The organism is Bradyrhizobium sp. USDA 4510 (assembly GCF_054059095.1).
Genome location: NZ_JBSSBT010000001.1, coordinates 6577851 through 6692594 on the forward strand (window position 1 = coordinate 6577851; position 114744 = coordinate 6692594).

Here is a 114744-nt window from a genome sequence, read left to right on the forward strand (position 1 = left end):
GAGGAATAAATACTAGGGGCAGCGGCGGGCTTCTATATCCCACGTTACTCGCGTAAATAATTGTTTTCATTCAAAAATACTCAAACGGTTCAAAATACTCATTCGTCTCCTAATGACACTTTCGCTATGCATTTGTCACGCTGCCTGATCTCGCCATCTCCGCAGAAGATAATCATGCCAAAGCATCGTCGCGCCGAACCGCCCGCTCCATCGTCGCGCCCGGCGCCTCGTACCACCCACCTGCCCGCTTGATCGGCATCATGTCGCATTGCACCGGCTTGGAGATGTTGGTCGCGATCGCGCGGTTCGGCACCCAGAGGGCAGCGCACCGCCAGCTTGGTCGGCAACGATGCCTGCAGCCGCGTGATCGTCGCGACCAAGTCGAGCGCATAGCTGTGCTGCGGGGTCACAGAATACCCCTGACGAGTCAGTGGGCTCGCTTCGCTGCTTCGTAACGATGATCTCGAGGCGGTCGGCTCTACAATCACAAGCCTTCCGGGCTGCGACCACAGCCAAGAACCCTTGAAATGGCTGACTCTGCTCCTATCGTCTGTTGTGGCCAAGCTTCAGCTTGCCGAAAGGTCCTCGGAGACAATTTGACCATGGACCCGAAACGGGGATCCAGCTTTGCAGGGGCTGCGGATCTTGTGGCGCACGCGGACACGGCGCGTCGACACCTTGCTGAATTGAGCGCAGCCTGTGCGAACGGCGACAAGAGTGCGGCCCGCCGGCATTGCGCCAGGCAATCAGTGAGCTCGAGCTCGCTCGCGCGATGTTGCGAATTGGAAATGACTGAATTGGAGACGTCGGGCACCTAACTGCGGGCTCCATCATGACGGCACAGCTTCACGATTTACTTACCGAGGCCCTTGAAAGCATCAAGTCGGGCGGTTTAATTCACAAATACAGCCTGGTCTGGGCCGGTCGTAGCGAGGCGCCACGCATTATCGTGTGTAAATCCGCCGACATTCCAGATGACGTTTTGCGTCGTACAATAGTGAGTTCACTGGCTGGCCTCGCAGCTGAGTCACAAATTACCATCGAAAAGGATTGAGGGCGGCGGCGTTCAGCTGTCCAAGGTGGGCTGCGACTATGCTTTGGAATCAGTTCGTCGGAATCACGATGCTGCTCTATGCGCTGACGAATCCGGTCGGAGCCATTCCAGTCTTTCTTGCGATCACGCGGCAGGCGCGAAGCGCAAATATCCATCGTATCATCGTCTTGGCATGCACGGCGGTTGCGGTTTTCTTTGTGGGGGCCGCGGTCCTCGGCAAGCAGATCCTCGGCTTCTTCAATGTCGGCCTCGATGACTTTCGTATCGCGGGCGGGTTGCTCGCACTGGTCATCGCGCTCGAGATGTTTCAGGCACAGTATGGGAAATTCTTGCAATCCAGCGGAGTTGACAGCAGCGAGGTAGATATCCATGGAATGGCGATAACACCGTTTGCATTCCCTTTGCTCGTCGGACCAGCCGAAGTCGGCATCATGATCACCCTTTCCAATGATAATCCTGGTTGGCTTTCGAAGGCGCTGCTTGCTGCGGCGTCAATCATCGCAACATTCCTGATCGGATTGACACTCTGGACGGCGGCGGCGATTGAGCGGTTCCTGGGAAAAACGGGGATCAACGTTATGACCCGCACCATGGCGCTCATTGTAGCGGCGATAGGCGTGAACTTCATTATGACTGGCCTGCGGAGCGAATTGCCCGGATTGGCCGGCTGAAATTCTGACAGGTCAGTTGCAAGCTAGGCTTCCGCGCCGGCTGCGCAACGGATCTCACATGACGCGTGCCTTCGTGGTGAGCCTTTGCACGGCAGCCGGCCCCAGAGCAAATGGAAATACCGCAATGGGACTGGCACGCCCGGGGACAAAGTGCAAACTTCTCCGTTCCCGCGCGAGATTCAGCATTGAGCGGTCTCCCGACCCGGCGCAGATGGCCGGCGTGCCCTCGCGAGCCAACTGCCCGAACTCGGTTCCGGTGCGCGGGCCGGAATAACCCGACTAAAACCAAGCCAAAAAATTTTTGCGAACGCTCTTGAAACTGATCGCCGCTTTTCTAATTGGATTTTTGCCGCTTACGGGCGGTGCCGGGCGCCAGGTTGGGCTCGGCAAAGCAACCAGGGCGCCGGACAGGTGTCTTGCACCGATCGTCTTGCGCTCCTTCGTATCCATCTTGCTCTCTGGAGGACTTGGCTATGAGGACATACGATTTCGCTCCCCTGTGGCGTTCGAGTATTGGATTCGACCGCCTCATCGATCTTCTCGACGAAACCCAGCAACGGTCCGAAGACAACTACCCGCCCTACAATATCGAGCGGCTCGGAGAGGACCGTTACCAGATCTCGGTCGCACTGGCCGGCTTCAACCAGGACGAGATTTCGGTGACGGCTGAGCAGAACGTGCTGACCGTGGAAGGCCGCAAGGGCGACAAGGACCAGCACGAATACCTCTATCAGGGTATCTCGGCGCGTCCGTTCAAGCGACAGTTCAGCCTCGCCGACCACGTGCAGGTCAAATCGGCAATGGTCGAGAACGGTCTGCTGCGGATCGAGCTCGTGCGCGAAATCCCCGAGGCCATGAAGCCTCGGCGTATTGCCATCGGAAGTGGCGCTCCTGGCGGACAAATCACGCAGAAGGCGGCCTGAGCCCGCTTCCTATTGGGCCAAAACACGCACGGACGGTACCCGTCCGTGCGCTGACCAGCTGCATGTCAAGTTAAGGAGGATATCATGGGTATTCGGGATCTCGTTCCCTGGGGCAAAGGGCAAGAACTCTCAACCGGACGAGAGGCATTCGATCCGTTTCTCACGCTTCACCGTGAGATGAACCGCCTGTTCGATGACGCCTTTCGCGGCTTCGGCTCATTCGGTCGCATCAACGCTCCGTTGATGGAGGGCCAGTTTAGTTGGCCACGCCTTGAACTGAATGAAACCGACAAGGAGGTTACGGTTTCCGCCGAGCTTCCAGGCCTCAGCGAAAAGGATGTCCAGGTTGAAATTGCCAATGGCATCCTGTCAATCCGGGGTGAAAGGAAAGCAGAACGCAGCGACGATTCCAAGTTCGTCAGCGAGCGATATTACGGCTCTTTCGAGCGCCAGATTCCGCTTGATGGCGTCGAGGAAGATAGGGCGAAGGCCGACTTCAAGAACGGCGTCCTCACCGTGACGCTACCGAGGTCCGAGCAGTCACGGTCGAACGTCAAGCGTATCGTGATCAACAGCAACTAAGGCCAGAGGTCGGCGGCGCACGACCGTCGCCGACCTCTATATCCAAGCCTTCAGCAACGCGTCTCTGGGCGAAAGGAGAAACAGGAGGCACGACATGAGCCATGTCAATCGCAATGCCAACATCAATGAGTCGCTATTTCATTCAGTATCCCACTACAATTCACCCGGCGATGTATTGAATGACGCGCGGCTCTCGACGGACGAGAAGCGCGTCATCCTATCGTCCTGGGCATCGGATATGTACGTCATCGAATCGCAACCGACCCTGCGGGAGATCCCTGGCATTCCACATCGGTTGCGCCTCGCCGATATCGTGGCGGCGCTGAAGCGGCTGGACGACGAGGAGGATCCGCCGCCGCGCGGTGGAATGGCGATGCAGCTGCCTCGGTTGAGCAAGCCGGTGCGCGCCGTTTGCGATTCCGAACGACATGCTGCGACGAAGCGGCATCGGCCGTTGAGAGTATCCCGCGCGGATGCTCGGTGGACTCGCGAAGCAAATGTACGGCGGTACCGGCGGCTGTTGGACACTCAACTGACTGACGCAGAACGCAACTTCATCAGGCGGCGTCTTGTCGAGGAATTAAAGGGCTTGATCGCCTCCAGGAGCGAGCGTCGTCACACAAACTGAGCCCCGGGGATCGGGCGGTGTACGATTGCGAAACTGTCGATGAAGGCAGGAAAAGATGGCAGCAGATCCGTTAGCTCAAGCGAAGATGGGTGTGGAGGCCCTTGCACTGTGTATCGCAGGTGTCTTGTGCGAACGTGACCCATCGCTTTTGCCCGTATTCCAAGAAAGTGCGAGGACGCTTCATCGCATTCTCGATGATCGTGGAGATCATGAGGCGGCAGCAATGATCGGCGCGTTTGGTCGAGCACTAATCAAACGTCCTCCAATTCCAAATTGACAATGGTGACCACAGCACTCCCATCGCTCGTGGGCTAAAGCCTACCACTCGAGCTACGCCGAAAACTGGCGCATCGCCTCCAATCTTTTCATGGGTGACCTCTGGTGAGCATGTTCGCGCCAGCGTTCTGACCAGCTGTTCATAGGCGCGTCGTTCCTCTGCGGAGAGACTGGACGGCGGTGGGTTGCCGCCCTTGAGGGCCTTGTCGACGTCGGCTGGAACGGTGGCGGGCATGTTGGTGTGGATGGCAAGCAATCCCGCAGGTGCCTGTAAGCCCATCTGGTCGACGACAAACGCTCCCCAATCGCCTCCCTGTTCGCCGCAATAGCCCGGGCCCCGATGGCGTGTCTTCCGCGCCCGCGGCCAATTCTACACACAAAACGCGAAAACGGCCCCAGCTTGGGGATCGCTGAGGCCGTCGTTTCGTCTGCTGGGGGCGCGGGCGCCGGTGAGCAAGAGCCACCTCGGTTCAGGCAGAATGCCGGTACATCCGCGGCAGCCTGAATTGCACTCGACGTCGCAGCGCACTTGCCGAGGGCCTCGGGGGGACGCTACAAGCGACCCCGGCGCTGGGGGCACCAGGGTCGCCACTGAACTCCCGGTCGGGGGGGCACCTGATCGCGGGAGCAACGAATTGACTCTTCGCATTCCCACTTGTTCCCGAGGCGTTAGCAAATCAGCAACGTGATCGGCGCAGGCTTCTCTGAGGGACGGGACCGTTGGGGACGCAGCACGGTCACGTTTCGGAGGAGCTGGCGCACCGGCCCTGAGCGTCGGCTCCTCTTTTGGACCTTGTGTGAGTTAGGCAACAGCCGTCACTCCGGGTACCTGCTAAGCAAGTGACGTTGGGAATTTCAGGGCCCTAGCGCTGGGAATGACAGGGCGCCGCCGGGACAAACCATTTCGGGCCCGGCGGCGTAGTTTTTGAGATTTGCCGCGCTGACGCATGAGAGGCGTCTCAAGATGTCTGGCGACAAGATTGCTACAAAGACCGTGCTGTTAGCGCTCGCCATAGGCATTGCCATATGGGCAACTATGGGGGCGCCCGAGCCAGGCACAAATTCGCCGATGCACGTCGCCAGCAGGCGATGAGGCCCTGCCTGCCCGTCTGGCGGTTTAGTCTCCTAGGGACATTCGGCGCTGTCGCTTTAGGTCGGCGTCATTCGAGCGGTAGAGAAAGCGCGGGCAGCGGCCTATTGCCCTGCTCGCAACCTGTTCGCCCCTTGAGCGGTAGAACCGGCGTTGAGGCATCCGCGGCAGTCCGGCCCATGAAATGGGTCAGATTAACGCCCGATGACCACTCCACATAACCAACGGCCGAAAAGGCGAGCGCTCCCACGACGAGAATACTGAGCACTGAAGCGGCGGCTGCTGACGCCAAGCTTTGGCTGCTGAAAAACGGCATCATGATTCTCCGACACCGAGTTGCCACCCATCGGTGCGTTAGGCCGACTCGCGATGATCGCGTGTGAACGGTCTCACATATCACGCGCACTTGATGCGTCATCGGCCCGTGGCACAGCCCCTGCAGTTTGCTTGGTGCTGGGAATTTCAGCGTCCCAGTTCAGGAAGGAAACGCCGCCGGGCGTGTATTTTTGAGACCGGCGGCGTCTTTTTCTTGAGCCAGCGCGAGCTAGCCCGTTTCAGACCGCCTCGTCGTCTTCATCTTGCTGCTCGACGTTCGGCCACTCGGGCATTGCATACCCCGTGGCCCGATCACTACCCGCAAGCCCACAGAACTCAGCGACTGGAACAGACTCTGAAAGGCGGCTTCGTCTTGAAAGTAGAACTCGCCATCACCCGCACAAAGCGGACTGGCGTGCCAGAATGCAACGAGTGCTTTTGCCTTCAGTCCGCCGATGCTCGCAAATCTCCGTAATACCCAGCCTGTCGCGGGCCTCCTCAAAGAACCTGCCTTTTTCGGTCAGAGATCTGTTATTTGCTTTATCCCACACATCGATCGGCGCACCCTCACCAAACCGCTCGTCCATTTCTTCATGCATCTTCGTGTGCAACCGCGCCCATTCTACATGCCGCGCGTAGTATTCGCGCACTAACGGCTCAAACTTCGCAGCGAGCCCGATGAGTTCAGCATCGACCCGCGGCCACCCACCCGGCAATGTCGGGCGGTGTCCATTGTCTGCGTGGTCCAACCCGCAATCGTGATCACCATTTCGCCAGTCAACCCCGACAAGATCCAACACGGTCGCAGCGCGCGATGACGGTTACCACGAAGGATCATATGCATATTCTCGTAGAGCTCGAAAAACTCTTTCATTGACCGGCGGCGCGCCTTGACCCACGGATTGCGTACCTGCGCGGAATGGCGAATTCCTAGCGGCTTGTTTTGCGTCGCGTGCGACCTTCAATCCCACGACGGCTAGCGCTTCAGTGCCAGCTTCGACCCGAGGCGTCGGTCAAGCCCAGAGCCTACTCCTTCTTAGGTAAGAAACATTTACGTACCGCCGCAGTCATCAACTCGTCAGAATTTTGCACTTTACATCCTGGGGCTAGAGCCAACGGTCCGTGTGTATTTTAAGCGGGCGGCGTCGCGCCCTCCACCTAAAGCCGGAAGCGGCCGCCATCGAGTTGTGAGAGCGCTGACACCAACGCAGAGCTTGCTGCGCCCGGAAGACCGACCTCGACATTTGGAACATTCCGGGCCTACCCGCTTGTTCCGAAATCCAGAACGAGATCACCAACGTGACGGACGAACTTGAATATCTAGCGCACCGATTGGTGATTATCGAGCAACCCGGCGGCGGGTTCTTGGTGGAAGCGACGCCGATCGCTGGCGGACAAACGATCAGAACAATGACCTATCAACGTACCCAGGAAGCGATCGCTGCAGCGAAACGGACAATCGACAAGCATCTCGAAGGTAGGGGGCCTGCCAATCTGGCTCGCTATTAGTGGCTTTGGCGGCGGAAGTTCCATGCAGCCCCTTGGGGCCGAGTCGGCGGCCCTCCGCCGATTTGAACCCGAGACATTAAAACAATAGGTCCTAGCGTCTGCGAGGAGCGCTTTGGACGTGCGGTTTTATAGCCTATTCGGGCTACGTGCATCCGGCATAAATTGCGCTTTCAGCGAGAGACGCCCGGGCTTAAGCTATGTGACAAATGCTGCACTGTCGGGGTATGCCATGGCCGAAACATTCGTCCGCGTAGGCATCGTCCTTTTGGGGCTTTGCCCTTTCGCAATCGTTGCAATTGCTCTGCTCGTGCAAAGCTGACACGGTTTCATTCGCGAGTCGGCCGGAGCGAACCGGCCGAGACAGCGGCCCCAGCGACTGCCTCTTGGCCCCCAAAGGTTGCTGCGGCCGTTTCTAACTCTCTAAATTCATAGCAATGAAACACGTTGGCGACCGCCCCTACTCCGAATCCGAAAAAGCCGCGCGCAGGATCATGGAGCACGCTCGGGCCTTCGAGCCGATCCAGGATCGGCCGGATCTGCATCGAAAAGATCAACTATCCGATGCTCTACCAGGACAAGGCGACGCCGGCTGAGTATTGGGCTGGCTTGGAGTACGCGAAGGATCGGGGCTGGCTCGAGTATCACGAAAGCGGGACCTTCGTGAGGATGCTGGACCTCGGGCCGCGGTCTCAGCTGTATCCGCGCCGCCGCAGCCCGATGCACTGACCGCGCCTCCGCCACGCCTGCTCGAACGCGCGATCCCGGCACAGCGACCAAGCAGACGCGAGGGGCGACGGCGCAATCGACAACGGCGGCAGCTGGAGCGGTCGGCTTAGGCCGCCGCGAACGGACAGTCGTCACGGCATCAAACCGTAAACGCCTCATCGTTGGTGACCAGCGGATTGCAGGTCGAGTGCACGATCTTGCCGGCGGCGTTCAAGCGGAGGCGCGTCCGGAACAGCCGTCCCCCTGCATCGCGGTACTCGAGGTAGATGCCGCCGTCTTCCGGCACGATCGCCTCGATCTGGAAGGGGCCGGGAGGCTGATCCGCCAACCTCAGTGTCCAATAGGAACGCAATGCCCGCCTGCCCTCGAACCTCCCGCCTTCGCAGCATTCCACGGTGGTGTCTTCGTCGTACAGGCCGAGCAGATCGGACATTCGCCGGTCCCGGCACGCGTCGAGCAAATCGACGACGATGGCCATGGCATCGAAAGTCTCGGGTGCACCCATCACGGCCCTCTTTCTGCAACGCCCCATGACAGACTAGGTGTTCCGGCCTGAACTGCAGGTGAACCGCGCCGGGTTCCGGAATCGAGTCCTTCTTGCGCCGACCGGGTCCCGCAGCGGCGCCCGGAAGAGATCGCAGAGGAGCGCGAAGATGGAGCTGACCGATCTGGAGCGCGATTTTCTGAGGAAGCTCCCCGGCGAATCCTTGGTCAGCCCGCCGACGTTCGACCACGAAATCTGGCGCGGCTCGTGGAGCCGGGTCACGTGGAAACCGAACCACTTCCATCCGGAGATATCGAGTATCGCATCACCGACGCCGGGCGGGCGGCGGCTACCGCGTGAACCACAGATCGGCGAGCCGAGGGGGCCGAGTCAGGGGGCTTCGGTTTTCGGGAGCCGCTCCAATTGCAGACGCAGGGCGGCCGACAATTCCGGCTTTTCCTTGATGCAGCCGCCCGCCGATTCCCGCACAATTGACCCGCTGTGTTGCGGACCGCGGTCGACGCCCCCCAGCATCGGAGCAATCTCGTTGCGACCCACCTCCTGAAAGCAACGTCGGCGGGACGTCGACGGTTTCAGCGGCGATCGGGCCAGGTCGAAGGAACGATAATCGTCCTGCCCCATTGAACTGCAGGGACCGTCGCCCGCCGTTGAACTACGGCGCCTGTCGCGGATAGCCAAAGGTCTCACGGCCCGCTATTCAGAACTAGCGCTCGCGAGGATAGCCAAAGGCGGCGGCCTCCTCCAGGCGTAAGAGTCGAACCGTCCTCCGCAGCGCCTGCGATGTTGCCTTCGAGGCCAGTCGCATGGAGTCCCTAAACGATCGTCCGATGTGCCCGGTGTGCAAGCACGGGCTCGCGCTGTCGCGTATCTCTTCCGGCGAGCGGGGATTCGAGGAGCGCACGTTCGAGTGCTCTACCTGCGGCAGGACGGAAAAGGTTACGATCGAGGTTGACCCCGTGAAGTCAGATGCGGTGGGCTGGCTCGCCCGCGAGCGTCGGCCGCCGCGCTGACTTGACCCGATCGGTGCCGCCACGGCCAATGCTCGATGCCGATGATCATCCTTGACGTGTCACGGCAGAAAAGCCAACTCGTTCTGCTGCGCGCCCCATCGCTCAGTTTTCGACTTGATCCATCACGTCGCGTACCTTGGCGGCCAGTTCATTGAAGCTGAAGGGCTTGACGATCAATTGCACGCCCTTATCGAGCCGGCCGTGATGAATGATCGAGTTGCGGGCATATCCGGTAGTGAACAGCACCTTCAAGGAGGGGCGGATGGCTCTGGCTTGAGCGGCGACCTGCGCGCCCGTCATACCGCCCGGAAGGACCACGTCTGTAAACAGGAGATCCACTCGGGGTTGCCGGTCTAGAATCCGCAGAGCAGCCGGCCCATCATGGGCCTCCAGCACGCGATAGCCGAGCTCGCGGAGGCTGTCGACAGAGTAGGCTCTGACGTCGGCGTCATCCTCGACGACGAGAATGGTCTCTTCCTGGGTCGCCTCCGGATTGAGCGTCTCATCAGGTGTGGTGTCATCCGACGAGTCACCTAATAGACGAGGCAGGTAAATTTTGACGGTGGTGCCCTGCCCAAGTTCCGAATAAATCTTCACATGACCGCCCGACTGCTTGACGAAGCCATACACTTGGCTCAGCCCAAGTCCCGTGCCTTTGCCGACGGGTTTCGTCGTGAAGAAGGGCTCGAACGCTTGCGCCACGGTCTGCCGGTCCATGCCAACGCCGGTGTCGGTGACCGATATGACGACGTACTGGCCCGCCACCACTTCCCTATGTGCCGCGACATAGGCTTCGTCGATGTGGGCGTTACCGGTCTCAAGTGTCAGCCTTCCCCCATTTGGCATGGCATCGCGAGCGTTGACGGCGAGATTGAGGATGGCAGCCTCGAGCTCATTGGGGTCGGCTTCCACGCGCCACAACCCGGCGCCGAGCACGGTCTCCACGGCGATCGTCTCGCCGAGCGTGCGATGGACCATCTCGGAAAGGCCGTTGACCAGAACGTTCACGTCGATCGGCTTGGGATCGAGGGGCTGGCGGCGCGAGAACGCGAGAAGGCGCTGGGTAAGCGAGGCCGCCCGTTGGGCGCCATTCATCGCGTGACGCACGGCGCGCTGCAGATGCGCGGAATCCGAAGGAACATTACGCTGCAACGTGTCGAGATTTCCCATGATCACCTGGAGAAGGTTGTTGAAGTCGTGGGCGACCCCACCCGTCAACTGCCCCACCGCTTCCATCTTTTGGGACTGCCGCAGCGCCTCCTCGTTGCGCTTAAGCTGTTCGGTGCGCTCGATCACCTGCTTTTCCAGCGTGGCATTCAACTCGACGAGCGCCTCCTGGGCGCGCTTGCGTTCTGCGATTTCGCGGTGCGACGCCTGCGAAAGACGGACATTGTCGATTGCCACGGCCGCTTCGGCGGCGAGCCCCGAGAGGCCCCGCTCGGAGCGCTCCGAAAAGACGCTAGGCTTGCCGTGGCCAAAGAACAGGCCTCCGATCACATCCCCCGTCCGCGAAATCACGGGAACGGCGAGATAGCTCCGGACGGGCAGATGGCCTTCGGGCATGCCTCGACGCGGCGCATTCTTGCCATAGCGGGGATCCTTGGTGATATCGTCGGAGCGCACGATGCCCTCGCCGTTGAAGGTCGGCGCGAACACTTCGGTATTTCGCGGCATCGGAAACTTCGAAAATGCCTCCAGCGGCGCTCCCGAAAGCGTGTAGAGCATGTAGCTTTCGCCGGCCTCGTTGGTGAGGTTGTAGAAAAACGCCCCAAACTCGGCACCGCTGAGTTCGACGCCCGCATCCGTTACGATTTGCACCAGGCGCTGGAGATCAGTCTCGAGGGCAAGGGCCGATCCGGCACGATTGAGCACTTCGAGCGAATGCCGCTCTTCACGGATCATCTCCTCGGCCTCCCGCTGGATCGTGCGGTCGCGCAGGATCTTGACGAAACCGACGATCTTTCCGCCCTCGCGGATCGGGCTCAGTTCGCCCACCGCCCAGAAACGGCTCCCGTCTTTGCGGAGGCGCCAGCCTTCCTCGCCGCCGCCCCTACCGTGCGCGGTCGCATCTTCCATTTCTTTGCGCAACTGCGCCTGGCCAGCGTCTGCGGCAAAGATCCGGTCCAAGGACTTGCCGAGCATTTCGGGTTCGCTCCAGCCAAGGATCCGGCTCGCGCCGGTATTCCAGCTGGTAACGAGTCCGCGTTCATCGGCGCTGATGATGGCCGTATCAGTCGCGCCATTGACGATCTGACGCCACTGGGCCGCGCTGATTTCATCGGGCGCGCTTGCGAGGTCGTCAGCTTCGATCATCGATGCTCCCTGACAAAAGTGCGGATGCCACATCCCGGAAGGAGGCAGGCCGGCGTCAGTAGCTCGACTTTCTTGACGGCCCCCGGCGGCTGTAGAAGTACACTTGGCCAACGCAGGGTCCCAGCGGTGAGTTCCCTTTCGAGCGGGTACGGTGGGGGCACAAAATTTCGTTCAGAACGTCAACACAATGCGGAACAAAGAACCGCATCACGGCCCTTCCCTAGCCATCTTTTCAGGTTCCATGACGGAAGGCCGCAGGAATTGTCCGACCTCGGTGATGGACGCCGTCCGCCTGAGCTGGCGTTCGGCTGATGCTCAATTCCACGTGCGGCCACTATGCTGGCGGTCTTTCTGTCGAGGAGATCGCGCAGCAGCACAGGGAAGCCGACCGGCTGAACAAGCGATTCGGCAAGGATTTCCGGATCCTCAAAGGAATCGAGTCCGACATTCTTGCCGACGGGTCGCTCGACAATGCCGACGACGTGCTGGAGCGATTCGACTTCGTGGTCGCGAGCATTCGCGGCCGGTTCAAATTGAACCGACAAGGCCCAGACGCAGCGCATGCTCCGGGCCATCTCGCATCCTCAAACCACTATCATCGGCCACATGACCGGACGGCAAATCCAGCGGCGGCCAGGCTACGAAATCGACGTTGAGAAAGTGTTGCAGGCATGTGTGAAGCATGACGTGGCCGTCGAGACCAACGCCCACCCATGGCGGCTTGACCTAGACTGGCGTTGGCATGAGGCGGCGCTCGAGTTCGGCTGCATGATGAGCATCAATCCGGACGCGCACTCGGCGCCTGAACTCAATCACATGCATTGGGGTGTAGAGATGGCGCGCAAAGGCGGTGTGCCGCCGGACAGGGTCCTGAACGCGATGACGCTTCCCGAGATCACGCGCTACCTCGGCCAGAGGCGGCGCTCGCTCTTCCGCGTCGCCTAATGCCATTGGCACAAGACCACTCGCTCGAAGGAACGGTGGTGGCGGTCGCGGCTGACCGCGGGCACCACTTCAGCAAACCGACGCAGGACTGCATAGTCCTGGTGGAAGGTCACGGCGTCGAAGGCGACGCCCACGCCGGCGTTCGTCCGGCACCGCTATCTCTCCCGCCGCCAGCCCCGCCTACCCAATCTCCGACAGGTCCATCTGATCCAATCCGAAATCTTCGCATCCCTTCTCGAAGCTGGCTTCGACGTCGGCGCGGGCGATCTCGCCGAGAACATATTGCCGGCCTGGACCTTGAGCGAATGCCGCTCGGGTCCCTCATCAAGCTCGGACCCACGGCGATCATAGAGCTGACTGGCCTCCAGACGCCGTGCGTCCTCATGGACCGCTTCCGAGCCGGCCTTAAGCGGCACATGCTCTCGTCGGCGGAAACTGACCCTCCGTTCAAATCCGGGGTGCTTGGCGTGGTGCGGGCCGGCGGGACGGTCGCGCCTGGCGATACCGCGCCGGTTCGGTCAGCGCTCAGCTGCCCTGAAAACTTGTTCGGCGTGCCTTTCTTGCGGCAGCCGATTTTGATCCCGTGCGCCATCTGTTTCTCTCTTCTTTGGAACGTCTTCTGGCGTGCTCATTTGAAAACGCGCGGTAAACCCTCCGCGGCTGTGCCGCGGGCGCATCTATTCACTCAAGCTGATTTGCGAGCAAATATCGGCTGCGTCGAAAGTCAGTTCGTGGTCTGGACCTGTGGAGAAGGATAAGGGTGTAACAAATGAGCGTCATCGGTCCAGCCATTGCGATCGTTATCGGCCTAGCCACTGTGATGGTCGTTTACCTGCTGGCGAGGAAAACCCGGCGTGAGCGCGATAGCCAAGGACAACATATCGCCGATGAACGTCACGAGAACGCTAGCCCGCAAAGCGCTCTCTCCGCAATCGGCGACCGCGAACGCGATGAGGAGGCTCGATCTCGTACAGCGGTCGGGAGCCGATACAGCCACCTTGAAGATGATCCGACCTATGCGACGAGCGTGGAATTGGGGAAGATTTTGATGGACCTGAGCGAGTTAGAGACGGATCTCGCCCTGGCTAAGCAAAGCAAGGACACGGATTTAGCTCTCAAAATCCGGCTCGAGATGAATGACTTGGAAAGTCGCGCTTCCGAGCTAGAGAGCCAACTCGTGAATGGTCCCGATACTCGCCCGGGCTAACCGACCGGCCGCTACCGGAAGTACGTCATGCCGCCGGCAACGATCGACAAGACAAAAGCCAAAGCAGCAGCCCCAATAATCCATGGCATGTCACGGCGTTCATTAGGCGTCATACAGCTTTCTCTCAAATCGCATCGCTTCGCGCAAAGGAAGGCCTCAGCACGAGACGGTTAAGTGCCGAGACCAAGTTTTCTACGTCATCCCTTGTTCAACGCCGATGACGGTCGGCACTGAACAGACGATCAACCGACCGGTTAAGGGATTGTTCCTATTCCCGGTGTTGCCGTTTTAGCTGGTCGTGCCATGCCATGGCTGCCAACGAGCGAATGCGCACCAAGGCCAGTTCGACCGCTGCTGTGGCCGTTTCAGACCCAACCACGAACCATCCCCCTTGCATGGAGGACCAGGTCGCATTGAACCGCCTTGGCAGTCGTCGCTATGCCTCCATCAGGCATCCAGAGAGCGCTCTCGACCGCGGCGGGCACCGAGCGCTGCAGCCTAGCAACGGCTGGCCTCAGACTTCAGCTGAATCCGGATCGGCTTCGTGTAATCGGCAAGGTGATCATCGGCGCTCCTCAACCCGCTTTGTCGCGCCGTCGCGCTGTTGATGCCCGAACAATGCCGGCCAATCCGCAACGGTCCCGGCCTGGGCGATCTCCCGAGCCGTCGGCACGATCCGGACCACGTTTATTGTAGCCGTATGCCGCGCCGCATCCTGGTCGCCCGGCTTCAGACCTGCGACACGTTGAGGGAATCGGATTCCCCTAGCTGCGACGGCGCCGTGCCCCGGCTGCCGCGTAGCGCGGGCGATCATCTTCGCCACGGCGACCGGGATGCGGTCTCCCCGCGCTGCGATGTAGCCGTCGATACTCGTTTCGATGCGATGGCCCAGCCGGGAGGTGCGGTTTTCGCGGTCACAGGCGCGGCACCTCAATCTGGATCGTGCGCGCATCTGCGCTGCGGTCGATCACGGTGAAGACGGCATCGCGCAGCACCCGATCGAGCTCGACGGGCGTCGCGCTCATCGGCTCCTCGATGGTGTCGAGATCGATCACATCAGCCGCCTGCGGATTGAAGTCCCCGCCGCGCACGCCACAGAGCTGTGCGCGGCGCGGATCGGTCACGTCGACCGCGATGCATTGGTCCAGGGCACGGAGTGCCGCTGCGATCGGCATGGTCGCATCTTCGTATTGGCCCGCGAACTTCCGTTGCCCATGCTCGTCACGAAACCACGCAGAGCGCAGCATGAAGACAGTTTGCATTTCCGGCGTCGGTTCTGCCGCCGCCGAGACCAGCGCGGTCGAAGCCTTCTGCGGCGGCATCACCTGCCGACCTTGCCGGATCGCATCGGGCATCGTCTTAAGCTCTGCGAAAGCGAAGGTGGGGATCTCCTTCCGCAGCTTTTCGAGGCTGGGATGACTGCCCGTCTTCTGAAGCTTGGTGATGATGTCGGCGATCGCATTGCCGACGCCCGGGATCTCCGTAAGACGATCCTCGGCGATGAGCACGTCCAGCGGGACGGCAAGAGCCGCCAGGCTGTCGGCGGCCCGAGAGTAGGCTTTCGCCCTGTGGGGATTGCCGCCTCGCAAGGCGGTGCGCTGCGCGTCCTCTCGCAGGAATCATTGCGCGCGCGACTTCGTCAGCGAGTGCTCGGTGATGCGCTGCCAGTTTGGCGAACAGCGCCTTCTTTGCCGCGTTGGTCGCGAGCTTGCTGATTAGTTCGCACTCTTCCGCCTCGACACTGGCAGATGATCCGGAAGTGACTTATCGAGTAGGCCGGCGACCAGCACGGCGAGCGCTGCGTCTTCGATGGCCCCCTCGGCGTATTCGACCCTATCCCACTCGAAATGGAATACCGCCGAAGCGATGGTCGATCGTCGTCGGGCGCATTGCGATCATGCGGGCGTAGTGCGCGCGCAACTGATCCATGGCGCCATCAAACGCCTCTTGCGCCGCTGCTAAGCCCGACTGCTCGTTAGCGTCGGCTATAGCTGCATTGTACGCGCTGCGCGCCTCCTCGCCGCGCAGACACGCGTCCCGATAGGTCCCGGGCGGGTATGACCAGCGGGCGATCTCAACCAGGCGGCCCGTTTCATCGTTCGCGGCATCCCGAAGCCGCGATATTTCGACGAACCGGCTCCCCAGGTCGATCAGCTCGGCATCTGGACTGGCCAAGGAAACAGTTGTTGCGGTAGTCGGCGCCGCTGCGGCATCAGCCGATCAATACACACCTAAGCTGTTGAAAACAATACAATTAATCTAAGCTACCGAAATTAGCCCACAGTCCAGCCCACAAACACGAACGGCCCCGACGCGGCGCGCCGAGGCCGCCATTCCAGACTCCCGGTCGAGCGCGCCACCTGCCTCCGGGAGCAATGAAGGGACTCATTGGCCCGACCACTTGTTCCTGAGGATGGCGATGCCGCACAACAACGATAGCGGCCCTGGCGCGGGGAACGCCAAGGCCGTTTAAACTCCCGGTCGGGGGCAACCTATCGCGGGAGCCTGTGTAAGATTCCCGACATTGCCACTTGTTCCTGCTCCTCTCGCAACATCACAGTGCGTAACAAGAAGTGCCCTTCGGCCGATCACCGAGGCCACAGGTTCTGCGGTTGACTCTGCGCTGGGGATTTCAGGGCCCCCGGTTCAGGAAGGAAACGCCGCCGGGTGTGTATTTTTGAGACCGGCGGCGTCTTTTCTTGGGACTATTTCGATGATCCACACGGCTTTCGTGAAGTTGGGCAGCAAAGACCGTAGTTGCCCGCCCTTCAAAAACTCGATTCCGAAATCTTTAATAAATTCGGACCAGCTTCCTTCCGCGACAGGGAGGTGTGTCATGCGTAATCATGACTTCGTGTCCGATGGGTTCCTCGCGCTAATCGCGACCTGCCTTGTGCTGTTGTGCTCGGGCCTGCTCGTTGTCGCATTTAGCTAGTCTGACCTTGGCGCCCTCATCGTTCCGGATACTCCTAGGGGACCGCTTGGGGACACCCCCGCGCAGAGCACAAGCATGCCGCATTTTCATCACGCAAAAACGGCTGGCCTGCTCATCCAGCATTCATGTTCAACTTCCTACAGTGTGGGGTGCCTTAGATTCCACGAGAGGAAACCATGAAGCTTAAATTTGCACTTGTTGGACTTGCTGCGCTCGGCAGCCTTGCTGCGGCAGGAAGCGCGTCAGCGATGCCGCTCGCGACACTTTCTCCCGCTTCAAACATCGAGAACGTCGCCGTAGTCTGCGGCCCGAACGGCTGTGTCCGCACGGCGCCCGTCTACAGGCCGTACGGCTACGGTTACGGCTATCGTGGCTACGGCGTCCGTCGCTACGGATACGTGCACAGGGGCTACGGTTATCATAGGGGTTACGGCGATCACGGCGGTTATCGCCGCTGGTGATTTCGCGCAAAAGCCCGTCGGTAGGATCATCCGGCGGGCAGATTGATCTGCATCACTCGCGTGTGTGACCGCCCTGCTACCGCAGTGTTGCTGGGATCGCAGGGCCAGCTGGAAGACCGCCGCCGGGATGCTGCATTCAAGCCCGGCGGCGTACTTTTTGATCAGATCCAGGCCGCCGCCCGCGCTCACCGTCTGGGCCGGCTTCTGATTAATGGAACAGCAACGTCGTTTGCATAAGATGCAGCCCACTCGCTGCGGGACGCTCGAAAATGACCGAGTACGTCATCAGGGAAGTTGGCCTTCGTCAGTGGCTCGTGTTTGCCGATCGGCGAAGCATCGCTTTTTGCGCCGACGAAGATGAGGCGGTGAAAGCCATGGCCGAACATAGCGCGCGCCACCGTCGAACACCGGAAACGATGGAAATTGAGCCAGGGGAAAACCCGCCGGCGTGAACCGGCGGGCGCCTCGCCTTCACGCTAGGCTAAGTTGACGGCTGCAGCGGCCATCATCTGCCGTAGCTGATAATGCCAGCCCTCCCGACCGATGCAGTCACTGTCGGGCCATTCCTCGCCCTTGTCTTCGTACTGCTTCACGTACTCGAGAACCGCAGCAACGCCGCCCAATGTCGTCGGAATTGTCCAGGCCAGATCCCAACCTGCATCGGCCTCCGCATGGCAGCATGCTCCTTGATGGTCGTCGGCCTGCCAATAGGCCTCAGAGCGATATTCGGTGGCGTCGGTCGCCGTGATGGCTGCATTGTGGTCCGCGTCCGCCTGCTGGTGTTTTGCGATGGCCTCCAAAGCCGGATCAGTGCCCTGCGGTGATCGCCCTCCTCGATTCGACGCTGAGGCGGCAACCGGGTTACCAGCAAGCAATATGAGATCGAACGCGACGGACCATGCGACGATCTGCTTCTCGTCGCGCAGGCGATACTGCGCCTTGGCGTCGCCCAAGGCCGCCCCCTCAAAAGCCATGGAGGCCATCGATTTTACAGCAAGTTCGGAGAGATCTCTGGCCCGCACTAAACCGATGCCATGCTGCGCATCTCGATAGCACTTTTGAGCCATCTCATAGTGCTCAAGCTTGGGTGTAAGCTCGAGATCATCCGCCAGCCGCTTAGCCCGACGCGACCATTTTCGATATGCCCGCGGAGCGCTTGGGCTGGGGTTCTTGGCATTGGTTAGTTCGTTTTGCCGGCGCCCGTCATGAACGCTTGTTTAGACTGCGTCAGCATTACGCTTACAAATTCTCCGTGGCCTCATCGGTCGATGGCTTCAAGAAGCAGGCACCAGAGCTAGAGCAAGGGATAGCGGCAACGGCGTTCTATGAACTGACGTTCAACCCAGCCACTCGAATGGATGTCAATTCGACGGACTCTCGCTATCCTAATCCAGCCATGGAATGGATCATGAAAAAGCTAGGCGGCCCCTCGACTGAAAAGGACGCCGCCACTTGACCAATCGCTAGCGATAACTGCGCATCGCGGTCGCGAACTCTAGCGGCTTCACTCGGCGCGAGATATTCGCGATCATTGGCGCATGCCCTAGCGCCGCAAGCCCGCTCGTCATCTCCGCTACTGTCCGGCCCCGTCGATCGCAACGGCGGAAGACGGTGCTCATGTTCTGCGTCGGGTGCCAGCACAACGGCCGGCTGAAGCTCGCCGATCTGCCTGGATTGGGACTCGCCTGAAAACTCGGCGCACATCAGGTGCAGCGCTTGCGGTCGTTCCCGCTATCGCTAGGCTCATTAGGAACTTGAAGCGTTGTTGAGCCGTTTGGAGATTGCAAGACAAACGAGCATGACGCACGGTTCAGCCATCGCAACGAGATGTACAAAGAGCCGATCATTGACGAGTTAAGGCAGATTGAATTCGCGACAGTCGAAGGAGAAAGGCGGCTGGCGGAGAAAGAAGCGCAGCTCATCGAATGTAGGCGGCTGAATGAGGACACGAGCAAGATTGAAGCCGAGCTTGCGGTAATGCGCGAAGTACAGCTTGATCGCGAGAGGCTTCGCCAGCGCCTGCTTTCTCTTCTGCACCCCTAGATCCAGATGCCTTCTATGATCTAACAGGACAAGGCGACGCCGGCTGAGTATTGGGCTGACGTGGAGTACGCCGCAGGCCGGCAAGACCTGTTCGCGTGACCGGGGTCAGAGAAACCCCAGCGGTCGCGTCGCTGGGGTTCGTGGCTCCATGGTGTCCGATGCCTCGGGGGAAAGCATGCGGACCTGCCGATAACCGCCCTCGCGCTTGCCTGTTCCTAATCATCCCGGAAGGATGGGTTGTTAGCCTCATCAGCGACAGCTCGCCGCAGAATACGTCCTAGCGCTCAACATGGAGCCCGGAGAAGTGCGCCGGCATTGGGTGTCCTGAAGTAAAGAGACGGCCCCAGCGCTTGGGAGCACGCTGGGGCCATCGGCTTTCCACGCACACTGTCCGAATGCGGTTTGGTCGGCGGGATGGTGAGAGCTGCATTCGGATGACAGACGAACAAGCTTCGGCTACGTTCGTTCCTAGCAGCCATAGAAAAGGCCCCAGCACCTTTGGGGGCCTTAAGGCCGGCGCTGAGGCCAGCGGGATGGTCGGGTGCGGACCCGACGAACCAACGTTAGCACGCCCTTATGCAATTGCCACTTTCTCCAAGATTCTGTCGGCAGGAACCGTGATAACATCTCGGCACGGGAGCCCAAAATGAAGGACATGCAGGCGCACTTACAGAAGCTTCGCGTCGAAGCGGAGGAGTGCGAGCTGATCAGCAAGCTGGCGACCAATCCGACAGAAAGAACTGTTTGCCAAGCTGGCGGCCCACCACCGGGAGCTAGAGCATTTTCCACATGATGTGGATCATCTGGTGTATCCAGCATGCCTAAAGTAGTTGGCACACATCTGCGGCGCAAACGACTTGACGAGTTTGCCGATGAGTTTGAGCAGGGCTTGGACCGTGCGGGTGGCGCCTTTGCGCAGCGCAGCTTTCAACCGGGAGAAGGCCTGTTCGATTGGATTGAGGTCGGGCGAGTAGGCCGGCAGATAACGCACGCGGGCGCCGACAGCCTCGATCGCCTCGCGGACACCGGCGATCTTGTGAGTGCGCAAGTTGTCCATGAAGACGATGTCGCCCTTGCGCAAGGTCGGCGCCAGGACTTGCTCGACATAAGCCAGGAACGAGGGCCCATCCATTGCACCGTCGATGACATAGGGCGCCGTGAGGCCATCGATGCGCAGCGCGGCGACAAGCGTCAGCGTCTTCCAGTGACCATGGGGCACGCCAGAGACGAGGCGCTCACCGCGAGGAGAGCGCCCATAGTGCCGGACCATCTTCGTCGTGACCGCAGTCTCGTCGATAAAGATGAGGCGCGGTGCACGCAGCTTGGGCTGCTCGGCTTTCAGCGCGGCACGCTCGGCAGCGACGTCAGGTCGATCCTGCTCGGCGGCGTGCAGTGTTTTTTTTGAAGGTGATGCTGTGACGGTCGAAGAAACGCCAGATCGAACCGATGCCGGCCTTTTGCTTTCTCTGAGAGCGCAGACGCGCGCGGATCTCCTCGAGCGTCAGGTCCGGCTCCGCGGCGATCAGCTCGATCAGCCACTGCTTGTGCTGCTCCAACGGCGAGCGGCTGTGCCCGGTGCCGGGCTTGGCCTCAACGTTTCCGGTCTTCCTCCAACGATCCATCCATCGGATCGTAGTCGAAGCGCCGAGATTGAGAATGCGCGCAGCCTCACGTGCGCTTTCGCCGGACTCAACAAGCTCAACCGCACGCACCCTGAGGTCCTTGGAGTATCCCTTCGCCATCGCATGCCCCGCATGTTGTCGCGGGCAACACCGAATCTGATTTGCGTGCCCGTGGGAATCCCCTTTGACTGTTCCGATTCACCTCAACTGGAAACCGCTCTAGCTGATGAGGTTGAGCGGACCATGAAGGCCTCGACCTAGGAAGTCCGCTAACCAGCGACGCGGGAGATTAAGGCCACCTCCGCAAGCGGCCTTGCATGGCTCCATTCCTACAGTGGGACAATTTCCCGTAGCATCCCGGTGCAAGGACCGCACATCGATTTGCTATCCCCTGCGTATGCCAAGCACCTTCACCCACAGGGGCGTCACGTTCGAGGTAAAACGCCTATATGATGATCAGTTCGAGATCATCATTGAGATCGGCGGAGAAACGACCCGCCATACCGTGCGCACACGATTGGCAGAACTAGCAAAGCGCCGGGCCGAGATGCTGATCGATCGTAAGCTGAAAACGAAAATTAGGCCTGTGTAGGCTGCCCCAATTGGCGGCCTCTAACAGAAAACGGCCCCAGCAAGTGTCCTGTCTGGACGGCGTAATAAGGAAGGGCCCAGCGGTGAAGCTGGGGCCAGTGTGTAGCTGGGCGTCTCGGTGCCTGTAGCGGTGCGGCACTGAACAGGGCGACCAATGCCAATGCTTGCGCTTCGTTCCTACTCATAAAAGAGACCCCAGCATCCGGATCATGCTGGGGCCAAGCTGGATCGCCGAGCCGCTCGCCAGGAAGCAACGGTCGTCGTTCTAGGGCTGAAAAAATACGAAATGAAAATTAGCTGCCCTGTTGCTCGGATCATCCCAAACGACGCTCCGGTCCGAAAATAAACCATGTGAATCCCGGCGAGACAATTTCCGCTTTTTCCCGAGACTTGACGCCGTCGTCGATGGGAGTTTGAATTAACTCCTCGGTCCTCTCCAGGCCGAGAACCCGAGGCCCCGGAGAAGCGCCACATCGGGGCCTCTGCTGCGGATTCGCAAAACCGGCAACACATACCCATGTGCCGGTCATGCCTAAATTCGAGTTCTACCTGCCGACCGTTGGAAAGTTGGTTCCGGCCGGCCCGGAGTGGTTCCACGAGATCAAGTACGATGGCTACGGCCTGCGCGTCGAGCGCGACGGAGACCGCGTCCGGCTGATCACGAAGGGCGGCCATGACTGGACGAAGCGCTTCCCTTGGATTGTGAAGGCCGCGCTGAAGAACCGCCAGAAGCAGTTCGTGATTGACGGTGAGGCCATCGTCCTAGGCGAATCCGCAGCTTATGAGGCTTGGAACCGCCTCCTTTATGGCGACTTCACCTTTTCCCGTGCAGCATCAGCAGCATCGATGCCAGCCTGCTTCAGCCGATCGACGGCCTCTGTGCCGACGTCGCCGAGCTCGGCCTTCAACGTATCGGAGGCTTCGCGTAGGCTTTGCGATACCGCGTCGGCGCGCGTGTTCAAATCAGCCTTGATATCGTCGCTGAGCTCGCCCACCCATTCGTTCTCGAGATCGAAAGTCCGGAACGCACCCGCGATGGCCGCACCGATTGCCAAGCCCACGGCGCCAAGGACGAGCGGTTGCCGGTCAAGCACGTCGGCCAACGATGATTGCGCTTTCGTGAGAGCTTCTTTTCCAGGCATGCCGAGGTTCTCGCGCGCATAGGCGATACCTTCGTCGAACCGGCCCTTGATCTCGTCGGCCGCTCCCGACATGGCGTCTGAAGCCGCGCTACTGGCCTCGCGTACGGTTTCACCGAAGCCCGTAGCGTCGTCGTGATCCGTTTCAGGCGCGGTCGGTGGCGCGGCGGTCCGTTGGAGCTCGGAGGCGGCCGCGCGAACATTGCGCACGCCGAGATCGACGATCGGCGAAGCCGCCGCGGTCGCCGATCGCGCCGCGCTCTTCAGCTTCTCGTCGCCAGCCAACAGCCAGAACGCACCGCCTCCGATAAGTGCTGCGGCGAGGGGATTTTCCCGCACCGCGGTCACCAGACTGTCGAAAAAGCCCGCCTGCGTGCTGCTCATCTCACCATCCCCTTCACGGTGTCCTTGTCCTTATCGAGTTGCCGAATGGTCTCCCGTGGCACCAGGTTGCGGGCATCTAGCCGGTTGATGCCGATCGCGAACAGTACGGCCGCGATCATCACGGCCATGATCGCCGACGTCAAATAGGAGAGCGGCTGTGACCACCCTGCCCCAATCATTGCCGCCGATAAGGCGAACAGCGCCATCACCAGGGCTGGGATCACAAGGACGGCGCCGCCAACGATGAAGACCAGCGCGCCGCCGACCTTCTGAACTTTTTCGCCGAATTCGGCCTTGGCGAGATCCACCTCGTTCTGGAACAGCTTGGCGAACTGCGACAGCGCATCGCCGAGCAATGTCGAGATGGTTCGAAGATCGTTCTGACTCGTTTTGATATCGTTCTGGATGCTCATGACACGTTGCTTTGCTGCGAGGATGACGATTGTTCGCGCCGTTTCGAGGATGAAGACCGCCCGCCCGACGCCCTCAGGAAACGGACTGCCGCGAAACCGGCAAGGACCGAGATCCCCAGAAACGCGGCCGGCTGCCGCTTCGCAAAATCGGTGGCGCCGTCGACGAGGTCGCGGAAGCTTCCGTCACGGATTTTATCGGCCGCGTCATCGACATATTCGGCGGCGAAAGTCATGCCACGGGCGGCGAACGGCGCATCGCTCTCGAAGGCGCGCGCCGCTTCGCGAATGTTACCGGCAAGGCGTGCCATGAAGTTCGCGCCCGACCGCTGCTTGTCGCGCGCCTGGCCCTCGATCTGGTCCACCGTTCCGGAAGCCACGTCTTTGGCGGCATCAGCCGCCTCCTTGAACTTGTCGTTGGCGACATCGGTCGACGCTCGGACGGCATCGCCGGCGCGCTGCTTCACCTCGGCGCCGGCATCGGCCATCTGCTCCTTGAGGGTCTGCGAGGGGTCGGTATTCCGGTTCTGCGTGGAATTCGTCTCTTTACTCAGGTCCACATCGCTCATGATCGTTCTTTCAGGTGTTCGGGTTTGGGGAAGGACTGAAGGCCGCCCTGACGACGTCGTCGGCAGCCTCTTTGAGCCTGTCGGCCACGTTTTCCGTCATCCGGCCGGCATGCCCCCCGAGATCGGCCTCGCCGACGCTTCGCGCCGCCGCGTCGGCCGCTGACATCGTCGCGTCCTTGGCCGCCTCGAAACCGGATTGTGCAGCCTCGCCCGCCGCTCGTTTCACGCTGTTGCTCGCCGGGCCCACCGCCTTGGCTTCGGCGCTGGTTTCGGGAAGAGCCGCGGCAAGGATGGCGCCGATCGCGATCCCAAGACCGCCGATCAAGGCGGCATTGTCGCCAATGACCTGACGGGCCTTCGCAGGCACCGTGGCCGCCGCGTTCTTGGCCGCGCCCGCTCTGTCCTTCACGGCATCCATGCCGCTCTTGAGCGTATCGCCGACGGTGCCGGCGGCCTGCGCCGCTCGCCTGCCAAGGTCGTCGGCCAGGGCGGCGGCGGCATCTTGCGCATCGCCAGCCATATCGCCGGCCTGGTTTTGAGCCGAAGTCAGCCGGTTTCTCACGTCGCTGCTCAGCGCGTCGGCCCGGTCGGCGGCCTGATCCAGCATCTCTCCCGCCTTCTCCATCACCGGTGCAGCCGCTTCCGTGGCCCGGTCGCGCACCGTCTTCGAGGTCAGGGCAAGGCCAGCCCCGATCATCAGAAGGGGCACTGGAAAACCGCGCGCCAGGCGCAGAAGCGGGATTGCGACCGCAGTCCCCGCAGCGACCGCCTGCATCGGATTATCCATCGCTTGTTGCTTCAGCGCCTCGACCCAACTCTGGGTCTTGTTGCTGATGTAATCGGAGACTTCCGATCTGATGTGTTGCGGCGAGACCTTGTGGCGGAGGTCGTCAGCGGTATCCGATATCCGCTCCCTCAACCTATCGACCGTCACCGCGAGTTCGGCACGGCTGCGCTCGGACTGCCGCCTCAGCTCCTCCACTGATCGCGTCATGGCTTTACCCTCTTGGATTTTACCCTCTTGGATTTTTTGGTCGGTTCTTTTGGGACGAACTCAAGCTTTGTTGAATCGTTCCTCAGCAGGCCCTGCGGCAAACAGCGTCCAGACTTTGGTCTAGGCTCAACAGTCCACGCGCCGGCCGAAGCGCTTGAAGCAAGCGACAGGAACGGGCCGACAAGCCGGTTCGTTGCTTTCAATGGACCGGCTCCTGCTTCGCTTCATGTCCGTCACGCCCAGATATCCCCTGTGGGCGCGGTACCTTTTGAGCCTCGGGCTCGTCGGGCTGGCATTTGTCGCCAAGCTCCTGCTGGACGATCAGTTGAGACCCTATCCGCTGGTGCTGTTCATCCCGGCCATTTTCCTGGCCTCTGTCATCTTCGATCGCGGTTCAGGCTTTCTGGCCACCGGCGCGAGCGCGGCGCTGGCGGCGCGATATTTTATCCCTCCGCCGCCGAGCGCCGCGATCCTGCCGCTCCTCATCTTCCTGGCGAGCGGGCTATGTCTTGCAGGGGTAACGGAAGCCTTGCGCGCAGCGCTCCAGAAGCACTCGGAGGCGAAGGCCTACGCGGACGTTCTCATGATGGAGTTGGCTCACCGGACCAGGAACGACCTCGCGACCATCATGTCGATCCTCCGTTTGCAGGCGCGGTCGGACCCTAATGCCGACGTGCAGGCGGCGATTACGTCCGCGCTGGCGCGGATCGAGGTCGTCGCGAAGATCCATGATCGCCTGCGCGACACGCCGGTTGTTTATCATGCGGGCTGGCCTGCAAATCCTCGCACGTTGTGGACGTGAACATGTTCGCCGCGCGCAATGTGCGCCGTCGCCGAACCGATCGGCACACCGTATTTGACGATCCTTTCGTCTAGCCCGATGCCGCAGCGGGCGATCTTGTGGCCAAGCGAGATCGTGATCGCGAGCGTTACCGCCACGCCATCGACAACTATGGTCTCCCCTGCAGCGACCTTGCCGCGTGCGACCAGCACATTGTCGGCGCTGGAAAGCAGCAGGAGCCGCGAGTCGCTCTGTTCAGGCTTGGCGTTCGCGCGCCACCCCCGTCATTAGGAACAAGCCTCAATCGACCCTCCCTTTCGATCGTGGATCTGCATGACCCTTGCACCCGCGTCAGTCGCTGCCTCGCTCGTAGGACCGCGACCGAATGGCGATAACCGAAACGACGGTGATCGCGCAGCAAGCCATCAGATAGGCAACGACCCACGTCGGCTTGCCATGCCGGCGGCCACGAGCGCCGATGCCACGAACGGTGTCGGACCGGCGATCAGGAGAGCATTCAGTTCACGCGCCGGCGCGATGCCAGAGAAACGGTAGCGGGTCGGGAACAGGTTGGCGAGGAACGCGCCCTGCGCGCTGGCAAGCCCGCTATAGCCGATGCCGAAGCCGATGCTCAGAGCCAGCGTCGCCAGCACCACATTCTTCGTGCCGAGTATCGCGAACATTGGGAACGCGTACAACGTTGTGAAAACGCCGCCGAAGAGATAGACTCGCGCATGGCCGACGCGGTCGGCGAGCGCACCAACAGGCGGCGTCAGCACGATGCCGGTCAGCGTCGCGATGATAACAGCCGTCAGCGCGTCCGTCCGGGCCATGCCCAGCGTGTTGGTCATGTAGCTCAGGCTGAACGCGCTGAGGATATACGCGTTCGCGTTGTGCCCAGTGATCGAAAGGAAGCCGCACACGACCTCTCGCGGGCTATTGCGGATAAGTTCGCCGACTGGCACCCGCGCTTCGCGGCGGTGGGCGGCGGCACGCTCCATCGCCTCGACATATTCAGGCGTCTCGTCGAGGTTCTGGCGAATGTAGAGCGCGACGCCAATGAGGAGTGCCGAGACGAGGAACGGCACGCGCCACGCCCAGCCGAACAGGGTTTCTTCAGGCAGATAGGCAACGAGAAGGAAGAGCAGCGTCGCAAACATGATGCCGACGACAGTCGCCGACGACAGATAGGCAGTGAAATACGCCTTGCGATGAGCGGGGACGTATTCGGAGACGAGCGTCACGGCTCCCGCATATTCCGCACCAGCGCCGAAACCCTGCAGCAGGCGACAAATGACCAAGAAGATGGGAGCTAACACCCCAATCTGCGCATAGGTTGGCAAGATACCCATCGCGACGGTGGACAGGCCCATCAGCGAGACCGTGAAGATGAGCGCGGGCTTACGCCCGGAGCGATCGCCGAAATGCGAAATCAGGATGCCGCCGAGCGGCCGGCTGAAGAAGCCGGCGGCGAACGTCGCAAACGCCGCCAGCGCTCCCGCCGAGGCGGAGAACTGCGGGAAGAACAGTTTGTTGATGAACAAGCCCGACGCGGCGCCGTAAAGCGCATAGTCGAACCACTCGATAATCGTGCCGATGGTCGCTGCAGTCACGGCGCGTCTGATGTTGGCGCGCTCGGCGGGCGCCTTGTCTACCGCGATGGACATCGTCATGGGTGTTTCCTCAAATATGTTTTTCTTTGGATCGATCGGGTCTTGCTCGGCACCGGTCTCAAGGAATCGGATCCGGCATCGGCACCTCGAAGCGCCTCGTGTGGATCGGCGCGGCTTTTGACCCCGACCGGCGCCCAACATTGACTCCGCCTGATATGCAGTAAGTGCCTGGATCCATTTCGAATTGGAGCAGTGAGCCGGGGTCAATGTTTGGAAGCCGAAAGGGGGCAATATGCGGAGCCGCGACACAGTCGGCACAAACTAGGTCGCTCGGCGCCGACAATGCACGTCGTTATTCGCGCTGCTAATAAGACCCGTGAGAAGCAAGTGATCGACCATACGAACCGCGTCCCCTATTCAATTGACGCCCAGCTATCTGACGGAATCGGTGCCAAGGCGGAACCCCTCCCGCATCGACCGTCGACACACGTTGGAATACGCTCCTCCGCCAACTCGTGACATCAGTCGAGGGATCGCCCTCGCGTCTCGGGTACGAAGCATACTGCGACAATAAACGCGAAACCGGACACGACCACCGGGTACCAGAGACCGAAGTATAGATTTCCCGAGTACACATTCATCGCTGAGACGACGAACGATAGCATGCCTCCCACCCAGCCGGCGCCCACATGAAAGGGAAACGAGAGCGACGTATATCTGATGCGCGCTGGGAACAGTTCGACCATGAAGGCGGCCATTGGGCCGTACACCATCGCCAGATAGAGCACGAGCACGAATAGCAGCGCAAATACTGCTGGTCGATTCATGGTTGAAAGATCCGCGGATGACGGCCATCCAGCAGAGACCAACGCCTGCTTAAGCGCATCGGGATTGTAACCCACCACGACGCGATCCCCGATGCGGATCGTCGTCTCTGCGCCCGGCTCCGCCTCCATGGATCGGTATTGAACGCCGAGGTCCGTCAAGAATCCCGTCACTTTGTCGCATTCGGTGGTGGCTTCCGCGAACAAACGAAAATTGCATTCACGGGCGGTGACCACGATATCCGCATCCGCGAGGAAGCGTTCCAGGGCTGGATTGGCATAGTGCGTCAGGCCCTTGAAGATAGGCTGGGTGGTTAGAGCTGCAAGCAAGCATGCGAGCGCCATGATGGGTTTGCGTCCGATGCGATCCGACAGCCAACCGAAGAAGATGTACAGCGGCGTGACGATCACCAAGGCAGGTCCCATTAGCAGTTGCACCTGCTCCATCGGCACTTTCAGCGTCTTGTTGAGAAAGAACATCGAATAGAAATGTCCGGTACCGAAGATCGCGCCGAGGCCAGCGGCGACAATAAAGAGCAAGACGACGTACTTGAGATTCGCCGCGCGCGTGAAACTCTCTAGCACCGGCGCCTTGGAAGTCGCTCCAGCAACTTTCATTTTCAGGAATGTGGGCGACTCGTGCAGTTTGGCCCGGAAATAGACGGACACCACCAGCAGCAAGAACGAGAGTAGGAAAGGCATACGCCAGCCCCAGTCACGAAACTGCGTATCGGAGAGCATCAGCTTCAATCCGAATACCATAATGATGGAGCTTAGGAGCCCCAACGTGGCGGTCGTCTGAAGCGAACTAGTGTACGCGCCACGCCGATGTGTAGGGGAATGTTCTGCAACATACGTCACAGCGCCACCGACCTCACCGCCAAGTGCGAGTCCTTGAAGCAGACGACAGGCTACGAGGCCGTAGGTCGCTGCAATTCCGATCTGATCATAAGTCGGAAGCAACCCCACCCCCACAGTGGCGATGCCCATCAGGAGGATGGTTACGAGAAACGTTTTCTTGCGTCCGACCATGTCGCCGAGACGGCCGAAAAGCAGAGCGCCTACCGGACGAATGAGAAAACCAGCGCCGAATGTGGCAAGGCTCGCGAGGAATGCAGCTGTGTCGTTGCCCTTAGGAAAGAATAGATGACTGAGCTGAACTGCGAGCGCAGCGTAAATATAGAAGTCGTACCATTCCAGAAGCGCCCCGAACGACGATGCCAGTACGACCTTCTTCTCCTCAGCCGTCATCACAGAACTCGAGCGAGTGGTGCTCATACCCTGAAGCATTTCCGTCATCTGTCCCCTCACCTCTATTTGTTAAAGCAGCAACAAGGTCGGAATGCCGTCTTACGGTCGTCAACCCTTTCTCAACTCACCGATCACAGCTTGAATCCTAGACTTCCAGGTTTCTTGGCATCGACCAACGACAAGGTCTCAGGCAGATCCAAAACGGCTGCGTACTTCTCCGCCATGTCGAACAAGTTTGCGTCGTGTGGCCCGATTGCGCGGTCACCGACACAGTCTCGAACAACGAGTGGAAGAAAGCCCAGCGACATAGCATCGACGACACTTGCCCGAACGCAGCCGCTGGTGACACAACCAGCGACGACCAGCGTGCGAACAGCACGCTGTGTCAGCCAAGGCGCCAGGCCAGTTGCGAAGAATGCAGATGGCACGGTCTTGCGGACCACCAACTCACCTGGCTGCGGAGCCAGCTGCGGCACGATCGCACTGCTGGGCGCGTTCTCCTTCAAGGCGAGCAGCCCCGGCACTTTCATTGCGAAGACGTTGCGGTCGCCGTCATCGTTGGCGAACACAATTCTGGAATGAGCGATTGGCCAGCGACGCCGGCGCGCTTCGCTCAACAAGCCGATCGTCTTCTCCATGGCGGCCGCAATGTTGCCGCCACCAAACTCGCCAGGATCGAGAAATCCGTTGACGAAGTCGACGATCAGCAATCCAAACGGAGCGCCTAGATCGAGACTTTTACCGAATCCCTGCCGACGATACGTAAGTGCTTCGTCGGTCATTCGGCGGCCTCACGGACGGGACCTCCGTCAAGAACCTTCCCTCCGCGGACAACTTCCTCCCCGTCCAGCGCAATCGTGCAATTGCGCATGGGAATGTCGATGTGGCAGGCGGTAGTCCGGCTGCCACCTGCCTCGTTGTTGGGTCCGAACGAGAACAGGAAGTTGCCTTCGAAAGCACGTGCGTCCATACCGATCGTGGCCTCCCGATCATAGAGACCCAGGGTCGACCACTTCGCTCTGGGCTGTAGGCCCCAACCAATATGTGACATTGCATACGCGTCCCGATCCTCGTACGACGCCATATACTCGCTCAGGATCTCGGCATCGACGCCGCCATCGATCGAGGTGACGAACCCCTTCTCGATCTTGAAGTGAATGCGATCTTGAACGTACGACTTCATCGGAAGAAGGATGTCGCCTCGCTCCATGACGATCGTTCCATCAGCCTCGCCTTCATTCGCCCACGTCAGAGCAAAGCCGCTCGGCCAATGATCCCATCGACCGGGCTCGTCGACGAAGCCGTACTCACTGATTGCCGGAAACTGGCCGAGCTTAAAGCGCACGTCGGTCCCTGCGGGTGACGTGACGTGCATCTCTTTCGCTTTGCTTAGTTTGGCACTCGCGGCCATGACGCGCGCGCGCTCGGCCAGCGTGGGCACCATTCGAACCAAGACTTCGGGAGGCTCGACGGCAAGAAGGATCTTCGTGCCCGACTTTAGGATCTCGTGCTGCTCCGGGGAGAACAGGAGGGTCATGAGATCAAGCACAAGGTCGCTCGCCTTCAGCGCCGCGATGGCCGCCCCGTTTCCCGTGAGCGGCGTCGTCCCGAGGTAGGCCAGCGAATCGCGACTCAGAGCCTTCTCGCCGTTGACTGGAAGCAAATCCAGCCGATTGACAATGGCACCCATCGATGCCGCAGCCAAAATCGCTGTCGACAAGGTCTGTGGGTGCGTCGAAGAGCTGGTGAGGACCGTGACGAGCTGACGCGGCTGCAGCTTGGAAAGTGTGAGGACCTGCTTCCAGGCCTGTATCATATCATGATCACTGACCGACATCTTCATTCTCCTTGCTGGTTGCGGCGTCGAGGCGGGCGCCAAGGAAATTCTCGAAAGCAGCGTAGAATCCCTCTTCATTGTCCCAAGGGATCATGTGCCCGGCATCGCGCACACGCGTCACCGAGGCATCCGGTACGAGCCGACGAATTTCGGAGATGTCTTCGTCGCGAATGACGTCGCCGCGTCCTGCAGCGATCAGTAAGACCGGAACAGTCGTTCGTTCGAGGTCTGCATGAATGTCGTCCTTGTGAAAGCTATCAAAGCTCTCCCTAACGGCGCGCTCGTCGCAGGAGTGCAACCACTCGGCACGCAGCTGCAGCTGATCATCCGTCCAGGTCGGACAGAAGGCTCGCATCGCCTCTGCGTCGCATCCCTGTTGTGCCAGGCGGATGGAGTCGACATACCAATCCAGCTTCGCCGGGTAGCCGCGTCGGCCGGGCCCTGAGACAGGCGGATCCACAAGGACAAGTCTGGCCAGTCCAGGCAATCCTGCTCGTGCAGCACGAATGGCGATCCGGGCCCCCATCGAGTGACCGACCACCGAATACCGTACCAGCTTCAAGGCCTCTGCCAGTCCGACCAGATCGGCGGCCTGCGCATCCAGGCTGTAGTCGAGTGAGGACCCGCACTCCGACAGCCCCCTGCCCCGAATATCGAGAATGTAAGTCTCGAACTCGCGGCCAAATCGCTCACCCACAAAGCCCCAAGTAACAGCTGGGCTGGTGATTCCGGGCAAAATGATTATAGGATCGCGCCCCGTTCGGGCATGTCCGAACAGCAGGTAGTGGTGCCTGATCCCGTTTGCCTGGACGTTGGCGCCCCGCCGGAATGTGCTCATTCGGCGACCTGCAGCTTTGCGGCGTTAGCGGACGATGCCTTCTTGCCAAAAGCGCCCGAAAGAAGTGCGCCGGCACCGGGGACCCGCGTGTCCAACCCAAGGGCCGTCAGCATCGCGTATGTCGTCGCGACGGCGGCAGTAATGACAGGCTTGCCGGTTCTTGCCTCAACCTCGGCGATCGAGGGCAAGGACGGCATTTGCACGCATGCCGACAACACGATCGCGTCGGCATCCTTTAGATCCATGCCAGCCACAATCTTCGGCAGGTTTGCCGGGTCATGCCGCCCGACCATGATGTTGTCGGGAATCTCAAGCGCTCGGGAATCGATCACCTTGACGCCTTCGTGCTCGATATAGTCGATGACGAGCTGGGTTAGTGGCTTCATATATGGCGCGACGACGGCAATCCGGTTAGCGCCGATGACGTGCAGCGCGTCGACCAGGGCCCCGGCACTGGTGACGACCGGCGCTGGAGCGCCATTCTCCACTGTGCGACCATGGAGCCGCTCCTGCGATACTCTATGATACGATTTTCCCATGCTCATGATTGCCACCAGACAGGCGTAGCCAAGTACGTCGACGCGCGCGTCCGACAGCTCGAGTGCACAGCGGTCGGACTCACCGTCCATGGCGGCGAGCTCTTCTTTCTTAACCGTCTTCATGCGCATTCGGCTGGAATGGAAAGTGAAGCGGGTGCCGTGCGCGAGTGCATGCGCGCTTAGCATCGCTGGGATCTCAGTCTCCATGGTCGTGTTTGAGCTCGGAACGATTTGACCGATGCGATACACTTTTTGCATTCTCTGCCTCCCTATCGATCATGCCAATTTCAAGATGCGCTCGGCGTTGCGTGAACAGACTTGCGTGCGCACTTCGTCCGGCATCGGTGCATTCTCGATAAATTCCGCAGCAATCGCAGTCGACTCGTAGGGGTAGTCGACCGAAAACATCACGGCGTCGTTGCCCATTTCGGCAAGCGCGCATGAGAGTGCCGCCGGCGAGCAGACGCCCGACGTCGTGATGAAGATGTTACGGCCGAAATACTCGGAAGGCCTACGCGCCAACCGAACGCCATGCGAGTAAACGGCGAATCGACTGTCGAACCTCCACAGCAACATCGGCAGTCCTTCGCCCATATGGCCAAGTATGATCTTCAGACGCGGGAACCGGTCGAAGACGCCGCCGAACAACAGTCTGAGCGCATGGGTGGCGGTCTCGACACCCCACCCCCAAACGGCGCCATTCAGCTCAGGATGACCGTCATAGGCCTTCGGAATTGGGCTCGGGTCCGTCGGATGCAGGTACAGCGGGACATCGAGATGCTGCATCCGCTCCCAGAACGTGTCGTAGGCGGGCTGGTCGTAGTACACTCCGTTGGTGTGACCGTTTACCAATGCCCCCTTGAAGCCGAGCGATTCGACCGCACGCGTCAGTTCATTAGCGGCCGCCGCTGGAGAGTGCATCGACAACGACGCGAATCCGGAATACCGCGTCGGATGCCGTTGGATTTGTTGCGCCAGATAGTCGTTATTCTCAGCTGCCCGCCTGATAGCGAGATTTTCGTCTTTCTCGACTTGTATGCTCGGGCCGGTCTGCGACAGAACAACCCGGTCGATCCCCGCGCGATCCATCTCCCCCAATCGCAACTCGTCAAAATCCTTGAGTTGAGACGAGAGATTGGCTTGCGCCGACGGGTCCATATGCTTGGTGAAGACTTTCGAGTAGTCCTCGAAGCCTGGCGCCATGAAATGCTCTTCGAGAGCGATTTTACGGATTCTCTTTGGCATGGCCTTATTCCTTCCGGATCTCGAGCTTCCGCTCCCGCGTCGCGACGGAGGTCACGACCTGGAAGGCAACAACTCGTGCTGCCTTAGGGGCGTTATTTCACCAAGGGACAATCGCTTTCAGCGAGGGGCTTAAAGGCTTCAGCCGCGGGGATTGTCGCGAGAACTTTGTAGTAGTCCCACGGCGCCTTCGACTCCGACGGCTTCTTCACCTCGACGAGATACATGTCGTGGATCATCCGCCCATCTGGACGCACCGAGCCGGTCTGCGTGAAGGCATCCCGAACAGGCAGCGCTCGCATCTTCTCGGCCACCCCAATGCCGTCGTCAGTGCCGGCTTCCTTCACTGCCTTGAGATAGTGAAGCACGCCGGAATAGACGCCAGCCTGGGCCATTGTGGGCATTGCTTTGCGCTTCTTGTAGAACTTCTCAGCGAATGCTCGTGTTTGCTCATTCAAGTCCGAGTAGTAGCCCGTCACGAACGTGAGACCCTGAGCAACCTGGAGACCGAGACTGTGCACGTCAGTGATGAACGTGACCGGCGTAACGACTCGCTGGCCACCTTGCACGATCTGAAATTCGTTCGCTTGCTTGACGGCGTTGACGGTGTCGCCGCCGGCATTCGCCAAAGCGATGACCTTCGCTTTCGAGGCTTGAGCCTGCAGCAGGAAAGAAGAGAAGTCCGGCGTATTGAGTGGATGACGCGCTGCTCCCACCACCTTGCCACCCGCAGCCTTAACGGCCTTTGACGCTTCGGCTTCGAGCGAAAGGCCGAAAGCATAGTCGACCGTCAGGAAGTACCAGGTGTCGAAGCCCTTCTTGACCAGTGCGGAAGCTACACCGGCGGCGTTCGAGTAGTTGTCATAGGTCCACTGAAATCCGGTCGGCGAGCAAGCCTTCCCGGTGAGATCCATGGTGGCGGCCGTTGAGTAAATCGCGATTTTCTTCTTGGCTCTTGCGATCTCCTGAACGGCCAATGCTACGCCTGAGTTCGGGAAATCGATCACCATGTCGACGTGATCGACATCGAACCATCGGCGCGCCAGTTGTGAACCTACGTCGGCCTTGTTCTGATGATCCCCCGAGATGACCTTGATTGGCTTCCCGATCACGGTCGGGCCGAACTCCTCGACCGCGATCTCTGCGGCAGCGACCGACCCCTGCCCCCCGAGATCCGCATAGACCCCGCTAAGATCGTTGAGCACCCCGATGGTGATCGCGTCAGGTCCTGCCTTGGCCGGACCAAGGCCCAACATTAGTATGAGCGCAAGAGTCGATGATGCGAGTTTGTTCATGAACCGTCCTCCATTTTCCTCATGCGCCGCCAGATTTTTGTTTTTATTCTCAGGTGGCCCCTGAAATTGGCGGTACCGCGCGCGATAAAGGGATGTATACTGAGTAATTGAGCCGGCAGTCAATAGGCCTTCGGCTCAATTGCTGCCCGTCGACCGCTCAAAGAATGGAAGGAATGCACGTTGAAGAAGCAGTCACCCGCCAATTCCACGAAGTCAGAGGTCAAGGTGGAAATGGCGCGGATGCCCCTGGCATCGCGCCCGGGCTACCTGATCCGCCGCTTACATCAGATTCACTCGGCGATTTTTCTTGAGGAATGCCAGGAGTTTGGAATCACGCCCGTGCAGTACGGCCTGATCACGACCCTGCTCAACAATCCTGGAATAGATCAGGTCACGTTAGGTGGCGAAGTCGGCATAGACCGCACGAATGTAGCAGATGTTTTGAACCGCCTATCAGAACGCGGCCTGGTGCGGCGCGAAAGAAGCAAGACGGATCGCCGCTCGATGGTGGCCTTCCTGACCAAGGAGGGCGAGAGCGTCGCCGACCGAATGTACGACAGCATGCGCCGCGCCCAGGATCGCTTCCTCGCGCCGTTAAGGCCGGAGTACAGGGCCGCATTTCTTGCGATGGTGGCCGAGCTTATCGAGGGCAATAGCAAATATAGCCTGCCGGAGGCCTCCGCAGCGTCCGGTCGACGAAAGGCAACGGCCCGCGGAGACGAATAAGTCAGCGAGCCTGACATTACTCAGTATGCCTCGTAACTGTAGGTGCTATGACCCCTCGCGAGCGAGGCGGGGGCCGCCTTCCGGCGACCTATCTCCGTGAGAACAGACGCGCCTTGATGACCGACCAAATCAGGCCGAAACCACCGAGGGCTGCCGTCCCTTCAGATCTGAGAGGCGTTCCAGTGATGGTGGCTTCCAGATTCTGGGCAAAGGTCGTCGCTAACCGACGTACGACATCCTGTACTAGCCCGGCTCGATTGAATTGGGCGAGTGGCCCACTCAACTTCCACGTCAGGGTGACCGCAATAACCGATGCGGCTGGCCCATCTTCATGGACGGACCAGCGCGCACTGCCTTCAGCTGCCGATCCTTGCCCAGTGTCACGCCCGCGGCCGGAGAGCCATCCCTCTCGCTTGAAAGCATCCATTCCAACCTTCGCCTGGCCATTGAACGTGGCCTTGATCGGGCCAAGTGCTATTCGAACTCTCCCGACCAGATCGTCTCCGTCGAGAGAGGTTATCTCCGCTCCTGGCACGCAGGGGACCACCCGGCGAAGGTCCGATAGGAGATCCCAAACCTGCTCGATGGGCGCTGAAATCTTGACGCGCTCCTCGATCGACGTGCTTCCAGCTACAGCAACTGGCGATGCGGATACCGATGCCGAACGCGCTGCTGAAACATTCGTCGTCGGAACCGCCGCAAACGTAGATTTGGCAACATCCAACTTCCGGACAGCAACCGGAGCCGACGCGGCCGGGACGTCCGGCTTCCTTCCCGATGCGACCTTTTTGACAGCAGCAACGATACCGACGTAACCGGTGCATCTGCAGAGATTGCCCGAGAGTTCCTCGCGCAGCGCCCGCTCGTCGAGATCGCCGAGCCGCAGGACGATGTCGCGCGCCGTCGTCAGCATGCCCGGCGTGCAGAAGCCGCACTGCAAGGCGTGACACTCCGAAAACGCTTCACGCAGTTCCTGCATGGTCTGGTCGTCATCGAAGCCCTCGATCGTCGTGACGTTCGCACCGTTGCAATCGGCCGCAAATGTGATGCAAGAGCGTTGAATCTTCCCATCGAGCACCACCGTGCAAGCGCCGCACACACCTTGCTCGCATCCGAGATGCGTTCCGGTGAGTTGAAGTTCGCCGCGCAGGAAATCGGCCAACAGCATGCGCGGCTCAACATCGGCCGAAACGACCCCGCCGTTTACGGTCATGGACACTTGCGTCATCGGTGCAGCCCCTCGTCCAAGCTCGCCAGAGCCCGGCGAACCGCGACCGCATGCAACTCCTGGGCATCACGATCCAAGTTCGGTAGAATTTCGCGAATTTCCTCCAGCACAACGCGGCACGCCACACTCGGCCCTACTTCAACGAGACGCGCTGCGGTATTTGGCAGCAGCGCCGGGGAGCCATCAGTCGCCCCCGCAAGCACTCGACACAGGCTTGACCTCGAATCTAGAACGATGACGCCGATCGCATCGGCGAATTCTCCGGTCTTACGGCAGATCTTGTGGTAGGCCCATCTTGCATCGGCCGAGAGCCGCGGGACCTCCACAGCCGAGATGATGTCGCTTTCGCCAAGCTTCGTTGTGAAGGCACCTTCGACAAAAGTCTCCGCGGCGTGGCGCTTTGACTGCCTGTCGCCCTGAACGATGATCGTTGCACCAAGCGCCGCGAGCGTTGACACCCAGTCTGCGGCCGGATCGGCGTGCGCTAGACTACCGCCCATGGTGCCCCGGTTACGGACAGCCCGATAGGCGATCCCGTGAGCGACCGATCTCAGCAGCCCGCGCGTTGGATCTTCCAGAACACCGTCCTCGATCTCGGCATGGGTCCATCCGGCACCGATCGAAAAGACCTTATCGTCGGCAGCAAGCTCGCGAAGGCCAGCTGCGCGCTTGATATCGATCAGGAGCTTGGGTCGGGCCAGCCTGAGGTTCAGCATCGGCACCAGCGACTGGCCTCCGGCCAGTATCTTGCCGTTTCCGTCCGATGTGGCGAGCAGCTCAACTGCTTCACCAAGGGTGCGCGCCTGCTTGAGTTCGAAAGCCGACGCCTTCATCGCCCGCTCTCCGCGCCGGCGGCCTGGGTTGACGGACTTGCGTGCCGTATGGCATCGCGTATCCGCCGTGGGCTCGCCGGAACCTGCCGTATCGCAGCGTTCAATGGCACCAAGGCGTCGTTGATCGCGTTGATGATTGCAGCTGGCGGCGCAATGGCTCCGCCCTCGCCCACGCCCTTGATGCCATGGGCCGAGTACGGCGAGAGCGTCTCGCGGTGATCAATCCGAAACGCGGGCAGCTCCGTGGGACCGGGCAGAATATAATCGAGGAGCGTCGAGGCGAGCGGCTGACCGTTGTCGTCGTAGGGGCTCTCTTCGAACAGCGCGGTACCGATACCTTGCGCGGCTCCGCCGTAGGTTTGCCCTTCGACGATCATCGGGTTGACCATGCGCCCGCAGTCCTCGACGATCGCGTAGTCGAGGATCTCGACAAGGCCGGTCTCGGCGTCGACCGCAAGCCGGACTGCGTGTGTGGCGTAGGAAAAAACGCCGGTATCGACCTTAGGCTTGTACCCCTCGGTCGCCTCCAGGCCAGCAGTGTTCACGGCGTCCGGAAGCTGGTCCGGCCGAAGATACCAAGCGCGCCCGACATCCTCGTAAGAAACACTGGCGTTCGCGGCAAAGATTCTTCCCTCGGCAAATCCGACGGCTGCCGGTTCGACCTGGAGCAAGTGGGCTGCAATTGCTTTGATACGCTGCGCAACGACTTCAGCGGCCCGCGAGACCGCGCCACCCGACATGACGATTCCGCGCGACGCATAAGCGCCGGTCGAAAAAGGCGTCGTTGCGGTGTCTCCGAGAGTCACTCTGATGTGCTTGAGCGGAACCCCCGTCTGTTCGTGAGCGATTTGCGCCAGCGTCGTTTCTAGACCTTGCCCGATCGTGTGAATGCCTGCGGCGACTTCCAGCGCGCCGTCGGGCGTCAGCTTCACGTGAGCCTGGTCGAAGCCTGGCACCAGCGGCAATCCCCAGGATGCAAACACCTTGGTGCCATGCGCAGACTGCTCGGTGAAGCTGGCGAACCCGACCCCAAGGTAGCGCCCTTTATCGTCGCGCTTGGGCCCGGCCCGGAACTGCTCAAGACCGATCATGTCCTTTGCCGCAACGAGCGCCTCCGGATAGTCGCCGGAATCGTAGTGCTTGTTAGTGATGTTGGTGTAGGGCATTGCCGCAGCCGGGACCAGATTGTCGCGGCGAACCTCCCATGCTTCCCGTCCGACCTTCTGCGCAATCGCATCGATGACCTGCTCCATTGCAAAGCAGACACCCGGCCGCGCCACGCCGCGGTAAGGAGCGAAAGGCGGCTTGTTGGTAGCAACCGAATAGGTCCGACATCGGTAGGCGGCCAGATGATACGGTCCAGGCAGATTTCCTCCGGCCTGAGCGGCTTCGAGGCATGCTGTGAACGGCCATACCGAATACGCGCCGGTGTCCACCGATACTTCGGCATCAAGAGCGAGGAGCCGTCCTTCTGAATCCGCATAGGCCTTGACGCGATATTCGTGCTGCCGCGCATTCGCGCCGGCCACAAGATGCTCCCTGCGATCCTCGGTCCAACGGAAGGGCTTCTTGAAATTCGCCGCCAGCCAGGCGACGGCAACCTCCTCCGGTTGAAGCAAGCACTTGTAGCCAAAGCCGCCGCCAACATCGGGCGGGGCAACCCTGATCTGTGCCTGCGGGAGCCCAAGGCATTCGGCGAGCCCGGCTCGTATCATATGCGGCACCTGGGTCGACGTGTGCACCACAAGTTGGTCGGCTCGATGGTCCCACCAGGCCAACACACCCTTGCCCTCCATGGGATGCATAGTCTGCCTCGCGCAGAACATCTCGAGCTCGACCGAGACCGGCGCCTTGGCGATCACGTCGTCGACGCCGCTGTCGAAGAATGTCTCCAGAAACAGGTTATCCCCCCACTCCGGATGCAGCAGCTCTGCGTTCTCGCGACGCCCAGCCGTGCACGATGCGATAACCGGCAGTCCGTCATAGCTGATCTCGACCTGCTCAATCAGATCTTCCGCGATCGCGCGACTTTTCGCCACGCACATCGCAACCGGCTCGCCTACAAAGCGCACCCTGTCGGTGGCGAGGATCGGATATTGCGATACTTTGTAGCCGGGAATGGACGACCGGGTAACGATCGGCGTGACACCGAGAAGATCGTCAGAGAAGAAGGTCGCGTCGGCGTACTCCAGTGACTTCTTCTTGCTCGCAATCTTGGCATGCGCGATCGGACTTCGCAGGAAGGCCACTTCCCGCAACCCGGGCATATAGATATCCCCGACAAAGCGTCCTTGGCCACGTAGATGTCGCGCATCCTCCTTACGCCGGGCTCGGGCTCCAATGCCCTCCCCGCCTGTCTCGGCCTTGTTCATCGGGACCTTCTCATGCGTTCCAGCAAACCATCCTCGACGTCACGACAGTCAAATTCGACCGTGCGCAGGCTTCCCACCTACACCGGAATGCAGAGCGCGTTGGGGACAAGCAGATTGTCGTAGACGCATCGACGCTGCCTCAGCTTAAGGCCTTGGTCGGTGCGCCTAAACACGTCGTAGTAAGTCCCCACCTGATGTATCGTCGCGTCCGGCCTGTCGAACAGTACCTGGAGCACAACGTAGTTCGCCCGCGCCTTGATGTTTCCATCATCGTCTTCGCCGAGCAGATGCAAGTTGCTGATCATATGACGAAGATATCGCGGAGCAAACATCGCAGTCTTTTCCAAAGCGAACGCGCGGTCCCGGATCATGCCCCTGTTCTCGCAATAGATAAGACCAACCGGATGGCCGCGATCTTCGTTCTCGCGCGACAAAACGACATAGCTTGCATCCGTCGTGAACATTTCGCTCCAGTCGGACAACCGTTGCTCGTCCAAAGCCGCGGCATATCCGCAGTTGAACTGCTCAATGGCATTCCGAAGCAGCAATTGATGGATTTGCGCCGTGTGGGCGGGATCGGTTGCCAACATTTTTACTAGCCCATATCTCGTTCGGTTAGAGTTCCATTGCGCTGCGCCAGTGCTGGTACATCGCCCGTATCGACGCCTCCGATATCAGCGTGTCCGCCGTGCCGATGACCCCGGGATCCAATTCGACCACGTGCTGACCATCGGGTACCGAAAGCATGCCGTCCTGCACGAACTTGATCGCTTCGTTGTCTTCAAGGCCCAGGAAGCCGGCGGGGCCCATCAGATTTCCCTGTCGCAACCGGTGACGGGTCATCTCCTCGTCGTCGCCTTCGAAGCCGAACATAGTCCACTTCATGATGAACTCGTTCGGCCCGGTCGGAACAATCTGTCGAACACCGAGCGTGTTCATCTCCCGCTGCACGATCAGATTGGGCCAGATCGTGGTCATGGTAACCGACCACGGACTATCGAACTCGTTGACGAAATCCATGAAGCGCGGCTCTTCGAGCTGCATTCCTTCTTTGTAAGCCCGCATCTCCTTCTTGGTGCTGCTGTCGAGCTTACTCGCGTCCGACTTTGCCGATGCCATCACCCCATGCCGACCTGAGGCGTCCGCAATCATGGAAGATTTGTTGCCGGCGACCAGAAGACCGAATGTCACCAGGAATGTGTGCAGCAACGTGGCGTGATAAGGATCCTTGAGGTTTTCGTGATAGAGCTTCCAGTTTCCCGGAAGGCTGTGTCGATAGTGGCCCAGAACTTTGGGAGTTCGACCGTCGAACGTCGCCTCGAACTCGCGAAGGATTTCGGATCCGAGATATTCGGCCAACGGCTCCATGTCCGCGCAGTAGGAAGCGAAGACTACGCCGCGATGGGCCGTGACATTTAATTGCCTGAGGCCGTGGTCCGCGTTCTTGAATTCACGCGGCATTCCGCCCTTACCGTCCACGCCTCGCCGGAACGGCACTCCCGACAAATTACCCTTCAGGTCGTAAGACCACTGATGATAGGGGCACACGAACTCTTTCGCGTTTCCGCTCAGTTCGCGGCAGAACTCAGCAGCACGGTGAGCACATCGGTTTTCGAAGACATTGATCGAACCATCCTCCGCACGCGACACGACGACGGGCGTTGGCCCGACATTAGAGCGGATAAAGTCGCCTGCGTTTGGAATTTCGCTTTCGAGCGCGACATAATTCCATGTCCGCCCATGAAAGATCTTCTCGACTTCGCGCTGGTAGATGTGACTATCCGTGTAGACCCAGTCGGGCACCCTAGTCAGCCCCTCGGATGGCCAAACATAGTGCTTCGAAATCGTCGACACCGGAGCCTCTTTCACCTGCTTATCCTCCTTTTTGCTGTCGCCCGTTAGGAGCACGGCTGATACTTTTGCGGCATCGAAAGGCTCCGCATCCGCGAACTCCTTCCGCGCTTGTCGTATTGCGGCAGGATCAGAAAACGCGATGACACTGGTGACCCACCCGGTGTCCGGATCGATCGTCCGATAAACGGCACCCGGCTCGCCATCGTTTCCAGTAAGCGCAACCTGGTCGTTGGAATCCGAAACACCGAGAATCTGGATATTCAGACCGAATTGATCGGTCCAAAACCACGGCGGTTGAATATCTGAGCTGGGCGGCAACCCTGCGATCGATCGCCCGGCGGCGGCGCCTTGCTGCTCTGCGTTATGCCAACTCTCGAGGCGGCAGCGACGCCCTCTGATGGGGCGATGATACAGCGCGCAGTCACCCGCTGCCCATATGCCCGCAACGCTTGTCTTCTGCTCTTCATCAACAACGATACCCCCGTCAACATCGCAACCGGCTGCCGCGGCTACCTCCGTCTCGGGGGCCAACCCCACCCCAATGCATACAATATCCGCTTCAAGGATACCGCCCGAGGTATCGACCACTATCCGCGCGCCATCGCGACGAATATCTCGAACGTCTACCTTTCGCCGGACGGACACACCGTGACGCTCCGCGAGTGCACGGAACGTCCGCCCCAATGATGGCGGCAGCACTCGCGCCATCAACTCGGCCTCGCGCTCCAGGACGACCGTGGAGAGTCCAAGGGTTGCAGCGACTGAAGCGAGTTCTAGGCCAATAAAGCCCCCGCCGACGATTACGAGGCGCTTCCCGTTCGCAAGAGATTGCCTGATGGCATGCGCGTCCTCGATCGTGCGGAGATAATGGACTCCTGGCAAATCCACCTTTGCCATCGGCAGCTGCCGCGGAAGGCCGCCCGTCGCAAAGAGTAGCGCACTATATCGAAGCTTAGCTCCATCGCTCAAACTGACGATCTTATCGTCGGGATCGACCTGTACAGCGGAACAGCCAAGATGAACCTTTACGCCCAGAGAGGGCACGTCGGCATCAGACAACCGCGCACAGGACTCAATTGACGCTTTGCCGAGCAGGATGTCCTTTGAAAGCGGAGGACGTTCGTACGGAAGGCGCTCTTCTCTGCCAACAAGTTCTATCGCGCCCTCGAAACCGCTCGCGCGCATGCTACGAATAGCTGCTGCTGCAGCTTGGCCGGCCCCCACGATGACAACCGGATCGCTCGACATACTCGACGCGAGATCGCCCTGCTTGCGCTGCTCTTCCGATTCAGCCCTTCCCGTCTCGTCTAGATCAACGAATACATCACCATCCTCGATCTTGACGGCGTACGTCTTAAGGTCCTGCGCGACCGGCGAACAAAGCGCTCTTCCTGACCTGATATCAAAAAGACCTTGGTGAAGGGGGCATTCGATTTTGCCATCTTCCACAAATCCGTCCGCAAGAAAGGCAAGCGCATGCGTGCAAATGCCATGTGAAGCGAACACCTCATCGCCGAGGCGGTAGAGAGCGACTGGCCTTCCGTCGATTTCAACGCCCTTGACGCCTTCGCGCCTCAGCTCACCCAAAGAAATCGCTTTTCGCCAAGCCATACCGCACCTCCGAGCCGCGCCCGCAGTTACTCAGTATACATCCTTTTAGAGATTGTGCAATCCGGGTATCAATCAAAGCGACAACTCGGAATAATTGCCTAGTTATGCTAGTTATAGCATCTTTAATGCATACGACCTCCATTTGTTGATGGACGCCAAGTCTGCCAATATAGAGATATATACTGAGTATTAGCTTTCAGAAACAGCGGAGCGGTCCGAGATGCACGCGAACGCCACGCGCGGACCGCTCGATGGCGGAGCATGCACAACCAACCTGCGAACAGGCTTGCCACGACCGGTCGGCGCCAACGTACTGCCGCTGTATATCGCGCTGATGGTGGTATATCCGCTGGTGCTCTGGCTGATGCTGCGGTGGCTCAATTTAACGCTGCTGGCGTCATTTCTGCTGTATCTCGCCGCGCGTTATTTCGGCTGGAATTTGCCGGCCTATCCCAGCGGCGAGTGGTACTTCAATCCGTTCTGCTGGCAGTTCCTGTTCGTCTTCGGCGGCTGGTTCGCGCTGGGCGCCGCCGGCGAATCGATGACGTTGATCCGTTCGCGCGCTTTCCTGCTGCTCGGCGCGGCCTATCTCTTTTTTGCGCTGGTGATGACCTTGGCGGGTCGCTTCCCCGAGTTTGGGCACGCGATGCCAGCCTGGCTCTATGATGCGTTCAATCCAAACGACAAGACCAATCTCGCGCCCTATCGCCTTTTGCATTTTGCGGTCCTTGCCTTCTTCGTCACGCGCTTCCTACCAAAGGACTGGCCCGGCCTGCAGTGGCCGATCTTTCGCCCGATGATCAAATGCGGTCAGCAATCGCTAGAGGTCTTCTGTACGGGCGTCTTCCTCGCAGTGATCGCGCATCTCGTCCTTGTCGAGTTCTCCAACAGCATCTGGATGCAGATTCTGGTCAGCGCCGTCGGCATCATCCTGATGACGGTGCTGGCTTACTATCGCTCCTGGTCGAAGAAGGTCGACAAGGCGTCGGCGAAGTCGCCGCCAAACCCGGTCCCGGCGCGATAGGCAGATTTGCGGATACCACCGGACAATCTCCCTCGCCGCTGGATCTATGCTTTTGATTACCCGTGGAACACCATGGCTCGTTCCCGGCCCCGGCCGCGACACCGAGGGGTTGTCGATCATGACGGTGCAGGCATCCCACACGCTCCGTTCCTAACCGCGGCGCATGAGTTGTTGAAGGTGAGCTCGCCGCTCACCCGCGGCAGGAGAATCGCCTCGTCCGCCACGCGAGTGTGCGGAGCCTATATTGTGAGTCCTTGTCGATATACCGTGTGAGGTAGAATATATCAGGCGTCTTTCCCAGCCGCCGGCGCCTGGGTTTTGAGTATCTTAGCGTGCGAGGCTGTCGGCACGAAGCTGATGACGCCGTCGCCAACCAGATCATCGAACGTCGCGCCATCTACGCTTGCGAACCGGCTCAAGACCGCCTTGGTGTGCTCGCCCATGAGCGGGGCGGGGTTTCGCGCGCCCAGGCGCTTGCCGTCCTGCGTGATGCCGATGCCACACTGACGTTGCGGCCCGGAAACTTCGCGTTCCAGATCCATGAAAAAGCCGGAGTCCTCGAAATGCCCGTTGCCGACGATCTCTTCCGTGTGAAGCACGGGTGCCGCGGCCACCCCGACGGCCTGCAGCGTGCATGCGGCCCCTCCCGGGGTACATGCGCGCGTCCAGGCGCTGATCGCTGCCTCGATCTCGTCCTGCCTTGCGCGGCGTTCGTCAGCGGATGACAGGGTGGCGTCGCCAGCGAGGTCATCGCGCCCAATCGTCCGGGCAAGCACGGCGAAGGACGCCGCATCCGTGACGCCGAGAGCTACCCACTGGTCCTCTCCGGCGCATGGAAAAATCCCGTGCGGGGAAAACACGGGATGCCGGTTGCCCGGCCGCGGTGGTTCCTCGCCGGTTAACTGGTAGTGAAGCAACGACGGCGTGGTGAGTTGCAGCATGGATTCGATCATGCTCAGGTTGATCCACTGGCCCTTTCCGGTGCGCTTGCGGTAAACGAGGGCGGTGAGCAGCGCCGCACAGCCGAACAGGCCGCCGACCGGATCTCCGTAGGCCAGGTGCGCCATGGTCGGTGGCTTGTCCTCGAAGCCGGTGAAGTTTGGCAGGCCTGAGCCCTGTTCCATAGTGGAGCCATAGGCGCGGGTATCCGACCACGTGTTGTCGGCGCCAAAAGCGGACATCGACAGCACGACGATCTCCGGATTCACGTCGGCCATGGCCTCGTAGCCAAGACCCAGCTTCCGCATCACGCCGGCAGCCTGATTTTCGACCACCGCATCCGCGCCCGCAACCAGAGCCAGGGCCAGACGCCTGCCCTCCTGCGTCGTAAGGTCGAGACTGGTTCCCTGCTTCCCGCGATTTAGCGCGCAATATCCGCACGCCTTCTCGTACCCCTTGTCGGCGATGTAGTCGGCCGACAAATTCACGCTGCGCCACCAGTCGGGATAGCGACCGGCCTCGATTTTGAGGACGGTGGCCCCGAAATCGGCCATGAAGCGACTCGTGAGCGGCCCTGCCCATCCCATCGAGAAGTCGACGACTGTGACGTCCTCAAGCAGGGTGCTCGTGTCTTCCGTTCCGGCGGACGTCCCTGCGAACGCGCCCGCTCCACCGGGCCGCGCGGGGGATGAGGATTCGATGATTTCCGTCGCGGAGGGCGTTCGCGTCAATCCGAACGGCGTTCGCGGTACACGGTATTCGTCAGCGCCGAGTTTCAGCATCGCGAGCGATTGCCTGAACCTGAACACCGGATGCGACAGGATCCCCTTGGCGTCAGGGACGACCACCATCGGCACCCGGTTGTTGCGACCACGTTCGGCCCATTCCTCCGGCGTGCGCCCGGCAAGAGCCTTGACCATCGCCTCTTCGATCTCGTTCATACGAAGAGAGCGAAGCTCCCTCGTCGCAAGACCGGTGTCGGCCGCGAGATCGTCCATTTCCAGTGTCTTGAATAGGCTGAGCCACTGCTCGGGCGTGAAGGCGAGAATGCCGATCCAGCCATCCTTGCAGGGATATATACCGACCGGACCGTTTGGCGAAAACCGATTGACCCCGTACCGCTTGAGAGGCTCGCCGTTGTGCTCCACGAGATGGATGTCCATCTCGCTGAGGATCATGTTGGCTTCCAAGATATTGACCGTGAAACGGCGTTCACGGACGGCCCGCCTCGAAAGGATTGCCACCATACAGGCGAGATAGGCAGTGGCGCCGGCGACGAGGGTCGCATGGCGGTCCCCGGAATGAATCGGGGGACCTTCCGCGTCGCCGGCAAGATGGGGTATCCCCGTCAGGGCCTCGACAACGATGTCGAGCCCCTTCCAAGCGCTGTAGGGACCTCGCTCCCCGAACCATGAAATGTCGACGACGCCCAATCTCGCCGAGACGGAAAGCGGGTCGAAACCGGCGTCCTCTCCGACGAGTACGAGGTCGGCGTCGCGGCACAGCGATTCGATGGAATGGCCGCCCGTCTTGCCGTCGAACACAGGCTTCCCGGCTGTGAGATAGTGGGCGTAAAGAGTTTCGGTGGCGCCGTCTCCGCGGACGTACCCAGCCCACGGCCGTTCAGCGTCGGCAACCAGCGTGACTGCCGCTCCGGCATCCACAAGAAGCCGGCCGCAGTAAGCCGCCGCGGCACCACCGCCGATCTCGACGACCTTCAGTCCGCTGAGCGGCTGATCATTTCGGATAGACATTCATCATCTCTTGCAGCAGGAGTACATAGAAACGCAGGGAACCGGCTTGATCGCCGCTTCGACTAGATGCGTGAGAACGGACTTCACGGACGCGGCCATGCGCAGCTCGATTTTGAAACGCGGGCAGAAGCGCAGCGCTCCATTGTCATCGACAACGCCACGACCGCCACGAGAAGAAGTTCTCGACAAAGAGGACCCAAAGGCACCGTCATGCGTCCTCGCGGAGAGTGTCTCAAATCATACCGTCGCGACAAACGCAGCCGCATGTGTCCGCAAGGGAGAGGTCCACCAACGGCGAGTCAACTGCCACCCAGTTTCTTCCACACACCATCAGCCCGCAGCACTGTCTCACCCCGTACAGAGAGGTTACCCGTCATGAAGACAAGCGACGATGTCGCGCGTATCACCACCGCGCGCGCCTCGATGAAATCGCCGAGGCTCGCACTCTTCACGAAGAGTGAATTGAGCTGCACGGTAACGCAACGCGCGCGGTGGAGGCCTTCCCAGGCCACAAGGCCTATCGCTTGGTCCGCGAACGCCATCATGATCCCGCCGTGAACGGTGCCTCCGTCATTTAGATGGCATTCTTTCGCGCGAAAGCCGTAAGCCCACCATTCGCCTTCACGTCGCGCATAGACAGGCCCCAGCACATCCCGAAGACTTGAGGTCTTCATGACGGTCCATTCTTCCGACAAAGGCTCTGAACCTGCTTCCTGTCCCACCTAGCTGTAGATTTCGAACAAACCAGCGCCGCCTTGACCCCCACCAATGCACATTGTCACAACACCCCACTTGGCCTTTCGGCGTGCGCCCTCCTGCAAGATGTGGCCGGTGAGTCTTGCCCCTGTCATTCCGAATGGGTGGCCGATCGCGATCGATCCTCCGTTTACATTGTACTTTGCGGGGTCGATACCAAGCTTATCCCGTGAGTATAGACATTGCGAGGCAAACGCCTCATTGAGCTCCCATAGGTCAATGTCGTCTACTTTCAGGCCGTGTCGCCTAAGAAGCTTTGGTACGGCGAAGATTGGACCAATGCCCATTTCATCGGGCTCGCAGCCCGCGGTCGCCCAAGCAACAAAACGCCCAAGTGGTTTGATACCCCGCTTCTCGGCATCTTTCGCTTCCATCAGAACCACAGCTGCGGCACCGTCAGACAGTTGGCTGGCGTTACCTGCGGTGACGAACCGTCCGGCGCCTTTCACTGGCTGTAGCTTGGCAAGACCTTCAATGGTGGTCTCCGGGCGATTGCATTCGTCGCGGCTCACTTCGTAATCGACGATGGATTCTTCCTTAGTCTCCTTGTTCACAATCTTCATGCGGGTTCTCATAGGGACAATCTCGTCACTGAACTTGCCCGCCTGCTGCGCAGCCGCCATCCGGCGCTGCGATTCGAACGAATATTCGTCCTGGTATTCGCGACTTAAATTATACCGCTCAGCGACGACGTCAGCGGTGTCAATCATCGCCATGTAGATGTCTGGAGCGTATCGTAGAATTTCATGATCTTGCGCTTCAGGCGGAATTCCGCCGGCCGGAATTGAGATGCTCTCAACGCCGCCGGCGACAACGCAGTCAGCGCCGTCTGCCCGAATGTGATTTGCTGCCATAGCGATCGTCTGCAAACCAGACGAACAAAAACGATTGACGGATACACCCCCGGTCGATTTTGGCATGCCGGCCAGAAGGGCGGCCTCCCGTGCGATGTTGCGGGCAGCATGGGCATTGTTGCCGAGGTAGCAATCTTCGACGTAGTCCTTTTCTAGGCCTGAGCGGGCGACAGCGTGCTTGATCGCGTGCGCGGCCATTGTCATCGGCGGGGTTATATTGAAACCTCCGCGAAAAGATTTAGCGAGGCCGGTTCGAGCGTAGGAAACGATGACAGCTTCACGCATTGCGAAATCTCACCGACGGATGGATGTGGATCGAGCTCATGATACTTTCTCCTTTTATGTTATCGGACTGCCTCATTGTGAGGCTGGCTTCACGTGTAGTGAATGAACGGATCGACTTGCGCTCGTACATGAAATCAAGAGCCTTGTTGATATCCTCGATTCTCATCGTGTGAATGACGAATGGCGCACGCACCAGAGGCGTGTCGTGTCACGAATAGAGATGACACGCGACGATGCTGCTCCCTTCCGACCGCAACTGCGGTACCTCTTCTTTGCAGATCGGCATCGCCAACGGGCAGCGCGGATGAAACCGGCAGCCCGGCGGCGGCCTCTGCGCGCTCGGCACTTCGCCCGTGATGATATGGTGGGTGCGGCCCGCCTCGATCACCGGATTGGCAACGGGGATCGCGGCCATCAGCGCTTTCGTGTAGGGATGCTTCGGATTGGCGTACAGTTCGTCGCGCGAGGAAATCTCCACGATCGTGCCGAGATACATTACCGCGATGCGCTGGCTCACATGGCGCACCACCGCCAGATCGTGCGCGATGAAGACGCTTGAAATGCCGAGCTTCTCCTGCAACTCCTGAAACAGATTGACCACCTGCGCCTGGATCGACACGTCGAGCGCGGAGACGGGCTCGTCGCAGATCAGCAGCCGTGGCTCGACCGCAAGTGCGCGGGCAATGCTGACGCGCTGGCGCTGGCCGCCAGAGAACTGGTGCGGATAGCGGTCGATCATCTCGTGCCGCAGTCCGACCATCTCCATCAATTCCATCACGCGCTCGCGGCGCTCGCGCTTGTTGCCGTGCAGCTTGTGAATTTCGAGCGGCTCGCCGATGATGTCGGCAATCGTCATGCGCGGGTCCAGCGATCCAAATGGGTCCTGATAGACCATCTGGATATGCCGCCGGATCGGCCGCATCTGGCTCTGCGTGTGGTGGGTGATGTCGACATCCTCGAAGATGATTTTTCCCGATGTGATCGGCAACATCCGCAGCACGGCAAGTCCGGTCGTCGATTTGCCGCAGCCGCTTTCGCCGACGAGGCCGAGCGTCTCGCCCTCATGCACCCGAAACGACACACCGTCGACGGCCTTCACCGTGCCGATCTGGCGCTCGAAGAAGCCGCCGCGGATCGGGAAATGAATCTTCAGGTCCTGCACGTCGAGAATGATGTCCGACGTCGCGGTGCCGGCCGGCTTTTCTTCAACCATCGCATCAGACATGAGGAGCTATCCAGCAGGCGTGCAGATGCTTGTCGTCGGCTTTCATCAGACCGGGAACGCTCCGGCGGCAGCGATCGACGACCTCGTTGCAGCGTGGATTGAAGGAACAGCCTGGCGGGAGTTGCGCCAGATTGGGCGGCTGGCCCTTGATCGGGACGAGGCGCAGGCCGGCCGGCTGGTCCAGCCGCGGGATCGACGCCATCAGCCCGCGCGTATAGGGATGCATCGGCCGCGCATAAAGGTCGAGCGCACTCGCTGTCTCGATCACCTTGCCGCCATACATTACGCAGACACGATCGGCGTAGCGCGCGACCACGCCGAGATCGTGTGTGATCAGGATCAGGGCCGCCCCGGTCTCTCGCGTCAATTCCTTCAGCAGTTCCAGAATTTGCGCTTGGACGGTCACGTCCAACGCCGTCGTCGGTTCATCGGCGATGATCAGCTTCGGCTGACACGCCAGCGCCATCGCAATCATGATGCGCTGGCGCATGCCGCCCGAAAACTGATGCGGATGCGCCTGGAGCCGGCTCCGCGCATCCGGCATCCGTACCCGATCGAGCAACTCCTTGGCCTTGTCGTAAGCCTTTTGCCACGGCAACCGCTTGTGCAGATTGATCGGTTCAGCGATCTGCAATCCGATCGTCAGCGACGGATTGAGCGACGTCATCGGCTCCTGAAAGATCATCGCGATCCGGTTGCCGCGGATCTCCCGCATCTCGCTTTCAGACAGCCTGGTCAGATCGACGCCGTCGAAGATGATCTCGCCGCCGGTGATTTGTCCCGGAGGCTCGGGAAGCAGCCGCAGGATCGACAGCGCCGTCACACTTTTCCCGGAGCCGCTCTCGCCGACGATCGCAAGCGTTTCGCCGGCGTTGACCTCGAAGGACACGTCGTTGACGGCGGTCACGGCGCCCGAACCGTTGCCGAATTTCGTTGTCAGGTTGCGAACTTGAAGAAGTGCATTGCCCACTGAACGTTCACTCCAAACGGAGGCAGGCGCTCTCACGCTGCCCCTCTTCATTGCCTCGCTAGAAATTCAGAAGCCCATCTTTTTCTTCAGTTCCTGATCGACCCACATGCGCGCATAGATCGGACCCGGCCGCACGGCGCCCGAACGAAGTTCGCCTTCATAGCCTTTCACCCACGGCCACCATGCGGTGAAGTAGTACTGTGTCGGCAGCCAGATAAACGGTGCCTTGTCGAGCACATCCGTCGTCATCTCGTCGATCATCTTCACACGAACCGACTCGTCCTTCTCCAGATAGACCTTGTCCATCTTGGCGTTGAAAGCGGGATCGTTGAACTGCGCTGGATTCCAGACCTGACCGAACTCGAGACGTTGCAGCGTGCGGGTGGGGTTACTATGGCCGATGTCTACGAAATAGCCCGGTGCGTTCTTGAACGACGTCATCGCCGAGAGAAACGCGGCGTATTCCATCGGCTGAATCTCGATCTTGACGCCGATCTGTTCGAGATAACCCGCGACCAGCGGCAGCAGATCCATATGATTTGCTTGGCAGGTGCAGACCTGAGTTTTGAAAGTGAAGCCGTTCGGATAGCCCGCCTCGGCGAGCAACTTCTTGGCCTTGACGGGGTCGTACTTGAACAGTTCCTGCACGGAAGCCGGCTGTTTCTCAAGTGGTCTATAGTAGGGACCGAAGTCCGGATGCTGCGGATAGGCAAGCATTTCGGCGTTGCCGTTGTAGTAGCTCTTGATGATCTCTTCCTTGTTCACCGCCATATTAAGAGCGCGGCGTACCCGGATGTCGTCAAAGGGCTTCGTGTCCATGCGCATCGCCAGGCCGGTGCCGAGGGTCGCCAGCCACCGGTGCCATTTGAGCGCCGGCGCGCTCTTCTTCAGGCTCTCGGCATCCTGCCAACGGACCAGTTCCATGATGTCCAGTTTGCCGGTGCGAAGCGCTGCCACGCGCGTCGCTTCGTCCTTGATGATCCGGTAGACGATTTTGTCCGCGTAAGGGAGTTTGAGCGTCTGGCCGTTGACCGTCTCGGTGCCCCAATAGGTCGGGTTGCGCTCGTAGACGTTGACGTTGCCCTGCACAAAATCGGTCAGCCGATACGGACCGGTGCCGTTGATGTTCCTCCAGTTGCTCGCGCCGCCGTTCGGCGCTTCGACCACCTCCTTCGGAATGATCGCCGAATAGTAGCCATAGCCGAACCGGTAAGCCCACTCGGCATTGAAATGCTTCAGATTGAAGACGACCGTGTATTTGTCCGTCGCCTTCACGTTATCGATATAGTCGAAGACTCCTTCGAGCTTCTTCGGGCTCGTGTTCTGCCGGTTGAAGGTATAGACGATGTCCTCCGCGGTCAGTTCGCGCGAGGCCATGACGCCCGACTTGTCGGGATACATGATGCCCTTCCGCAGCGTGATGACGATCTGCGGCGGATTATCCTTGATCTCCCATTTTTCGGCGAGTTCGCCGTGCAACATCCCTGACGGAATATAGCCATCGGGTGTGAGCGCCGATTTCCCGCCGCGGCTCCTGGCCTGCGACATGTCCGCCGCAAACAATTGTTCGTAGATCTGGCCGGTGTCGTGATTGTGCTTCCAGTTGTAGTCGTAATTGTCCCAGGACAACGTGGAGATCGTGGGATAGACCGTCGCGATCTCGATCGTCCCGCCGTATTTCGGCGTCTCCATCTTGAAGTCTTGCGCAAAGGCTGACCCGGCGATGATGGCCGCTGCCAGTCCGCCGATGCCGGCGGCTCTACGATAGGTCTGCATTCTCATGGTCGTCCTCCTTTACGCCTTTATCTCTTCCGCCGGTTTGCCCCCGGTCTCGACCTAGCGATGGCCGCGCATGCGCGGATCGAGCAGATCGCGAAGCGCGTCGCCGAACATGTTGATGCTGAAGACGATGAGCGTCAGACAGACGCCCGGCGCCAACGCCATCCACGGCGCGAGATACATGTAGCTGCGTGCGCTGCCCGAAAGCATACCGCCCCAGGTCGGCGCCGGCGGCGGCACGCCGAGGCCGAGGAACGACAGCGCCGCCTCCGCGAGGATGACCGCGCCGACGCGGGTGGTGAACAGCACGATCACCGGCGGCATCACATTCGGCAGAACATGCCGCCACAGGATGCGCGGCGTCGTGCCGCCGATCGATTGCGCCGCGTGAATGTAGCTTTGCTCGCGAACCTGCAACACCGCGCTGCGGATGATGCGCGAGCCGGCGATGCCGTAGAGGCAGCCGAGGATGCAGATCACCTGCAACATGCCCGGACCGACAACCGCGACCACGACGATGAGAATGACGATGTCGGGGAAGCTCATCCACGCATCGACGAAACGCTGGATCAGCATGTCCACCTTGCCGCCGAGATAGCCGGTGATGATGCCGAGAACCACGGAGATGACGGTGCCAAGCAGCGCCGCGGACAGGCCGATGATGACCGACAGACGCGCCCCGTAGAGAATACGCGAGAAGATGTCCCGGCCGAGATTATCGGTGCCGAACCAGAACTGCCAGCTCGGTGGCTTCATCCGGTTGATCGGCATGATCTGATTGAAACCGTAGGGCGCCAGCACGTCGGCGAAGATGCCCGCGAACAGGAAGATCAGGCAGACGACCGCGCCGAACGCGCCGAGCGGCTTCTCCCGGAACAGGCGGCCGAAGAATTCGAGATAGGGGTTCAGGCGACGGACGCTGCCTTCGCGCGCGGCGGCGGCATCGGCGATGCTCTCGGTCATCAGCGGCCCCTCACCTTAGGATCAAGGAAGCCGTAACTCATGTCCACCAGCAGATTGATCAGCACGACGGAAACGCCGATCACCAGGAAAACGCCGGTGACGATCGGATAGTCGCGGCTACCGACGGCCTCGAGCAGCAACAGCCCCATTCCCGGAATGACAAAAATTTGTTCGAGGATGACCGCGCCGCCGAACAGGAGCGGCGCCAACAGCCCGACCAGCGTCACCACGGGAATCAAGGCATTGCGCAGCGCGTGACGCATGACGATGGTGCTGTCCGAGAGGCCCTTCGCGCGGGCAGTGCGGATGTAATCCTGACGCAGGACTTCGAGCATCATCGTGCGCGTCAGCCGCATGATGATCGCGGAGAACGCCATGCCGAGGATCAGCGCCGGGATCACCAATTGCGCGAAATGTGCCCACGGATCCTGCGAGAAACTGACGTACTGGACCGGTGGCGACCACCCCCACCAGATCGATGGGAGAACCATGACCAGCGTGCCGATCCAGAAGTTGGGAACTGCCAGCGCAAGGATCGAGAGCGTACGCAGGGTATAGTCGCCAGCAGAATCCTGCTTCAGCGCCGCATAGACGCCGATCGGAATGCCGACGATCAGCGAGACCAGCAGCGCCATGACGCCGAGTTCAACGGTGACCGGCAGCCGCTGCGTGATTTCATCCATCACTGGCGTGTTGGTCCAGAGCGAATTGCCGAGGTCCCCATGAAACAACAGCGCGCCCATCCATTTGAAGTACTGGATGTACATGGGCGTATCGAGACCGAGCAGCGCCTCAAGTTGTTCGCGCGTCTGCTTGGATGCGCTCACGTCGTTCTGGGACAGCATCAAATCGATGATGTTGCCGGGGATGAGGCGAACGGTGATGAAGACGATGAAGGACGCGAAGATCAGCGTCGGAATCAGAGCGATGATGCGCCGAAGAATATATCCCTGCATATCGGTTAACCTCATCGTCCGTCGCGACGGGGATGAACGCACGTCACATCGCGCCACGTCGCCGAATCGTGAAACAAGAGAACATCGTCTTCGTCGAAGTCCTCGTTCTCGCTAAGGAAGCCATAACCCGCATGGATCACATCACATTTCGCTTCGCGCGCCGCTTCGACGACAGCACTGACGTCGAGGCGGCTCGTTGCGCCTGTATCCTGCAGCACGACTGCTTCATCGATCATTTCGACATGCAGCGATTTCGCGTCGTACTCGGGATGTATCGCGACGGTCGCGATACCGAGATCGGCGGCACTTCGAGCGATATGTACGGCGATCTCTCCGCGGTTAGCGATCAGCAGCTTCTTTAACGAAGAGGACACGGTTTTTCCGATCTGATCCCTGTTGACTTGCGCACGAGCAGCGGCCGAGCACTAAAGAGCGATGGCAGGTCTCCGCCTCCCAAAATTCTCCGTCAGGCTCGCAACCGGGGGAGATTTTCACGAGGAATTTGCCTTTCGGGGCGGAGAGACCTCCATCTTGACGATTTTCAGCGGTTTACGCGCCGCGAAAGCAACAGCTGCTCGCGATTTCATCTTGTCTTTCCTATTGATCGAAATTCTCTAATCCGCGCCGTAAAACAACATTGAAAACACGTCTAGCGAGCGGTCTCCGCGCTGAGGACATCCCCGAACAGATTCCACTGACCATTCGAGAATTTCATCAATCTGAGTTGCTCGACCGGCGCGAAGTCGGTCGCGCTGGTCTTGACGTAAACGCCAGGAAGAACGGTATCTGGAACGAACTTATCGATGCTCGCCGCCTGCTTCATCACGTTAGCGCGGGTGAGATCATCCCCGCACAGCTCAAGCACATGCACCAGAGTCTGCGAGTAAGTATAACCGGACAAGATATTGGAGTCGGAGATGTCGAAGCCCGGCATGTACCTATCGACGAAGGCCATAAACTTCTTCATGCCGGCATTGTTTTTCCATTGCGCGTCGGACGCATCCTTACGATAACTGGCAGATATAATACCTTCCGCCGCATCGAATCCGGCCGGCGTCATAACAGCACCAATCGATACCGACACGTCGGTCAAAAAATGCATCGGCTTCCAGCCGATCTCGTGCATCTTCTTGATCGCTTGAGCAGCGAACTTCTGCGTCGCGGCATTAATGAAGATATCCGCGCCCGTCGCTTTCAATTTCACAACATGCGTATCAATGCTCGGCTCGCTGTTCTCAAAGCTTTCTTCGGCGACGACCATCCTGGCATATTTGTCGCCGAGAACATCCTTCAATCCGAGCAGATAATCCTTGCCAAAATCGTCATTCGCATAGAACACTGCGATCTTGCCGTCCGGCTTGTTTGCGAGAATGTATTTGGCGTATATTTGCGCCTCGGAGCGATAACTCGGCTGATAGCCCATGGTCCATGGGAAATGCGTAGGGTCATCCCATTTGCTTGCACCGCCGGAGTTAAAGAGCTGCGGCACCTTCTTGGCATTCAGATATTTGTGCACAGCCGACTGGGGTGGCGTGCCAACCCCGCTGAACATGAACAGTACCCCGTCACTCTCGACCAGTTTGCGGGTCTGCTCCACGGCCTTTGGCGGGCTATAGGTGTCATCATATGAGATGAAGTTGATCTTGCGCCCTCTAATGCCGCCCTGATCATTGATCATCTTAAAATACGCTGCATTGGTCTTGCCGATGATGCCGTAGGCCGAGACCGGCCCGCTATAGGGCGCGGTGTTTCCGATCTTGATTTCGGTATCACTCGCGCCAGTGTCATACCTATTCTGCGCCGACATGCTGCCAATCGATAGCAACATAACGACGGTCGACAGAGCGACAGCCTTGGACGTCAAGCTGATCATTCGATCAATTCTCCCTGAAATGTTTGCCGACAAAGCAAGCGGTTTTCGCGCGAGTTTTATGAGCCGTATTTTCCGGCCAAGAGGTCGCTCCTAAGGCGGTATTTCTCGATCTTGTTCGTGGGGGTTACGGGAAGTTCAGTGACAATGACAAACCGGCTTGGACGCATGAAGCGAGGCAGATTCTCGGCACAATGGCGATGTAAGGCGTCGATCAGGTCTGCTTTCTCGGCTCCCGCTGCGGGAACGACGAATGCGACAATCTCGTCCTCACTGCCGAGCTGGCTCGGCACACCGACCACGGCAACCACATCGACGCCTGGACAGCGCGTAATCATGTCCTCGACATGGAATGACGAAACGTTCTCGCCGCGCACACGGATCCGGTTCGAGATGCGGTCGACGAACGTGTAAGTTCCGTCAGCGTTGCGCTTCGCGGAATCGCCGGTATGAAACCAGGCGTTTCTGAAGGCCTTCGCTGTTTCTGCGGGCTTCCCAAAGTACTCCGTCAAAATCGTCCCGGGCAAACGGGGCCTGATCGCGAGTTGACCCGCCACATCAGGTTCACACTCCTGGTCGAACTCATCAAGTATCGCCGCCTCATAGAAACGGATCGGCGAACCCATCATCCCCTTCTCAACATCGGGACCGCGAGCCACGGAAATGCCGGCCGCAGTGAGCCGTGCGATGACCTCGTGATGCGAGTATCCGGCGTAAAGCTCCGCCGGCGTTCCTTCACCTGCCGGGGTCTCTTCGATTGCGAGGCTGATCGGAAGGCCGGATTCAGTCTGCCCGAATCCCGCAAACACGAAGTCGAAGCCGAAACGGGAGGCGACCTCATGATGGTTTGAGGGAAGCGGCTGCATGATCACTTTGTTCAATGTGTTCATGCGGTCATCTGAACGGGGCTCGGCCGACATCAAGTACGGGACCATCACATCGAGGAGACCACCGATCGTTGCTCCGCTTGCCTTGACCCGTTCCCAGTAAGCCGTTGCGCTGAACCGATCCCAGAGCCACACACTCGCGCCCGCCCACATCGCGCGGGCAAACCCGATCAGCGCGCCCCCCACATGGTACATGGGCGCGGTGATGTTCATCACATCGTCCGGCGACGTCACCAATCGCTGGCTCCACGTATACGATCCGATCCAGCGATGCGTGAGCACCACCCCCTTGGCCGGTCCCGTGGTCCCAGATGTATAGATGATGTTCGCCGGCTCGTGCCATCGCGGACGGCGAGGAACCGCAAGCCCCCCAACGGTGAACCTCTCGACCGGAGCCGCGCGCGAATGCTCACCGCCCGCGGACACGATCGTTATGCCGTCCATCGAACCGGCACATGCCCGCTCTACATGACCAAGCAGGTCGACGTCAGCCACCAGAAGCTTGGGAGCCGCGTCGCGGATGGAGTAACTGAGGAGCTCATCCCGATAAACCGGGTTGATCGGGGTATATATGGCCCGCGCCTTCCACGCTGCAAACATCCACATGGTGCAGACGAGCGGACTGGTGGAGAGAACAATAACCCGATCTCCCGCCTCGACTCCGGCACCGACTAGATTCGCCGCGATCCGGTCAGTGAGATCACCCCAAGCGGCATAAGTGAAAGACTCGCCGGTCTCGCCGTAGGTGACCGCGATTTTCTCCGGCTGTTTGGTCACCCAACGATCGAAAGCCTCCAATGCGGTAGCCCCTGAAAACTCAAGAGCCGAAACCAAACTGGTTTTCGCGTCGACCAGCGAGCCACTCATCAGCCGCCCCTCCGCCGATCGTCCAGCGCGCCCTCGGCCAGCTCGTAGACTTCGGGCGGCAGCCTGCCCGTATCCTTGGCGAAATTCGGCTTGCGGCGCTCAACCATTGCCCGAGAGCCCTCTCTTCCCTCGGCCATGCCGAGAGCAGAGAAGTCTGGGGCCGAGGCAGTAATATCCGGCATCGACTGAGGCCCGAACCGACGGATGTGCTCGATGATATGCCGGTTCGCCCTTGGCGAGTTCTCACAGATTCGGCGGGCAAGACCCATGGCCACCGCCTCTTCCTCACCCACCTCGACGAGCCTGTTGACCATGCCCACGCTGTAAGCCCGCTCAGCATCAACGGCATCCGGAAGCAAAGCCAGCTCCATGGCGATCTTCAACGGAAAGCGAGCTGCCGAGGCAGACGGAACCCACGAGCCGCCCATACCGATCTTCGCCTCCGGATAGGAGAACTTCGCAGTACGGGTTGCAACGATCAGGTCCGTTGCCTGAGTGAGATACATGCCGACGCCAACGCACCATCCCGAGACTGCGCTGATGACAGGCTTCTCCACACGGGCGACGACATTGGGAACCGCCTGATGGATTCGCCAGCCCTGCCCGCCAGTAGCCGTGAGCGATGTCAGGTCGGCCCCGGCAGTGAACGACTTCTCGGTGCCCGAGATCACCGCGACCAGGTCTTCGCTCTCGTTAAACTTCTCCCAAGCGACACAGATCGCGGCGCACATCGCGGGCGAATAGGCATTCAGCTTGTCGGGTCGCTGCACCCGGATTCGGAAGACACTATCCTCGGACGAAATCGATACGTGCGCTGACAACTCGCACCTCCCCTCTTGTTTTTGCGGCGGGCACATCCACGCCGCGGCTAGAATGATCCAACCGTTAGTAACGAGCGCTCGTTATGTCAATAGAATTGATAACGATCGCTCGTTATGCTAGTAAACCATTATAACTTATTATGAATTTGTACCCGAGAACGATGGTGCACGTGATCGCAATCGAATTGGTGTGCGTGGCTCAGAGAAATCTGGCACATCGGCGCATGAGCGATAGGATCAGGAACCAACGTGAGGTCTTGGCGCCTTTCCTGCGACGAGGGCGAGCGCGAATGGATGCAACTATCGTGAATAAAAGGAGCTTTCTCGTGAGTTGCCGGAGCGCTTTCTTCGCCGACGCCCTTCCTCTGTTCCGCCGAAGCGCATAAGACGTCCCGCCTTCGGCTCTCCGGATAGGCACTCTCGTGCGCCGCGGAGGATGCCAAGGGACACCGACATAATCCTCGAGTGTCGGAGAAACCTCAGATGTTCATATTAAGGTCCGGTCGTGCAAACATCGAACCGCCGTCTACGGAAGCCAGGATTTATGCGCAACGCGACCCCCGCAGTTCACGGTCTAGAATCTCCCGCGTTCATTGATCAGCCGCCGTCAGTGCGAGCGCTCGCTTACAGCGCGCTCAATGAATTCGACAAACACGGATTTCACGCGGCGTCCACTCGAGCCATATGCAGCAATGCGGGATTGAGCACCGGCGCGCTATATGCGCACTTTCGATCGAAAGAAGAAATTCTCTTCTGGTGGATTAACAATGGACATTCCGAAGGTCTCAAGATCGTCGAAGACGCTGTTCAGAGCGACGGTCCGGCGATTGCACGGTTAGCTCGGCTTGTGCGCGAGTTCACTGTGATGTGCACCAGGAATCCGACCGCGATTCGGGTCACCGAGCGAGACTTGAACGCTCTAAGCGACGAGCACTTCAAGCAGGTTATTGCCAAGAGAAGAAGGCTCAATCGGCTGACGACATCGTTGATCGAGCAAGCGGTATCCGAAAAATCAATCGCCCCCTCTGATGTCAGACTCGCAACACTTACCGTGCTTACGTACACTCAAACGATAATCCGCTGGTACGGTGCGACCGCATCATACGACAAAGAGAAGCTCACCGATAACCTCTGTAGAGCGATCCTTAGGGTGTGCGGTGTCGACGAGGTGGATATAGATGCCATGCTGTAACTCACGGGAATTGCCGGAGTCCTGGACGACGAGTATATCGACAGAGCGCGTGAAAAGGCGGATGCTGATCCGTTTCTGATGCCACTTCGAAACCGTAGGAAGCCGTGTCAGAGTTGGCCCTGACTAGATAGAAGGGCGCGCAGAGCTAACGGTCGCGACTAGGGGCAAGCCGATGAGCTGTGTAGTCTCAAGTAAGGCCTGTGCGGACGGTACTCGCGATTGCAAGCGAGCCAAGCGCTTTCCGCGTCATCCGTCCTCCGAACCCACGCTCAAAAGCTACGATTTACGCGGTGACTAAGAATATAACGCCGCGAGACTAGCCACGACAGCCCCTGGCGCGCCACTGATTGTTTTGCTGTCGGTTCGAGCGATCGGTTACAAAGGAAACTATTCAGCGGCGGAGAGAGCGGAATTCAATCCCCGCTCTCCGTCCCAGCGTTTCGACTGGGATCCTCAGGATGCTCCGCGCCCGGCGCGGAAGACCGACGTACGAACGCTGTTCCACGCACTGCCTCAACCAATTGAGCGCAGTAGCTCCCATTCGCAGAATTCGGATACCAGCCTACGAATTCGCCTTTGCCTTCTTCGCCACGATCTGTTGCAGCGCCCAGCGCGCGTTCTTTCTGACATCGGGATCCGGGTCGTCGGCAATCACCGCCAGGAACGCTTCGCCGTCCGGATGAGCGATCTCGCCCAACGCGGCGGCGGCTTCCTTGCGCAGGTTCGCCTGCTCGTGATTGATGCAACTCCCTACCGGGCGCACGGCCCGCTCGATCTTCATCTTGCCGAGACTACGGACCGCCTTGAGCCGCACCTGCCAGAACGCGTCCGAAAGCGACGCGATCAATTGATCGGCGGCGACCCCGCCGTTGACATTGAGCCCCAGCGTCTCGGCCGCCATCTCGCGCACCATCCAGTCGTCGTCATTGAGTGCACGGGTGATCGTTTCCGCCGCCGGCTTCATCTGCGAGAATGCGAGCGCGCTGACCGCGGCGCGCCGCACATGCGCGTCCGGATCGTAGATCAGCGCCGTCAGAGCCGGAATCGATTCTTCGAGCTTCAGGAAGCCGATGACGCCGATGGCCTGTACACGCACGGCAGCGTCCGGATCCTGCAGCGCTTCCAGCGCCGGCTTCAGCGTGTCCTTGCGGCGCAGCTCCTTCAGGGCGCGCAGCGCGCCCATGCGGACGAAAGCGTGGCCATGCCTGACCAGCGGCAGGATGACATCCGCGCAGGCCGGATCCTTGAATTCGGCCATGCTGTCGGCTGCGGCCGACGCCACGATGCGCTCGGGGTCGACCAGCAACAGCGCCAGCGCAGCCGCGGCCTCCGGCCCGTCGAACTCCCCGAGCGCCATCGCGACCTGCTGCCGCACACCGGCATCGGGATCCGACACCATGTTGGCGAGGTGGCCGACCGCGGCGGGATCGCCGGAATGGCCGAGCGCTATGATGGCGACGCGGCGTTCCGCGGGGTCCGCCGCCTGCAGCCGCTCATCGGCATCTTCGAGATCGTCATAGGATTCGAACGGGCTCGACATGCTCACCTCAACAAATAGGGAATGTTGACGGTCACGGCGCCGGTCGGGCAATCCGCCTCGCAGGGCATGCAGTACCAGCACTCGTCATAGGCCATATAGGCCTTGCCGGTCATGTCGCTGATGCGCAGGACATCGAGCGGACAGACGTCGACGCACACCGTGCAGCCCTTGTCCGCGATGCATTTGGCGTCGTCGACCACCACGGGGACCGACGTCTGATAGGAAGCGAGAGGCATCGTCCAATCTCCTGTTTGCTGTTCGGCCGGCGGTTCACGCGCTGGCGCGGATACGCTGCTTGTCGTAGAGATCCTTCTCGTCGTCGGCGATCGGCACGACATAGGGCTCCACGGCGCGCTTCGCGCTCGTCATCCTGCCATCCTGCTTCGACAGCAGCGTGTGGCAGAACCAGTTCTCGTTGTCCTTTTCCGGAAAGTCGGTGCGCCAGTGGTAGAGGCCCCAGCGGCTCTCCTCGCGGAACAGCGAGGCGTGCGCGGCCATGTCGGCGCAGTCCATGATCGACTGCACTTCGAGCGCGCGGAGCAGTTCATGCGCATTGCGCGCGATCATGCGCTCCTGCATGTCCTCGCGGACCTCGGCGAGCCGACGCATGCCGAGCTCGTATTTGCGCGTGACCTTCGGCGGCTGCAGATAATCGTTCACCAGGCGTCGGGTCTTGTACTCGATCTGGTTCGGCGGAATGCCGTCCTCGCGCCGGGTCGGTGCCAGCACGCGCTCGCGCTCCAGCGCGACCTCGGCGGCGTCGAAACCAGCGAAATCGTGGCTGTCGGCGAATTCCATCGCATCGGTGCCCGCAACCGAACCGTTGGTGAAGGCGCCCAGCATGTAATTGTGCGGCACGCTGGCCATGTCGCCCGCCGCATAAAGGCCGGGAACGGTGGTGCGCGCATTGTCGTCGACGAAGACGCCGGAGGCGCTGTGGCCGGAGCAGAGGCCGATCTCGGAGATGTGCATCTCGATCGATTCCTGCCGATAGTCGACCCCTCGCCCCTGCTGAAACAGGCCGCGGGTCGGCCGCTCCACCTTGTGCAAGGTCGATTCGATCTCCTCGATGGTCTTCTCGTGAAGATGCTTGAGCTGGAGGAACACCGGGCCCTTGCCCGAGAGCAGCTCATTGTAGAACTCGAGCATCATCTGGCCCGACCAGTAGTCGCACTCGATGAAGCGCGAGCCCTCGTTGTTGGCGGTGAAGGCGCCGAACGGACCGGCGACATAGGCACAGGCCGGGCCGTTATAGTCCTTGATCAACGGATTGATCTGGTAGCATTCCAGGTTCGCGAGCGCGGCGCCGGCGTGATAGGCCATCGCATAGCCGTCGCCCGAATTGGCGGCATTCTCGTAGGTGCCGAACATGTAACCCGAGGTCGGAAGTCCGAGCCGGCCGGCTGCGCCCATGCACAGGATCACGGCCTTGGCCTTGATCACCAATATCTCGGCGGTGCGGGTGTTGACGCTGATCGCGCCCGCGACGCGACCATCGGCGGACTTCAGCAACCGTGTCGCCATGTAGCGGTTCGAGATCAGGATGCGGGCGCGGCGAAGCTGGCGATACAGCGCCTTCTTCACGGTGTCGCCGTTCGGCATCGGCAGGACATAGGTGCCGATATGGTGCACCTTCTTGACGGCGAAGTCGCCGTTCTCGTTCTTCAGGAAGCGGATGCCGAAACTGTCGAGCTCCTCGACGATCTTGTAGCAGTTCTGGGCGTATTTATAGACCGCCTTCTGATCGACGATGCCGTCATTGGCGATCGTGATCTCCTTGGTGTACTGCTCGGGCGTCGCATAGCCGGGGATGACGGCGTTGTTGAGCCCGTCCATGCCCATCGAGATCGCGCCGGAGCGCTTGACGTTGGCCTTTTCAAGCAGCACGACGTCGGCCTTCGGATTCCTGAGCTTGGCCTTGAGCGCGGCCATCGGGCCGGCCGTGCCGCCGCCGATCACCAGCACATCACAGGAAACCTCCGAAAGTCCGTCGACGATCTGATCTAGTGCCATCGCTTGCTCCTGGTTCGCCGGCGCTGCCGGCGCCTTTTGCGTGAGATTTGTTCAGGCGGTCCGGCGGCGATAGCAATTAGTTGTCGCCGGGCGGACAATTTCCGCCGCTATCGCTCGACAAACGCTTTTTCGATCACGAAATGGCCGGGCCTGCTGTGATTGCCCTCGGCAAAGCCGCGTGCCGTGAACATCACATGGAGTTCTTCGAGCATGGCCGGGCTGCCGCAGAGCATGATGCGGTCGGTCTCAAGGTCGAGCGCGGGCTGCCCGATGTCGTCGAACAACTGGTTCGAGGCGATCAGGTCGGTGATGCGGCCGCGGTTCCTGAACGGCTCGCGGGTGACGGTCGGGTAATAGATCAGCCTGTCCCGGATCAGGTCGCCGAGGAATTCGTGGTCACGCAGGCTCGCGATGAGGTGCTCGCCATAGGCCAGTTCCGAGACCTGGCGGCAACCATGCACGAGCACGATGCTCTGATAGCTTTCGTAGACTTCGGGATCCTTGATCAGGCTCGCGAACGGCGCGAGCCCGGTGCCGGTCGACAGCAGCAGGAGCCGCTTGCCGGGCAGGAGATTGCCGGTAATCAACGTGCCGGTCGCCTTGCGGCCGACCAGGATGGTGTCGCCTTCCCGGATCTTCTGCAGCCGCGAGGTCAACGGACCGTCCGGCACCTTGATGCTGAAGAACTCGAGCGCCTCCTCGTGATTGGCACTCGCGAGGCTATAGGCCCGCATCAGGGGCCGGCCGTCGACCTCGAGCCCGATCATCGCGAACTGGCCGTTCTGGAAGCGAAAGCCGGGATCACGCGTTGCGGTGAAGCTGAACAGGGAATCGGTCCAGTGCCTGACCGAGATGACCGTCTCCCTCTGAAAAGCGCTCAATGTCGTCTCTCCTTGCGTGCTCGATGCCGCGCAAGGTTTCGGAGAGCGACACGTCCCGCAACGACGAAGCGCCGTTCTCGGTCGATTAGTTTCACATTTGGCGATCGATGACCGGCGTACGGGCAACGTCCGCTTCGAGATGCGCGGCCTCGAGCCTGATCCGGCAATTAGTTGCTATCGCGGTCGCCGCATCGGTGTCAGGAGGGATGGTGGAGAGTAGTCATGACCATGAGCGCATTGGTGGCACCGACAGTGACCGGCTACGAGGCCAGCGCCGATCTTGCGACGCTCGTCGTACGCACCGCGCGCAACGATGAGGTCAGGCTCGGCGCCGAACAGCTCCGGCTCTCCTGCAAATGCGCGCATTGCACCCGTGCCCGCTTCGACGGCCGCTTCCCCGAGCGGTTTCCCGGCATCGCGATCACCGAGATCGGCGATTTGGGCTACGGGCTCAACATCTCATTCTCCGACGGGCACAATCGCGGAATCTATCCAAAAATTTATCTGCTGAGCCTGGCGGGACACTAGCGGATCTCCCGTTCTATCGCGGACGCCGTTCGGCGAGCCCCTGTTCCACAAATCCCCCGTTGTCGGTGATGATTTTTCCGGGCCGGCGCGCCGAGCGCCATCCCGGGATGGCGCACGCGTCGGCGCCCACCTGTCCCCGGCTTGCCAACCCGCTCTGGCACGGACATTGCTCCTGTTTAGAACGGTTTGAACACTGGAGGCGGCTCGATGTTGCTGCAGGCGGCCAATGCGATTCGCGGAACCATTCCCGCAAAAATCCGGCCCGCAGGCAGCTCCTCGCTGCTGCTCACCGAGAACCAGCAGTGGATCGGCGGCCCGCCGCCGCTGATGGACAAGCTCACGCCGCGCGAGCGCGAGCTCGTGTTGAAGCAGGGCCGCCGCAAGGTGCTCAACCGTGGCCAGACCCTGTTCAGCCAGGGCGGCAAGCATGACGGCATCTGGCTGATCGAGAGCGGCCGCATTCGCGTCTTCTACACCTCGCCGCTCGGGCGCGAGATCACCCTTGCCTATTGGCATGTCGGCAATTTCGTCGGCGGGCCCGAAGTGTTCGAAGGCACCGTGCATCAATGGTCCGGCGTCGCATCCAGCAACTGCAGCGTCGTGCATCTTCCGGGAAAGCAGCTGCGCGCGCTGGCCGCGGAGATGCCGAACCTCGCCATCGGCCTGATCGAGGGCCTCACATTCAAGGGCAAATGCTATTCCGCGCTGGCCCAGATGCTGGGAACGCGCTCGATCACCCAGCGCCTGGCGCATCTGCTGCTGCACCTGGTCGATCTCTATGGCGTGGAGGACGCCGACGGCACCGTGATTGCGGCGGCATTCACCCATGCCGACATCGCCCACATGGTCGGCGCGACCCGGCAGTGGGTGACGATCAGCCTGAAGCGCATGCAGGAAAAGGGAATTGTGCTCACCAAACGCTCGCAGATCGTGGTCTGCCGACGCGAGATCCTGGAGGAGATGCGGGGCCAGGCCTCTGATTAAAAGGGCATCCGATTGAGGCCGATGCACATGCAATCGGCTTTGGGCCGCAAAACTGCACAAGGACTAAGCAATTGGCATTTCCCGGCAACTAATCGACCGCGACGATGAATCCGGATTTGCCCGGCCTGCGCCCTCACCCAATCATGGCCGCCACAGCACATCCAACCGAAAGAGGATGAGAATGGTCCACCATCTTCCCACGCTCTCGCTTGCGATATCGGTGACGTCGCTGGCGCTTCTGCTCGCGCAGCCGGCTGCGGCGGAAACGGTGACGATCGGCATCGGCACGCAGGACACGACCACCAACACGGCCACGGCAGGCACCGTGATCCGGCAGCTCCATTTGCTGGAAAAATACCTGCCGACAACAGGCAAATACGCCAACATCAAGTTCGAGCTGGACTGGCAGAATTTCACCTCCGGTCCACCCGTCACCAATGCGATGATGGCGAACAAGCTGCAGATCGGCATGATGGGGGACTATCCGCTGATCGTGAACGGCTTCACTTTCGAGAACAATCCCGAGAGCAAGAGCCGGCTGATCGCGATCGCCGCCTACAATCTCTCCGGCTCCGGCAACGGCATCGTCGTCCACAAGGACTCGCCCTACTACGATCTCGCCGACCTCAAGGGCAAGCTCGTCAGCGTGCCGTTCGGATCCGCCGCGCACGGCATGGTGCTGAAGGCGATGCAGGACCGCGGCTACGCATCCGATTTCTTCCAGCTGGTGAGCCAGAGCCCGGAGGTCGGATCGACCAATCTCCAGGAGAAGAAGATCGACGCGCATGCCGACTTCGTGCCGTTCGCCGAGCTGCTGCCGTTCCGCGGCTTCGCGCGCAAGATCTTCGACGGCGTAGAGACCAATCTGCCGACCTTTCACGGCATCGTCGTGCGCACCGACTTCGCCGAAAAATATCCCGAGGTGGTCGTCGCCTACATGAAGGCGCTGATTGCCGCCAATCAATGGCTGCGCGACGATCCGAAGCGCGCCGCGGAGAAGATCCAGGAGTGGACCGGCATCAACAAGGAGGTGGTCTACGTCTTCCTCGGACCGGGCGGCAACATGACCACCGATCCCACCGTCAAGCCGGCGCTGATCGATGCCGCCGTCACCGACGTCACGGTGCTGCGGAAGCTCGGGCGCATGAAGGAATTCGATCCGAGGAAATGGGTCGATGATTCCTACATCCGCAAAGCCTATTCAGAGATGAAGCTCGACTACGACACACAGCTCGCGAGCACCGCCAATTACGAGATTTCGGGCCAGGACAGCTTCTGCAAGAAGCCGATCGCCGATCCGCGCAAGGCCGGCGAAGTGTGGGTCGACGATGCCGGCATCCTGCCGTTCGCGAACGCCGCCTGCACGCTCGGCGCCTACGCCGACCTCAAGGCCAAAGGCAAGAAGATCAACGTTGCCTACGTCTTCGACACCACCCGCGGCATCAAGCTGTTCGCCGACCAGGCGTTCTACGCCGTCGGCGACGGCGAGGTGGCGCCGTTCCTGCTGAAAAAGGACGCCGAGGCGTATGCGGCGAAGATCGGCGGCAAGGTGCTCGGCTTCGACGACGCGGTGAAATCGGCGGTCAGCGGAGGCAAGACGTGAGCAGCAGTCCAGCCGTCCTGCGGCGCCAGGAGGACGCCATGCCGTCAGCCGCAGCCGATACCGGGCTCGTGTCCGCCACGCCGCCCGGCTCCGCACCGTCATTCGCCACGCTGGCGCGGCGATGGTATCGGCTTAATCGGGACAGCCTGCGCGCGGCCGTCATCGGCGCGCTTTCGCTCGCGGCCTTCCTGCTCGTCTGGCATCTGCTCACGACCTATCGCGTCGTCTTCTTCGTGCGTTTCGTCAACGTGCCTACGCCTCTCGCGGTCTATGCGAGCTTCACCAAGGCGATCCACGATCCCAAATTCCTGATGCACCTGCTGCTGAGCTGCCGGCGCATCTTCATCGGCTTCTCGCTGGCCGCGATCGTCGGCGTGCCGCTGGGACTGGTCATGGGCCGCTTCAAGCTGGTCCATGAAGTGGTGTTCCCGGTCGCCGAGGTTCTGCGCCCGATCCCGGCGATCGCCTGGGTGCCGATGGCGATCATGCTGTGGCCGACCAACGAGCAGAGCATCGTGTTCATCACGTTCCTCGGTTCGTTCTTCCCGATCCTGGTCAACACGCTGCACGGCATGTCGCTGGTCGATCCCGTGCTGGTGCGCGCGGCGCAATGTCTCGGCGCCCGCGAGCGTTCGATCTTCCGCGAGGTATATTTCCCCGCCTCCCTGCCACACATCTTCACCGGCCTCACCGTCGGCATGGGCGTGGCATGGGTGTCCCTGATCGCCGCCGAGATGATCTCCGGGCAGTACGGGATCGGCTACTTCACCTGGGAGGCTTATTCGCTGGTCCAATATGCCGACATCGCGCTCGGCATGATCGCAATCGGCGTGCTCGGACTGGGATCGAGCCTGCTGATCCGGGCTGCCGGTCGACTGGTCATGCCATGGAGCTCGAAATGAACGACGTTCGGACCAAGCCGCCGCAGGGTCGCATCGAGGTCGACAACTTCTCGCTCAGCTATGAAAGCATCGACGGTGCGGTGCAGGCCGTCACCGACACCCACATCCACGTCAATCCGGGCGAGTTCGTCTCGATCGTCGGCCCCTCCGGCTGCGGGAAGTCGACGCTGCTCAACGCGGTTGCCGGCTTTCTCAAGCCCACCACCGGCGTGGTCACCGTCGACGGCGAGCCCGTGAACGGCCCGAGCGCCGAGCGCGGCATGGTGTTCCAGCAATATTCGTTGTTTCCATGGAAGACGGTGCGGGAGAACGTCGAGTTCGGTCTGAAGATGCGCGGCATGCCGCGCTCGCAGCGCGAGCGCGCGGCACGCACGCTGCTCGGGCTCGCGGGACTCGAGGCGTTCGAGAAGCACTACCCGGAGCGGCTGTCCGGCGGCATGAAGCAACGCGTCGGCATCGTGCGCGCGCTTGCGACGGGACCGAAGGTGCTGCTGCTCGACGAGCCCTTCGGCGCCCTGGACGCGCAGACCCGCGTCATCATGCAACAGATCCTCACCAACATGTGGCAGCGGCTGAAGATCTCGGTGCTGTTCGTCACCCACGATATTGACGAAGCGATCTTCCTGTCGGACCGCGTCTACTGCATGACCGCGCGTCCCGGCTCGATCAAGGCCGAAATCCCGATCCCGCTCGAACGCCCACGGCAGCAGTCGATGATGATGTCGTCGGAATTTCTTGCCTTGCGCCGAGGATTGATGTCCCTGATCCGCGAAGAAAGCCTGAAGGCGATGGGCGGCGAGATCAATGACCTCGGCATGCAGGGATTGACAATCGAGCTGCAAGGGCACTCGCTCGCTTCGGTCCTCTGATGGTAAGGCGAGCCCATCACGCTTCAGAAGCGCGCCTTCCCTGCCGAGGCACGCCCAGATGAGCGGTCGCGGGGTGATTTGAACCCAACCGCCAAGTCATTGACGTTACTGGTGTCGATTTCAACACAAAAAGAACCCCAACAGACCACACGGACTACAATTTGGTTGCGGGGACATGCAACAATGTGATGGCGAAGCACAGTCAGCACTCAAGCGTGGTGATTGCTCGCCTTAGAGCGACGCGCTGCTGGTTCAGACATTTACCTCAGCAGAAGAATCAACTTCGCGCGACGCCTTCGAAATCGACGGCAACTTTCCTCAACCTTCCATCGTCGCCTGCGCGTCCCACAAAGCACAAAGCTGATGGCAAGCCGTCGGCGCGATGCACTCCGGGTACTGAGATTGCGCAAAGGTCCAGCGGATTAACGAAATAGGTGTAGGTGCCCATGATCGCATTTTTCTTCATGGGTTCTTCAAGCATCTCAGCAATTGTAAAGATCGTGGGAACGGTCGGCACGACGAGGGCGTGACACCTGTCGAATTCCCGGGAAACGACGCGCTGCAAGCGCTTGAGTTCGTAGAGGGCCTCGAACGCTTCTTTCGCACTATAGGATAGCCCGGGCTCTATCGCGGCCCATACTGCCGGATGAATCGTATCGCGCCGATTTTTGATGACGTCCCCGTAGTCACAGAGCCGCTCGGCAACCATGGCCGACTGGAAAACCAGTCGTCCTGCCGCTTCGAACGGCGCAAAATCGATTTCCACAAACGAAAAGCCGAGTTCGGCGAGACGATCCAGATTGGCGCGGAAGGCACGACCTGATTGTTCGTCTCCGAAGAACTGCAACTGGTCTTTTCGGGGAATGACAAGGATCTGGTTCTGCGCCTGCCTCGCGGACAAATCGATCTCATCGGCATCCGTGCGGCTGAAGGGATCGAGCGCATCGTGGCCCGCGATGAGTTCGAGTACTTCGTAGGCGTCGACAACCGCTTTGGCGAAGATAGGGACGCAATCAAATATCCTGCTGTTGTACAGCAGGCCCCGCGAACTCACGAGACCAATGGTCGGCTTCAATCCTATGATACCGTTGCAGGCGGCCGGAACACGCCCTGAACCGCCGGTATCGCTGCCAAGGGAAAACGCAACTATGTCGCCCGCGACGGCGACCGCCGAGCCCGAGCTTGAGCCGCCAGGGATGAATGCCGGATTCACCGCGTTTCGGCACAGGGGCTCTGGACTGCGAGTCCCGTTCAGCCCGGTTGCGAACTGGTCCATCGTGTTCTTACCGATCAGCACCGCGCCGGCAGCTTCAGCGCGTTGCACGGCGTGTGCGGTCTCCGCCGGAAGGATCGCGAGCCCCGGGCAATTGCTGGTTGTCAGCATCCCAGCGACATGAAGATTGTCCTTGACGGAAAAAGTCAGACCGAGAAGCGGAAGATGTTCGCCTTCGCTTGCGCGTCGCTCGAGCGCCTTGGCCTGGCGGATCGCATCCTCCGGAGAAACGAGGGCGGTAAAGATTCCATCTGAAGCAGCGGCGTTAGCGCGTCTGCAGCTTTCGGCGACGAGATCGGTGGCGGTCATGCCGAGCCTGCGCGCATCGCGCACACGTTCAAAGGTGAAGGGAAGGGATGAGAGGTCCATCATGATCCATCACGGTGTTAAGCGAAACAGTGCCCAGCCGGCGCCAACAATTGCAATACAGGCAACGGTGGTCAGAATGACGAGGCTGGCAACTCGATAGTGAGCTTCGGAAGTTTTCGAAACAGCGCGTTGCCGATCAACGCTCCTGTGGCGGCCGCTGGAGCCATAACCAGCGACGCTCCCAGGGCGCCGGACGAATAGAGCCCGTTTGAGGCCGCAATTGCGATGCCGAGGGCGGCGCTGAAAGCCACAAACGCCATGATGGTGGAGCGAGTCGATGATCCGGAAAGGCCGCTTCCGAGAAGCGCCACGATGGCCGGCGGTCCGCTCAGAGCCGTGCCACCGTTCAGGAGTCCGGAAACGAAGCCTGCGCCGGCAAGCGGCGCGAAGCCCATCGGGCCCGCGGAAAAGGCGGGACGCCACCAAACAACAGTCACTGCGACCACGATCGCGGTTCCGATCACCAGTCGCATCCAGTCGGGTGAGAGTGACGCAAGAAATATCAAGCCAAGCGGCGTCCCGATGAGGGTGCCGGCTACTAGGCCGAACAATGCAGGCCGGGCGATGTCCCCCTGAATGGCCGGTATTGTCGCGAGTCCGATGCCAACCTCGATCGGCAGTACGGCAGGCACCGCGGTCGCCGGTGGGAGGAAAAGCGTTAGAAGGGGTATGGCCGCCAGGGCGAAACCGAAGCCGGAGTAGCCCCGAACGGCTCCACCTGCGAGACCGGCGCAGGCAGTCGCAACGGCTAACATCAATGAGCCGCCACGCGGGCTCAACCAATCGATCATTTGACGGTCCTCGCGGTGGCGTATGACGCAGCTGAACAAGATTGTCAGATCAGTGTTCAGCGTTTGCCTTCCCAGTGGACGATGCGCCGCGCCAGATAGGCGATCCCCCGATCGCTCAAAAGGCCAATCAAGCCGATCATGATGATGCCCCCGAACAGATAGGTCGTTCTGAAGAAGCTACTTGCATCGAGGATCACGAAACCGAGACCGCGATCGCCGCCAAGCAGTTCTGAAGCGACGAGGATCGTCAGCGCCGCTCCCATGGACACGCGAAGGCCGGTCATGATCTGCGGGAGTGCGGATGGCAAAACGACGAAGCGGAAGACCTGCCAGCGATTTGCGCCCATGGATTGCGCGGCTCGCAGGGAATCCACAGCGCACCCCTGCGCACCCGCCTGTGCATTCACCATCATGATCAGGAATACCGAGATGAAGATCAGGAGGATCTTTGATGCTTCTCCGATTCCGAACCATAGAATGAACAGTGGGATAAGTCCCAAGGGCGGGATGGGGCGAAGAATTTCTGATGGCACGAGAAACAGCGCATCAATTGCCGGCACCCGGCCGCGCAGAAGTCCAAGAGCGATTCCGAACTGGGAGCCGAGGATGTAGGCCACGCTGACGCGCCACAAGCTCGCGCCTACATGGGTCCAAATGCCGACGCCGGAATATCCGCGTTCGATCATGTCGGCAAATGTCTTTGCAACCTCCCACGGGGAGGGCAGGATGGTCGTCGTGACTGCACCTTTGGCCGTGACCAATGCCCACACCAAAAGAATGCAAAACGGTGAGAGAATGGCAAGCGCCCAATATTGCCGGCGTGCTCGTGCTGCGTCCGAGTTCATAGCAAGGTCTCGTGGGGAGTGTGTACAACAGTAGTCAATGCCGCATCTTTCGGTAGATCGTCTCGCGCAATTTCAGAAAGGTCGAATCCAGCCTATTGTCAGCGTTAGCCCGCGGCTGGGGCAGATCGACGGAGAATTCCTCGAAATGCCCTTGTTTGAGGTCGGCCAAGAGAAATATCCGATCTCCAAGAAACACGGCTTCGTCGATACTGTGGGTCACAAACAGGATCGTGCAGCCGGTGCGATCGCGGATGCGGAGCACCTCTTCCTGCAAAACCTCGCGCGTCTGCACATCCAAGGCTGAAAATGGTTCGTCCATCAGCAAGACCTTGGGTTTTGCCGCGAGGGCGCGGGCCAGTCCCACACGCTGACGCATGCCTCCGGACAGCTGATACGGATATAGGTTTTCCGAGCCGCTCAACCCTACCAGGGCCGCCATTTCCTCGGCCACCCGGCGGCGCTCCGCGGTTCCTCGTCCCGCGCAGCGCAGGCTGAATGCGATGTTCTCTCCAACCGTCATCCAGTCGAACAGGGCCGCCGCCTGAAAGACAACGCCGCGATCGGGACCTGGTCCGACGATCTCTTGATGGTCGACGAAAGCAACCCCCTCCGACGGCCGGATAAAGCCGGCCGTCAGGTTGAGGATCGTGGTTTTGCCGCATCCGGACGGACCGAGGAGTGCAACCAACTCTCCCGGCCGAACGGAGAAGGACACGTCACCGAGAATGACGCGGCCATCATATTGGAAACCAACCTTCTCGAACTTGAGCATCGGCGTGACAGGATGAGTGGTCGTGGCATTGACCGCGTATTCTGTCGGAACGGGAACGAGACTCAAGCCTCTCACGTTGGCGCTCATCTTGTGCTCGCGACGTAAGCTTGAACCGATTTCGTGTTGAGGAGGCCTGCCCAATCCGAGGGGACTGCCTGAATGCGCTTCTCCTCCAGAAGGAATGCGGCGATGTTCTGGAGATGCTTGCCGAGGCGAGAAGCGGCTTCCTGGCCCGGTGGGCCCATGAAGTCGGCCGTGAGGATTTCCTCGAAGGTGGGGTGAGCAACAGTCTGACCTTCAACGAGCTTGTCGAATTCCACGGGGTTCATATTGACGCGTTTGGCTTCATATTGACGAACCTCGGCCGGTTTGGCCTTGTAGTCTCTCTGTGCCTGATCCCACATCTTCAGGAAGAGCTGCACCGTCTCGGGGTTTCCGCTCGTAAATGCCTTGCGGGCGACCCAGACCCCGCCGGTGATCATCCCGAGGCTTTTGGTCGTTGCGATGTCTTTGGCGCCTGCGCGTTCGATCGCGCCGACGTTCGGCTCCCAGACAAAGGCAGCATCGATCTGGCCGGCCTGATAGGCGGGCGGCATGTTTGCCGGCGTGAGATTGACGAGCGTTAGGTCGGAGGCCTTAAGATTGGCTTTCGCGAGCGCCTGGAGCGTGTGGTAGTGGCTCGTCGAGCCGATCGCCACGCCAACCCGCTTCCCTCTAAGGTCTGGCAAACTCGCGATCCCTGCTTGGGGATTGGCGGCCAGCCGTACATTGGTCAGGTCGAGACGCTCCATGAACAGGATTTCAATCGGGAGTCCATTGGAGTAGCCCGTCACAGCAGGAAATTCTCCCATCCAGGCGAGATCGACCTCATTCGCTGCGAGCGCAGGTAACATCGCCGGCCCGGCTGGAAACTGCGCAACCTTGACATCGAGCCCTGCTTTTTCGAACAGGCCGGTGGCAAGGGCGTAGGACAGGATGACGTTGATTTCTCCCGTCTGAAACCCGATCTTGATAGGCTTCAGATTTTGAGCGCTCGCGATTCCGGACGACGCCAACACCGTCGCAGCGAGTGCAAACCACCGAACTAGATTGAGCACGGATCGTCTCCTTTTGACTGAAGGAAGTTGGTGAGGATCGAGATCATGCGGCAATGCCGAGAAGGTCGAGCACTGTGAGTGCAAGAATCTTGGTTGCTGCCACCGACTTGCTGATCTGAATGTATTCGTTGATGGGCGGCCAACCGTCCTCGCCGGGGCCAAAGGTGATCGCCGCCTGCCCACGTTCGGCGAACCGGATCGTGTCGTTGAACGCGTTCTTTCGATAGATCACGGGCGGTTCGCCAAGGATACGGCGATAGGCCCGGCTGATGGTTGCGGTCGGATCGCGGCTGTCGTCCTGCTCAAGCGTGCCATTAACGAACAGGGCGCCGGGATAAGGTCTCGCGATCGCGTTCAAGGCGGGGTCAATCGCAGCCTGGGAGTCGATCACCTTCTGAATGTCTGCCATCACGCTCTCGGGCGTCATGCCAGGCAGGATGCCGACGACCGCGAGGACGGCCTGAGCGACGTCAGGCGTGAACTGCATCTCTCGCTTGACACCTCCCTGGACGCGGATGATGGCGACCATCGGTGGTGTACCACCGGCAATCCGCGCCGGGACGTGACTGAACGTCATCGTCTCGAAGGCGGTCAGCAGATGCGCCATCTTGGCGACTGCGTTGACGCCGGTGTCGGGCCGCCAGAGGTGGCTCTTCACGCCTCGGGTCTCAATCTGGACCAGGAAGTTGCCGCCATTGGCAACCGCGACGCCCATGCCAGAACGGCCGTCAGGTTTCGTCCAGCCCGTCGGTTCGCAAACTATCGTGTAGTCTGCACTGAGGCCTTTCTCGTCGAGCAGGAAGATCGAACCGTCAGGTCCGTTCTTTTCCTCATCGGCCGTGTAGACGCATTTGAGTGTTCCCTTTAGTTTGATCCCGCTCTCGCGAATGGCGCGCACAGCAAGCAGCGTGCATGCGAGATTGCCTCTCGTGTCAGACGTGCCGCGCGCGTAAAGCTTGTCGCCATGCCGGGTCGGACGGAAGGGGTGACCGCCCGTCGTCGTCCAGGCGCTCCAGTCGCCTGCGGGATAGGTGTCGAGGTGATCATTCAGGATGAGCGATGGACCTTTGCCGGTCCCCTCGAGTATGCCGATGACATTGGGTCTGCCCTCTCGCTTTGTCGCAAGGGTCACTTCGAATCCCATATCCTTGAGCTTGTCGGCGACAGCGAGCGCTGCACCTTCCTCCCGGGCGGGAGGTTCGTCCGGATCGAGCGGATTTTCGGCTTCGGGTTGCCCCGCCGGGATAAGCTCGCACGCGAGATCAAGCCAGGCTTTCTCCGTGATCCGGTCAAGCACCCGCCGCTCGACATCGGAAAGGCTGCTTCGTTCGGCAAGTTGCGAGAGTTCCTGCATAATCGCTCCGAATTGTCCTGCTCTCACTACAGCAAGCGATATGCCACCCGGAGGCGAGGAGCTTCCGAGAGGAAGGACACCCCTAAAGCATTGTAATTGTGCATGAAAATGCGTGACGATGAATTGTCAGAAAATTTCCATCGCAGCCAAAGCGAGGACTGCTTGCGCATCGGCGGAGTGGTGCTGTTGAATATGCGCGCCCCGCCTATTCGTCCCCGGCCGAAAGTTCGGCGTGCAATAAATCAGTGCGCCGGATGACCAGAAGTCCGCGCTTCTGCCGCAGCACTCCCGACTTCTGCAAGCGATTCAAACTGATCGTTACCCATTGCCGCGTCGCCCCGATGAGGTTGGCGATTTCCGCGTGGGTAAAGGCGGCGGCAATCAATATTCCGCCGTCGGCTTCAGTCTCGTCGAAACCATAGGTTTGGGCGAGATGAAGCAGCACGTGCGCCAGACGCTGAGACAAGGAGCGCGTTCCCAGCATCTGAGCCAATGATGAGTAGCAACGGGCCTTGAAGGACAGTGCATCAATGATCGCGACTGCGAAATCGGGCAGTTCTCGTGTCAGATCCCGAATATCAGATCCGGGCAAGTAGGTGACGACGCTTTGTTTGGCAGCAACCGCCGACCACATATGGACGCCGCCGCCAAAGACCTCCGGTCCACCCACGAAATTTCCCGGAAGCCAATAGGCGAGCGTAATCTCTCGACCGCCCGGCGCCGTATAAAAGCTGCGAACGAGACCGGTTTCAATAACAACAATTCCGTTGTGAGGGTCCCCTTGCCGAAATAATGTTTCGCCGCGCTTGTATGATATGAGTTGACCGCAAGCTTTGACTCGATCGCGTGCAGATTCCGGGAGACGCTCGATGAGGCTTGATTGGCGAGGAATCGAATCGTCAGTTTCCGAGAGTAAAATGCCCGCTGTCTTCTCACCTGCGTCCATGATGGTTTTCCGTCGGGACAACGTCCCCTACCGGTTGAGGCGCTACCAATTGCAATCCAGAGATCTGGCCAAATGGGACAAATGCGACGGAGACGAAGTTTGCCTCGGCCAGCGCACCGATTTCGTCGATCGCGCCTGTCCATCCCTAGGCGTCAGGAGCGCAGCGCGTTGGGTTGCATGTCAGCATAGCCGGTCGTCGCCTTCGAAGCCATAGTGGGCATCGCACTTGGCCTGATCTGCAGCAGAAGCCTCGCGAATAGATGCATGCCTTACGCGGCCAACCGGCGTTCCTTCTCGGGCCCTCTTGATCACCCGAAGCCCTCTTCAGGAAGCGGGCCAGCGTGCGGTTCAGACTGAACGTAACCCACTGGCGGGTCGCGCCAATAAGTTTCGCAATCTCCGAACGCGTGAACGCCGCCGCCACCGCGACGCCGCTGCCCTCAGCCTCTTCCTCGAGGTCGTAGTTATTGGCCATATGAAACAGACCCTGCCAGGCGCTGAGGGAGGGACCGCGTCCCGAGTATCTGTCAATCGGCCCTTTAATTGCGGGTTGTTGTCAAGTTACCATTCTTTCTCCCCGGTGGTTCGCCGGTAGCGATCGCTCCGTCGGAGCTGGTCGGGATTGGAGACGGAGCGATCGCGGATGGCGAGACGATCGCCTGGCGGGATTGGATATTGCACGTTGCGGGAAGATTGGTGTCTTCATGATGAGGTCGTGAAGTACCGCTCCCACTTGATAGATGTTTATTGCTCGGAAGCCCTCGCTACCGGGAAGCTCATCTCTTGTCAGGAACTCAGGTGGACTATACTACGCTGTGGCAACAAAGCGGCGCTGCTCATCATGATCAGTACCGTTGCCCTCCGAGGGCAAAGGTCACACGTTCGAATCGTGTCGGGTGCGCCAGTTTTTCTTTGCTTACAACGCGATATGAGCGTCCGAACCGAAATTCCGGTTCTGTCTCATTCGAGCGAGTAAGCAATCTGGATAAAATCGTCGCCGAGAGCCGATAGGTTGCTAACTGACAGTGTCGGTCAGAAGTTCGTCTCGCCTAAGGTGTTGCCACTCCGTTATGGCGCTTGTCTCGCTCGCAGGAAAAAAAGCGCGATGAATGCGGAAACCGACGCTAGCGCCGTGATCCATAACGCTCCTGCACCGAGATATTCAGCAAACAGGCCAACGGCGAGCGGCGCGACGGCACCGGTCGCGCGGGCCGGAAGCGATAGCACGCCAACGCGACGGCCAAAGCCGTGCGGCCCAAATAGTGCGAGCGGTAGCGTGCCGCGCGCTATGGTCAAGATGCCATTGCCTGCACCGTAGAAGATGGCGAAGGCGGGGGCGAGCACCGGTCCTCCAGCCGCAAGAACTACTATGCCGAGTGGATTCATGACCGTCGCAAGCCGAGTCGACGCAAGAGGATGGTAGCGGCTAAGCCAGCCCGCTTCGATAATCCGCGCTGCCACCTGTGCCGGGCCGATCAGGGTTCCCGCGAGCAGCGCTGCCGCCGGTGTTGCACCGAACTGCAAGAGCAGGGAAGGCATCAAGGCAGAAAGTCCCGAACTCACAAACCCGGTCGCCGCAAAGACATAAGCCACGAGGATCATGGCGACTGTCTCGCTTTGCTGCGCCGACTCTGCGGGGCTTGCCTCATCGGGCAAAGCCGCCTGGAATGGCTTAGCGCGCGGCAGCGACAGGTTCAGCGGCAGCGCCAACGCAATGTGAATAAGCGCCCAAACCTGGCACGCAATCCGCCAGCCAAAGGGCGCATCGAGATACGTGGTGATCGGCCAACCTATCGTGCTTGCGAAGCCTGCAATCAGGGTGATGCCGGTGATCGGCCTGCGGGCGGCGTATCCATACATGCGCGTCAGTGTCGCAAAGGCGGCCTCATAGAGCCCCATCCCCATGCCAACGCCGAGGATGAGCCACGACGCAATCAACACAACGCTTCCGGACGCGAAAGAAAGAAGGACCAATCCCGCCGCAAACACGACGTTCGAAACGGCAAGCAGCCCCCGGCCGCCGAACGTATCGATGAAATGCCCAACACGCGGTCCCAGGAGGCCCGCCATGATTAGGCCGACCGAAAGCGCGCCGAAAACGAGAGTCGACGAGATCCCAAGGTCGCGGGCGACCGGATTGGCAAGAATCGCCGGCAGATAATAGGTGGAGGCCCACGCCAGCGTCTGGCTGGTGCCAAGCGCCAATATGATCGGAAGCTGACGTTGACTCATCCCTGTGGCGCCCTCGCCCTCGACCAATAGAGCGCGACGGGGCCGAGCAGAATGCCTGCCGCGAGTACGGCAAAGGCTGCCGCCCAGGCCGTGGCACTCGATGGTCCGCCCGCCGCATCCAGCGCGACGCCAAGGGCCCACGCGCCCAAAGCCGACAGACTAAAGCCAACGGTCGAATGCACGGCCATCGTTGCGCCGCGGTAGTTGGGATCGGCGGCCATCGTCATTCCCGAGGTCAACGCACCGGAATCGGCGGGCACCGTGATGGCGTAGACCAACACCAGTGGCAGCAACAGCCATGGCGATTTGTCGGCGAACGCGCCGATCAGCAGCGCCACACAAGCAGAACTCAACATCACGGCGGTGATGGCGCGATGTCGGCCGAACCGGATCGCGCATTCGTTGCCGAGGATGCTAGCCGGCATCGCGAGCAAGGAGAAAAGCACGCTGACGACGACGGGCGTCAGGAGTGAGCCTTCCGAGTTCCTCACCGCCACGAAAGTCCAGAATCCAACCAGCCAGGTGCGGATGCCGTAAAGCTCAAAGCAGTGGGCGCCATAGCCGAGAACAAAGCCCATGGCGTTGGTGTTGCGGAACACCGGCGCGAAGTCCAAGAGGCGGCCCTGCGCGGGTTTTGGCGCCACCGGCCGCAGCAGGAAACAGACCGAAAGCATCATCAGCGGGCCCAGCGCTGTCACGAGGAAGGCTGAGCGCCAGCCCAAAGCTTCCGCAACGAGCTGCGAGACCAGGAACGACAGCCCGACGCCGAACGAAAAGCTCGACGTATACAGCGTGACCGCGCGGGATGAATCGCCGGGCGCCAGCCGGTCAGTCAGCGCCTTGAGACCGGGCATATAAGCGCCCGCGAAGCCGATGCCCGCAATGGCGTTGAACAATGCTCCGGACCAGAGGCCGGTCGCAAACAAGCCGAACAGCAATGTACCGAGTGCACTGACCGCCGAGCCCGCAATCAGGATCTTGCGCGCGTCGATCCGGTCAGTCAGCGTGGCCAACACCGGCACCGTCAACATGTAGCCAGCTGCGCCCGAACCGGCGAGAAGGCCAGCCTGCGCACCGCTCAGGTGCCATTCCGGAATCAGGAATGCGGCAAGTATCGACGGCACGACGACATGCGGGAGCAAGCTACCGAGCTGCCCCACACACATCGCCGCGATGACGGATCGCCCCTCTAGCGTCAGCATTCGCACCTTTCCGCGCTAAGCTGCGCAGCCACAGCCAGCTTTTCCTGCACCCTTCGCCTTAGCATCATCGACGCAACAGGCGTCCGCCCGTTCGGTGGCCGGCCCGCCAAAGCATTCGACCTGTCCCGGTGTCGCGCTGCGGCTGCACACGCCTGTCTCGGGCAATACGAGTTCAACCCGCGCTGCCGCTTCATTGTCACCGGCAATTTTGGCCGCAATTGACCGCACCTGCTCATAGCCGGTGAGCATCAGGAACGTTGGCGCACGCCCATATGACTTCATGCCGGCGAAGTAGAATCCCGGCTCGTCCTGCGCGAGTTCGGCCGCGCCATGTGGGCGTACTGTGCCGCAGCTATGTTCATTGGGATCGATCAGCGGCGCCAGCGCGATCGGGCATTCGATGGCCGGATCGAGTTGAATCCGAAGTTCACGCAAGAATTCGAGGTCGGAACGGAACCCCGTCGCGACGATTAGTTCGTCAGCCACAATGCTCCGGTCGTAGCATCCGGCAGTGGCAAGCTTCAGGCGCTCGCCGTCACGGTCGATGCGAGTCACAGGGAAGCTGGCTTCCACTCGGATTTGCCCAGAGGTTACCAGCCCTGCCAGAGCCATTCCCAGTTCGCCACGCGCCACGAGTTTGTCATTGACGCCCCCGCCAAAAGCTTTGGCAGGATTGTCACCGCGCAAGACCCAAATGACTTCCGTGCTTGCAGCCTGAGATTTCAGATTCGTGAGTTCGATTAGCGTGCCAACCGCAGAATGCCCAGCCCCGAGCACGGCGATGGCCTTTCCAGCATACCGGGCGCGATCCTTGCCGAGCACGTCGGGCATCCCGTACGCGATCTTGGTAGCGTTCTCCCGCTCGCCGAGGGCCGGAAGACCGTTTGCGCCACCAGGGTTCGGCGAGAACCAAGTACCTGACGTATCGATCACCGCATCGGCGCGAATGCTTTTCGGGCCCTGCCCGTTTTGGTAGCGAAGCTCGAAGGCGCGTCGCCGCGGCCTTTGGTCTTGAGCTTGTCGAAACCAACGCGACTGATGTCGGTCACGCGGCTTGATGTATGAATGTGATCCTTGAGCACCGTACGGTGAGCCAGCGGTTCGAGATACTGCGACAGCAACTCACCGCCGGTCGGATATTGCTTTGGATCCGGCGAATTCCAACCGGTTGGCGCCAGCAAGCGCTCAGCCGCTTTGTCGACGTTGTATTCCCACGGCGAGAACAACTGCACGTGGCTCCACTGCCGCATCGCATGACCAATTTCCGGACCTGCTTCCAAAACGGCCGGCGTCATTCCGCGTTCAAGAACATGAGCAGCGGCGGCAAGTCCGACAGGACCTGCGCCAATGATCGCAACCGACTTCGACTGTTCCATTTTGCTTCTCCTATCAAACTAAAAATATCGAAATTTTCGACCTGAAAAGATCAGGCCGCCGTGCTTGTATTCTTGCATTCGGTCGCATCGGCGCAGCATTCAGCAACTAGAAAGTCGACCAGCCCCTGCATCACGTCATAGTTGGCGTGACACGTCAGAGTCGTTGCCTCCCGCACTTGGGTGATGAGGCCGGCGGTCACGAGCGTCTTGACGTGGTGCGACAGGGTTGATGGCGCGATTTTTAGTTTATCCTGCAGTCGGCCGACGGCCAGACCAGCCTGCCCAGCGCGAACAAGGGCACGATAGATCTTGAGCCGGGTCGGATTGCCCAAAGCTTCAAGGTGCATGGCTGCGTCATCCAGTTTCATGTCCATAATCTGTCGCAACAGCTTCAGAATGTCAACTGTATTTCTAGTATTATCGAAATAAAGACGGCGAATGATCGCCTAAACGGTTTTCTGATTTATCAATAATTCTCGATATATGGAACCAGAGCAAGCCATCTTGGCACTCGCCGCATTGGCCCAGCCGACCCGGCTCGATGCTTTTCGCCTGCGATACGGCCAGTGTCGGTGACGATGGTCGAGGCCTTCTTTGGTCGCCCTCCCTTTCCGAGGATGAGGCCGGCCTTAAGATCGGCAAGATAGCGAGTACACAGCTCCTTCACGGTGATCGCCTTGTGATCGAGTTGGCGATCTTCGACCGGGTCGTCACCCCCAGCGACCCGACCGAGTTGCACTCTCGCCTCTCGGCGTACCGTCTCCGGCGCCCAGGCTCCGTGAAGTCCAATTGTGTAGCCGCGGCGTGAAGAAGCGTTCCCTGACCAGCCCGACCTGGTTCTCGACCTGCCCCTTCTCCCAGCCCGACGCTGGCGTGCAGGCAACCGGATCGACCAGATAGTGGCTGCACATCTGTAGGAAGCGGCGATTGTAGAGACGCCCTTTACCGACGAAGATCGTCTCTACGGCGGTCTTCATGTTGTCGTAGATGCCGCGGGTGCAGGTGCCTTTGAACAGGGCGAACGCCCGGTCGTGGGCGTCGAACACCATCTCCTGCGTCTCCCGCGGATAGGCCCGCACGAACAGCATGCGGCTGTGACAGAGCCGGACATGGGCGGCCTTCACCATCACCGTGGTGCCGCTCAGCAAGACCACCTCGTGGCTCCAGTCGAACTGGTAGGCTTCGCCTGGGGCAAAGCTCAGCGGGACATAAGCGGCCGCGGTCGATTGCCCGCGTTCTTTGCTCCACCGCCTGGCGTAACGCCGCACGGCATCGTAGCCGCGGTCATAGCCGCGGCCGCGCAGCTCTTCGAAGATCCGGATCAAGGTCAGTTGTTCACGAGCCGATTTGGCCGCGTTCGCCGCCAGCAATCCGTCAAGCTCTACTGCTCATCGTCCCAGCTTTGGCCGCAGTTGCACCTTCCGCTCGTACTCGAAGGAGGTCTCTCCCGACCTCAGCACCTTCCGAACTGTGTTCCGCGACACCTTCAGGTCACGGGCGATCTCCTTGATCGTCTTGCCCTTGATGAAGTGCTCGCGCCGAATCCGCGCAATCGTCTCCACGACCAGCATCCCCAACCACCTGCTTCATTCCAAAGCAGGTGGCGCAACAGACCTAACTGTAGGGGGTCAATTTTGGACGCCGATCCCCCGGCTTAGGGGGTCAATTTTGCAGGCCGAATGACACAAAGGAGCCCTCACGCAAGATCCCGCGCGACGTCCATGAGCGCGCCCGAGACGTTGCACGCTCCTTCGCTGGCACCGAGGCCTTTGAACAGTCGCGACGTGAGCGAAAGAAGATTGAGTTGCGGTTCGCACACCTGAAGCGCATCCTGAGGCTCGGCTGACTGCGACTGCGTGGCCCACGAGGCGCCCAGGATGAGTTTGTTCTGGCCGCCATCGCTCAGAACCTACGGCGGCTCGCGAGCCTGGTCGCGCGGCCGCCACCGGCACACACGGTGTACACCGCGTAGAGTTGCGTAGAGAGCGTCAGGGCCGGCAAACCAAAGCCGGTCGTCCTTGGCGAGATGGCCGAACAATCCATCGCGAGCAGCCGACTTTTGCAACAAAATCGGCCACAAGCAGACATCCGATGTGAGGCTACAAGGATCGGCGGAAACTTCGCGGCGTCGTGCCGACAATTCTGCGGAAGGTCTGGGCGAAAGCCGACTGCGTCGAATATCCGACTGCGAGCGCAACTTCACTAATCAATAGATTTGGATCACTCAGCAGCCGTTGTGCAAGCAACATGCGTTGCCGACTTAGCCAGACATGCGGCGTCAATCCGGTCGAGAGACGGAACGCCGTGCAGAAATGGTAGCGGCTGAGGCCGATTAGCGACGCCAGTTCGTCGAGGCCGATCGGCTTGTCGAGATGAGCCAGCATGTAATCGGTCACACGCTTGAGCTGCCAGCGTGCGAGCCCGCCGCGAGTGTGGGCGAGGCTCTGCGGCAGCTGTACTATGCTGTGCAAACGCAACAACTGGATGCAGAGCAGGTCGACCGCGCGATCGACCAGCAAATTTGCCGAAGGATCGGCAATGACGTCGGGGTTGCTAAGGATCGCGAGAATCTGCGAGGTCACAGCGTCTTCGCTGCCGACGCGTGCCATCAGCTCTACATTGCCTCGTCCGCCGATGAGCGTTCGGCAATGCTCTAGTCGTTCGTTGGTGAGGTAGACATGGGACACGTGTAGCGGTCCCTCAACTTCCCAATCTCCATCATGCCGGTCGGGAATCACTGTGATAGAATTCGGCCGCAGCGGAGCGGAGAGCCGCCGTCGCTCAACCGTCCACGCGCTGTGCTGAGGCTCACCATAGTAGGTGCCGACAAGGTGCCCGGGCATGCCTGGGGCATAGCCGTAACGCGTGCCACGAACAAAACGATGAGTGAGTTCAGTGCCGCACTTTAAGTGGATGGGTGCCAACGGCGGCGGTGCTTCCGATAGAATCCGGAACATAGATTGGGAAGGGTTTCGCTCTCGTGTGTGTACCGGATCAGGCATAGTTTTGGTTACGCAATGTTTGACCGCATCCGCGGCAGGCGCTTCATCGACATGCCAATATTTCACGACATTGCCGGGAATGGAAGCTGTGGTCCGAAATGTCGCAATGTCTGACTGATGGGCCGCGATGGGCGAGAAGCAGAGTCCTCCCGGCGCCACTAACTCTCCGGCGCTCTCGTCGGGATGATCGACGCAATGAGGTCTCTTGAGCTTCCCCTGCGAATGGGCTCCTCGCATCTCAGGCGCTTCACCTCCGCACTGCGCTTCGAGGGTCGATGGGGCAAACCTTGACCGGGCAACGAATGCAACTCCTGCGCGAGCTTCTCGCCAGTCATGCTGAGCGCCACCGAGTCGCGCTTTCGGTCGGGTATGAGACGCCATCGGCTTTCGCCGTGACCTTCCGAAAGGTGGAAGTGCCCCCCGCCTTCCGCCGCACAGTTTAGGCGCCGGCGCCACTTCGTCGCAAGATTGCGACAGTCGCCGCAATATCGGAACGGTACGTCCGTCGGGATCATGGCCTAATGGCTGGAACATCTGAGAGGATCCCGACCACCATGACAAGCCAAGAGCCGTTCGTAGCCGGCGCTGCTGAGACCCAAAGCACGCGGGGAGAAGTATCGCGCCGTTCGATCCTGCGGACTGTCGGGGGAGTGGCTTCCATGGCGGTCGTGCCCCAAGTGGCCGCGCAATCCACACCCGGAAGCAGGCCAGCCGCATCGACGGCCCGGGTTCGCCTGACCGTGAACGGAACGCGGCACGAGCTTGACTTGGATATACGGCAATCCCTGCTCGACGTCCTGCGCGAAGATCTCGGTCTCACCGGCGCGAAGAAGGGCTGCAATCAGGGCGCCTGCGGCGCTTGCACCATCCTGCTCAACGGCAGGCGGGTCGTGTCGTGTCTGACCCTGGCTGCCATGCATGAGGGGGCCACGATCGAGACGATCGAGGGCCTCGAGAAGAATGGCGAGCTTCACCCGCTCCAGAGCGCATTCGTCGAGCACGACGGCTTACAATGCGGCTTCTGTACCCCGGGGCAGATCATGTCGGCCGTCGGCTGCATCGCCGAAGGTCATGCGGGCTCTCCGGACGACATTCGGTTTTGGATGAGCGGCAACATCTGTCGCTGCGGGGCGTATCCCGGCATCGTCGCCGCCGTTGCCGACGCTGCCAAGAGGATTTGACCATGCTCCCGTTCACGATTGAGAAAGTGACCTCCGTTGAAGCCGCCATCGCTGCCGCGTCCTCCGGCCGCCGCCTCATCGCCGGCGGCACGACGTTGATCGACCTCATGCGCGACGAGGTGGAGCAGCCGCAGCAGCTCGTCGACATCAATGCGCTTCCGCTTTCGGAGATCCGCGTCGACCGCTCCGACCTCGTCATGGGCGCGCTCGCGCTGATGGCCGACGTGGCCGCCCATCCCGATGTCCAGCGCCTCCACCCGCTGATCGCCGAGAGCCTGATCGAGGGAGCCTCGCCGCAACTGCGCAACATGGCGTCGATCGGCGGCAACCTGCTTCAGCGCGTGCGCTGCCCTTATTTCCGGATGCTCGACGCATCCTGCAACAAACGCAACCCTGGCTCCGGTTGCGCCGCGCGCGACGGCATCAATGCCGGCCACGCCATTCTCGGCACCAGCGATCACTGCGTGGCGACACACCCCTCGGATGTCGCGGTCGCGCTGGTCGCGCTCGACGCCACGATGAGGGTCAAGGGTCCGAAGGGCGAGCGCTCTTTCCCGGTCGAGGAGCTTTTTCGCTTGCCCGGCGATACCCCCCATCTCGAACACACGCTGCTGCCGGGCGAGCTCATCGTGGAGGTGCGGGTCCCCGGGGGGCCTAATAGCCGCCGGGCACGCTATCTCAAGGTGCGCGACCGCGCGTCATACGAATTTGCGCTGGTCTCCGCGGCAGCGGCGCTCGACGTTGCGGATGGCGTGATCCGCGGCGCGCGGCTCGCGGTTGGCGGGGTCGGGACCCGACCCTGGCGAATGCGCGCCGTGGAGGCGGCGCTGATCGGCAAGGTGCCGGATCGGCAGGTGTTTCAGGCGGCCGCCAGATCGGCCTTGGAAGGAGCTCTTCCGCTGTCCGGCAATCACTACAAACTCGAACTCCTGCCCCGGACGATCGTCCGCGCCTTCGAAATGACGGGAGGAATCGCATGACGACGGGCATCATCGGACAGCCGCTGCCCCGCGTGGATGGCCGCGCCAAGGTCACGGGCGCCGCGCGGTATGCCGCCGATTTCAATCAGCCTGGCCAAGCCTATGCGGTGATCGTCAGCGCTACCGTGGGACTCGGCCGCGTGGCAGGCGTAGACAGCGCCGCGGTCGAGAAGATGCCGGGCGTTCTCGCCGTTCTCTCGCACCTCAACGCGCCGCGCCTGGCGTACGGCCCGCACAAGAGCTACATCGATCCGGCGACTGGCGAGCGGCTGCACGTGCTGCAGGACGAGCTCGTGCGCTTCCACGGCCAGCCGGTGGCGGTCGTCGTGGCCACGACAATCCCGCAGGCGGAGCGCGCCGCCGCGGCGCTGCGCGTCTCCTACACTGCTGAGCGGCCGGTCGTCGATTCCGCCGGTCCCGAAGCCCGTGCCATCGTGCCGGAGTCCGGCCGGCAGCCGGACGCCCGGCTTCCGGCCGACAAAGCGCGTGGCGACGCCGACCGCGCGCTCGCCGAATCGCCGGTCAAGGTTGACGAGACCTACGACATCGCGCGCGAGAACCACAATCCGATGGAGCCGCATGCGACGATTGCCAGCTGGAACGGCGACCGCCTGACGCTTTGGAGCAAGAGTCAGTTCGTGGTCAACGAGCAGGCCGAGATCGCGGCGATCTTCGGTCTGGCGCCCGAAAACGTCACGGTGATCTGCCCGTTCATCGGCGGCGCCTTCGGCACCTCACTCAGGACCTGGCCGCATGTGACGCTCGCGGCCATGGCCGCCCGGCACGTTCGGCGCCCCGTCAAGCTCGTGCTGACGCGCAAGCAGATGTTTTTCACGACCGGACACCGGCCGCGCACGGTGCAAAGGATCGCTCTCGGCGCCACGGCAGACGGCAAGCTGACCAGTGTGGTTCACGAAGGCACGGGCGAGACGAGCCGCTATGAGGAGTTCATGGAGGCCCTGACCTCGGTCACGACCTTCCTCTACTCCTGTCCGAACGTGCGAACGCGCTACCGTCTGGTGCCGCTCGATACCGGGACGCCAAACCACATGCGTGGTCCCGGAGAGGCGAGCGGCGTGTTCGCCCTCGAATGCGCCATGGACGAGTTGGCCTACAAGCTCCGCCTTGATCCGATCGATCTGCGGCGCCGCAACGAGCCGGAGATCGATGAGGGAGAAAACAAGCCCTTCTCGAGCCGCTCGCTGATGAAGTGCTACGACCTTGGGGCCGAACGTTTCGGCTGGTCGCGGCGTACGCCCGAACCGCGCTCCATGCGCGATGGCCGGCTGCTGATCGGGATGGGCGTTGCTTCCGCAAGCTATCCCGCCTTTCACGCGCCGGCCACCGCGAGGGCGCGGCTACTGCCGGACGGGACAGCCGAGGTCGAGATCGCAGCCAGCGACATGGGCCCGGGCACCTATACGTCGATGACGCAGGTCGCCGCCGAGACTCTCGGGCTCCCCGTAGAGCGGGTGCGCTTCAGCCTCGGTCGTTCGGACTATCCGCCCGCACCGTCCCATGGCGGCTCATGGACCATGGCCTCGGTCGGCTCCGCGATCCGCGCCGCCTGCATGGCCGTGCGGGAGGAGGCCGCAAAAGGGCGCAATGATCGACCGATCGAGGCCACGGCGACGTCTCAGCGGAATCCTGAAGCCGCCGCCAGGTTCTCGATGCACTCCTTCGGCGCGGTCTTCGTCGAGATCGCCATCGATCCCGACGTCGGCACGATCCGCGTGCGCCGCGCGGTGGGCGCCTATGGCATCGGCCGCGTCGTCAACCCGCGCCTTGCCCGCAGCCAATGTACCGGCGGCATGGTGGGCGGCATCGGCATGGCGCTGATGGAGCGCACCGTCCTCGATGCCCGCGACGGACGCCCGGTTAACGCTCACATGGCCGACTACCTGATGCCCGTGAATCTCGACATTCCCCAGCTCGAGGCGCACTTCGTCGAGGAGGCGGATCCGCACGTCAATGCACTCGGGGTCAAGGGTCTCGGCGAAATCGCCCTGGTGGGTATCGCCCCCGCGATCGCCAACGCCGTCTTTCATGCGACGGGCAAGCGCGTGCGCACCTTGCCGATCCGGATCGAAGACGTGCTGACCGCTTAGTGCTGCAAAGAGGATGGCATCCGCCGTCCTCCTGGACATATGGTTGCGCTTCATCCAAGCGAACTCGGGACAATGAAACGTCAGCTTCGGGTCATGAGCGTCGGTTTCGGATCGTTCACCAGATGTCTGCTTACCTCCTGACAGCGGCGGAATAGGAGGCATCTGCCATCTGCCAACCATCGCTTGGGGGCACGAACGGACATCGATGACCGGGCGCGCCTGGGTTCTTTCTTCCAGGACGCCGCACCCGCCGCATCTTGATCGATCAGTGAACGGCCGCCAACGCCTCTGCCAATTGCTCGTGCAGTCTTCGCTGCTCATCGGCACTGAGCTTCGAAGGTTCGAGCACCACGACAAATCTTTTGAGCGTTCCGGTGAAGCGGAACGGCATTTGGTCGGCGTACTCCTCTAGCACAGGTGTTCCAGTATCCTGTCCAACGTCAAATGTTTCGTCCAGTGAGAAGCGAGCAGGTATCGTCTGTGGAAACGACCTTGCGAGACCTGCTTTTCGTCTACCAACAACGTCGCGACAGCTCCTTTGCCAATGCCGCCGCCGTCGTAGTCGAATTTAACGCGGACGATATGATTGCCTACCGGAAGCCGCTGATCGGAAGCAACTCTGAACTTGTGGTCCGGCTGGTTCGAAAATGCGTAGGCGAAGACAGGCTTGCCGTCCGTCACCAGCAGTGCCCAGCCGCCGAAGCGCCCCTTATTGTCGCCAACACGCCGTTTGCACCGCCTCGCGGGATGGCGACTTCGGCAGCAATCGTCCATGATTTATTTTTGAAGTCCGGCGCTGAACCCTCCGGGATGCGGATCATTCCCGGATAGTAGACGAACTCGCTCCGTCCGCGGGTGAGGCTGGGTCGAATTGCCGGATCAACCCGGGATGCGAAGCTGGAGTCGAGCGGGTAGACATTGAACTTTCGTGCCTCGACATCAAACGCGTCCTGTAGCTCTCTGAGCTTGTCGGGATTTTTTCGCAGCCAAGTTGACTTGGCTGAAATCATCATCGATGTTGTAAAGCTCCCATTTGAAGTCATCCGGGTTCGGTTCATATCCGCTCGTCACCCAAGGCAGGCGAAGCGGTGTCGTGCTCGCCATCCAGCCGTGCTTGTAAATCGCACGATTCCCAAGCATCTCGAAATATTGAGTGCCGTGGCGCGTCGGCGCGGTGGCGTTGTAGAAGGTGTAGACAAGGCTAGAGCCATCCAATGGCTTCTGCTTCACACCATCCAACATGTCTGGCGGTGTGATCCCCGCGGCCTCATAGATCGTCGGCACGATATCAATCACGTGGCAGAACTGGGTTCGCAAGCCGCCCTTGTCCTTGATGCGTGCCGCCCACGATATCACCATGCCGTTGCGCGTGCCGCCGAAGTGCGATGCGATCTGCTTCGTCCATTGCATCGGAGTATCCATCGCGTGCGCCCAACCGACCGGATAGTGGTTGTAGGTCAGCGGGCCGCCCAGTTCGTCAATCATCGAGAGCAGAAACGGAAGGCTCTCCGTCACGCCATTGGCGGCGGTAGCGACCTCGTTGGTCGTGCCCTGCTGGGTGCCCTCGGCACTCGCGCCATTATCGCCCATCATGAAAATGACGAGTGTGTTATCCATCTGGCCTGATTGTTCGACGGCGTCGAGCAGACGACCGATGTTATAGTCAGCGTGTGACAAGGCACCCGCGTACACTTCCATCATCCGCGCATACAGGCGCTTCTGGTCCGCCGACAAGGCATCCCACGCTGGAATCTGCTCCGGGCGGGCGGTCAGTTTGGTATCGGGCGGCACAACTCCGAGCCTGATCTGCCTCGCGAGCGTATGCCCGTGTCCAGCGTAAATGCGCCTGCCCGGGGCGGCATCGGCGGCATCCTCAGCAAGGCCTTGCCCCCACCTCGCTTTCGCAGCCGCCTGCACCTCCGGCTTCTTGGCGTTGCCTTCGCCAGTAGCGTGGATATTCAGCTTCACTAAGTTGACTAGCGCCAAAGCCCAGCCTCGATCGCCGCCAACAATGCGGCCCCATCATCGAGTATCGGTCAGTTCTCAGCCCTTGGATACTTGATGGGTGACGAAGACTCACGGCTGACTGTCCAAATATCTTCGATACCGATCGACCTCTTCGTGGAGCAATCCAAATCTCGGCTGCTGCAGCCTACCGTTGATCCGATCTTCTCCATGCATGACGCAGCTGAGGTCGGTGGCTTGCTCAAACCGGGCCACCACTTCCTTTGCCATTTCTTCAGGCACGCGCCCGGTACTTAGCCCACCAAAGTCGTACTCCACGCTTGATGTCAAAGTGTCATAGCGTTGCACGACGCGCTTCATGTAGAGCAACGCAATGTCGTCCACTTCTGCCGGCGCTTCCCGGTCACCAAAAAGCAACTTGGACAAAAGGTTTGCCGTTCTCCACGACCAGCGCTCCTGACCCTGCACCAATCTCTCTTTCATGAGGGCGATGAAATCCGGTTTCTCGTATGAGAACGGCACATGCGGCCATCCGTCGTAGAGGTAGGTGTTGTACATCCCCCCTCGCAGAAGTGACGAGATCGTTTCATCCTCGGCCAATCGAGCAATCTCTGTTCCGTTCGCCGAAGACAGACGATTGCTCACATAGGCAAATATGATGTCCCCTATCTGCTTGATTGAGTAAATGCCTTGCGAAGCCTCCCCCAGGATCGCAGACACCATCGGCAGTTCGGCCTTGGTTGCGAACCTCTCCAGCCATAGTGAAGAAGCGCGCCGCAGCCGGACATCGATGGGATGCGGCGGCTGAGTTAACTTGCGGGCGTTCTCCAGCGCGGCGCGATATCTGGAGATCCAGTACTTGGTCCTGCTGGGAGCTTCGAGGAAAACATCGTTGTAGGAAGTCTCAATCTCGCGGGCCAGCCACTCTTCCTGCTGCGCCTTGAATTTCCCGGTGCGGGCATCGTGCAGCATTCCGCCCAGGTCACGAAGAACAGGGTTCGTTCTCGCGTCGACACCGAACAGACCTACTAGCCGCTCGCGCTCGGCGTCGCCCTCGATAATATGCGGCTCTTTCTTGTACCAGAATATGATCGGCGCGGGATCTCCAACGCGGAAAAGCCGATCGATATACGAATGCGGGATGAGCCGAGTAACGTGGTAGCCGTCGTAGTTCTCGAATTGCAGGAACGCGCTGATGTTGAAGTCGGCATCCATCTCGGGGAGATACATCGAGTTGCCCAACTCGAAGACGGGCACACCGATAGAATCGGCTTCCGATAGCCGCAACGCAGCAGTGACCCTAAGCGCTTCAGGATTCAAATGCCTATTCCAGCGCGTTTGTAGACGCTCTCAACGCAATCGTAGACAAGTCCGTAATGCTGACTGAGCTTGAGCGGAAGAAGGCGGTACGTCTCTATGATGTTGGTCAAGGTAAGAATAGATTCCCTCACGCCGGGTGTCCTCAGGTATTCCTCTGGAATAACGACACCGAGGAGATTTTCCTTCTTCAGCGGAATGTCCTGCTCGACCTGCAGTTCTATGGCCGCAGCTCTGTCATCACAATTCTTGGTCGCGCCTTCGTTGTACAGCTTCGACACTGCCAAAATTTTAGCGTGGCTCATGTTGAGCAAATGCTCGTCCTTGAGCTTTTCCTGGTCGAGCGCGTTACGGTCGACGTAACGGCGGGGAGTATCGAAATAGAGCGAGATAAGCCGGCCGATTTGGTCCTGATCGCTGCCGACGTTGAAGTCGTCCAAGCCGAACGTCGTGAGGTAGTCCGGCATCCTGCCAGTTTTAAATGCACCGGAATCGAAAGGATGGATGCGCTTCAGCGGAGGCGGCGTATTGAACCTCATCACGAAAACGGAAGGAAGCTGCCATGGCTCCGGGTTGAGCGTGTCCCTCGTCTTATAGGCGGCGCGACCCACGAAGAGGTAGCAAAGCTTCTCGCCCTTGAAGATGCTGCACTTCACCGCGAGTAGCTTTTCCTGTTGCACGATGTCGAACAGCCGAGCGGAAGGCGTGCTGTGAACCCACGGCGGGCTCTTGGGGACGGCAAGGTTCGAGTTCTTCAGAAAATCCTTTAAATGTACTTCCCGAGGTTTGGACATCCGACACCCAAAGGCTGCAGCGAATCGGTCTGACTACTAATCTACCCAATCGCCCGCAGCAGGAGTCAATGCCTTCTGCACTATCCCCCGTATCAACCGGCGAGACCGTGTTTCATGAGCCCCCCGATGGAACACGCCCCAAGACCGCAGATGCCGCCAAGTTGGCGGCTCACTGTCAGGCGGTAGACGACCGAAGCAAGGGCATCGACAAGCACGTGGAGGCCGCGACGACACTTTGGATACGCTTGGGAAGAAGCCCGTACCAGCCGGAGCGCATTTAAGGCTGATTACAAGGCGAAGTACCAGATCAGCGGCAACTAACGAAAGAAACGACATGGCCAACAGGTCTAGCGCACTATCACCGTCGCCGACGTGAGCCACTCGGAAATTCATCGGCTCGTGCAGGTGTGGGGCATCAACGTCACGAAGGCGAGTGAGCGCCGTTATCACTACGCTGCCGCGTTTTGACGAAATGAGCGCCGGAGACCTGCGCTCCAATGAAGTCGCGGCCATTCGCTAAGCCGAGGCAAAGGTTGAGATGCTGCGTTCGCGCTAGTTGGCGCTGCGACCTTTGTGTTTTTTCGGCGTCTCGCCGGTAAGCATGCGCGCAAAGATCTGCGGTAAGCATGGGGGCTAAAACGCTAGCGCGTTCATGTTGGCTGCATTGCTAGGTCGATCCAAGCACAATACATTCGGCTTCAAGTGAGCAGCTTGGCCGCAGCACGCGGCTTGAACTTCAAGGGCCGTAACAATGAAAGCGGTTGACCAGCCAGAGCTTCTTCTGCAGATCGGCAACAACAAGATCAAGCTGCTGGCCAAAGGCAAAGAGGCCATCAACGCAGCAAGGATTGGTCTTTCGATTCTGTTGACTTGCGTAGCGATTTCGCTGCTCGTCGTGGCAGCGGCGAGCTACCAGAACTTGCCCAGCGCCGTCGTGCGGCTTGCAAAGCTCTTCTAGTTGAAAAGGCCGCTATCCAATGCGTAAGCGCCAGCCCACGCAGCGTCAGCCTCATCTTCGGTTAGTTGATTGCCCCACCTCGCCTTCGCCGCTGCTCGCATTTCCGGCTTCTTGGCGTTGCCTTTGCCCGTAGCGTGGACCTCCAGCTTCACCAGGTTGGCCAAAGACACGCTCGGGCCAGCTTCTACCGCGGCCAGGCACGCGGCTCCCATCATGGCGTAGAGCTTTGGAGGCACTTGGCGTTGCAGCCGAACGGTTGCTCAATACTCACTCCCGGATGCAGTCAGCAGTGGCATGACGCCGGATGATGCCTGCCACGCTGACGCTGCTTTGGCAAGAATACCGGACGGCGCATCCCGACGGCTATGGTTACACGTGGTTCTGCGAGAAGTTTGACGCCTATCGGCGCCGGGCGAACCCGACCTTCCGTCATCGCCACGCGGCGGGTGCAGTGATGCAGACCGACTATGCCGGTCCGACGGTGGAGGTGATCGATCCGCAAACCGGCGAGATCCGTCAGGCGCAGATATTTGTCGCGGTGCTCGGGGCCTCGTCGCTGACCTTCGCTATGGGGAGCTTCGGTCAGCGACTACCAGATTGGATCGAAGGCCAGACCCGGGCCTTGTCGTACTTCGGCGGAGTTCCCAAGGCGATCGTCTGCGACAATCTGAAGGCCGGGGTCGTCAAGGCGTTGTGGTTCGAACCGACGCTCAACCAAACCTTTGCGGCCATGGCCGAGCACTACGACACGACGGTTTTGCCAACCCGCAGCCGCAAGCCGCGCGACAAGGCAACGTCGCGGCCCGAGGCAAACGTCAGGTCGATGTGGATGCTGTCTATTGTGGCAAGCAGACCGGAGAGGATTTTGACGACCGTGTCCTCGCGCGAGCCGGACCTGAGCCGGCATGCCGCGCTCCTATGGCGTTGGCGATCAAGCGCATTCAGAGACGGCGGCTCTCGCTGGTCCCGAACGTCACCTATGGTTTGACGAGAGGACAGGAACTTTGGGCGAGCGGCGGATAGGCATCGACGGCATCTACCTTCCCCAGCTTCTGATATAGGTCCCACGGGCCCTTCGATTCCGAAGGCGCTTTGACGCGGAAGATGTACATGTCGCGCATGACCCTCCCATCCGCGCGAATAGAGGCGCCGTGCGTGTAGAAATCTTCGATCGGCAGCGACTTCATAGTGGCCGCAACCTTGCGCCCATCGATCGTTCCGGCCTTTTCTACGCTTTTGAGATAGTGAAGCACAGCACTATAGACGCCGGCTTGCATCATATCCGCTGGACTTCCATGACGGTCCATGAACCTCTTGTTCCAGGCACGGGTGGCGTCATCCGTGTCCCAATAGAAGCTTTCGGAAAGGATGGCGCCTTGAGCGGTCTCCAACCCTAGTGCTTTCACGTCGGCCAGCACCAAGATGAGCGCAACAACAGTCTGGCCGCTTTGAGGCAATTGAAATTCGTGCGCCTGTCTGAGAGACACGACGGTGTCGTTCCCGGCGTTGGCCAGTGCGATAGCCTTCGCCTTCGACGCCTGCGCCTGGAGGAGGAAGGAGGAGAAATCGGCTGTGTTGATCGGGTGCCGCACGACTCCGAGAACTTTCCCATTTAGCCCTTCGATGGCCTGCGTTCCGAGAGCCTCGAATGCTCTTCCGGATTCGCTGTCGAGGGCGACGAAGAACCAAGTATCGATTCCCTGTCGCGCGAGAAATTTGACCGCACCATTCACGAGTGAATAGGTGTCGTATGCCCAGGCGGACGTCGTCTCTTTGCAGGCGGCACCCGTCAGCGTCGAACTGGAAGCCCCGGAATAACCCACGATCTTCTTTCTTTCGTCGGCTATTCCGGCGATAGCGAGCGCGACAGCCGAATTAGGTACATCGAATATCGCGTCGACCCCTTCGACGTCGTACCAACGCTTCGCGATGGCAGAACCGAGATCCGCCTTGTTCTGATGATCGGCCGATACCAACGTAATCGGCTTGCCGAACAATTTTCCGCCGAAATCCTCTATCGCCATCTGAGCCGCCACTACGGAGCCGGGACCTGTGATCGACGAATACGGACCTGACATGTCGCTCAGAACACCGATCTTGACCCCCGCGTCACCCGCGGAGACCGGACCTGCTAATATAGCGAATGCGATAACGGCTGCTATCTTCAAACAGAGTTCCATTTCGACGTCCCCTCCTTTGTGTGCGGCTTCGCTAGAATGTGGGCTGCAGATCGATACACTCGGCAACAACGCTTTCGAACGTTGTCGATCGCCCTTGACTTCATATTGACTATCACGTTCGGTTTCTTTGACTCCAACGTCATTCACATAGCACGTCGATTCTGAATGAACAATGCTGGCGCGGGCAGCGGCTCAAAAAGCTCGCAGGCGCGCCGGTAAAAAAGCAAGCTCTGAGCGCGTGGCGGGACACAAGCATCCATCCCCCTCTCATCTCTAAATTCAATTCAATTGACTTTTAAGTCAATCTCGGCCAAGATGCGCCGTGGACGAGCAGTCTAGGGTGTCGAGGTCCGGCCGGCCTGCGGAATACGCTCCGCCGGGTCGATTGGGCTCCGCTCCCTCGCCGAGACGGAAACATCGGATCGGCGGTCGCGGCCATTATTCTGGCCGTTGCCGAAAGCTAAGAACGAAGGCGTCGCGCTGCGAAGGCGAACTTGAAGGCCGCTCCCTCCTCGGGGCGATCCGGGCCGCGCAGAGCACATCAAGACGCCACAAGGGAGGACCGGTAATTGCTGCTCATCGATTTCTTCAAACAGGGTGTCGAGAAGTATCGCGACCGCATTTGCGTGACGGATGGCGAGCTGGCCTACACTTACGCCGAGATGGACGCACATTGCGAAGCCGGTGCCCAGGCATTGCTGCGGTCCGGCGTCCTCCCGGGCGAATCGGTCGGAATAGTATCTCCCAATCATCCGCACGTTGTGACGAGCCAATATCTCATCCAGCGGGCCGGCGCGGTCTGGGTGCCGTTGAATTACAGGAACGCGGCGGACGAAAACGTCCGGCATGCCATGAAGATGGATTGCGTTTGGCTCTTCTACCATTCCAGTTTGTCAGAGCAGGCGACTCAACTTCTGAAGCGGTCGCCCCAGATGAAAGGCGTCGTCTGCATCGATAAGGCCGATGGAGGACGACCTTATCTTCTCGATTGGCTTTCAGAACGGGGAGAGCCACGCCCTTTGCCGAATCGCGGGATGGATGACGCGGTTTGCATTCTTTCGTCGGGGGGCACGACAGGCGCCTCCAAAGGAGTCGTCCACAACAGCCATTCGTTCGGCGTCATGACCGCGAGCTTCTACGCGACGTTGCGCTTCGACGAGCCGCCGGTACACTTGGTCGTCGCCCCCCTTACACATGCCGCAGGCGTGCTTCATTGGGCGCTGTTGCCTCTGGGTGCCACCACGGTAATCCAAAAATCCACCGATCCGGCCGAAATCCTCGCAAGTCTCGAGAAGTTCAAGGTCTCGATCCTGTTCATGCCGCCAACGTTGATCTACATGCTGCTATCGGATCCGGGCCTAAAGAAACACGACTATTCCTCGCTGAGATATTTCGTGTATGGAGCTGCGCCGATGTCGGTCGAAAAGCTGCGGCTGGCGAATGAAGCCTTCGGGGACGTAATGATGCAGCTCTACGGACAAACCGAATGCCTAATGGCCATCACGGCGTTGACTAGGGAGGATCACGCAGACATCCGAACTAACCCGGCGCTCGGTCACCGTATCGCGTCGGCTGGCCGCGCCGGGCCATTCAGTCACGTCGAAATCATGGACGACGATGGCCAGATCATCGCGGATGATCGCCCGGGCGAGATTGTCTGTCGAACCGGGCTGCTCATGCTCGGCTACTACAAGCAACCTGAGGAGACCCTGGCGACGAGACTGAACGGGTGGCACCGCACCGGCGATGTCGGCTACAAGGATAAAGACGGCTACATTTATCTCACGGACCGCAAGCGCGATATGATCATCAGCGGCGGGTTCAACGTTTTCCCGTCGGAAGTCGAACAGGCAGTGATGAGCCATCACATGGTGCAGGATTGCGCAGTGGTAGGCGTGCCCGACGCAAAGTGGGGCGAACGCATCATAGCCGTAGTGGAAGTCAAGTCTGGATGTACTGTGAACGCGGAGGAACTGATTGCCTTCTGCAAGGCGCGGATCGGCAGCGTGAAGGCGCCGAAGCAGGTCGAAATATGGGATAAACTGCCCCGAAGCACCGTGGGAAAGGTGCTTCGCCGCGAAGTGCGCAGCAAGTTCTGGCAAACGAGCGCTCGCCAAATCTGACTTACCCCTCAGCCAACGTCGGGTAATCACGATGAGGTGGGGTCACTTCTCTCAGCTCTGAAGAGCCGAGCTTCCGCCGGAGCCTGCGCATCGCGGATATGCTTGATGCCCAGCTCCTGGCCATTCGGCCCGCAAATTTGGCTACGTGTTCGTGCAATCCTGTTCGGTCGATCCAGTGGGCCCGTGGTCACTGTCGGACTCCTGCTCGGTTTGCACCCGTGCGCGGCGCCATTGGTTTTTCAATGAACCGCAGCGTACATTATCTTCTCTTCGTCCGCGTCTTCCGGTGAGAACTCCTCGACAACCCTACCCTGCCTGGTCACCAGGATCCGGTCCGACAGACGCAATATCTCGGGAAGATACGACGATATCACCAACACAGCAATTCCGGCGTCCGCCAAGCGATGAATGAGTTGGTGAATCTCGGCAATAGCGCCGACGTCTACGCCCCGTGTCGGTTCGTCGAAAATCATGAGCGACGGGGCCTGGACCAGGCCCTTGGCGATCACGACCTTCTGTTGATTGCCTCCGGACAGCTCGATGACCCGAGCATCTTCGTTGATCGCCTTGATTGCAAGTGCCGAGCTCTGCTCGTCGGCGAGACCCACCATGGCCTTTCGGCTCAATAGCATCGGCGTCGTTTCGCGTGAGGCCATCCTACCGACGTAGATGTTCTCCGCTATCGACATAGCTTCAAAAAAGCCCTCCAGTTTTCGGTCCTCCGTCACGTAAACGATCCCGTCTTGAACGGCGGCACGCGGTGTCCGGTAGCGCACGGATCTACCGTTGAGAACGATCTCTCCTCCATGCCAGAAATCACGTTTGACGACGCCGGCGATCACTTTAGCCGTTTCCGTCCGACCGGAGCCGATTAGTCCGAACATCCCGGTGACCTGAGCGGCATATATCGAAAACGTGTTGTTCTTGACCATTTCTCCGAACGAGAGATTCTGCACGCTCAGGACTTTCTTGCCTCGTCCCCTCCGGATGTTGACGGTACCGGCATTGCCGTAGAGCTCGCCAGATAGGGACCGGCCGACCATCGCGCGCACGATCTTCCCCCGATCGAGTTCCCGCGTGTCTGCGGTCACGACATGTTCGCCGTCACGCAGGATCGTGATGCGGTCGGAGATCGCCAGCGCTTCCTCCAGCGCATGAGATATGAAGATAATCGCGACGCCGGCCGTTTTCAGGCGGTTCACCAGCGCGAAAAAATGATGCTTTTCCTCTGGCGTCAAGGTCGCAGTGGGTTCGTCGAAGATAATGAGACGGGCCTTGTGATGCACGGCGCGGGCAGTTTCCACCATCATCCGTTGAGCGGCGCCGAGACTCGACACCTGTCGCGCCGGGTCGACGGGAAAATTCAGGGACTGAAGGAATTGCTGTGCGCTGATGTAGAGACCGCGGAGACGGTTGAAAAACGGTTCGTCCCCGAGGAAGAGGTTTTGTGCCACGGTCAGCGACGGTACGAGACTCGTCTCCTGGAACACCATGGCCACACCCTGCCGCAATGCGTCGTGCGGACCGGAGAAGCGCGTGGCTTTGCCGTCGAACTTCACCGTGCCGGACGTCGGTTGGACGGCGCCGGCGATGATCTTAGTCAAGGTCGATTTTCCCGCCCCGTTTTCACCGAGCAGCGCGTGGATCTCGCCTGCGCAAGTGTCGAAGTTTACGTGGTTCAGCGCGAGGGAGCCGCGGTACTCCTTGGTGATGCCTTTCAGTTCAATTAGTCTGCTCATGGATTCAACTCGCAACCATCGAGAGGATCTCGTTGCTGCCCTGACTAGTGGCGAAGATTCGATCGGCTACTTCCACCGCACTCGTGATGCCGTGGCGACGGCCCTGCGCGCGGCTATGCATGCTCCGGATAGGCGAGAGCCGCTCATCTAATCTGATCAAGAGTCCATAGGAGCGGGTCGGGGCCCATGGTTTCAGGATCCCCATCGATTTGATCGCGCCATTCTGCAGCGGCTCCTTGAAGTCGCGGCCGCTGGAGAGCGACGGCGCGACCCAGTATTCTTCCTCGACTTGCACCATCATTTTGCGCTTGTAGGCGGGCTCTTTCAGAACGAATTCGACCAAAGAGTTTCGTGGGGCGAAGACGCACAGCCAGTAGCCTCCATCACGGGCATGAGTCAGGCGGGATGGATAACCTGGGAGTTGATCGAGCGCGACGGTCGACTCCCTCGTGTCCAACCCAAACTTAAGCAACCGATGTTTCCAACTTTCGCTGACAATGAGATCGCCATCGGCATGCCATGCGAGGCCGTTAGGAAATGCAAGGTTTGCGGCCAGGCAGCTTGAGGAACGGTCGACCAGATCCAGCTCCCACACGGCGCCGGTTGATCCAGTCTCCAACAGGTCTCGACGCCACTCATGCGGACGTCGAACGGCCGAGCCCTGCGCGACCAACAGTTTGCGCCGGCTCCCGAGCAGTGCCGTCGGACACGTTCCGCGATAAGCGCCCAGTTCGGTGATGACGCGTCCATCGTCGGGTCCGCCGTGGAGCGCAATCTCACCGCTCGCCAACCCGACCGCGACGCTGGCGTCGTCCAAGACCGCAAGAGCGGTTATGTTCTGCGGAAAACGTGCTATCGAGCGCGCTGCACACGCCGTAGGCTCGTATGCGAACAACTTCGGTCCGCTCGAGAAGTAGATGGAGTCGCCGATCGCGATGAGATTGTCTGGCGCCGGCACTTCGAGCAGTGAGGTCGCGGCGTCCAGCTCGTTGTTCGGCTGCAGAGGGCCGTCCATAGGCGGAACCGTCACCGCAAACTCACCCCGCCCAAAGAACGCGTCCATCCCGTGCGCCATCATGCGCCCTACATGCCCGAGCATCAGCGAACGCCCCAGTAGCTACCGTTGCTCGTCCAGTCGGGGTTCGCCCCCGGAATGCGGTACTTTCCGATCCGATTGTTTAGAAGGCCGCCGAGATAGAGGTACCCCCTGTGCTCCCGCATCGAGGTAATCATGGGATGATTGGTCCCTCGTATGTCCCAGAGCGACTCGAGCACGCGCCCCTCGTCGTTGAATTTGACCACGCAGCCCGTATTGATGTTCGGAAACAGCAAGTCCTGCGCGGAGACCCGCCGCGTCATGCGCTTGCGAAAGCCCGGCATTCGGAGCGAGAGGTCCATCGAAGGGGTCCGCATGCCAACCAGGGCGAGCCAGTAGGTGCCGTCGGATGCTCGATTTATGTTGTCGGGATATCCTGGCAACGTTTCGATAAGACAATCGACGGAACCGGCCTTCGGTCCGGCCAACCAATAGCGGCTGATTCGGCAGGCCCAAGTCTCTGAAAAATACAGCGCTCGGCCATCGTGCGACAGGCAGACGCCGTTCGGAAAAATGCGGTTGCGCAGCACTGTGCTGGTGCGGCCGTTACGCGGATCGTAGCAGATGATGCGCCCGTTGCCGCGTCCCTCCATCGCATCATATACCCAATCGTGCGCCTCATAACGGACAGTCGCTTCGCTGAAGAATATCCGTCCATCCGGTGCTATATCTAGGTCGTCGGCCACCCTGAGACGTGTGTCGTCGATGATCGACAATTTAGTGCGTTCGGTCTCATCGGTAAGTTTGAAGACTTCGCGGTCGGGGCGGATTCCGTAGAGTCCCATGCCTCCGATGCAAACCAGAAGGTTGTCCTCCCGGTCGAAGGCGAGCCCAAGCGGCACGCCACCAACGTGCGCGAAGGTCTCGACCTGCCTGTGGTCGGGCCCGATGAATCGCATGACGTCGCCTTGGCGGGAGCCGCAGTAAAGGTTGCCGGAGCTGTCGAAGATCACGTCTTCGGGTCCTTCGATCTGCCCAAGCCCAATGAGCTCCACGTCGCGCAATTTATCGTTGACCGCGAAGGGTGAGCCACAATCGACGGCCGTCGGCGGGCAGGCGGGCAAAGCCAGGTAGGCGGGCGACAGATAAACCTTCGCCAGAAGCTTGTGCCGGTTCTTCAGCCATCGCACGTCGACGGCAATCGCGATGAGCAGGATCATGCCGAGCGCGAAGGATCCCGTACCGCTCTGGAATCCGATCTGCACAAGACCGTTGGTGACGGTGAGTACGATCACCGCTCCCATGATGGCTTTGCCGACGGAGCCGCGGCCGCCGCCCAAGCTGTTTCCGCCCAGGACAGCGGCCGTAAGCGCCGTAATTTCCAATCCGACGCCCACCCCGGAGCCGGCGCTTTGCAGGCGGGCCGCGTATAGAATACCGCCCAGTCCGCAGAGTGCGCCGGACCCCACGTACGCGAGACATATCGCGCGCCGGACGGATATCCCGACGTTGTAGGCCGATTTGCGCGAACCGCCGATGGCCATGATGTGCCATCCTGGACGGGTCCGAGTCAGTGCGACGTGAGCGACCGCACCGAACGCTACGGCAATGCAAAACCCGACCGGAACGCCGAGAAGAAGTCCGTCGGACAGAACGTCGCGAGGAACGGATTCAGGCACCTCGGTAGCGATCGTAACTGCGTACTTCAGCAGAAGCCAGTCGACCACCGCACGCACCATGATGAGCGTCGCGAGCGTGGTCAGAAAAGCGCGCAAGCGGAGATAACCCACCAGCAGCCCGTTGACGAGTCCGACGAGCGCGCAGGAGAGGATGACCGTCGGTGCCGCCGTCCAGAACGACCATCCGGACACGTTCATCAGCACGAGCATCAGCAGATTGCCGAGCGCGAAATTGGATCCGACGCTCAAGTCGATTCCACCCGCCAACATCACCAGTACCATCGCATAGGTGACGAAAAGGAGCTCCCCCAATTGGCGGGTCGCGTCGGTCACGTTCGCCATAGAAAGAAAATCGGGAATGATCCGACCGAAGATAGCGATGGAAAGCAGCAACGCTAGAAAAGGTACCGTGTTGTCGATCCAGTTCTTCGACAGAACCTCGCCCAGAAAATGGTCCGGCACCAATTTGTAGCGCCACCGTACCGCGGCATCCTGCAATGACATCGAAGAGACCCTCTAAGGACTTCCATGACGGCGCCGTTCGAGCCATCGGACGGCGCCGACCGCCGACGCTCAGTTCGACTTGTAATCGCTCAGCCGCCAGCAGGAATCCGGCTGTAGCGTCGCCTTGTCGATGCTTTTCAAAGGCGTGTAAAGGACGCGTTTGTTCGCGCCGGGCTTTTCCTTGCCGCTCAGCAATTCCTTGGTGATCCGAACAATATCGTCCGATTGTTGCCGTACATCGGCGGAGTGATAGGCGGTGAACGTACCGTTAGACACATCGTCGCAAGCGAACGATTCACCGCCCCCGGCGGTCACTAGCGTGACCTTCCCCTGCATCTTTGCCTCGCGGATCGCCGCACCCGTGCCGACGTCCATGCCGTCCCAGAAGCCTATTATGCCGCAGAGATCCGGATTTTGCTTGAGCACCGTATCCGCGATCGCGCGGGCCTTGGACGCGTCCCAATCGGCGGCCTGGTTGGCCACGACCTTGATTTCCTGGTGCTTCGACAGCACGTTGGCGATGCCTTTCATTCTGTCGATGTTTGCCGCCGCGGTCAGCGCTCCCTGGATGATGGCGACTTTCCCCGATCCTCCGTTGTCGGGCGCGCACTTCTTCACCATCAAGTTCGCATCGGCTTCTCCGAGCTCGACGTAGTTGTCGCCAATATATGCATCGGTATGAGTGCTGGATTGCATGTTGACCTGTATGACATAGATGCCGGCTTCCTGAGCCCGCTTCAGGAGTCTCGCATACGATTGGATGTCCGGATTGTGCACGATCAGAAGATCGACCTTCTCAGTGATAAGGGACGTTATCGCCTGAGCGCCCGCATCGGTGCTCCAGTTGGGATCGCGCACGATAAATTTTACTCCGAGCGGCTCCAGCCGGCGGCGCACCATCGCATTCCAACCGTCCGTAAGATCAAAGCCGAGGGCGACAGGCACGAAGGCCACGGTCTTCCCCTTGAAGGGCGCGGCTTCAGTGGACGGCAATTTGGCGTCCTGACCGCGCGCCTGCTCCGCTGCGCTCCAGAGACCCACCACTCCCGCCATGACCAGCGCAGCAATGCGTACCATTTCAATTCCTCCTTGTGCGGTTGGCTTTGGTCCGAGATGATCGGGTTGCTCTCGATCAAATATCGCCCTGCTGAGCGGTCTGTTCGTCCCGCGGGTTCAGGATGCTGTCCACCACGAGCGCAAGGAGAAGGATGATGCTCTTTATCAGGTTCTGCGCGACGTATTGGACATTGAGAATCGTCATGCCGTTCAGGAGCACGCCTATGAGTAGCGTGCCAACGACGACGTTGCGGATACCGCCACGGCCGCCGCTCAAGCCCACGCCGCCCAGCACCACGACGAGGATAACATCGTAGATCAGGGTGGAATTCACGATGCGCGTGTTCATGCTGGCGACGGCACCAGCTGTAACGAGACCGGCGACGAACCCGATGATCGAGGAAAGCGTATACTGGAGCACGACGATCGGGCGGATCGGAATTCCGGTGATCCGCGCCGCCGCATAATTGTCGCCCGTCGCGTAAATGTATTTGCCGATGCGAGTGTAGGCGAGAAAGCCATGCGCGAGGAGAGCCATGACCGCGAAGAAGATCACCGGGGTCGGCACGCCGAGCAGCTCGCGCGCGCCGAAAATGGAAATCCAGCCGCCGTTCGCGGGGACATAGACGACGTCGGAACTGATCAGTTCTAGACGGCCGAAGCCGTAGACGAGCGTCGCCATTGCCAGCGTGGCAAAGAGCGCGGGAATCTCAACGTAGGCCACGAGCAGGCCGTTCACCACTCCGATGAGGACGGACAACGCCGCCCCATACAGCAATGGCAACAAGATGGTTTGATAACTTCCGATGAGTACGAGCGTCGATGCGCAGGAGATGGCCATCGTTGCCACCAGCGCCAGATCGATTCCCCGACCGATGACGACGATTGCCATCCCGATTCCCAGGATTCCCAGGACGGAGACGTTTCGGACGAGAGACAGCAGATTGTCGGTCGAGGCGAAGCCGCGGACGAAGATGCCGAATACGCAAAATGCTACGAGCGCCAGCGCGAGTACGATGCTCTCCTGATTGAGGAAGCGCTTTGGGCCGCTCACGACGAGGTCTCCAACCCGATGCGTCGCAAACTACCGCAAATCGTCACCGATCTTTCAGTTGGCTCAAAATTGGAGCCGTGCGATCCCAGCGCGGCCGGGCGCGTCCACGCGACATCCAAGCGACTGCAGACCTTGTCGTACGGGCGACTCAAGACATAACTGTTTATGCCGTCGCCTTTGCCGCGCCGTTCCACGGATCGCCTCCTCGGTTGGTTTTTTTATTTGACTATCATGTAGTATATATTGACTCTATGGTCAATTGAGATAGATCTCGTGGCCGATGCGACGAAAGTACTATTCGTTAGGACTCCCGCTTCGCTTTGCTGAACGGCTGGGGGAAGAGTTTCGTCCTGCGGCGAATCCGCCGTCCACGATGACCGTTTGTCCCGTTATGTAGGAAGCCGCGTCGGAAGCCAGGAAGGCGATCACGGCTCCGACTTCTTCGGGGTGGGCGAAGCGAGCCATCGGTACCGTATCGAGGAGCGACTGCTTGAGAACGTCGTTTTCCCGCATGCCGTGGGTCATGTCGGTCGCGATGTAGCCCGGCGCCACACCGTTGACGCGCACGCCTCGGTCGGCCCATTCGATGGCCAGCGAGCGTGTCATGGCGTCCATGCCCCCTTTCGAGGCGACATACGGCATACCGCGTGTCACGCCAACGGCCGCCGTGACCGAGGAAACGGAAACTATGCTGCCGCCTCCGTTTTGCAGCATGTGCGTCCCTCCCGCCTGGACAGCGAAGAACAGGCCGCGCAGGTTGACGTCCATCACGGTATCCCACATATCGGGCGTCACCTTTTCGGCGCGTGTCCAATAGGGGCTGATCCCCGCGTTGGCGACCAGAATGTCCAACGCACCGTAACGCCCGACGACCCCGTCGACCGCGGCCTTCGATTGGGCAGGATCGAGGATGTCCAATGCGAGCCCTTCAGCCTTCGCGCCGAGAGCCGTAGCTTCGGCCGCGACCTGCTGCGCGGCATCGATCGATCGACCCGCGACGATCACGACCGCGCCCTCGTTGGCCAGCGCAAGCACGCTCGCCCTGCCGATTCCTCGGGTTCCTCCGACAACTAGCGCGATCTTGCCCGAACAAGCAGCCATGGTCATGCGTTCCAATCGTAGCCGTTTAGGAACGCGTGCGCGGCGACGGCCATCTGTATCGTTGGCGGCCCTTCTTCCAGCCAATTCAGGCGCGCATCGCGGTAAAGGCGCTCTATCGGATACTTGCGCGTGTACCCGATGCCGCCGTGAACCAGCAAAGCGCGGTCGGTCACACGGCCGACCGCTTCGAGCCCGAACAGTTTACACATGGAAGCTTCGGCGGGAATTCGGCGTCCCGCATCCCATTTCGCGGTCGCGTCTGCGATCATTCCTCGGAGGGCGTAGATGTCGGTCCCCATTTCGGCGAGGTACCGCTGAATCGCCTGGCGCGACGCGATGGGTTTTCCGAACGTCACACGCTTCTTCGCGAAATCCAGAGACAGCTCGAGCGAGCGCTCGGCGGTGCCCAGCGAGGTGGCGGCAATGAAGACTCGACTGATCTCGAGTACTTCCTCCATTTGGACCAATCCTTCGCCTTCCCTCCCGATGATGTTGGACACCGGCACACGCACATCGACCAGGTCGATCTGACCGTGCTCTCCGCCCTTACAGCCCATCGTCTCGGGCAAGGCCGTGACCGTCAGACCAGGCGTGTCGCGCTCGACCAGGATGCTACTGATGCCCTCGGCTCCTTTCGAGGGGTCGGTCTTGGCGATGACCATGAAATGGGTAGCGATATCCGAATTCGTGATCAGCCACTTGCGGCCGTTGATCACGTAGTGATTGCCGTCTCTGACGGCGCGCGTGCCGATGTCCGCGCCGGAACCGAAATCCGGTTCGGTGAGACCGAATGCGACGGAATTCGTCCCCTGCGCCACGCCCGGCATAATCGCCTGCAACTGCTGTTCAGACGCGATTTCCAGCAGGCCGTGGCTCACCGAGTTGTGCACGTGAACCAGCACGCGGATGCCGCCCTGGATTTTCGAGAATTCGGCGAGAATAGGCATATACTGCGAGGTCGAGAGGCCAATGCCACCGAACCTGCGAGGAATCATCAGGCCGAACGCCCCCATTTTTCTCAACAAGGGATCGACGACTTCGTGCGGCACGTGCTCGTCATTCTCGATCTGCTCCTCCAGCGGGTCGAGATCTCGCCAAATCGCTTCGAAGATATTTCGCTTGAACGCCTCGTATTCGGCTTTCGGAAGTCCGGTCTGTTCGGGTCGGCTGCGAATCGTCACCGCTCGTGACGCATGGTCCTTAACGTTCATTACTGCTTCCCCTTACTCTCGGGCGCGATCGCGGCGGCCCTCGCAACGTGTCGGCTAGTAGTGCATGATCTGACTCTATCGTCAATATAATAAATTTCATGGTCATTATCGGCGTCAACAAGTACAAGTTTCCATTGTCGACCCCAGCGAAATGGGGCGTCGAAAACGACCCTAAAGGAACACGATATGTCGAGATTGGAAGGAAAGGTTGCGTTCGTGACCGGGGCCGCCTCTGGAATCGGCGCCGCCTCCGTGGCGGCGCTGGCTCGCGAAGGCGCTGCCGTCGTAGTGTCCGACATTGATGGACGAAGCGCGGCAGCGCTGGCTGAAGCGTCGTCCCACCGGGGAATTCGCGCAATGCCCCTCGTTCAGGACGTGACTGACGAAAGCGCCTGGCCGAAGGCCATCGACGCCGTCGAGGAGAGATTTGGCCGGCTGGACATAGTGGTCGCCAACGCAGGCATCGCGATGAAGGGATTGGTCACCGAAATGACGCTAGCGGACTGGCGTCGGCAGACCGCGATAAATCTGGATGGGGTATTTTTGACCGCCAAATTCTCCATACCGGCGCTGAGGCGCGCCGGCGGCGGAAGCTTCATAGTGATGTCGTCCGTCGCTGGTCTACGGGGCTCGGCGGGCTTCGCTGGCTATTGCGCGACGAAGGGAGGTGTCCGATTCTTCGCCAAGGCGCTGGCGCTGGAGTGCGCGGGGCTAGGCGATGAGATCCGGGTCAACTCGATCCATCCCGGCGTGATCGACACACCGCTCTGGGGCACCATACCGCTGGGCGGCGAGGAAGGTCGTCCGCAGCGCCGAATAGATGTCCAGCGCATGGGTCACAACGACGCGCCGATGGGTCGTGCCGGAACGGCAGAGGAAGTCGCGGAAGCGGTTGTCTTCCTGGCGACCGACAGCTCGAGTTACATGACTGGAGCCGAGCTTATACTGGATGGCGGGATCACCGCCGGAGCGTTTCCTCGTCGCAAATCCTGATCCCGCAGGACGATTGCAAAGCGCCCGGCGCCGCTCACTGAATTCGTCCAGCAATATTGACTTTTACGTCAATTTGTTGCACGACACAATCATACACACGTCGCGAGCGGCTGCGCTTTGGCGCCGCAGCTGCTTGGACCATCGCCGAGCATCAGCGGCCGCGAGCTGCAATCGTCCTACCTCTCGAGATACCTAAGGAGACGTTCATGGATTCCATTCTTGACCTAAAGGGTCACGTTGCGCTCGTTACGGGAGCCGGCCAAGGAGTGGGACGCCAGGTCGCGCTACAATTGGCAGCCAACAACGCCGGCGGGATCGTGGTCAACGATTTCCACTTGGATCGGGCTCAAGCCGTCGCGGAGGAGATCTGCCGCGTAGGCGGAAAAGCGTTGCCGATCGCCTGCGACGTGACCGATTTCCGGGCCGTGACGTCGATGGTGGAGACCGCCGAAGGAAAATTCGGCAGAGTCGACATTCTCGTCAACAATGCGGGTAACGCGGGCCCAAGCGACGGATTATCGAACATTAAACCGTTCTGGGAGACCGGTCCTGAGGAGTGGGCGAACTGGCTCGGAACCAATCTCTACGGTGTGCTCAACTGCACGCGCGCCTCGATCAACGGCATGTTGAAGCGCAACCAAGGGAGAATCATCACTGTCATTTCGGATGCCGGACGGGTCGGCGAGCCCCATTTGGCAGTCTACTCGGGAGCGAAGGCCGGCGCTGCGGGCTTCATGCGCGGCTTGGCCAAGGCCGTAGGGCGAAACAACATCACGGCGAACTGCGTCGCGCTGGCTGGAATCAACACACCGGGGGTGGCCGCGCTGATGCCCGACGAAGACACGATGAAGAAAATACTTCGCGCCTATCTCATCCGGCGGCTCGGCGAACCGAGTGATGCGGCGAACATGATCCTCTTTCTCGCGTCGGACGCGGCAAGCTGGATTACCGGGCAGACCTACCCGGTCAACGGCGGCTACTCCGTTTCGGTCTAGGTGGTGTGGACATTTATCGCATCCATAAGACGATGGCTGCGAGAGTAACGACGGCCAGGTAATTTCGGGCGGTCTTTTCGAAGCGGGTTGCGACGCGGCGGAACTGCTTGAGTTTTGAGAAGCAGCATTCGACGAGATGACGCTGGGCATAGAGATGCTTGTCCAGCGGATATTTGAGCGCACGTGACGGGTTGTTGGGGATGACGGCGAGCGCGCCTTTGGCAGCGATCGCCTGGCGCAAGTGATCGGCGTCATAAGCCGTATCCGCCATGACGACCTGGGCAGGTAATCCCTCGATCAATTCGGCGGCTTGCGGACGTCGCTCTTCTGACCTGCGGTGAGCTTGAACCGTACGGGACATCCCAGGCCGCGAACGGCCATATGTATCTTGGTGCTCAGGCCACCGCGCGAGCGACCGATCGCCTGATCTTCAGACCCCCTTTTTTCGCCCCAGCGGCGTGCTGGTGCGCCCGGACGATGGTGGAGTCGACGATCAGATACTCGAAGTCCGGATCACCGGACATCGCTTCGAATATGCGCCACCAGACCCCCTTGATGCTCCATCGACTGAAGCGCCGAAACACGCTGTTCCAGTCTCCAAACACCTCCGGAAGATCACGCCAGGGAGAGCCAGTGCGCACGATCCAAAGTACGCCCTCCACAAACATCCGGTTGTCCCGTCCGGTCGAACCCTTCTGGTCAGGCCGGCCGATGATCAGCGGCGCCATCCGCTCCCATGTCGCGTCGCTCAATACCAAGCGGTCCATCACACCCAAGGCGGCCTCCCCAAAAGCAGCCTTGAATCTGATTTGCGCCTAAAAGGGAATCCTTAGAGTCCACACCACCTAGTGGACGACGCGCTCCGAAAGCCGGCGCGAGGCTTGAGATCCATCTTCATTTCTCGCGCCGAAGTTTTATCGCGCCTTTCGCGGCCGCGACGAGCTTTCGTCTTTTGCAGCGGTGCTGGAGACCAAGCCGTTCATCAGCAGATCCACCATTCCATCGGCTATCTCCTCGTTGGTCAGGCGCCCTTGCGGGTTGTACCAACGTGGAATGAAGTGAATCGCACCCATGAAGGTATAAACGGCGAGCTTGGCGTCCACCGCCCGCAGGCTGCCGTCGGCGGCTCCCTCTTCCAACATCGTCACGAAACGCTGTTGATGGTCATCGCGGCGAGCCACTATCGTCTTGCGATGCGCGGGCTTCAACGCGTCGATCTCGTTGATCACGCCGCATGCACCCAACTCATCGTGAAGCTTCGCGATATAATTGCGGAGCGTGATTCGCAGCTTTTCCGCTCCGTTTCTTCCTTGCTTGGCCGCCTCGAACGCCGTTTCGCCGATGTCGAGCGCCATATTGCAGCACTGAAAGAGGATCTCTTCTTTGTCCTTGGTGTAATTGTACAGTGTACCTTTCGATACTTTCAGCGCTTTTGCGACGTCGTCGAGCGAGGCATTGTGATAGCCCCTGCGGCTGAAGATTCGGCCGGATTCTCGCACCACCGCCTCTCGCTTCAGCCCGCTGATCTCCTCGCTGGTGCGGAGTGAATTGTTCCAGCGCGCCATTTTACCCTAACCCCTGCATTGTTAGCCGCGACCGCCGAATGGGCATCGGCGACGAAGCATTGAACCATTAAGTCAATATAATATGTTCTATAATCATTCTTTTTCAATGGCCGTATGACAGGTTTTCCCTTACGACGGCTCCGCCGAAGGGGCTGCCCAAACTGATTGCGCGCTATGCAGGCAAGCGACTTGCTCAAAATCTCGTGCGACCTGCATTCAGCACTTCGCACCCTTGGCGGAATATCGCCGAGCCCTATCCAAGGCATCCAGAAATTGGCCTTCCAGGCGATCGACGAGGTCGGCGACCGTCGGAATATCGGTCACCGAACCGACGCCTTGACCGACGCTCAGGATGTCACGCCAGCGCTTCTGATCTCCCAAAATCGCGCCCACGTCGAGCTTGCCGGGCTGGCCGTCGCCGAGCAGATTGACCTGAGGCATCGTCTGTTCGAGCCAATTGGCCCCTACCCCGTCTATTTCGGCAGAATAGACGATATTTGTGATGTCGGACTCGAGAACGAGTCGCTTCATCTTGTCCGACGCGATGCTTTCGACCGTATTGACGAAGCGCGTTCCGATGTAGCCGAGATCGGCGCCGGCCGCGATGGCACCCGCGAGCGAGTGACCATCGCCGATACAGCCCGATAGTATGAGTGTCTTATCCCCCGTGATGGGCTTCAGCTCGGCCAGAAACGCGAAGGGATTGTATGTCCCCGCGTGCCCTCCGGCGCCGGCGCAGACGGCGATAATTCCGTCGACATTCGCTTCCAGCGCCTTTTTGGCGTGCCGGACGTTGATTGCGTCGTGAAAGACAAGCCCACCGTAGCCGTGAACGGCGTCCGTCACCTCCCGGGTTATGCCGAGGGCGCTGATGAGAATGGGTACTTCGTACTTGACGAGCAGCGTGAGGTCTTCATCCAGTCGCCGATGCGTGGGATGCACCGCGAACTGCATTGCGAACGGCAGTCCATCCGGCGCCAAACGCGAACGGATGTCGCGCAGCCATTGTTCGCATCCGTCGGACGTGCGCTGATTCAAGCTGGGAAAACTACCCACCAGGCCGCTTCGGCAGGTCTCGACGACGAGGTCCGGCCCGGAGACGAGAAACATCGGCGAAACGATCGCCGGGAGACGCAGACGGTCTCTGAACTGTGCAGGTACCATTTCTCACTCAAAAGACTTTACCGACGGTCTCAGCGATGGCCGCTTCACCGAGCCACCGATCATGGCGCCCATCCCACCTCGCTAGTACAGCTCGCCCAGAGGGATCGACCGAACACGTATTCGCATCGCTTCACGAGTTGGCGTTCGCAAACTCTGCCTCGAGCCGGGCGACGATCTCGCGAAGCCGCTCTACCTTCTTGACGCTGCCTACGCCGTGTCCAGCTCCCCACACGTCCCGCCAGGCACGCTGCTCGTTGCTGGCCGAGATCTCGAACTTGTTCGGCGGACGCTTACCGTCCGCTCCGAAGCGTTCCAGGCTGGGCCGCAGCATATTGGCCGGCATTCCGGAGACTTCGCTCGTAAGCAGAATGTCGTCTGCACCGCAATCGATCACCATCTGGCGGTATGCTTCGTTCGCCTGATTCTCTTCAGCGGTCAGAAATCGCGTGCCCATGTACGCAAAATCGACGCCAAGCGGCCGCAGCGTCTTGACCTGACGGCCATTGGAAAGTCCGCCGGCGAGCGCGACCGGACCGTCGAAGAAACTGCGTACTTCCTCGACGAACGAAAAGGGGTTGAGCCAGCCTGTATGTCCTCCGGCGCCGGCGCAAAGCAGGATCAAGCCGTCGACACCCGCCTCTGCCGCGCGACGGGCATGCCTAATGCTCGCGACGTCGGCGAGCACGTGGCCCCCGTAGGACCTTACCCGGTCGACGATCCGGGACGGATTGCCGACGCTGGAAATGACGAGCGGGACTCGATGATTCACGACAACATCAAGATCTTCGTCAAACCGGGCGTTGCTGGTGTGAGCAATGATGTTCATCGCGTAGGGCGGCAGGTCGTGTCCCCCCAGACTGTCGCCGATCCGTCGCAGCCACTCGTCCAGGATTGCCGGTGTGCGCGCGTTGAGTGTCGGCATCGAACCGATTATCCTCGCGCGACAGGCTTCGACGACCAGTTCCACCGAGGATACGAGAAACATGGGCGCGACGATCACCGGAATCGCCATCCGGCAATCCAACATACGCGCGAGGGCTCCGTCCCCGAACCTGGCACTCATCGGCCGAGCACCGTGACGACCGCCGCCGCTTCCTCCACGCCGTGGAAGCCGCCGCCGTTTTCCGCGACCGCTATCCGTGCCCCCTGTACTTGCCTTGCTCCGGCATCGCCGCGCAGCTGTAGCGTCAGTTCATGAATCTGACCGAGGCCCGTCGCCGAAATCGGATGCCCTTTGGAGATCAAGCCTCCCGAGGGATTGATCGGAATGCGACCTCCAATGGAAGTTTCGCCGCGTTCGGCCAGCCATCCTCCCTGACCGAGCTCGCAAAATCCCAAGTTCTCCGTCTGTATGATTTCGGCGAAAGACGACGCATCATGCACCTCGGCGACTGAAACGTCCTCCGGGCCGATGCCGGCCTTTTCGTAGGCCTGTGTGGCCGCCTTCCTGCAAAGATGCCTGTCGAACTCCGACCAATCGCGATCGCTTCCGCTGACTAGGACCGAAGCCAGCAGCTTGACGGCTCTCGGCCTTGCGAAGCGCTTCAAAGCCTCCTTGGTGCAGATCAATGCCG

Annotated in this window: 98 protein-coding genes and 12 pseudogenes (1 of these 110 cut by a window edge); 33 read left to right on the forward strand and 77 right to left on the reverse strand. The window is 60.2% G+C overall.

Features of this window, described 5'->3' with window-relative positions; translation table 11 throughout:
- The first annotated feature begins 832 nt into the window (after positions 1-832).
- Positions 833-1054, forward strand: a complete 222-nt coding sequence (locus ACVMDN_RS30620) for a hypothetical protein (RefSeq protein ID WP_092088749.1) — start codon at positions 833-835, stop codon at positions 1052-1054.
- Positions 1055-1092: 38 nt separating this feature from the next.
- The gene (locus tag ACVMDN_RS30625) at positions 1093-1725 is read left to right on the forward strand and encodes a MarC family protein (protein ID WP_301322286.1); all 633 of its coding nucleotides are present in this window, start codon (positions 1093-1095) and stop codon (positions 1723-1725) included.
- Between the two features lie 279 nt (positions 1726-2004).
- Here the strand turns inward: ACVMDN_RS30625 and ACVMDN_RS30630 are convergent, their stop codons facing one another.
- Entirely contained in the window at positions 2005-2175 is a 171-nt protein-coding gene (locus ACVMDN_RS30630; RefSeq protein WP_456828000.1) for a hypothetical protein, read from the reverse strand.
- Between the two features lie 23 nt (positions 2176-2198).
- On the opposite strand from ACVMDN_RS30630, the gene ACVMDN_RS30635 reads away from it, so the two are divergent.
- The 3 genes from ACVMDN_RS30635 (at position 2199) to ACVMDN_RS30645 (ending at position 3858) form a co-directional block, all read left to right on the forward strand.
- The gene (locus ACVMDN_RS30635; protein ID WP_253589127.1) at positions 2199-2648 is read left to right on the forward strand and encodes an Hsp20 family protein; all 450 of its coding nucleotides are present in this window, start codon (positions 2199-2201) and stop codon (positions 2646-2648) included.
- Positions 2649-2732: 84 nt separating this feature from the next.
- On the forward strand, positions 2733-3230 hold the full coding sequence (locus ACVMDN_RS30640) for an Hsp20/alpha crystallin family protein (protein WP_253589126.1): 498 nt from the start codon (positions 2733-2735) through the stop codon (positions 3228-3230).
- Positions 3231-3324: 94 nt separating this feature from the next.
- Positions 3325-3858, forward strand: coding sequence for a hypothetical protein (locus tag ACVMDN_RS30645; protein ID WP_456834783.1), 534 nt, complete (start codon positions 3325-3327; stop codon positions 3856-3858).
- Between the two features lie 400 nt (positions 3859-4258).
- Here ACVMDN_RS30645 and ACVMDN_RS30650 read toward each other — a convergent pair.
- From ACVMDN_RS30650 to ACVMDN_RS30660, 3 genes and pseudogenes are all read right to left on the reverse strand, one after another.
- Positions 4259-4450, reverse strand: a pseudogene (locus ACVMDN_RS30650) (epoxide hydrolase); the annotation flags it as partial.
- Between the two features lie 844 nt (positions 4451-5294).
- A complete protein-coding gene (locus tag ACVMDN_RS30655; protein ID WP_456828002.1) occupies positions 5295-5543 on the reverse strand; it encodes a hypothetical protein in 249 nt (82 codons plus the stop codon).
- Between the two features lie 388 nt (positions 5544-5931).
- Positions 5932-6288 carry a hypothetical protein gene (locus ACVMDN_RS30660; RefSeq protein ID WP_092088757.1) on the reverse strand — a complete coding sequence of 119 codons (357 nt, stop codon included), beginning with the start codon at positions 6286-6288 and terminating at the stop codon, positions 5932-5934.
- Positions 6289-6838: 550 nt separating this feature from the next.
- Between ACVMDN_RS30660 and ACVMDN_RS30665 the strand changes: the two genes are divergently transcribed.
- The gene (locus ACVMDN_RS30665; RefSeq protein WP_156436216.1) at positions 6839-7048 is read left to right on the forward strand and encodes a hypothetical protein; all 210 of its coding nucleotides are present in this window, start codon (positions 6839-6841) and stop codon (positions 7046-7048) included.
- 865 nt (positions 7049-7913) lie between these two features.
- Here the strand turns inward: ACVMDN_RS30665 and ACVMDN_RS30670 are convergent.
- The 3 genes from ACVMDN_RS30670 to ACVMDN_RS30680 all read right to left on the reverse strand — a co-directional run bounded on the left by ACVMDN_RS30670 (position 7914) and on the right by ACVMDN_RS30680 (position 11602).
- Positions 7914-8279 (reverse strand): nuclear transport factor 2-like protein, encoded by a 366-nt coding sequence (locus tag ACVMDN_RS30670; RefSeq protein WP_253589123.1) that lies wholly within the window; start codon positions 8277-8279, stop codon positions 7914-7916.
- Between the two features lie 369 nt (positions 8280-8648).
- Entirely contained in the window at positions 8649-8900 is a 252-nt protein-coding gene (locus ACVMDN_RS30675) for a hypothetical protein (RefSeq protein ID WP_253589122.1), read from the reverse strand.
- A 491-nt stretch (positions 8901-9391) separates the two neighbouring features.
- The gene (locus tag ACVMDN_RS30680; protein WP_316399206.1) at positions 9392-11602 is read right to left on the reverse strand and encodes an ATP-binding protein; all 2211 of its coding nucleotides are present in this window, start codon (positions 11600-11602) and stop codon (positions 9392-9394) included.
- A 317-nt stretch (positions 11603-11919) separates the two neighbouring features.
- Between ACVMDN_RS30680 and ACVMDN_RS30685 the strand changes: the two are divergent.
- Together ACVMDN_RS30685 and ACVMDN_RS30690 are read left to right on the forward strand one after the other, a co-directional pair.
- A pseudogene (locus ACVMDN_RS30685) lies at positions 11920-12547 on the forward strand (PHP domain-containing protein); the annotation flags it as partial.
- Between the two features lie 769 nt (positions 12548-13316).
- Entirely contained in the window at positions 13317-13754 is a 438-nt protein-coding gene (locus ACVMDN_RS30690; RefSeq protein ID WP_456834782.1) for a hypothetical protein, read from the forward strand.
- Positions 13755-15136: 1382 nt separating this feature from the next.
- On the opposite strand, the pseudogene ACVMDN_RS30695 reads toward ACVMDN_RS30690, so the two are convergent.
- Positions 15137-15370, reverse strand: a pseudogene (locus tag ACVMDN_RS30695) (DNA polymerase/3'-5' exonuclease PolX); the annotation flags it as partial.
- A 217-nt stretch (positions 15371-15587) separates the two neighbouring features.
- A complete protein-coding gene (locus ACVMDN_RS30700) occupies positions 15588-15929 on the reverse strand; it encodes a hypothetical protein (RefSeq protein WP_456834781.1) in 342 nt (113 codons plus the stop codon).
- Between the two features lie 936 nt (positions 15930-16865).
- On the opposite strand from ACVMDN_RS30700, the gene ACVMDN_RS30705 reads away from it, so the two are divergent.
- Together ACVMDN_RS30705 and ACVMDN_RS30710 are read left to right on the forward strand one after the other, a co-directional pair.
- Positions 16866-17150 (forward strand): hypothetical protein, encoded by a 285-nt coding sequence (locus tag ACVMDN_RS30705; RefSeq protein WP_456834780.1) that lies wholly within the window; start codon positions 16866-16868, stop codon positions 17148-17150.
- Positions 17151-17419: 269 nt separating this feature from the next.
- On the forward strand, positions 17420-17602 hold the full coding sequence (locus ACVMDN_RS30710; protein ID WP_076826811.1) for a hypothetical protein: 183 nt from the start codon (positions 17420-17422) through the stop codon (positions 17600-17602).
- A gap of 24 nt (positions 17603-17626) precedes the next feature.
- On the opposite strand, the gene ACVMDN_RS30715 is transcribed toward ACVMDN_RS30710, so the two are convergent.
- On the reverse strand, positions 17627-18103 hold the full coding sequence (locus ACVMDN_RS30715; protein WP_456834779.1) for a hypothetical protein: 477 nt from the start codon (positions 18101-18103) through the stop codon (positions 17627-17629).
- A 203-nt stretch (positions 18104-18306) separates the two neighbouring features.
- Between ACVMDN_RS30715 and ACVMDN_RS30720 the strand changes: the two genes are divergently transcribed.
- A complete protein-coding gene (locus tag ACVMDN_RS30720) occupies positions 18307-18606 on the forward strand; it encodes a hypothetical protein (RefSeq protein ID WP_456834778.1) in 300 nt (99 codons plus the stop codon).
- A 398-nt stretch (positions 18607-19004) separates the two neighbouring features.
- Here the strand turns inward: ACVMDN_RS30720 and ACVMDN_RS30725 are convergent, their stop codons facing one another.
- Positions 19005-19187, reverse strand: a complete 183-nt coding sequence (locus ACVMDN_RS30725; protein WP_158074179.1) for a hypothetical protein — start codon at positions 19185-19187, stop codon at positions 19005-19007.
- Positions 19188-19839: 652 nt separating this feature from the next.
- Here ACVMDN_RS30725 and ACVMDN_RS30730 point away from each other — a divergent pair.
- Positions 19840-19986, forward strand: coding sequence for a hypothetical protein (locus ACVMDN_RS30730; RefSeq protein WP_456834777.1), 147 nt, complete (start codon positions 19840-19842; stop codon positions 19984-19986).
- A gap of 6 nt (positions 19987-19992) precedes the next feature.
- Here the strand turns inward: ACVMDN_RS30730 and ACVMDN_RS30735 are convergent.
- Positions 19993-20935, reverse strand: a protein-coding gene (locus tag ACVMDN_RS30735) for an IS630 family transposase (RefSeq protein ID WP_141343507.1) whose coding sequence is annotated in 2 segments (ribosomal slippage) — positions 19993-20595 and positions 20597-20935 — 942 coding nt in all. Because the reading frame shifts where the segments join, the coding sequence is not laid out codon by codon here.
- Between the two features lie 999 nt (positions 20936-21934).
- On the opposite strand from ACVMDN_RS30735, the pseudogene ACVMDN_RS30740 reads away from it, so the two are divergent.
- Positions 21935-22159: pseudogene (locus ACVMDN_RS30740) on the forward strand (ATP-dependent DNA ligase); the annotation flags it as partial.
- Between the two features lie 50 nt (positions 22160-22209).
- On the opposite strand, the gene ACVMDN_RS30745 reads toward ACVMDN_RS30740, so the two are convergent.
- The 4 genes from ACVMDN_RS30745 to ACVMDN_RS30760 form a co-directional block, all read right to left on the reverse strand.
- The gene (locus ACVMDN_RS30745; protein ID WP_456834776.1) at positions 22210-22929 is read right to left on the reverse strand and encodes a hypothetical protein; all 720 of its coding nucleotides are present in this window, start codon (positions 22927-22929) and stop codon (positions 22210-22212) included.
- Entirely contained in the window at positions 22926-23342 is a 417-nt protein-coding gene (locus tag ACVMDN_RS30750) for a phage holin family protein (RefSeq protein WP_141340626.1), read from the reverse strand. Before ACVMDN_RS30750 ends, ACVMDN_RS30745 begins: the two co-directional genes overlap by 4 nt.
- Entirely contained in the window at positions 23339-23806 is a 468-nt protein-coding gene (locus ACVMDN_RS30755) for a hypothetical protein (RefSeq protein WP_233443200.1), read from the reverse strand. The genes ACVMDN_RS30750 and ACVMDN_RS30755 overlap by 4 nt, the downstream gene beginning before the upstream one ends.
- Before the next feature lie 112 nt (positions 23807-23918).
- Positions 23919-24902, reverse strand: a complete 984-nt coding sequence (locus ACVMDN_RS30760; protein ID WP_456834775.1) for a DUF3618 domain-containing protein — start codon at positions 24900-24902, stop codon at positions 23919-23921.
- A 202-nt stretch (positions 24903-25104) separates the two neighbouring features.
- Here ACVMDN_RS30760 and ACVMDN_RS30765 point away from each other — a divergent pair, with 202 nt between their 5' ends.
- Positions 25105-25704 carry a histidine kinase dimerization/phosphoacceptor domain -containing protein gene (locus tag ACVMDN_RS30765; RefSeq protein ID WP_253625465.1) on the forward strand — a complete coding sequence of 200 codons (600 nt, stop codon included), beginning with the start codon at positions 25105-25107 and terminating at the stop codon, positions 25702-25704.
- Here ACVMDN_RS30765 and ACVMDN_RS30770 read toward each other — a convergent pair.
- The 9 genes from ACVMDN_RS30770 to ACVMDN_RS30810 all read right to left on the reverse strand — a co-directional run bounded on the left by ACVMDN_RS30770 (position 25662) and on the right by ACVMDN_RS30810 (position 35122).
- Positions 25662-25895 carry a UxaA family hydrolase gene (locus ACVMDN_RS30770; RefSeq protein ID WP_225649235.1) on the reverse strand — a complete coding sequence of 78 codons (234 nt, stop codon included), beginning with the start codon at positions 25893-25895 and terminating at the stop codon, positions 25662-25664. The two genes, ACVMDN_RS30765 and ACVMDN_RS30770, sit on opposite strands and share 43 nt — an antisense overlap.
- 213 nt (positions 25896-26108) lie before the next feature.
- The gene (locus tag ACVMDN_RS30775) at positions 26109-27356 is read right to left on the reverse strand and encodes an MFS transporter (protein ID WP_456834774.1); all 1248 of its coding nucleotides are present in this window, start codon (positions 27354-27356) and stop codon (positions 26109-26111) included.
- Between the two features lie 461 nt (positions 27357-27817).
- A complete protein-coding gene (locus ACVMDN_RS30780; protein WP_456834773.1) occupies positions 27818-29419 on the reverse strand; it encodes an MFS transporter in 1602 nt (533 codons plus the stop codon).
- A gap of 83 nt (positions 29420-29502) precedes the next feature.
- Positions 29503-30153, reverse strand: a complete 651-nt coding sequence (locus ACVMDN_RS30785; protein ID WP_456834772.1) for an isochorismatase family protein — start codon at positions 30151-30153, stop codon at positions 29503-29505.
- Positions 30150-31208 (reverse strand): 2,5-dihydroxypyridine 5,6-dioxygenase, encoded by a 1059-nt coding sequence (locus tag ACVMDN_RS30790; RefSeq protein ID WP_456834771.1) that lies wholly within the window; start codon positions 31206-31208, stop codon positions 30150-30152. Before ACVMDN_RS30790 ends, ACVMDN_RS30785 begins: the two co-directional genes overlap by 4 nt.
- Positions 31195-32046 carry an alpha/beta fold hydrolase gene (locus ACVMDN_RS30795; RefSeq protein WP_456834770.1) on the reverse strand — a complete coding sequence of 284 codons (852 nt, stop codon included), beginning with the start codon at positions 32044-32046 and terminating at the stop codon, positions 31195-31197. The genes ACVMDN_RS30790 and ACVMDN_RS30795 overlap by 14 nt, the downstream gene beginning before the upstream one ends.
- Positions 32043-32843: a maleate cis-trans isomerase family protein gene (locus ACVMDN_RS30800; RefSeq protein WP_456834769.1), complete on the reverse strand. Its 801-nt coding sequence runs from the start codon at positions 32841-32843 to the stop codon at positions 32043-32045. Before ACVMDN_RS30800 ends, ACVMDN_RS30795 begins: the two co-directional genes overlap by 4 nt.
- Before the next feature lie 18 nt (positions 32844-32861).
- A complete protein-coding gene (locus tag ACVMDN_RS30805) occupies positions 32862-33830 on the reverse strand; it encodes an amidohydrolase family protein (protein WP_456834768.1) in 969 nt (322 codons plus the stop codon).
- A gap of 92 nt (positions 33831-33922) precedes the next feature.
- Positions 33923-35122 (reverse strand): ABC transporter substrate-binding protein, encoded by a 1200-nt coding sequence (locus ACVMDN_RS30810; protein WP_456834767.1) that lies wholly within the window; start codon positions 35120-35122, stop codon positions 33923-33925.
- A 180-nt stretch (positions 35123-35302) separates the two neighbouring features.
- Here ACVMDN_RS30810 and ACVMDN_RS30815 point away from each other — a divergent pair, with 180 nt between their 5' ends.
- Positions 35303-35848, forward strand: a complete 546-nt coding sequence (locus ACVMDN_RS30815; RefSeq protein WP_456834766.1) for a MarR family winged helix-turn-helix transcriptional regulator — start codon at positions 35303-35305, stop codon at positions 35846-35848.
- Positions 35849-35936: 88 nt separating this feature from the next.
- Here ACVMDN_RS30815 and ACVMDN_RS30820 read toward each other — a convergent pair whose 3' ends face one another.
- The 5 genes from ACVMDN_RS30820 to ACVMDN_RS30840 form a co-directional block, all read right to left on the reverse strand.
- Positions 35937-37076: a xanthine dehydrogenase family Fe-S subunit gene (locus ACVMDN_RS30820; RefSeq protein WP_456834765.1), complete on the reverse strand. Its 1140-nt coding sequence runs from the start codon at positions 37074-37076 to the stop codon at positions 35937-35939.
- On the reverse strand, positions 37073-37909 hold the full coding sequence (locus ACVMDN_RS30825) for an FAD binding domain-containing protein (protein ID WP_456834764.1): 837 nt from the start codon (positions 37907-37909) through the stop codon (positions 37073-37075). The genes ACVMDN_RS30820 and ACVMDN_RS30825 overlap by 4 nt, the downstream gene beginning before the upstream one ends.
- Entirely contained in the window at positions 37906-40281 is a 2376-nt protein-coding gene (locus ACVMDN_RS30830; protein WP_456834763.1) for a xanthine dehydrogenase family protein molybdopterin-binding subunit, read from the reverse strand. Before ACVMDN_RS30830 ends, ACVMDN_RS30825 begins: the two co-directional genes overlap by 4 nt.
- 77 nt (positions 40282-40358) lie before the next feature.
- The gene (locus ACVMDN_RS30835; protein WP_456834762.1) at positions 40359-40871 is read right to left on the reverse strand and encodes an aromatic-ring-hydroxylating dioxygenase subunit beta; all 513 of its coding nucleotides are present in this window, start codon (positions 40869-40871) and stop codon (positions 40359-40361) included.
- 25 nt (positions 40872-40896) lie between these two features.
- Positions 40897-43746, reverse strand: a complete 2850-nt coding sequence (locus ACVMDN_RS30840; RefSeq protein ID WP_456834761.1) for an FAD-dependent oxidoreductase — start codon at positions 43744-43746, stop codon at positions 40897-40899.
- A gap of 286 nt (positions 43747-44032) precedes the next feature.
- On the opposite strand from ACVMDN_RS30840, the gene ACVMDN_RS30845 reads away from it, so the two are divergent.
- The gene (locus ACVMDN_RS30845; RefSeq protein WP_456834760.1) at positions 44033-44770 is read left to right on the forward strand and encodes an OpgC domain-containing protein; all 738 of its coding nucleotides are present in this window, start codon (positions 44033-44035) and stop codon (positions 44768-44770) included.
- A gap of 284 nt (positions 44771-45054) precedes the next feature.
- Here ACVMDN_RS30845 and ACVMDN_RS30850 read toward each other — a convergent pair whose 3' ends face one another.
- From ACVMDN_RS30850 to ACVMDN_RS30905, 12 genes and pseudogenes are all read right to left on the reverse strand, one after another.
- The gene (locus ACVMDN_RS30850) at positions 45055-47463 is read right to left on the reverse strand and encodes a CoA transferase (protein WP_456834759.1); all 2409 of its coding nucleotides are present in this window, start codon (positions 47461-47463) and stop codon (positions 45055-45057) included.
- Positions 47464-47762: 299 nt separating this feature from the next.
- Complete coding sequence (locus ACVMDN_RS30855) at positions 47763-48137, reverse strand: PaaI family thioesterase (protein WP_456834758.1); 375 nt, start codon at positions 48135-48137, stop codon at positions 47763-47765.
- 48 nt (positions 48138-48185) lie between these two features.
- Positions 48186-49358: an acetyl-CoA C-acyltransferase gene (locus ACVMDN_RS30860; protein WP_456834757.1), complete on the reverse strand. Its 1173-nt coding sequence runs from the start codon at positions 49356-49358 to the stop codon at positions 48186-48188.
- A gap of 208 nt (positions 49359-49566) precedes the next feature.
- Positions 49567-50583 carry an ABC transporter ATP-binding protein gene (locus ACVMDN_RS30865; protein ID WP_456834756.1) on the reverse strand — a complete coding sequence of 339 codons (1017 nt, stop codon included), beginning with the start codon at positions 50581-50583 and terminating at the stop codon, positions 49567-49569.
- Entirely contained in the window at positions 50576-51553 is a 978-nt protein-coding gene (locus ACVMDN_RS30870; RefSeq protein WP_456834755.1) for an ABC transporter ATP-binding protein, read from the reverse strand. Before ACVMDN_RS30870 ends, ACVMDN_RS30865 begins: the two co-directional genes overlap by 8 nt.
- 66 nt (positions 51554-51619) lie before the next feature.
- Positions 51620-53335 carry an ABC transporter substrate-binding protein gene (locus ACVMDN_RS30875; RefSeq protein ID WP_456834754.1) on the reverse strand — a complete coding sequence of 572 codons (1716 nt, stop codon included), beginning with the start codon at positions 53333-53335 and terminating at the stop codon, positions 51620-51622.
- A gap of 54 nt (positions 53336-53389) precedes the next feature.
- Positions 53390-54295, reverse strand: coding sequence for an ABC transporter permease (locus ACVMDN_RS30880; protein ID WP_456834753.1), 906 nt, complete (start codon positions 54293-54295; stop codon positions 53390-53392).
- Positions 54295-55266, reverse strand: a complete 972-nt coding sequence (locus ACVMDN_RS30885; RefSeq protein WP_456843663.1) for an ABC transporter permease — start codon at positions 55264-55266, stop codon at positions 54295-54297. The genes ACVMDN_RS30880 and ACVMDN_RS30885 overlap by 1 nt, the downstream gene beginning before the upstream one ends.
- A gap of 80 nt (positions 55267-55346) precedes the next feature.
- Positions 55347-55625: pseudogene (locus ACVMDN_RS30890) on the reverse strand (biotin carboxylase N-terminal domain-containing protein); the annotation flags it as partial.
- Positions 55626-55900: 275 nt separating this feature from the next.
- Positions 55901-57079 (reverse strand): ABC transporter substrate-binding protein, encoded by a 1179-nt coding sequence (locus ACVMDN_RS30895; RefSeq protein WP_456835853.1) that lies wholly within the window; start codon positions 57077-57079, stop codon positions 55901-55903.
- Positions 57080-57180: 101 nt separating this feature from the next.
- Positions 57181-58875 (reverse strand): AMP-binding protein, encoded by a 1695-nt coding sequence (locus ACVMDN_RS30900; protein WP_456834751.1) that lies wholly within the window; start codon positions 58873-58875, stop codon positions 57181-57183.
- Positions 58875-59696, reverse strand: coding sequence for an enoyl-CoA hydratase/isomerase family protein (locus ACVMDN_RS30905; protein ID WP_456834750.1), 822 nt, complete (start codon positions 59694-59696; stop codon positions 58875-58877). The genes ACVMDN_RS30900 and ACVMDN_RS30905 overlap by 1 nt, the downstream gene beginning before the upstream one ends.
- Before the next feature lie 544 nt (positions 59697-60240).
- Between ACVMDN_RS30905 and ACVMDN_RS30910 the strand changes: the two genes are divergently transcribed.
- Positions 60241-60888, forward strand: coding sequence for a TetR/AcrR family transcriptional regulator (locus tag ACVMDN_RS30910; protein WP_456834749.1), 648 nt, complete (start codon positions 60241-60243; stop codon positions 60886-60888).
- A 562-nt stretch (positions 60889-61450) separates the two neighbouring features.
- Here ACVMDN_RS30910 and ACVMDN_RS30915 read toward each other — a convergent pair.
- From ACVMDN_RS30915 to ACVMDN_RS30930, 4 genes are all read right to left on the reverse strand, one after another.
- Positions 61451-62428 carry a HEAT repeat domain-containing protein gene (locus ACVMDN_RS30915; RefSeq protein ID WP_456834748.1) on the reverse strand — a complete coding sequence of 326 codons (978 nt, stop codon included), beginning with the start codon at positions 62426-62428 and terminating at the stop codon, positions 61451-61453.
- A 2-nt stretch (positions 62429-62430) separates the two neighbouring features.
- Complete coding sequence (locus tag ACVMDN_RS30920; protein WP_008141081.1) at positions 62431-62664, reverse strand: 4Fe-4S dicluster domain-containing protein; 234 nt, start codon at positions 62662-62664, stop codon at positions 62431-62433.
- A 34-nt stretch (positions 62665-62698) separates the two neighbouring features.
- Positions 62699-64441: a fumarate reductase/succinate dehydrogenase flavoprotein subunit gene (locus tag ACVMDN_RS30925; RefSeq protein ID WP_456834747.1), complete on the reverse strand. Its 1743-nt coding sequence runs from the start codon at positions 64439-64441 to the stop codon at positions 62699-62701.
- Positions 64442-64548: 107 nt separating this feature from the next.
- Entirely contained in the window at positions 64549-65322 is a 774-nt protein-coding gene (locus ACVMDN_RS30930; protein WP_456834746.1) for a ferredoxin--NADP reductase, read from the reverse strand.
- A 222-nt stretch (positions 65323-65544) separates the two neighbouring features.
- Between ACVMDN_RS30930 and ACVMDN_RS30935 the strand changes: the two genes are divergently transcribed.
- The 5 genes from ACVMDN_RS30935 to ACVMDN_RS30955 all read left to right on the forward strand — a co-directional run bounded on the left by ACVMDN_RS30935 (position 65545) and on the right by ACVMDN_RS30955 (position 70208).
- On the forward strand, positions 65545-65850 hold the full coding sequence (locus ACVMDN_RS30935; RefSeq protein WP_456834745.1) for a gamma-butyrobetaine hydroxylase-like domain-containing protein: 306 nt from the start codon (positions 65545-65547) through the stop codon (positions 65848-65850).
- Between the two features lie 207 nt (positions 65851-66057).
- Positions 66058-66834, forward strand: a complete 777-nt coding sequence (locus tag ACVMDN_RS30940) for a Crp/Fnr family transcriptional regulator (RefSeq protein WP_456834744.1) — start codon at positions 66058-66060, stop codon at positions 66832-66834.
- 181 nt (positions 66835-67015) lie between these two features.
- A complete protein-coding gene (locus tag ACVMDN_RS30945; protein ID WP_456834743.1) occupies positions 67016-68437 on the forward strand; it encodes an ABC transporter substrate-binding protein in 1422 nt (473 codons plus the stop codon).
- 38 nt (positions 68438-68475) lie between these two features.
- The gene (locus tag ACVMDN_RS30950; protein WP_456834742.1) at positions 68476-69339 is read left to right on the forward strand and encodes an ABC transporter permease; all 864 of its coding nucleotides are present in this window, start codon (positions 68476-68478) and stop codon (positions 69337-69339) included.
- Positions 69336-70208, forward strand: a complete 873-nt coding sequence (locus tag ACVMDN_RS30955) for an ABC transporter ATP-binding protein (RefSeq protein WP_456834741.1) — start codon at positions 69336-69338, stop codon at positions 70206-70208. Before ACVMDN_RS30950 ends, ACVMDN_RS30955 begins: the two co-directional genes overlap by 4 nt.
- 277 nt (positions 70209-70485) lie before the next feature.
- On the opposite strand, the gene ACVMDN_RS30960 is transcribed toward ACVMDN_RS30955, so the two are convergent.
- The 11 genes and pseudogenes from ACVMDN_RS30960 to ACVMDN_RS31010 all read right to left on the reverse strand — a co-directional run bounded on the left by ACVMDN_RS30960 (position 70486) and on the right by ACVMDN_RS31010 (position 82833).
- Positions 70486-71853 (reverse strand): amidase family protein, encoded by a 1368-nt coding sequence (locus tag ACVMDN_RS30960; protein ID WP_456834740.1) that lies wholly within the window; start codon positions 71851-71853, stop codon positions 70486-70488.
- A 68-nt stretch (positions 71854-71921) separates the two neighbouring features.
- On the reverse strand, positions 71922-72641 hold the full coding sequence (locus ACVMDN_RS30965) for a TSUP family transporter (RefSeq protein ID WP_456834739.1): 720 nt from the start codon (positions 72639-72641) through the stop codon (positions 71922-71924).
- 56 nt (positions 72642-72697) lie between these two features.
- Complete coding sequence (locus ACVMDN_RS30970) at positions 72698-73486, reverse strand: ABC transporter permease (RefSeq protein ID WP_456834738.1); 789 nt, start codon at positions 73484-73486, stop codon at positions 72698-72700.
- 34 nt (positions 73487-73520) lie between these two features.
- A complete protein-coding gene (locus ACVMDN_RS30975) occupies positions 73521-74345 on the reverse strand; it encodes an ABC transporter ATP-binding protein (RefSeq protein WP_456834737.1) in 825 nt (274 codons plus the stop codon).
- Positions 74342-75355, reverse strand: a complete 1014-nt coding sequence (locus tag ACVMDN_RS30980; protein WP_456834736.1) for a taurine ABC transporter substrate-binding protein — start codon at positions 75353-75355, stop codon at positions 74342-74344. The genes ACVMDN_RS30975 and ACVMDN_RS30980 overlap by 4 nt, the downstream gene beginning before the upstream one ends.
- Positions 75356-75398: 43 nt before the next feature.
- Positions 75399-76709 carry a M20 family metallopeptidase gene (locus ACVMDN_RS30985; protein ID WP_456834735.1) on the reverse strand — a complete coding sequence of 437 codons (1311 nt, stop codon included), beginning with the start codon at positions 76707-76709 and terminating at the stop codon, positions 75399-75401.
- A gap of 205 nt (positions 76710-76914) precedes the next feature.
- A complete protein-coding gene (locus tag ACVMDN_RS30990; RefSeq protein ID WP_456834734.1) occupies positions 76915-77655 on the reverse strand; it encodes a Crp/Fnr family transcriptional regulator in 741 nt (246 codons plus the stop codon).
- A 1068-nt stretch (positions 77656-78723) separates the two neighbouring features.
- On the reverse strand, positions 78724-79887 hold the full coding sequence (locus ACVMDN_RS30995; protein WP_456834733.1) for an MFS transporter: 1164 nt from the start codon (positions 79885-79887) through the stop codon (positions 78724-78726).
- Positions 79884-81053 carry an MFS transporter gene (locus tag ACVMDN_RS31000; RefSeq protein ID WP_225162114.1) on the reverse strand — a complete coding sequence of 390 codons (1170 nt, stop codon included), beginning with the start codon at positions 81051-81053 and terminating at the stop codon, positions 79884-79886. Before ACVMDN_RS31000 ends, ACVMDN_RS30995 begins: the two co-directional genes overlap by 4 nt.
- A gap of 51 nt (positions 81054-81104) precedes the next feature.
- Positions 81105-82465, reverse strand: a pseudogene (locus tag ACVMDN_RS31005) (NAD(P)-binding domain-containing protein).
- Positions 82466-82515: 50 nt separating this feature from the next.
- Entirely contained in the window at positions 82516-82833 is a 318-nt protein-coding gene (locus tag ACVMDN_RS31010; RefSeq protein ID WP_456835852.1) for an ArsR/SmtB family transcription factor, read from the reverse strand.
- Positions 82834-82948: 115 nt separating this feature from the next.
- On the opposite strand from ACVMDN_RS31010, the pseudogene ACVMDN_RS31015 reads away from it, so the two are divergent.
- Positions 82949-83020, forward strand: a pseudogene (locus tag ACVMDN_RS31015) (ArsR/SmtB family transcription factor); the annotation flags it as partial.
- A gap of 1 nt (position 83021) precedes the next feature.
- On the opposite strand, the pseudogene ACVMDN_RS31020 reads toward ACVMDN_RS31015, so the two are convergent.
- Positions 83022-83363: pseudogene (locus tag ACVMDN_RS31020) on the reverse strand (integrase); the annotation flags it as partial.
- A pseudogene (gene istA / locus ACVMDN_RS31025) lies at positions 83260-84036 on the reverse strand (IS21 family transposase); the annotation flags it as partial. The pseudogenes istA and ACVMDN_RS31020, both read right to left, overlap by 104 nt.
- A gap of 98 nt (positions 84037-84134) precedes the next feature.
- On the opposite strand from istA, the pseudogene ACVMDN_RS31030 reads away from it, so the two are divergent.
- A pseudogene (locus tag ACVMDN_RS31030) lies at positions 84135-84437 on the forward strand (transposase); the annotation flags it as partial.
- A 127-nt stretch (positions 84438-84564) separates the two neighbouring features.
- Here ACVMDN_RS31030 and ACVMDN_RS31035 read toward each other — a convergent pair.
- A complete protein-coding gene (locus ACVMDN_RS31035; RefSeq protein WP_229159612.1) occupies positions 84565-85152 on the reverse strand; it encodes a helix-turn-helix domain-containing protein in 588 nt (195 codons plus the stop codon).
- Between the two features lie 869 nt (positions 85153-86021).
- Between ACVMDN_RS31035 and ACVMDN_RS31040 the strand changes: the two genes are divergently transcribed.
- From ACVMDN_RS31040 to ACVMDN_RS31050, 3 genes are read left to right on the forward strand one after another with little or no spacing between them, the layout of a single operon-like run.
- Positions 86022-86648, forward strand: a complete 627-nt coding sequence (locus tag ACVMDN_RS31040) for a (2Fe-2S)-binding protein (protein ID WP_456834730.1) — start codon at positions 86022-86024, stop codon at positions 86646-86648.
- Between the two features lie 2 nt (positions 86649-86650).
- Positions 86651-87628 (forward strand): FAD binding domain-containing protein, encoded by a 978-nt coding sequence (locus ACVMDN_RS31045; RefSeq protein WP_076826793.1) that lies wholly within the window; start codon positions 86651-86653, stop codon positions 87626-87628.
- Positions 87625-89736, forward strand: coding sequence for a xanthine dehydrogenase family protein molybdopterin-binding subunit (locus ACVMDN_RS31050; RefSeq protein ID WP_076826791.1), 2112 nt, complete (start codon positions 87625-87627; stop codon positions 89734-89736). Before ACVMDN_RS31045 ends, ACVMDN_RS31050 begins: the two co-directional genes overlap by 4 nt.
- A 265-nt stretch (positions 89737-90001) precedes the next feature.
- Here ACVMDN_RS31050 and ACVMDN_RS31055 read toward each other — a convergent pair whose 3' ends face one another.
- Positions 90002-90127, reverse strand: a complete 126-nt coding sequence (locus tag ACVMDN_RS31055; protein WP_283805962.1) for a hypothetical protein — start codon at positions 90125-90127, stop codon at positions 90002-90004.
- 101 nt (positions 90128-90228) lie between these two features.
- Between ACVMDN_RS31055 and ACVMDN_RS31060 the strand changes: the two genes are divergently transcribed.
- Positions 90229-90567, forward strand: a complete 339-nt coding sequence (locus ACVMDN_RS31060; RefSeq protein WP_456834729.1) for a hypothetical protein — start codon at positions 90229-90231, stop codon at positions 90565-90567.
- A 108-nt stretch (positions 90568-90675) separates the two neighbouring features.
- Here ACVMDN_RS31060 and ACVMDN_RS31065 read toward each other — a convergent pair whose 3' ends face one another.
- From ACVMDN_RS31065 to ACVMDN_RS31075, 3 genes are all read right to left on the reverse strand, one after another.
- Complete coding sequence (locus ACVMDN_RS31065) at positions 90676-91704, reverse strand: sulfatase-like hydrolase/transferase (RefSeq protein WP_456834728.1); 1029 nt, start codon at positions 91702-91704, stop codon at positions 90676-90678.
- Positions 91705-91812: 108 nt separating this feature from the next.
- The gene (locus ACVMDN_RS31070; RefSeq protein WP_229158638.1) at positions 91813-93021 is read right to left on the reverse strand and encodes a hypothetical protein; all 1209 of its coding nucleotides are present in this window, start codon (positions 93019-93021) and stop codon (positions 91813-91815) included.
- Positions 93018-93812, reverse strand: coding sequence for a hypothetical protein (locus ACVMDN_RS31075; protein WP_076826783.1), 795 nt, complete (start codon positions 93810-93812; stop codon positions 93018-93020). Before ACVMDN_RS31075 ends, ACVMDN_RS31070 begins: the two co-directional genes overlap by 4 nt.
- 751 nt (positions 93813-94563) lie before the next feature.
- Between ACVMDN_RS31075 and ACVMDN_RS31080 the strand changes: the two genes are divergently transcribed.
- Entirely contained in the window at positions 94564-94770 is a 207-nt protein-coding gene (locus ACVMDN_RS31080) for a hypothetical protein (RefSeq protein WP_076826782.1), read from the forward strand.
- A gap of 316 nt (positions 94771-95086) precedes the next feature.
- Positions 95087-95623 (forward strand): annotated as a pseudogene (locus ACVMDN_RS31085) (IS21 family transposase); the annotation flags it as partial.
- 124 nt (positions 95624-95747) lie between these two features.
- Here the strand turns inward: ACVMDN_RS31085 and ACVMDN_RS31090 are convergent.
- Positions 95748-97097: an ABC transporter substrate-binding protein gene (locus tag ACVMDN_RS31090; protein ID WP_456834727.1), complete on the reverse strand. Its 1350-nt coding sequence runs from the start codon at positions 97095-97097 to the stop codon at positions 95748-95750.
- A 422-nt stretch (positions 97098-97519) separates the two neighbouring features.
- Between ACVMDN_RS31090 and ACVMDN_RS31095 the strand changes: the two genes are divergently transcribed.
- On the forward strand, positions 97520-99073 hold the full coding sequence (locus ACVMDN_RS31095) for a class I adenylate-forming enzyme family protein (protein WP_076826779.1): 1554 nt from the start codon (positions 97520-97522) through the stop codon (positions 99071-99073).
- Between the two features lie 239 nt (positions 99074-99312).
- Here ACVMDN_RS31095 and ACVMDN_RS31100 read toward each other — a convergent pair whose 3' ends face one another.
- From ACVMDN_RS31100 to ACVMDN_RS31130, 7 genes are all read right to left on the reverse strand, one after another.
- Positions 99313-100812, reverse strand: coding sequence for a sugar ABC transporter ATP-binding protein (locus tag ACVMDN_RS31100; RefSeq protein ID WP_076826777.1), 1500 nt, complete (start codon positions 100810-100812; stop codon positions 99313-99315).
- 4 nt (positions 100813-100816) lie between these two features.
- Positions 100817-101875: a strictosidine synthase gene (locus ACVMDN_RS31105; RefSeq protein ID WP_456834726.1), complete on the reverse strand. Its 1059-nt coding sequence runs from the start codon at positions 101873-101875 to the stop codon at positions 100817-100819.
- Between the two features lie 35 nt (positions 101876-101910).
- Complete coding sequence (locus tag ACVMDN_RS31110) at positions 101911-104031, reverse strand: ABC transporter permease (protein WP_076826775.1); 2121 nt, start codon at positions 104029-104031, stop codon at positions 101911-101913.
- A 69-nt stretch (positions 104032-104100) separates the two neighbouring features.
- Positions 104101-105108, reverse strand: coding sequence for a sugar ABC transporter substrate-binding protein (locus ACVMDN_RS31115; protein WP_076826773.1), 1008 nt, complete (start codon positions 105106-105108; stop codon positions 104101-104103).
- A 55-nt stretch (positions 105109-105163) separates the two neighbouring features.
- Complete coding sequence (locus tag ACVMDN_RS31120; RefSeq protein WP_076826772.1) at positions 105164-106141, reverse strand: ABC transporter permease; 978 nt, start codon at positions 106139-106141, stop codon at positions 105164-105166.
- Between the two features lie 294 nt (positions 106142-106435).
- Entirely contained in the window at positions 106436-107248 is an 813-nt protein-coding gene (locus tag ACVMDN_RS31125) for an SDR family NAD(P)-dependent oxidoreductase (protein WP_456834724.1), read from the reverse strand.
- A complete protein-coding gene (locus ACVMDN_RS31130; RefSeq protein WP_076826768.1) occupies positions 107245-108453 on the reverse strand; it encodes an acyl-CoA dehydrogenase family protein in 1209 nt (402 codons plus the stop codon). Before ACVMDN_RS31130 ends, ACVMDN_RS31125 begins: the two co-directional genes overlap by 4 nt.
- Before the next feature lie 186 nt (positions 108454-108639).
- Between ACVMDN_RS31130 and ACVMDN_RS31135 the strand changes: the two genes are divergently transcribed.
- Entirely contained in the window at positions 108640-109446 is an 807-nt protein-coding gene (locus ACVMDN_RS31135; RefSeq protein WP_456834723.1) for an SDR family NAD(P)-dependent oxidoreductase, read from the forward strand.
- Positions 109447-109652: 206 nt separating this feature from the next.
- The gene (locus ACVMDN_RS31140; protein ID WP_069276500.1) at positions 109653-110441 is read left to right on the forward strand and encodes an SDR family NAD(P)-dependent oxidoreductase; all 789 of its coding nucleotides are present in this window, start codon (positions 109653-109655) and stop codon (positions 110439-110441) included.
- Between the two features lie 13 nt (positions 110442-110454).
- Here ACVMDN_RS31140 and ACVMDN_RS31145 read toward each other — a convergent pair.
- The 5 genes and pseudogenes from ACVMDN_RS31145 to ACVMDN_RS31165 all read right to left on the reverse strand — a co-directional run.
- Positions 110455-111217, reverse strand: a pseudogene (locus tag ACVMDN_RS31145) (IS5 family transposase).
- 138 nt (positions 111218-111355) lie between these two features.
- A complete protein-coding gene (locus tag ACVMDN_RS31150) occupies positions 111356-112006 on the reverse strand; it encodes a TetR/AcrR family transcriptional regulator (protein ID WP_069276501.1) in 651 nt (216 codons plus the stop codon).
- A gap of 216 nt (positions 112007-112222) precedes the next feature.
- Positions 112223-113170: an NAD(P)H-dependent flavin oxidoreductase gene (locus ACVMDN_RS31155; protein WP_456834722.1), complete on the reverse strand. Its 948-nt coding sequence runs from the start codon at positions 113168-113170 to the stop codon at positions 112223-112225.
- A gap of 130 nt (positions 113171-113300) precedes the next feature.
- A complete protein-coding gene (locus ACVMDN_RS31160) occupies positions 113301-114182 on the reverse strand; it encodes an NAD(P)H-dependent flavin oxidoreductase (RefSeq protein WP_069276503.1) in 882 nt (293 codons plus the stop codon).
- 47 nt (positions 114183-114229) lie between these two features.
- Positions 114230-114744, reverse strand: the 3' portion of a protein-coding gene (locus ACVMDN_RS31165; protein WP_456834721.1) for a thiolase family protein. It continues 718 nt past the right edge of the window; 515 of the gene's 1233 nt are visible here — the last part of the coding sequence; its start codon lies beyond the right edge, outside the window; the stop codon is at positions 114230-114232.

What these genes read in the sequence shown, in the direction of transcription:
- ACVMDN_RS30990 (WP_456834734.1), bottom strand. Translation starts at nt 77,655, where the DNA reads ATGGACGCAGGTGAGAAGACAGCGGGCATTTTACTCTCGGAAACTGAC.
- ACVMDN_RS31010 (WP_456835852.1), bottom strand. Translation starts at nt 82,833, where the DNA reads ATGAAACTGGATGACGCAGCCATGCACCTTGAAGCTTTGGGCAATCCG.
- ACVMDN_RS31140 (WP_069276500.1), top strand. Translation starts at nt 109,653, where the DNA reads ATGGATTCCATTCTTGACCTAAAGGGTCACGTTGCGCTCGTTACGGGA.
- ACVMDN_RS30885 (WP_456843663.1), bottom strand. Translation starts at nt 55,266, where the DNA reads ATGAGGTTAACCGATATGCAGGGATATATTCTTCGGCGCATCATCGCT.
- ACVMDN_RS30995 (WP_456834733.1), bottom strand. Translation starts at nt 79,887, where the DNA reads ATGAGTCAACGTCAGCTTCCGATCATATTGGCGCTTGGCACCAGCCAG.
- ACVMDN_RS30745 (WP_456834776.1), bottom strand. Translation starts at nt 22,929, where the DNA reads ATGAGCAGCACGCAGGCGGGCTTTTTCGACAGTCTGGTGACCGCGGTG.
- ACVMDN_RS30955 (WP_456834741.1), top strand. Translation starts at nt 69,336, where the DNA reads ATGAACGACGTTCGGACCAAGCCGCCGCAGGGTCGCATCGAGGTCGAC.
- ACVMDN_RS30860 (WP_456834757.1), bottom strand. Translation starts at nt 49,358, where the DNA reads ATGCGTGAAGCTGTCATCGTTTCCTACGCTCGAACCGGCCTCGCTAAA.
- ACVMDN_RS30670 (WP_253589123.1), bottom strand. Translation starts at nt 8,279, where the DNA reads ATGGGTGCACCCGAGACTTTCGATGCCATGGCCATCGTCGTCGATTTG.
- ACVMDN_RS30820 (WP_456834765.1), bottom strand. Translation starts at nt 37,076, where the DNA reads ATGACGCAAGTGTCCATGACCGTAAACGGCGGGGTCGTTTCGGCCGAT.
- ACVMDN_RS30855 (WP_456834758.1), bottom strand. Translation starts at nt 48,137, where the DNA reads ATGAAGACCTCAAGTCTTCGGGATGTGCTGGGGCCTGTCTATGCGCGA.
- ACVMDN_RS30775 (WP_456834774.1), bottom strand. Translation starts at nt 27,356, where the DNA reads ATGACGATGTCCATCGCGGTAGACAAGGCGCCCGCCGAGCGCGCCAAC.
- ACVMDN_RS31150 (WP_069276501.1), bottom strand. Translation starts at nt 112,006, where the DNA reads ATGGCGCGCTGGAACAATTCACTCCGCACCAGCGAGGAGATCAGCGGG.
- ACVMDN_RS30830 (WP_456834763.1), bottom strand. Translation starts at nt 40,281, where the DNA reads ATGAACAAGGCCGAGACAGGCGGGGAGGGCATTGGAGCCCGAGCCCGG.
- ACVMDN_RS30945 (WP_456834743.1), top strand. Translation starts at nt 67,016, where the DNA reads ATGGTCCACCATCTTCCCACGCTCTCGCTTGCGATATCGGTGACGTCG.
- ACVMDN_RS30910 (WP_456834749.1), top strand. Translation starts at nt 60,241, where the DNA reads ATGCGCAACGCGACCCCCGCAGTTCACGGTCTAGAATCTCCCGCGTTC.
- ACVMDN_RS30925 (WP_456834747.1), bottom strand. Translation starts at nt 64,441, where the DNA reads ATGGCACTAGATCAGATCGTCGACGGACTTTCGGAGGTTTCCTGTGAT.
- ACVMDN_RS31080 (WP_076826782.1), top strand. Translation starts at nt 94,564, where the DNA reads ATGAAAGCGGTTGACCAGCCAGAGCTTCTTCTGCAGATCGGCAACAAC.
- ACVMDN_RS30780 (WP_456834773.1), bottom strand. Translation starts at nt 29,419, where the DNA reads ATGACGGAAATGCTTCAGGGTATGAGCACCACTCGCTCGAGTTCTGTG.
- ACVMDN_RS30675 (WP_253589122.1), bottom strand. Translation starts at nt 8,900, where the DNA reads ATGGGGCAGGACGATTATCGTTCCTTCGACCTGGCCCGATCGCCGCTG.
- ACVMDN_RS30635 (WP_253589127.1), top strand. Translation starts at nt 2,199, where the DNA reads ATGAGGACATACGATTTCGCTCCCCTGTGGCGTTCGAGTATTGGATTC.
- ACVMDN_RS30630 (WP_456828000.1), bottom strand. Translation starts at nt 2,175, where the DNA reads ATGGATACGAAGGAGCGCAAGACGATCGGTGCAAGACACCTGTCCGGC.
- ACVMDN_RS30805 (WP_456834768.1), bottom strand. Translation starts at nt 33,830, where the DNA reads ATGCCAAAGAGAATCCGTAAAATCGCTCTCGAAGAGCATTTCATGGCG.
- ACVMDN_RS30975 (WP_456834737.1), bottom strand. Translation starts at nt 74,345, where the DNA reads ATGAGCGCCAACGTGAGAGGCTTGAGTCTCGTTCCCGTTCCGACAGAA.
- ACVMDN_RS30950 (WP_456834742.1), top strand. Translation starts at nt 68,476, where the DNA reads ATGCCGTCAGCCGCAGCCGATACCGGGCTCGTGTCCGCCACGCCGCCC.
- ACVMDN_RS31000 (WP_225162114.1), bottom strand. Translation starts at nt 81,053, where the DNA reads ATGTGTGTGGGGCAGCTCGGTAGCTTGCTCCCGCATGTCGTCGTGCCG.
- ACVMDN_RS30920 (WP_008141081.1), bottom strand. Translation starts at nt 62,664, where the DNA reads ATGCCTCTCGCTTCCTATCAGACGTCGGTCCCCGTGGTGGTCGACGAC.
- ACVMDN_RS30730 (WP_456834777.1), top strand. Translation starts at nt 19,840, where the DNA reads ATGAAGGACATGCAGGCGCACTTACAGAAGCTTCGCGTCGAAGCGGAG.
- ACVMDN_RS30940 (WP_456834744.1), top strand. Translation starts at nt 66,058, where the DNA reads ATGTTGCTGCAGGCGGCCAATGCGATTCGCGGAACCATTCCCGCAAAA.
- ACVMDN_RS30935 (WP_456834745.1), top strand. Translation starts at nt 65,545, where the DNA reads ATGACCATGAGCGCATTGGTGGCACCGACAGTGACCGGCTACGAGGCC.
- ACVMDN_RS30620 (WP_092088749.1), top strand. Translation starts at nt 833, where the DNA reads ATGACGGCACAGCTTCACGATTTACTTACCGAGGCCCTTGAAAGCATC.
- ACVMDN_RS30895 (WP_456835853.1), bottom strand. Translation starts at nt 57,079, where the DNA reads ATGTTGCTATCGATTGGCAGCATGTCGGCGCAGAATAGGTATGACACT.
- ACVMDN_RS30690 (WP_456834782.1), top strand. Translation starts at nt 13,317, where the DNA reads ATGAGCGTCATCGGTCCAGCCATTGCGATCGTTATCGGCCTAGCCACT.
- ACVMDN_RS31160 (WP_069276503.1), bottom strand. Translation starts at nt 114,182, where the DNA reads ATGGCGATTCCGGTGATCGTCGCGCCCATGTTTCTCGTATCCTCGGTG.
- ACVMDN_RS30965 (WP_456834739.1), bottom strand. Translation starts at nt 72,641, where the DNA reads ATGATCGATTGGTTGAGCCCGCGTGGCGGCTCATTGATGTTAGCCGTT.
- ACVMDN_RS30985 (WP_456834735.1), bottom strand. Translation starts at nt 76,709, where the DNA reads ATGCAGGAACTCTCGCAACTTGCCGAACGAAGCAGCCTTTCCGATGTC.
- ACVMDN_RS30795 (WP_456834770.1), bottom strand. Translation starts at nt 32,046, where the DNA reads ATGAGCACATTCCGGCGGGGCGCCAACGTCCAGGCAAACGGGATCAGG.
- ACVMDN_RS30655 (WP_456828002.1), bottom strand. Translation starts at nt 5,543, where the DNA reads ATGATGCCGTTTTTCAGCAGCCAAAGCTTGGCGTCAGCAGCCGCCGCT.
- ACVMDN_RS31135 (WP_456834723.1), top strand. Translation starts at nt 108,640, where the DNA reads ATGTCGAGATTGGAAGGAAAGGTTGCGTTCGTGACCGGGGCCGCCTCT.
- ACVMDN_RS30825 (WP_456834764.1), bottom strand. Translation starts at nt 37,909, where the DNA reads ATGAAGGCGTCGGCTTTCGAACTCAAGCAGGCGCGCACCCTTGGTGAA.
- ACVMDN_RS31110 (WP_076826775.1), bottom strand. Translation starts at nt 104,031, where the DNA reads ATGTCATTGCAGGATGCCGCGGTACGGTGGCGCTACAAATTGGTGCCG.
- ACVMDN_RS31155 (WP_456834722.1), bottom strand. Translation starts at nt 113,170, where the DNA reads ATGGTACCTGCACAGTTCAGAGACCGTCTGCGTCTCCCGGCGATCGTT.
- ACVMDN_RS31075 (WP_076826783.1), bottom strand. Translation starts at nt 93,812, where the DNA reads ATGTCCAAACCTCGGGAAGTACATTTAAAGGATTTTCTGAAGAACTCG.
- ACVMDN_RS30865 (WP_456834756.1), bottom strand. Translation starts at nt 50,583, where the DNA reads ATGTCTGATGCGATGGTTGAAGAAAAGCCGGCCGGCACCGCGACGTCG.
- ACVMDN_RS31055 (WP_283805962.1), bottom strand. Translation starts at nt 90,127, where the DNA reads ATGCCGTTCCGCTTCACCGGAACGCTCAAAAGATTTGTCGTGGTGCTC.
- ACVMDN_RS30880 (WP_456834753.1), bottom strand. Translation starts at nt 54,295, where the DNA reads ATGACCGAGAGCATCGCCGATGCCGCCGCCGCGCGCGAAGGCAGCGTC.
- ACVMDN_RS30785 (WP_456834772.1), bottom strand. Translation starts at nt 30,153, where the DNA reads ATGACCGACGAAGCACTTACGTATCGTCGGCAGGGATTCGGTAAAAGT.
- ACVMDN_RS30640 (WP_253589126.1), top strand. Translation starts at nt 2,733, where the DNA reads ATGGGTATTCGGGATCTCGTTCCCTGGGGCAAAGGGCAAGAACTCTCA.
- ACVMDN_RS30850 (WP_456834759.1), bottom strand. Translation starts at nt 47,463, where the DNA reads ATGTCTATCCGAAATGATCAGCCGCTCAGCGGACTGAAGGTCGTCGAG.
- ACVMDN_RS30645 (WP_456834783.1), top strand. Translation starts at nt 3,325, where the DNA reads ATGAGCCATGTCAATCGCAATGCCAACATCAATGAGTCGCTATTTCAT.
- ACVMDN_RS31050 (WP_076826791.1), top strand. Translation starts at nt 87,625, where the DNA reads ATGACGACGGGCATCATCGGACAGCCGCTGCCCCGCGTGGATGGCCGC.
- ACVMDN_RS31045 (WP_076826793.1), top strand. Translation starts at nt 86,651, where the DNA reads ATGCTCCCGTTCACGATTGAGAAAGTGACCTCCGTTGAAGCCGCCATC.
- ACVMDN_RS30875 (WP_456834754.1), bottom strand. Translation starts at nt 53,335, where the DNA reads ATGAGAATGCAGACCTATCGTAGAGCCGCCGGCATCGGCGGACTGGCA.
- ACVMDN_RS30705 (WP_456834780.1), top strand. Translation starts at nt 16,866, where the DNA reads ATGAAGCTTAAATTTGCACTTGTTGGACTTGCTGCGCTCGGCAGCCTT.
- ACVMDN_RS30835 (WP_456834762.1), bottom strand. Translation starts at nt 40,871, where the DNA reads ATGTTGGCAACCGATCCCGCCCACACGGCGCAAATCCATCAATTGCTG.
- ACVMDN_RS30810 (WP_456834767.1), bottom strand. Translation starts at nt 35,122, where the DNA reads ATGAACAAACTCGCATCATCGACTCTTGCGCTCATACTAATGTTGGGC.
- ACVMDN_RS31100 (WP_076826777.1), bottom strand. Translation starts at nt 100,812, where the DNA reads ATGAGCAGACTAATTGAACTGAAAGGCATCACCAAGGAGTACCGCGGC.
- ACVMDN_RS30790 (WP_456834771.1), bottom strand. Translation starts at nt 31,208, where the DNA reads ATGTCGGTCAGTGATCATGATATGATACAGGCCTGGAAGCAGGTCCTC.
- ACVMDN_RS30625 (WP_301322286.1), top strand. Translation starts at nt 1,093, where the DNA reads ATGCTTTGGAATCAGTTCGTCGGAATCACGATGCTGCTCTATGCGCTG.
- ACVMDN_RS30765 (WP_253625465.1), top strand. Translation starts at nt 25,105, where the DNA reads ATGGACCGGCTCCTGCTTCGCTTCATGTCCGTCACGCCCAGATATCCC.
- ACVMDN_RS30710 (WP_076826811.1), top strand. Translation starts at nt 17,420, where the DNA reads ATGACCGAGTACGTCATCAGGGAAGTTGGCCTTCGTCAGTGGCTCGTG.
- ACVMDN_RS30760 (WP_456834775.1), bottom strand. Translation starts at nt 24,902, where the DNA reads ATGACGCGATCAGTGGAGGAGCTGAGGCGGCAGTCCGAGCGCAGCCGT.
- ACVMDN_RS30680 (WP_316399206.1), bottom strand. Translation starts at nt 11,602, where the DNA reads ATGATCGAAGCTGACGACCTCGCAAGCGCGCCCGATGAAATCAGCGCG.
- ACVMDN_RS30970 (WP_456834738.1), bottom strand. Translation starts at nt 73,486, where the DNA reads ATGAACTCGGACGCAGCACGAGCACGCCGGCAATATTGGGCGCTTGCC.
- ACVMDN_RS31125 (WP_456834724.1), bottom strand. Translation starts at nt 107,248, where the DNA reads ATGACCATGGCTGCTTGTTCGGGCAAGATCGCGCTAGTTGTCGGAGGA.
- ACVMDN_RS31105 (WP_456834726.1), bottom strand. Translation starts at nt 101,875, where the DNA reads ATGGACGCGTTCTTTGGGCGGGGTGAGTTTGCGGTGACGGTTCCGCCT.
- ACVMDN_RS30900 (WP_456834751.1), bottom strand. Translation starts at nt 58,875, where the DNA reads ATGAGTGGCTCGCTGGTCGACGCGAAAACCAGTTTGGTTTCGGCTCTT.
- ACVMDN_RS30750 (WP_141340626.1), bottom strand. Translation starts at nt 23,342, where the DNA reads ATGAGCATCCAGAACGATATCAAAACGAGTCAGAACGATCTTCGAACC.
- ACVMDN_RS30915 (WP_456834748.1), bottom strand. Translation starts at nt 62,428, where the DNA reads ATGTCGAGCCCGTTCGAATCCTATGACGATCTCGAAGATGCCGATGAG.
- ACVMDN_RS30840 (WP_456834761.1), bottom strand. Translation starts at nt 43,746, where the DNA reads ATGGCTTGGCGAAAAGCGATTTCTTTGGGTGAGCTGAGGCGCGAAGGC.
- ACVMDN_RS30960 (WP_456834740.1), bottom strand. Translation starts at nt 71,853, where the DNA reads ATGATGGACCTCTCATCCCTTCCCTTCACCTTTGAACGTGTGCGCGAT.
- ACVMDN_RS30800 (WP_456834769.1), bottom strand. Translation starts at nt 32,843, where the DNA reads ATGCAAAAAGTGTATCGCATCGGTCAAATCGTTCCGAGCTCAAACACG.
- ACVMDN_RS31115 (WP_076826773.1), bottom strand. Translation starts at nt 105,108, where the DNA reads ATGGTACGCATTGCTGCGCTGGTCATGGCGGGAGTGGTGGGTCTCTGG.
- ACVMDN_RS31130 (WP_076826768.1), bottom strand. Translation starts at nt 108,453, where the DNA reads ATGAACGTTAAGGACCATGCGTCACGAGCGGTGACGATTCGCAGCCGA.
- ACVMDN_RS31040 (WP_456834730.1), top strand. Translation starts at nt 86,022, where the DNA reads ATGACAAGCCAAGAGCCGTTCGTAGCCGGCGCTGCTGAGACCCAAAGC.